This window comes from Streptomyces sp. NPDC127595 (genome assembly GCF_042671685.1).
Classification (GTDB): Bacteria; Actinomycetota; Actinomycetes; order Streptomycetales; family Streptomycetaceae; genus Streptomyces.
Genome location: NZ_JBHXWK010000005.1, coordinates 389,063 through 502,282 on the forward strand (window position 1 = coordinate 389,063; position 113,220 = coordinate 502,282).

General features: G+C 70.2%; 101 protein-coding genes, 4 tRNA genes and 2 pseudogenes (2 of these 107 only partly in view). 58 read left to right on the forward strand and 49 right to left on the reverse strand.

What is annotated here, in order from left to right:
• Positions 1-1,016 carry the 5' portion of a sodium:solute symporter gene (locus ACFVKT_RS18705; RefSeq protein WP_385732742.1) on the reverse strand. The gene continues 445 nt to the left of window position 1, outside the view, so the window shows 1,016 of its 1,461 coding nt (coding positions 1-1,016); its start codon is at positions 1,014-1,016; its stop codon lies beyond the left edge, outside the window.
• 172 nt (positions 1,017-1,188) lie between these two features.
• Here ACFVKT_RS18705 and ACFVKT_RS18710 point away from each other — a divergent pair, with 172 nt between their 5' ends.
• The 3 genes from ACFVKT_RS18710 (at position 1,189) to ACFVKT_RS18720 (ending at position 4,541) form a co-directional block, all read left to right on the forward strand.
• Positions 1,189-2,967: a helix-turn-helix domain-containing protein gene (locus tag ACFVKT_RS18710; protein WP_385733180.1), complete on the forward strand. Its 1,779-nt coding sequence runs from the start codon at positions 1,189-1,191 to the stop codon at positions 2,965-2,967.
• A gap of 219 nt (positions 2,968-3,186) precedes the next feature.
• The gene (locus ACFVKT_RS18715; protein WP_385733182.1) at positions 3,187-3,390 is read left to right on the forward strand and encodes a DUF1272 domain-containing protein; all 204 of its coding nucleotides are present in this window, start codon (positions 3,187-3,189) and stop codon (positions 3,388-3,390) included.
• A 362-nt stretch (positions 3,391-3,752) separates the two neighbouring features.
• Positions 3,753-4,541, forward strand: coding sequence for a phosphatase (locus tag ACFVKT_RS18720; protein ID WP_385732744.1), 789 nt, complete (start codon positions 3,753-3,755; stop codon positions 4,539-4,541).
• A gap of 108 nt (positions 4,542-4,649) precedes the next feature.
• Here ACFVKT_RS18720 and ACFVKT_RS18725 read toward each other — a convergent pair whose 3' ends face one another.
• The 4 genes from ACFVKT_RS18725 to ACFVKT_RS18740 form a co-directional block, all read right to left on the reverse strand.
• A complete protein-coding gene (locus ACFVKT_RS18725; RefSeq protein WP_385732746.1) occupies positions 4,650-5,633 on the reverse strand; it encodes a cation diffusion facilitator family transporter in 984 nt (327 codons plus the stop codon).
• Between the two features lie 10 nt (positions 5,634-5,643).
• Entirely contained in the window at positions 5,644-6,525 is an 882-nt protein-coding gene (locus ACFVKT_RS18730; protein WP_385732748.1) for an acyl-CoA thioesterase, read from the reverse strand.
• 92 nt (positions 6,526-6,617) lie between these two features.
• Positions 6,618-7,775 (reverse strand): acyl-CoA dehydrogenase family protein, encoded by a 1,158-nt coding sequence (locus ACFVKT_RS18735; RefSeq protein WP_385732750.1) that lies wholly within the window; start codon positions 7,773-7,775, stop codon positions 6,618-6,620.
• Between the two features lie 165 nt (positions 7,776-7,940).
• The gene (locus tag ACFVKT_RS18740; RefSeq protein WP_385732752.1) at positions 7,941-8,534 is read right to left on the reverse strand and encodes a TetR/AcrR family transcriptional regulator; all 594 of its coding nucleotides are present in this window, start codon (positions 8,532-8,534) and stop codon (positions 7,941-7,943) included.
• Between the two features lie 86 nt (positions 8,535-8,620).
• Between ACFVKT_RS18740 and ACFVKT_RS18745 the strand changes: the two genes are divergently transcribed.
• From ACFVKT_RS18745 to ACFVKT_RS18765, 5 genes are all read left to right on the forward strand, one after another.
• Positions 8,621-10,240, forward strand: a complete 1,620-nt coding sequence (locus ACFVKT_RS18745; RefSeq protein ID WP_385732754.1) for a carboxyl transferase domain-containing protein — start codon at positions 8,621-8,623, stop codon at positions 10,238-10,240.
• An 8-nt stretch (positions 10,241-10,248) separates the two neighbouring features.
• Entirely contained in the window at positions 10,249-12,192 is a 1,944-nt protein-coding gene (locus tag ACFVKT_RS18750) for an acetyl/propionyl/methylcrotonyl-CoA carboxylase subunit alpha (protein ID WP_385732757.1), read from the forward strand.
• A complete protein-coding gene (locus ACFVKT_RS18755) occupies positions 12,189-13,136 on the forward strand; it encodes a hydroxymethylglutaryl-CoA lyase (protein ID WP_385732759.1) in 948 nt (315 codons plus the stop codon). Before ACFVKT_RS18750 ends, ACFVKT_RS18755 begins: the two co-directional genes overlap by 4 nt.
• A gap of 11 nt (positions 13,137-13,147) precedes the next feature.
• Complete coding sequence (locus ACFVKT_RS18760) at positions 13,148-14,308, forward strand: acyl-CoA dehydrogenase family protein (protein ID WP_385733183.1); 1,161 nt, start codon at positions 13,148-13,150, stop codon at positions 14,306-14,308.
• A gap of 94 nt (positions 14,309-14,402) precedes the next feature.
• A complete protein-coding gene (locus tag ACFVKT_RS18765) occupies positions 14,403-15,995 on the forward strand; it encodes a hypothetical protein (protein ID WP_385732761.1) in 1,593 nt (530 codons plus the stop codon).
• 89 nt (positions 15,996-16,084) lie between these two features.
• Here the strand turns inward: ACFVKT_RS18765 and ACFVKT_RS18770 are convergent, their stop codons facing one another.
• The 3 genes from ACFVKT_RS18770 to ACFVKT_RS18780 are packed head-to-tail and all read right to left on the reverse strand — an operon-like array spanning position 16,085 to position 17,513.
• A complete protein-coding gene (locus ACFVKT_RS18770; RefSeq protein WP_385732763.1) occupies positions 16,085-16,768 on the reverse strand; it encodes a nucleotidyl transferase AbiEii/AbiGii toxin family protein in 684 nt (227 codons plus the stop codon).
• A complete protein-coding gene (locus ACFVKT_RS18775) occupies positions 16,765-17,115 on the reverse strand; it encodes a hypothetical protein (RefSeq protein WP_385732765.1) in 351 nt (116 codons plus the stop codon). Before ACFVKT_RS18775 ends, ACFVKT_RS18770 begins: the two co-directional genes overlap by 4 nt.
• Before the next feature lie 47 nt (positions 17,116-17,162).
• A complete protein-coding gene (locus ACFVKT_RS18780) occupies positions 17,163-17,513 on the reverse strand; it encodes an ATP-binding protein (RefSeq protein WP_385732767.1) in 351 nt (116 codons plus the stop codon).
• A 375-nt stretch (positions 17,514-17,888) separates the two neighbouring features.
• On the opposite strand from ACFVKT_RS18780, the gene ACFVKT_RS18785 reads away from it, so the two are divergent.
• The 3 genes from ACFVKT_RS18785 to ACFVKT_RS18795 are packed head-to-tail and all read left to right on the forward strand — an operon-like array spanning position 17,889 to position 19,365.
• Complete coding sequence (locus ACFVKT_RS18785; protein ID WP_385732769.1) at positions 17,889-18,740, forward strand: helix-turn-helix domain-containing protein; 852 nt, start codon at positions 17,889-17,891, stop codon at positions 18,738-18,740.
• 3 nt (positions 18,741-18,743) lie between these two features.
• On the forward strand, positions 18,744-18,944 hold the full coding sequence (locus ACFVKT_RS18790; protein WP_385732771.1) for a DUF397 domain-containing protein: 201 nt from the start codon (positions 18,744-18,746) through the stop codon (positions 18,942-18,944).
• 25 nt (positions 18,945-18,969) lie between these two features.
• Positions 18,970-19,365: a contact-dependent growth inhibition system immunity protein gene (locus ACFVKT_RS18795; RefSeq protein ID WP_385732773.1), complete on the forward strand. Its 396-nt coding sequence runs from the start codon at positions 18,970-18,972 to the stop codon at positions 19,363-19,365.
• Between the two features lie 136 nt (positions 19,366-19,501).
• Here the strand turns inward: ACFVKT_RS18795 and ACFVKT_RS18800 are convergent.
• Together ACFVKT_RS18800 and ACFVKT_RS18805 are read right to left on the reverse strand one after the other, a co-directional pair.
• Positions 19,502-19,634 (reverse strand): annotated as a pseudogene (locus tag ACFVKT_RS18800) (IS5/IS1182 family transposase); the annotation flags it as partial.
• Positions 19,635-19,705: 71 nt separating this feature from the next.
• Positions 19,706-20,083 (reverse strand): hypothetical protein, encoded by a 378-nt coding sequence (locus ACFVKT_RS18805; protein ID WP_385732776.1) that lies wholly within the window; start codon positions 20,081-20,083, stop codon positions 19,706-19,708.
• 505 nt (positions 20,084-20,588) lie between these two features.
• On the opposite strand from ACFVKT_RS18805, the gene ACFVKT_RS18810 reads away from it, so the two are divergent.
• A complete protein-coding gene (locus tag ACFVKT_RS18810) occupies positions 20,589-20,954 on the forward strand; it encodes a DUF4440 domain-containing protein (protein WP_385732778.1) in 366 nt (121 codons plus the stop codon).
• A 195-nt stretch (positions 20,955-21,149) separates the two neighbouring features.
• Here ACFVKT_RS18810 and argG read toward each other — a convergent pair whose 3' ends face one another.
• Positions 21,150-22,598, reverse strand: a complete 1,449-nt coding sequence (argG, locus tag ACFVKT_RS18815) for an argininosuccinate synthase (RefSeq protein WP_385732780.1) — start codon at positions 22,596-22,598, stop codon at positions 21,150-21,152.
• Between the two features lie 275 nt (positions 22,599-22,873).
• Between argG and ACFVKT_RS18820 the strand changes: the two genes are divergently transcribed.
• From ACFVKT_RS18820 to ACFVKT_RS18845, 6 genes are all read left to right on the forward strand, one after another.
• Positions 22,874-23,917: an ABC transporter substrate-binding protein gene (locus ACFVKT_RS18820; RefSeq protein WP_385732782.1), complete on the forward strand. Its 1,044-nt coding sequence runs from the start codon at positions 22,874-22,876 to the stop codon at positions 23,915-23,917.
• Between the two features lie 60 nt (positions 23,918-23,977).
• Positions 23,978-24,820: a siderophore-interacting protein gene (locus ACFVKT_RS18825; RefSeq protein ID WP_385732784.1), complete on the forward strand. Its 843-nt coding sequence runs from the start codon at positions 23,978-23,980 to the stop codon at positions 24,818-24,820.
• A gap of 294 nt (positions 24,821-25,114) precedes the next feature.
• Positions 25,115-26,581: a lysine decarboxylase DesA gene (gene desA / locus ACFVKT_RS18830; protein ID WP_385732786.1), complete on the forward strand. Its 1,467-nt coding sequence runs from the start codon at positions 25,115-25,117 to the stop codon at positions 26,579-26,581.
• Positions 26,538-27,869: a lysine N(6)-hydroxylase/L-ornithine N(5)-oxygenase family protein gene (locus ACFVKT_RS18835; RefSeq protein WP_385732788.1), complete on the forward strand. Its 1,332-nt coding sequence runs from the start codon at positions 26,538-26,540 to the stop codon at positions 27,867-27,869. Before desA ends, ACFVKT_RS18835 begins: the two co-directional genes overlap by 44 nt.
• Positions 27,870-27,910: 41 nt before the next feature.
• Positions 27,911-28,471: a GNAT family N-acetyltransferase gene (locus ACFVKT_RS18840; RefSeq protein WP_385733185.1), complete on the forward strand. Its 561-nt coding sequence runs from the start codon at positions 27,911-27,913 to the stop codon at positions 28,469-28,471.
• The gene (locus ACFVKT_RS18845; protein WP_385732790.1) at positions 28,468-30,258 is read left to right on the forward strand and encodes an IucA/IucC family protein; all 1,791 of its coding nucleotides are present in this window, start codon (positions 28,468-28,470) and stop codon (positions 30,256-30,258) included. Before ACFVKT_RS18840 ends, ACFVKT_RS18845 begins: the two co-directional genes overlap by 4 nt.
• 55 nt (positions 30,259-30,313) lie before the next feature.
• Here the strand turns inward: ACFVKT_RS18845 and ACFVKT_RS18850 are convergent, their stop codons facing one another.
• The gene (locus ACFVKT_RS18850) at positions 30,314-31,906 is read right to left on the reverse strand and encodes a beta-N-acetylhexosaminidase (protein ID WP_385732791.1); all 1,593 of its coding nucleotides are present in this window, start codon (positions 31,904-31,906) and stop codon (positions 30,314-30,316) included.
• Positions 31,907-31,968: 62 nt separating this feature from the next.
• Between ACFVKT_RS18850 and ACFVKT_RS18855 the strand changes: the two genes are divergently transcribed.
• Positions 31,969-32,835, forward strand: a complete 867-nt coding sequence (locus tag ACFVKT_RS18855; RefSeq protein WP_385732793.1) for a DUF4429 domain-containing protein — start codon at positions 31,969-31,971, stop codon at positions 32,833-32,835.
• 92 nt (positions 32,836-32,927) lie between these two features.
• Here ACFVKT_RS18855 and ACFVKT_RS18860 read toward each other — a convergent pair whose 3' ends face one another.
• Entirely contained in the window at positions 32,928-34,502 is a 1,575-nt protein-coding gene (locus ACFVKT_RS18860; protein ID WP_385733186.1) for a purple acid phosphatase family protein, read from the reverse strand.
• 164 nt (positions 34,503-34,666) lie between these two features.
• Here ACFVKT_RS18860 and ACFVKT_RS18865 point away from each other — a divergent pair, with 164 nt between their 5' ends.
• Together ACFVKT_RS18865 and glmS are read left to right on the forward strand one after the other, a co-directional pair.
• The gene (locus ACFVKT_RS18865; protein ID WP_266461726.1) at positions 34,667-34,924 is read left to right on the forward strand and encodes a hypothetical protein; all 258 of its coding nucleotides are present in this window, start codon (positions 34,667-34,669) and stop codon (positions 34,922-34,924) included.
• Between the two features lie 12 nt (positions 34,925-34,936).
• Complete coding sequence (glmS, locus tag ACFVKT_RS18870) at positions 34,937-36,754, forward strand: glutamine--fructose-6-phosphate transaminase (isomerizing) (protein ID WP_385732795.1); 1,818 nt, start codon at positions 34,937-34,939, stop codon at positions 36,752-36,754.
• 173 nt (positions 36,755-36,927) lie between these two features.
• Here glmS and ACFVKT_RS18875 read toward each other — a convergent pair whose 3' ends face one another.
• Together ACFVKT_RS18875 and ACFVKT_RS18880 are read right to left on the reverse strand one after the other, a co-directional pair.
• Positions 36,928-37,497 carry a GPR1/FUN34/YaaH family transporter gene (locus ACFVKT_RS18875; protein ID WP_385732797.1) on the reverse strand — a complete coding sequence of 190 codons (570 nt, stop codon included), beginning with the start codon at positions 37,495-37,497 and terminating at the stop codon, positions 36,928-36,930.
• A 197-nt stretch (positions 37,498-37,694) separates the two neighbouring features.
• On the reverse strand, positions 37,695-38,222 hold the full coding sequence (locus tag ACFVKT_RS18880; protein ID WP_365436699.1) for a universal stress protein: 528 nt from the start codon (positions 38,220-38,222) through the stop codon (positions 37,695-37,697).
• Between the two features lie 324 nt (positions 38,223-38,546).
• Between ACFVKT_RS18880 and ACFVKT_RS18885 the strand changes: the two genes are divergently transcribed.
• The 4 genes from ACFVKT_RS18885 to ACFVKT_RS18900 all read left to right on the forward strand — a co-directional run bounded on the left by ACFVKT_RS18885 (position 38,547) and on the right by ACFVKT_RS18900 (position 41,524).
• Positions 38,547-38,981 carry a hypothetical protein gene (locus tag ACFVKT_RS18885; protein ID WP_385732799.1) on the forward strand — a complete coding sequence of 145 codons (435 nt, stop codon included), beginning with the start codon at positions 38,547-38,549 and terminating at the stop codon, positions 38,979-38,981.
• 377 nt (positions 38,982-39,358) lie between these two features.
• Positions 39,359-40,594, forward strand: a complete 1,236-nt coding sequence (locus ACFVKT_RS18890; RefSeq protein ID WP_385732801.1) for a helix-turn-helix domain-containing protein — start codon at positions 39,359-39,361, stop codon at positions 40,592-40,594.
• Positions 40,595-40,708: 114 nt separating this feature from the next.
• Positions 40,709-41,311: an oligoribonuclease gene (gene orn / locus ACFVKT_RS18895; protein WP_385732803.1), complete on the forward strand. Its 603-nt coding sequence runs from the start codon at positions 40,709-40,711 to the stop codon at positions 41,309-41,311.
• A gap of 140 nt (positions 41,312-41,451) precedes the next feature.
• Positions 41,452-41,524: transfer RNA gene (locus ACFVKT_RS18900), tRNA-His, on the forward strand.
• 83 nt (positions 41,525-41,607) lie between these two features.
• Here the strand turns inward: ACFVKT_RS18900 and ACFVKT_RS18905 are convergent.
• Both ACFVKT_RS18905 and ACFVKT_RS18910 read right to left on the reverse strand, forming a co-directional pair.
• Positions 41,608-42,435 (reverse strand): serine/threonine protein kinase, encoded by an 828-nt coding sequence (locus ACFVKT_RS18905; protein WP_385732806.1) that lies wholly within the window; start codon positions 42,433-42,435, stop codon positions 41,608-41,610.
• A gap of 81 nt (positions 42,436-42,516) precedes the next feature.
• Complete coding sequence (locus ACFVKT_RS18910; protein ID WP_385732808.1) at positions 42,517-43,572, reverse strand: LacI family DNA-binding transcriptional regulator; 1,056 nt, start codon at positions 43,570-43,572, stop codon at positions 42,517-42,519.
• 374 nt (positions 43,573-43,946) lie between these two features.
• On the opposite strand from ACFVKT_RS18910, the gene ACFVKT_RS18915 reads away from it, so the two are divergent.
• From ACFVKT_RS18915 to ACFVKT_RS18930, 4 genes are all read left to right on the forward strand, one after another.
• Complete coding sequence (locus tag ACFVKT_RS18915; RefSeq protein ID WP_385732810.1) at positions 43,947-45,266, forward strand: extracellular solute-binding protein; 1,320 nt, start codon at positions 43,947-43,949, stop codon at positions 45,264-45,266.
• 242 nt (positions 45,267-45,508) lie between these two features.
• Positions 45,509-46,540: a carbohydrate ABC transporter permease gene (locus ACFVKT_RS18920; RefSeq protein ID WP_385733188.1), complete on the forward strand. Its 1,032-nt coding sequence runs from the start codon at positions 45,509-45,511 to the stop codon at positions 46,538-46,540.
• Complete coding sequence (locus tag ACFVKT_RS18925; RefSeq protein WP_385732812.1) at positions 46,537-47,442, forward strand: carbohydrate ABC transporter permease; 906 nt, start codon at positions 46,537-46,539, stop codon at positions 47,440-47,442. Before ACFVKT_RS18920 ends, ACFVKT_RS18925 begins: the two co-directional genes overlap by 4 nt.
• Positions 47,443-47,539: 97 nt before the next feature.
• Positions 47,540-48,967: a GH1 family beta-glucosidase gene (locus tag ACFVKT_RS18930; RefSeq protein ID WP_385732814.1), complete on the forward strand. Its 1,428-nt coding sequence runs from the start codon at positions 47,540-47,542 to the stop codon at positions 48,965-48,967.
• Between the two features lie 389 nt (positions 48,968-49,356).
• Here the strand turns inward: ACFVKT_RS18930 and ACFVKT_RS18935 are convergent, their stop codons facing one another.
• Positions 49,357-50,136 carry an NAD(P)H-dependent oxidoreductase gene (locus ACFVKT_RS18935; RefSeq protein WP_385732816.1) on the reverse strand — a complete coding sequence of 260 codons (780 nt, stop codon included), beginning with the start codon at positions 50,134-50,136 and terminating at the stop codon, positions 49,357-49,359.
• 176 nt (positions 50,137-50,312) lie between these two features.
• Here ACFVKT_RS18935 and ACFVKT_RS18940 point away from each other — a divergent pair, with 176 nt between their 5' ends.
• Positions 50,313-51,161, forward strand: a complete 849-nt coding sequence (locus ACFVKT_RS18940; protein WP_385732818.1) for a helix-turn-helix transcriptional regulator — start codon at positions 50,313-50,315, stop codon at positions 51,159-51,161.
• Positions 51,162-51,374: 213 nt separating this feature from the next.
• Here the strand turns inward: ACFVKT_RS18940 and ACFVKT_RS18945 are convergent, their stop codons facing one another.
• Complete coding sequence (locus tag ACFVKT_RS18945) at positions 51,375-52,865, reverse strand: cellulose binding domain-containing protein (RefSeq protein WP_385732820.1); 1,491 nt, start codon at positions 52,863-52,865, stop codon at positions 51,375-51,377.
• A 254-nt stretch (positions 52,866-53,119) separates the two neighbouring features.
• On the opposite strand from ACFVKT_RS18945, the gene ACFVKT_RS18950 reads away from it, so the two are divergent.
• Both ACFVKT_RS18950 and ACFVKT_RS18955 read left to right on the forward strand, forming a co-directional pair.
• Positions 53,120-53,824: a TetR/AcrR family transcriptional regulator gene (locus tag ACFVKT_RS18950; RefSeq protein ID WP_385732822.1), complete on the forward strand. Its 705-nt coding sequence runs from the start codon at positions 53,120-53,122 to the stop codon at positions 53,822-53,824.
• Positions 53,825-53,841: 17 nt separating this feature from the next.
• The gene (locus ACFVKT_RS18955; RefSeq protein WP_385732825.1) at positions 53,842-55,014 is read left to right on the forward strand and encodes an FAD-dependent oxidoreductase; all 1,173 of its coding nucleotides are present in this window, start codon (positions 53,842-53,844) and stop codon (positions 55,012-55,014) included.
• Positions 55,015-55,400: 386 nt separating this feature from the next.
• Here ACFVKT_RS18955 and ACFVKT_RS18960 read toward each other — a convergent pair whose 3' ends face one another.
• Together ACFVKT_RS18960 and ACFVKT_RS18965 are read right to left on the reverse strand one after the other, a co-directional pair.
• Positions 55,401-56,777 carry a sensor histidine kinase gene (locus ACFVKT_RS18960; protein ID WP_385732827.1) on the reverse strand — a complete coding sequence of 459 codons (1,377 nt, stop codon included), beginning with the start codon at positions 56,775-56,777 and terminating at the stop codon, positions 55,401-55,403.
• A gap of 28 nt (positions 56,778-56,805) precedes the next feature.
• On the reverse strand, positions 56,806-57,495 hold the full coding sequence (locus ACFVKT_RS18965) for a response regulator transcription factor (RefSeq protein WP_385732830.1): 690 nt from the start codon (positions 57,493-57,495) through the stop codon (positions 56,806-56,808).
• A gap of 164 nt (positions 57,496-57,659) precedes the next feature.
• Between ACFVKT_RS18965 and ACFVKT_RS18970 the strand changes: the two genes are divergently transcribed.
• The gene (locus ACFVKT_RS18970; protein WP_385732832.1) at positions 57,660-58,184 is read left to right on the forward strand and encodes a hypothetical protein; all 525 of its coding nucleotides are present in this window, start codon (positions 57,660-57,662) and stop codon (positions 58,182-58,184) included.
• Between the two features lie 18 nt (positions 58,185-58,202).
• On the opposite strand, the gene ACFVKT_RS18975 is transcribed toward ACFVKT_RS18970, so the two are convergent.
• Positions 58,203-59,123: a spermidine synthase gene (locus ACFVKT_RS18975; protein WP_385732834.1), complete on the reverse strand. Its 921-nt coding sequence runs from the start codon at positions 59,121-59,123 to the stop codon at positions 58,203-58,205.
• A gap of 374 nt (positions 59,124-59,497) precedes the next feature.
• Positions 59,498-59,935, reverse strand: a complete 438-nt coding sequence (locus tag ACFVKT_RS18980; RefSeq protein WP_385732836.1) for a hypothetical protein — start codon at positions 59,933-59,935, stop codon at positions 59,498-59,500.
• 301 nt (positions 59,936-60,236) lie between these two features.
• Here ACFVKT_RS18980 and ACFVKT_RS18985 point away from each other — a divergent pair, with 301 nt between their 5' ends.
• Complete coding sequence (locus tag ACFVKT_RS18985) at positions 60,237-61,793, forward strand: hypothetical protein (protein WP_385732838.1); 1,557 nt, start codon at positions 60,237-60,239, stop codon at positions 61,791-61,793.
• A 205-nt stretch (positions 61,794-61,998) separates the two neighbouring features.
• Here ACFVKT_RS18985 and ACFVKT_RS18990 read toward each other — a convergent pair whose 3' ends face one another.
• A complete protein-coding gene (locus ACFVKT_RS18990) occupies positions 61,999-62,595 on the reverse strand; it encodes a histidine phosphatase family protein (RefSeq protein WP_385732840.1) in 597 nt (198 codons plus the stop codon).
• Positions 62,596-62,908: 313 nt separating this feature from the next.
• Here ACFVKT_RS18990 and ACFVKT_RS18995 point away from each other — a divergent pair, with 313 nt between their 5' ends.
• From ACFVKT_RS18995 to ACFVKT_RS19025, 7 genes are all read left to right on the forward strand, one after another.
• Complete coding sequence (locus ACFVKT_RS18995) at positions 62,909-63,958, forward strand: phosphatase PAP2 family protein (RefSeq protein WP_385732842.1); 1,050 nt, start codon at positions 62,909-62,911, stop codon at positions 63,956-63,958.
• Complete coding sequence (locus tag ACFVKT_RS19000) at positions 63,909-65,237, forward strand: hypothetical protein (RefSeq protein ID WP_385733190.1); 1,329 nt, start codon at positions 63,909-63,911, stop codon at positions 65,235-65,237. The genes ACFVKT_RS18995 and ACFVKT_RS19000 overlap by 50 nt, the downstream gene beginning before the upstream one ends.
• Positions 65,228-66,823 carry a hypothetical protein gene (locus ACFVKT_RS19005; protein WP_385732844.1) on the forward strand — a complete coding sequence of 532 codons (1,596 nt, stop codon included), beginning with the start codon at positions 65,228-65,230 and terminating at the stop codon, positions 66,821-66,823. The genes ACFVKT_RS19000 and ACFVKT_RS19005 overlap by 10 nt, the downstream gene beginning before the upstream one ends.
• A 5-nt stretch (positions 66,824-66,828) precedes the next feature.
• Positions 66,829-68,169 (forward strand): AAA domain-containing protein, encoded by a 1,341-nt coding sequence (locus ACFVKT_RS19010; RefSeq protein WP_385733192.1) that lies wholly within the window; start codon positions 66,829-66,831, stop codon positions 68,167-68,169.
• Between the two features lie 276 nt (positions 68,170-68,445).
• Complete coding sequence (locus ACFVKT_RS19015) at positions 68,446-68,835, forward strand: hypothetical protein (protein WP_385732846.1); 390 nt, start codon at positions 68,446-68,448, stop codon at positions 68,833-68,835.
• Positions 68,836-69,132: 297 nt separating this feature from the next.
• A complete protein-coding gene (locus ACFVKT_RS19020; protein WP_385732848.1) occupies positions 69,133-69,738 on the forward strand; it encodes a bifunctional DNA primase/polymerase in 606 nt (201 codons plus the stop codon).
• A tRNA-Lys gene (locus ACFVKT_RS19025) sits at positions 69,729-69,802 on the forward strand. The genes ACFVKT_RS19020 and ACFVKT_RS19025 overlap by 10 nt, the downstream gene beginning before the upstream one ends.
• 65 nt (positions 69,803-69,867) lie before the next feature.
• Here ACFVKT_RS19025 and ACFVKT_RS19030 read toward each other — a convergent pair.
• Positions 69,868-71,259: a M6 family metalloprotease domain-containing protein gene (locus tag ACFVKT_RS19030; protein ID WP_385732850.1), complete on the reverse strand. Its 1,392-nt coding sequence runs from the start codon at positions 71,257-71,259 to the stop codon at positions 69,868-69,870.
• A 355-nt stretch (positions 71,260-71,614) separates the two neighbouring features.
• On the opposite strand from ACFVKT_RS19030, the gene ACFVKT_RS19035 reads away from it, so the two are divergent.
• Positions 71,615-73,600: a putative bifunctional diguanylate cyclase/phosphodiesterase gene (locus ACFVKT_RS19035; protein ID WP_385732852.1), complete on the forward strand. Its 1,986-nt coding sequence runs from the start codon at positions 71,615-71,617 to the stop codon at positions 73,598-73,600.
• 9 nt (positions 73,601-73,609) lie between these two features.
• On the opposite strand, the gene ACFVKT_RS19040 is transcribed toward ACFVKT_RS19035, so the two are convergent.
• From ACFVKT_RS19040 to ACFVKT_RS19050, 3 genes are all read right to left on the reverse strand, one after another.
• Complete coding sequence (locus tag ACFVKT_RS19040; RefSeq protein ID WP_385732854.1) at positions 73,610-74,704, reverse strand: LLM class flavin-dependent oxidoreductase; 1,095 nt, start codon at positions 74,702-74,704, stop codon at positions 73,610-73,612.
• 282 nt (positions 74,705-74,986) lie between these two features.
• Positions 74,987-75,718 carry a decarboxylase gene (locus tag ACFVKT_RS19045; protein ID WP_385732856.1) on the reverse strand — a complete coding sequence of 244 codons (732 nt, stop codon included), beginning with the start codon at positions 75,716-75,718 and terminating at the stop codon, positions 74,987-74,989.
• Entirely contained in the window at positions 75,715-76,500 is a 786-nt protein-coding gene (locus ACFVKT_RS19050; RefSeq protein ID WP_385732858.1) for an aspartate/glutamate racemase family protein, read from the reverse strand. Before ACFVKT_RS19050 ends, ACFVKT_RS19045 begins: the two co-directional genes overlap by 4 nt.
• A gap of 230 nt (positions 76,501-76,730) precedes the next feature.
• Here ACFVKT_RS19050 and ACFVKT_RS19055 point away from each other — a divergent pair, with 230 nt between their 5' ends.
• Both ACFVKT_RS19055 and ACFVKT_RS19060 read left to right on the forward strand, forming a co-directional pair.
• Positions 76,731-77,678, forward strand: a complete 948-nt coding sequence (locus ACFVKT_RS19055; protein WP_385732860.1) for a D-2-hydroxyacid dehydrogenase — start codon at positions 76,731-76,733, stop codon at positions 77,676-77,678.
• A gap of 58 nt (positions 77,679-77,736) precedes the next feature.
• Complete coding sequence (locus ACFVKT_RS19060; RefSeq protein ID WP_385732862.1) at positions 77,737-79,170, forward strand: amidase; 1,434 nt, start codon at positions 77,737-77,739, stop codon at positions 79,168-79,170.
• On the opposite strand, the pseudogene ACFVKT_RS19065 reads toward ACFVKT_RS19060, so the two are convergent.
• Positions 79,151-79,665 (reverse strand): annotated as a pseudogene (locus tag ACFVKT_RS19065) (DUF3830 family protein). The gene ACFVKT_RS19060 and the pseudogene ACFVKT_RS19065 sit on opposite strands and share 20 nt — an antisense overlap.
• Before the next feature lie 98 nt (positions 79,666-79,763).
• Between ACFVKT_RS19065 and ehuB the strand changes: the two are divergent.
• The 6 genes from ehuB (at position 79,764) to ACFVKT_RS19095 (ending at position 84,017) form a co-directional block, all read left to right on the forward strand.
• Entirely contained in the window at positions 79,764-80,714 is a 951-nt protein-coding gene (gene ehuB / locus ACFVKT_RS19070; protein WP_385732864.1) for an ectoine/hydroxyectoine ABC transporter substrate-binding protein EhuB, read from the forward strand.
• Complete coding sequence (gene ehuC, locus ACFVKT_RS19075) at positions 80,711-81,409, forward strand: ectoine/hydroxyectoine ABC transporter permease subunit EhuC (RefSeq protein WP_385732866.1); 699 nt, start codon at positions 80,711-80,713, stop codon at positions 81,407-81,409. The genes ehuB and ehuC overlap by 4 nt, the downstream gene beginning before the upstream one ends.
• Positions 81,406-82,056, forward strand: a complete 651-nt coding sequence (ehuD, locus tag ACFVKT_RS19080; protein ID WP_385732868.1) for an ectoine/hydroxyectoine ABC transporter permease subunit EhuD — start codon at positions 81,406-81,408, stop codon at positions 82,054-82,056. The genes ehuC and ehuD overlap by 4 nt, the downstream gene beginning before the upstream one ends.
• 10 nt (positions 82,057-82,066) lie before the next feature.
• Complete coding sequence (gene ehuA / locus ACFVKT_RS19085) at positions 82,067-82,861, forward strand: ectoine/hydroxyectoine ABC transporter ATP-binding protein EhuA (RefSeq protein WP_385732870.1); 795 nt, start codon at positions 82,067-82,069, stop codon at positions 82,859-82,861.
• Between the two features lie 225 nt (positions 82,862-83,086).
• Positions 83,087-83,845 carry an IclR family transcriptional regulator gene (locus ACFVKT_RS19090; RefSeq protein WP_385732872.1) on the forward strand — a complete coding sequence of 253 codons (759 nt, stop codon included), beginning with the start codon at positions 83,087-83,089 and terminating at the stop codon, positions 83,843-83,845.
• Between the two features lie 98 nt (positions 83,846-83,943).
• Positions 83,944-84,017 (forward strand) — tRNA-Lys (locus ACFVKT_RS19095).
• Between the two features lie 65 nt (positions 84,018-84,082).
• Here ACFVKT_RS19095 and ACFVKT_RS19100 read toward each other — a convergent pair.
• The 8 genes from ACFVKT_RS19100 to ACFVKT_RS19135 form a co-directional block, all read right to left on the reverse strand.
• On the reverse strand, positions 84,083-85,405 hold the full coding sequence (locus ACFVKT_RS19100) for a M18 family aminopeptidase (RefSeq protein WP_385732874.1): 1,323 nt from the start codon (positions 85,403-85,405) through the stop codon (positions 84,083-84,085).
• A gap of 189 nt (positions 85,406-85,594) precedes the next feature.
• Positions 85,595-86,239: a response regulator gene (locus ACFVKT_RS19105; protein WP_385732877.1), complete on the reverse strand. Its 645-nt coding sequence runs from the start codon at positions 86,237-86,239 to the stop codon at positions 85,595-85,597.
• A complete protein-coding gene (locus ACFVKT_RS19110) occupies positions 86,233-87,423 on the reverse strand; it encodes a sensor histidine kinase (RefSeq protein ID WP_385732879.1) in 1,191 nt (396 codons plus the stop codon). The genes ACFVKT_RS19105 and ACFVKT_RS19110 overlap by 7 nt, the downstream gene beginning before the upstream one ends.
• A gap of 71 nt (positions 87,424-87,494) precedes the next feature.
• A complete protein-coding gene (locus ACFVKT_RS19115; RefSeq protein WP_385732881.1) occupies positions 87,495-89,156 on the reverse strand; it encodes an AMP-binding protein in 1,662 nt (553 codons plus the stop codon).
• Positions 89,157-89,205: 49 nt separating this feature from the next.
• Positions 89,206-89,718 carry a DUF3592 domain-containing protein gene (locus ACFVKT_RS19120; protein ID WP_385732883.1) on the reverse strand — a complete coding sequence of 171 codons (513 nt, stop codon included), beginning with the start codon at positions 89,716-89,718 and terminating at the stop codon, positions 89,206-89,208.
• 155 nt (positions 89,719-89,873) lie between these two features.
• Positions 89,874-90,491: a lytic polysaccharide monooxygenase gene (locus ACFVKT_RS19125; protein ID WP_385732885.1), complete on the reverse strand. Its 618-nt coding sequence runs from the start codon at positions 90,489-90,491 to the stop codon at positions 89,874-89,876.
• Positions 90,492-90,646: 155 nt separating this feature from the next.
• On the reverse strand, positions 90,647-91,846 hold the full coding sequence (locus tag ACFVKT_RS19130; protein ID WP_385732886.1) for an SPFH domain-containing protein: 1,200 nt from the start codon (positions 91,844-91,846) through the stop codon (positions 90,647-90,649).
• Between the two features lie 106 nt (positions 91,847-91,952).
• Positions 91,953-93,389: a peptidoglycan-binding protein gene (locus tag ACFVKT_RS19135; protein ID WP_385732889.1), complete on the reverse strand. Its 1,437-nt coding sequence runs from the start codon at positions 93,387-93,389 to the stop codon at positions 91,953-91,955.
• A 185-nt stretch (positions 93,390-93,574) separates the two neighbouring features.
• Here ACFVKT_RS19135 and ACFVKT_RS19140 point away from each other — a divergent pair.
• The 3 genes from ACFVKT_RS19140 (at position 93,575) to ACFVKT_RS19150 (ending at position 97,938) form a co-directional block, all read left to right on the forward strand.
• Positions 93,575-93,648, forward strand: a tRNA-Lys gene (locus ACFVKT_RS19140).
• A gap of 403 nt (positions 93,649-94,051) precedes the next feature.
• Positions 94,052-96,004 carry a glycosyltransferase family 2 protein gene (locus ACFVKT_RS19145; protein WP_385732891.1) on the forward strand — a complete coding sequence of 651 codons (1,953 nt, stop codon included), beginning with the start codon at positions 94,052-94,054 and terminating at the stop codon, positions 96,002-96,004.
• Entirely contained in the window at positions 96,001-97,938 is a 1,938-nt protein-coding gene (locus ACFVKT_RS19150) for a galactose oxidase-like domain-containing protein (RefSeq protein WP_385732893.1), read from the forward strand. Before ACFVKT_RS19145 ends, ACFVKT_RS19150 begins: the two co-directional genes overlap by 4 nt.
• A 61-nt stretch (positions 97,939-97,999) precedes the next feature.
• Here ACFVKT_RS19150 and ACFVKT_RS19155 read toward each other — a convergent pair whose 3' ends face one another.
• A complete protein-coding gene (locus ACFVKT_RS19155; protein WP_385732895.1) occupies positions 98,000-99,019 on the reverse strand; it encodes a glycoside hydrolase family 6 protein in 1,020 nt (339 codons plus the stop codon).
• 165 nt (positions 99,020-99,184) lie between these two features.
• Between ACFVKT_RS19155 and ACFVKT_RS19160 the strand changes: the two genes are divergently transcribed.
• Positions 99,185-99,955, forward strand: coding sequence for an ANTAR domain-containing protein (locus tag ACFVKT_RS19160; protein WP_385732897.1), 771 nt, complete (start codon positions 99,185-99,187; stop codon positions 99,953-99,955).
• A gap of 585 nt (positions 99,956-100,540) precedes the next feature.
• On the opposite strand, the gene ACFVKT_RS19165 is transcribed toward ACFVKT_RS19160, so the two are convergent.
• Both ACFVKT_RS19165 and ACFVKT_RS19170 read right to left on the reverse strand, forming a co-directional pair.
• Positions 100,541-101,206 carry a class F sortase gene (locus tag ACFVKT_RS19165; protein ID WP_385732899.1) on the reverse strand — a complete coding sequence of 222 codons (666 nt, stop codon included), beginning with the start codon at positions 101,204-101,206 and terminating at the stop codon, positions 100,541-100,543.
• Between the two features lies 1 nt (position 101,207).
• Entirely contained in the window at positions 101,208-101,762 is a 555-nt protein-coding gene (locus ACFVKT_RS19170) for a hypothetical protein (protein WP_385732901.1), read from the reverse strand.
• Between the two features lie 229 nt (positions 101,763-101,991).
• Here ACFVKT_RS19170 and ACFVKT_RS19175 point away from each other — a divergent pair, with 229 nt between their 5' ends.
• A complete protein-coding gene (locus ACFVKT_RS19175) occupies positions 101,992-102,771 on the forward strand; it encodes an HAD-IIA family hydrolase (protein WP_385732904.1) in 780 nt (259 codons plus the stop codon).
• Positions 102,772-102,853: 82 nt separating this feature from the next.
• On the forward strand, positions 102,854-102,991 hold the full coding sequence (locus tag ACFVKT_RS19180) for a hypothetical protein (protein ID WP_385732906.1): 138 nt from the start codon (positions 102,854-102,856) through the stop codon (positions 102,989-102,991).
• Between the two features lie 68 nt (positions 102,992-103,059).
• Here ACFVKT_RS19180 and ACFVKT_RS19185 read toward each other — a convergent pair whose 3' ends face one another.
• The 5 genes from ACFVKT_RS19185 to ACFVKT_RS19205 all read right to left on the reverse strand — a co-directional run bounded on the left by ACFVKT_RS19185 (position 103,060) and on the right by ACFVKT_RS19205 (position 108,543).
• Positions 103,060-103,854, reverse strand: coding sequence for an HAD family hydrolase (locus tag ACFVKT_RS19185; RefSeq protein ID WP_385732908.1), 795 nt, complete (start codon positions 103,852-103,854; stop codon positions 103,060-103,062).
• Positions 103,848-104,972, reverse strand: a complete 1,125-nt coding sequence (locus ACFVKT_RS19190) for a TIGR03364 family FAD-dependent oxidoreductase (protein WP_385732910.1) — start codon at positions 104,970-104,972, stop codon at positions 103,848-103,850. The genes ACFVKT_RS19185 and ACFVKT_RS19190 overlap by 7 nt, the downstream gene beginning before the upstream one ends.
• 183 nt (positions 104,973-105,155) lie before the next feature.
• Entirely contained in the window at positions 105,156-105,914 is a 759-nt protein-coding gene (locus ACFVKT_RS19195; protein WP_385732912.1) for a GntR family transcriptional regulator, read from the reverse strand.
• Positions 105,915-106,137: 223 nt separating this feature from the next.
• Entirely contained in the window at positions 106,138-106,860 is a 723-nt protein-coding gene (locus tag ACFVKT_RS19200) for a hypothetical protein (protein WP_385732914.1), read from the reverse strand.
• Between the two features lie 363 nt (positions 106,861-107,223).
• Positions 107,224-108,543 carry an ROK family protein gene (locus ACFVKT_RS19205; protein ID WP_385732916.1) on the reverse strand — a complete coding sequence of 440 codons (1,320 nt, stop codon included), beginning with the start codon at positions 108,541-108,543 and terminating at the stop codon, positions 107,224-107,226.
• A 47-nt stretch (positions 108,544-108,590) separates the two neighbouring features.
• Between ACFVKT_RS19205 and ACFVKT_RS19210 the strand changes: the two genes are divergently transcribed.
• Both ACFVKT_RS19210 and ACFVKT_RS19215 read left to right on the forward strand, forming a co-directional pair.
• The gene (locus ACFVKT_RS19210; protein ID WP_385732918.1) at positions 108,591-109,748 is read left to right on the forward strand and encodes a Gfo/Idh/MocA family oxidoreductase; all 1,158 of its coding nucleotides are present in this window, start codon (positions 108,591-108,593) and stop codon (positions 109,746-109,748) included.
• Positions 109,749-109,768: 20 nt separating this feature from the next.
• Positions 109,769-110,230 (forward strand): heme-degrading domain-containing protein, encoded by a 462-nt coding sequence (locus ACFVKT_RS19215; protein ID WP_385732920.1) that lies wholly within the window; start codon positions 109,769-109,771, stop codon positions 110,228-110,230.
• A 143-nt stretch (positions 110,231-110,373) separates the two neighbouring features.
• On the opposite strand, the gene ACFVKT_RS19220 is transcribed toward ACFVKT_RS19215, so the two are convergent.
• The 4 genes from ACFVKT_RS19220 to ACFVKT_RS19235 all read right to left on the reverse strand — a co-directional run.
• Positions 110,374-111,231: a fumarylacetoacetate hydrolase family protein gene (locus tag ACFVKT_RS19220; RefSeq protein WP_385732922.1), complete on the reverse strand. Its 858-nt coding sequence runs from the start codon at positions 111,229-111,231 to the stop codon at positions 110,374-110,376.
• Between the two features lie 120 nt (positions 111,232-111,351).
• On the reverse strand, positions 111,352-112,086 hold the full coding sequence (locus tag ACFVKT_RS19225) for a YidC/Oxa1 family membrane protein insertase (RefSeq protein WP_385733194.1): 735 nt from the start codon (positions 112,084-112,086) through the stop codon (positions 111,352-111,354).
• A gap of 176 nt (positions 112,087-112,262) precedes the next feature.
• Positions 112,263-112,586 (reverse strand): DUF6412 domain-containing protein, encoded by a 324-nt coding sequence (locus ACFVKT_RS19230; RefSeq protein ID WP_385732925.1) that lies wholly within the window; start codon positions 112,584-112,586, stop codon positions 112,263-112,265.
• Positions 112,587-112,715: 129 nt separating this feature from the next.
• Positions 112,716-113,220 carry the 3' portion of a class E sortase gene (locus ACFVKT_RS19235; protein ID WP_385732927.1) on the reverse strand. Its footprint extends 329 nt past the window's final position, so the window shows 505 of its 834 coding nt (coding positions 330-834); the start codon falls outside the window, past its right edge; it ends in the stop codon at positions 112,716-112,718.

The following is a 113,220-nucleotide window of genomic DNA, read 5'->3' on the forward strand; positions in this document are numbered from 1 at the left end:
TTCGACCAGATGTCGTTGTTGGCGACGGTGGCGCAGGCGATGAGTGCGCCGGAGGAGGTCGACATCACGGCTGCGAGGGCGGCGGCGAGCACCAAGCCCCGTACCCCGACGGGGAGTTCGTCCTTGACGATGGTCGCGAAGGCGGTGTCGGCGCTGGGCAGCGTCGGGTACATGACCTTGGCCGCCGTACCGATGACGGCGCCCGCGACGGCGTACACCAGGCAGTACGTACCGGCGACCGTGCCGCCCCACTTCGCGGTGGTGTCGCTGCGCGCGGTGAACACGCGCTGCCAGATGTCCTGCCCGATCAGCATGCCGAACGTGTAGATGAGGACGTACGTGAAGATCGTCTCGCCGCCGATGCCCAGCGGGTCGAAGTACTCGGTCGGCAGCTTCGCCTTCATCTCGCTGAAACCGCCGGCTTTCACGACGGCGATGGGGAGCAGCAGGAGCAGCACACCGATGGTCTTGACGACGAACTGCACCATGTCGGTGAGGGTGATCGACCACATGCCGCCGAGCGTCGAGTACGCGACGACGATCGAGCCGCCGAGGACGATCGCGAGCGTCCGGTTCATGTCGAAGAGGACGTCGAAGATCGTGGCGTACGCGATGGTCGACGTGACGGCGAGCATGAGGGTGTACGCCCACATCACGACGCCGGAGATGACTCCGGCGCGGCCGCCGTAGCGGAGGTCGAGCATCTCGGAGACGGTGTAGACCTTCAGGCGGGCGATGCGGGCGGAGAAGAAGACGGACAGTGCGAGGAGTCCGAGCCCGATGGTGAACACCATCCAGGCTCCGGAGAGTCCGTACTGGTAGCCGAGGCCGACCCCGCCGATGGTGGACGCGCCGCCCAGGACGATCGCCGCCATGGTCCCGGAGTACATGACAGGGCCCAGGCGCCGCCCCGCGACGAGGAAGTCGCTCTTCGACTTGGCGCGGCGCATGCCCCACCAGCCCATCGCCAGCATGCCGGCCAGATAGACGACGATCACTGTGTAGTCGACGGCCATGGGGTCTCCTCCGCGCGCTCGGTGGCGTGTCGTGCAGGTGGTGTGTTGGGGGTTCTGGCCGGCTACTGCTCGCGGGGACATCCGCCCGTACCCGCGGCTGCCGGCGGTCACGACACTAGGTGGCCGGAAAGCGACACTGAAGTGTACGTTTCATCCATTGCCGCTGATCTGGATGGAGGAAACGTCCACCATGCCGGACGCGTCCGTATCACTTACCCCGCCCGTCCCACCCGTACCGCCAACCCCGCCGGTGCCGCTCTCCGCGCTGCTGGCCCGGGAGGATCTCGGGCTCGAGCAGATCGCCGGCCCCGCCGACCCGGACACGGTGATCCACTGGGCGCACACCTCGGAGATGGCCGACCCCTACCCGTATCTGCTCGGCGGCGAGCTGCTCCTCACCGCGGGCGTCCACATCCCGGAGGCAGCGGGCTCCGGCACCTACTTCGACGACTACGTCGCCCGTATCGTCGCCGCGGGCGGTGCGGCCCTCGGCTTCGGCGTGGCCCCGGTCCACGACACGGTCCCGCGCGCGCTGGTCGCGGCCTGCGACACGTACGGCCTCCCGCTCCTCGAGGTCCCGCCCCGCACCACCTTCTCCGGCGTGGCCCGCGCGGTCTGGCAACTCATGGCCCAGGCCCGCCACACCGAACTCCGCCGCGTCACAGAGGCCCAGCAGAGCCTCGCCGCGGCCGCCGCCCGCCCGGACCCGGTACCGGCGGTACTACGACAGCTCGCCCAGCGGGTGGGCGGCTGGGCTGTGCTGTACGGGCCGGAGGGGGTTGAGCTGGCGCGGGCGGGGAGGGTGGCGGGGACGACGGGAGGTGCGGGGCGGGGAGCAGGTGGGCAGACCTTGGGCGGGCAAGGGGCGCGGGCACCGGGCGGGCAGGCGCCAGCGGCAAAGCCTTCGGCCGGGCAAACGCCGGCCGCGGACGCGCCGCGCGGACAGCCCTCGGGCGGACAAGGTGTGATCGCGCGGACTCCGGGCGGACAGACGCCGGCAGCAAAGCCCTCGGCCGCGCACGCGCCGGGCGGGCAGACCCCGGCCGAGCAGGCTCTCGCCGAGCTGGCCCGGGTCGTACAGCCCGGAGGGACCCAGGTTGGCCCCACCGGACCCGCCCCCTCCTCCGCCACCGACACCGTAGGTGGCACGCACCTCGCCGCCTACGCCCTCGGGGCCGGGCAGGGCTTCGTCCTCGGGGTCGGGGCGGCGCGGCGTGAGCCCGGGGATCACACCATCGCGTCCGTGGCGGCCGTGCTGCTCTCCCTTCTCACCGGGGAGCACCAGAGCGGGAGCGGGGCGGCGCGGTCGGCGGCGCTCGTGCGGCTGTTGCTGGGGGCCTCTCCGGAGGCGGTCGCGCCGTTGCTGGGCGGCGGGGAGCGCTGGGTCGTCGTGCACGCGCGGCCCGCCGGGGACGGCCCCGCGCCGGACACCGTCGCCGCGTCCGCGCTCGGGGCGGCGCTGGGCTCCGCGCTGGTCGACGCGGGCGGTGACGTCGTACGCGTCCTTGTCCCCGGAGACCGCGAACCCGCCCCGCAGGCGGGCTGGACCTGCGGGGTCAGCGCGCCGGTCGGCCCGGGCGAGTGGGCGGCGGCCGACACGCAGGCCGCCCGCGCGCTGGCCCGCGCCCGCGCCACCCGTACGCCGCTGGTCCGCCACGGCGAGCGCCCCGCCCTCGCCGACCTCGTCCCCGCGTCCGACGCCGAGGCCCACGCCCGCACCCTCCTCGCACCCATCGCCGCGACCCCCGCCCTCACCGAGACCCTCCGCACCTGGCTCTCCCTGCACGGCAGTTGGGACCGCACAGCGGTGGCGCTGTCCGTCCACCGCAACACGGTCCGCCAACGCATCGCGCGGTGTGCGCAGTTGCTGGGGGCGGATCTCGACGATCCTGACGTACGGATGGAGTTGTGGTTCGCCTTGCGGGACGTGAGGTTGCCTGGATCGGGCTAGGTGATCGATTCCAAGGGGTGCGAAGAGGTAAGGGGTGCGAAGAGGTTTCGTCGGCAGCCTGCTCAGGCACTTTGGCATTGGCCGGATCCTGCGCAAAGCTGTCCCTGTCGCTGCTTTCAGGTAAAGGTCCCTGTTTCGAGAATGGGCGCTCAGCTACGTCCGGTGCCGGCACCCGGACGAGAAGTACTTGAACCTGTAAGGAGATTCATGGCTCTGCAGATGCGTGACCGCTGCGAACGATGTGAAACAGCGCTGCTGCCGATCTCGTCAGCCCGCATCTGTTCGTACGAGTGCACGTTCTGTGTGTCCTGTAGCGATGCCATGCGGGACACCTGTCCCAACTGCGGCGGTGAACTCGTCGCCCGCCCTCGCCGTGCGTCGGCCCCCGCCTCCGGGGAGACGCTCAGCCGCGTGGGTCAGTGATCGTAGGCGGTGAGTGAGCGCATGACCGGTCGGCGACTTCCCTGAGGTCGCGTCAAGCTGGCTGAAGGCGAACCTTGAAGGCGAATGGGGGTCCAGGGGACAGCCCTCCAAGTAACCGAGGCGGGTGGGTGGGTGGGCGGGAGGGCCGCCGCGGAGCGGTGGGGGTGTGGGCGCGGAGCGGACGGGATTGTCTTGCCGCGGAGCGGTCGGGGAAAGGACGCCGCGGAGCGGCGTGGCGGGCCCGCACCGGCCGGCGGCGAGAAGGCAACTGGGGCCCACTCACCCTCGTACAAGCAAGTGACCCGTATCCCAGCGTTCGGGACATCCAGGTCGCGCACCGGGAGCGACGGCACAATGGACCTATGCCGATACCCGGGATCCCCAGCCGCCAAGAGCTCGTCGACCACCTCGTCAGGACGCGTATCGCGGGCGACGTAGCCACTCCCCGCGAGAACAACCTCTCTCACTACCGCAAGCTGGCGAACGGCGAGCGCAACTGGTGGCTCGGGCTAGAGCTCGGTGACCGCTGGACCGACGAGCAGGACGTGCTCGCGGTGATGGCGGAGCGCTGCGGCGTGAACGACGACCCGGAGTACCGCTACGGGCAGGACACCATCGACCCGGAGCTGACGGTCGCCGCCCTGGACCGGGCGGCGGCGCGACTGCGCAAGGCGGCCGACGGCACCCAGAGCGTGCTGTTCGCGACCGGACACCCGGGCGGCCTGCTGGACGTGCACCGCGCGACCGCCGCCGCCCTGCGCGCCGCCGGCTGCGAGATCGTCGTCATCCCGGACGGGCTGCAGACGGACGAGGGGTACGTGATGCAGTTCGCGGACGTCGCGATGCTGGAGCACGGCGCCACCCTCTGGCACACCCATTCGGGTGAGCCGATGCGCGCGATCCTGGGCGGCCTGGAGCGCGAGGGCCGGCCGCTGCCCGACCTGGTCGTCGCGGACCACGGCTGGGCCGGCTTCGCGGGCCAGCAGGGCCTCGACTCCGTCGGGTACGCCGACTGCAACGACCCCGCCCTGTTCCTCGCCGAGTCCGAGGGCACCCTCCAGGTGGTCATCCCGCTGGACGACCACGTCACCAGCCCGCGGTTCTACGACCCGATGACGGCGTACCTGCTGAACGCGGCGGGCCTGACCTGACCTACCCGCTCGGCCCCGGCGAGGACCAGGGCGGAGCCTGCCGCCGGGGTCGACGCGCGCGAGGTCACGGCCAAGGGTTCAGCCCCTCGCCGGGGCCGACACGCAAGGTCACGGCCAAGGGTTGAGCCCCTCCTCGCGCCGCTGCGCGAACCCCGGCGTCGGATCCAGGTACACCCGGCTCACCGCGGGAAACACCTCCCGCAGCCGCTGCTCCGCCCGCTCGCAGGCCCACTCGATCTGCGCGGCGGTCGACGCGTCCCGGAAGTCGACCTTCGCGGCGATGAGCGCCTCGTGCGGCCCCTGCACCAGAGTCGTCAGCTCCAGTACGGCTTCGACGTGTTCCAGCGCGAGCAGTTCGGCCCGGATCCGCTCCCGCATCGGCCTGGGCAGCGGACGCCCGATGAGCAGCTCGGCGTTGGAACGGCCGAGGACCCAGGCGACGTACAGCAGGAGCACGCCGATGCACAGGGACGCGACGCCGTCCCAGACCCCGGAACCGGTGAGCTGTCCGCCGAGCAGACCGCCCGCGGCGAGCAGCAGGCCCGCCAGCGCGGCCGTGTCCTCCAGGACGACGGCCTTCACGGCGGTGTCGGGGGTGTGCCGGAGGTAGCGCTTGAAGGACGCCCCGAGTCGCTCCGCCTCGCCGCGCGCCTGGCGGACACCGGTGCGCAGGGAGTAGCCCTCCAGGAGGAAGGCGACGGCGAGCACGATGTACGAGATGAGCGGGTCGCCGAGTTCCTCGCCCACGACGAGGGTGTGGATGCCGTCGTAGAGCGAGAACACCGCGCCGCCGACGAAGGTCGCGACGGCCGCGAGGAGTGCCCAGATGTAGCGCTCGGGGCCGTAGCCGAGCGGGTGTTCCTCGTCCGCCGGTTTCTCGCTGCGCTTCAGCGCGGCCAGCAGCATCACCTCGGTGACCGTGTCCGCGACCGAGTGCGCCGCTTCGGACAGCATCGCGCTGGACCCGCTGATCACCCCGGCGACGGCCTTGGCGAGCGCGATCCCCAGATTGGCCGCGGCGGCGACGAGCACCGTGGAAGTGCTCTCGCCGCCGCCGCTTTCCTGCTTTTCCTGCTCAGAAACCTCAGCCATGTCTCCAGTCTTACCCGGGGGTTGTGCTCCGGGGGATGCGGACCACGCCCTCCTGGATCACCGTTATGGCCAGTTGTCCGTCCTGGGTGTAAATGCGGGCCTGGCCCAGGCCGCGTCCACCGGACGCGGACGGCGACTCCTGGTCGTACAGCAGCCATTCGTCGGCGCGGAAGGGCCGGTGGAACCACATCGCGTGGTCGAGGGAGGCGCCGACGACGTCGCCGACGGCCCAGCCGCCGCGTCCGTGGGCGAGCAGGATGGAGTCCAGGAGCGTCATGTCGGAGACGTAGGTGGCGAGGCAGACGTGCAGCAGCGGGTCGTCGGCGAGCTTGCCGTTGGCGCGGAACCACACCTGCGAGCGCGGTTCACGCGGCTCCCCGTACCTGCCGTACGGCGGGTCGTCGACGTAGCGCAGATCGACCTCGGCGCGCGTTTCCAGGATCCTCGCCACGACCTCGGGGTCGAGGTTCTCGTACGAGGTGAGCCGTTCCTCGGCCGTGGGCAGCGTGACGGGGTCGGGCGCGGGCGGCATCGGCGCCTGGTGGTCGAAGCCTTCCTCGTGCTTCTGGAAGGAAGCGGAGAGGTGGAAGACCGGCTGCCCGTGCTGGACCGCGACGACTCGGCGGGTGGTGAAGGAGCGGCCGTCGCCGATGCGGTCCACGGTGTAGACGATGGGCGCGCCCGCGTCGCCGGTGCGCAGGAAGTACGAGTGGAGCGAGTGCGCGAACCGGTCGTCGGGGACCGTCCGCCCCGCGGCGACGAGCGCCTGTGCGGCGACCTGTCCGCCGAAGACCCGTGGGACGACGGAGGGCCGGGACTGGCCTCGGAAGATGTTCTCCTCGATCTGCTCGACGTCGAGCAGATCGAGGAGAGACTGAAGTGCCTGACTCATGGAGCCATTCCTACTGGCCAGTAATTTCGGGAACCTTACAGGCCCATGTCCTCAGCAATGATCGTCAGAGGTCCAGCCCTTGGCGGTGACCGTCAGAGACCCATGTCCTTGGCGATGATCGACTTCATGATCTCGCTGGTGCCGCCGTAGATCCTGTTCACGCGGTTGTCCGCGTACAGGCGGGCGATCGGGTACTCGTTCATGAAGCCGTAGCCGCCGTGCAGCTGGAGGCAGCGGTCGATGACGCGGTGCGCGACCTCGGTGCAGAACAGCTTGGCGCTCGCGGCCTCGGCCGGGGACAGCTCGCCCACGTCGAGGGCCTCCAGGGCGCGGTCGGCGACGGCCTGGGCCGCGTCCACCTCGGCCTGGCAGGCGGCCAGCTCGAACTTGGTGTTCTGGAAGTGCGCGACCGTCTTGCCGAAGACAGTGCGCTCCTGGACGTACTCCTTGGCGAACCGGACGGCCGCCGCGGCCTGTGCATACGCGCCGAACGCGATGCCCCAGCGCTCGGAGGGCAGGTTGCCGCCGAGGTAGTAGAAGCCCTTGTTCTCCTCGCCGAGCAGGTCCTCGACCGGCACCTTGACGTCGACGAACGCCAGCTCGGCGGTGTCGGAGGTCTTCAGGCCGAGCTTGTCCAGCTTGCGGCCGACCGAGTAGCCCTCGGACTTGGTGTCCACGGCGAAGAGCGAGATGCCGAAGCGGCGGTCCTCGGCCGTCGGCGCGGAGGTGCGGGCGCAGACGATGACCTTGTCCGCGTGCACACCACCGGTGATGAAGGTCTTGGCGCCGTTGAGGACGTAGTGCGTGCCGTCCTCGGCGAGCTTCGCGGTGGTCTTCATGCCCGCGAGGTCGGAGCCGGTGCCCGGCTCGGTCATCGCCAGGGCCCACATCTCCTCACCGGAGACGAACTTCGGCAGGAAGCGCTTCTTCTGCTCGTCGGTGGCGAGCGCCTTGATGTACGGCAGGCCGAGCAGCACGTGCACACCCGAGCCGCCGAAGGAGACACCCGCGCGCGAGGTCTCCTCGTATATCACGGCCTCGAACTTGTACGAGTCGATGCCCGCGCCGCCGTACTCCTCGTCCACGCGGATACCGAAGACGCCGAGCTCGGCAAGCTTGTAGTAGAAGTCGCGCGGCGCCTGGCCCGCGGCGAACCACTCGTCGTAGACGGGGACGACCTCGGCCTCGATGAAGGCCCGAAGGGTCTCCCGGAACGCCTCGTGGTCCTCGTTGAACACAGTACGGCGCACCTACGCCACCCTCCTTTGCGGCTGAACCGCCGCTCTCGCGTTTGTGGTTGCCCGCCGTGGGGGTTGCTCAATTGATGGTTGCGGCCCCAGGCTAAGCGCTTGCTCAGTAATCAGGTTACCCGGCGGTCACGACCGTCGTCCAGAGCAGGTGCCCCGAGACGCTCGTCACGCTCCAGCCGCCTCGAAGGCACCCCGCGCCATCCGGTGCAGCAGCGCGGCGGTGGTGGCGCGGCCCGGCAGGGAACCCGGCCGCCCCAGGTGGGGCGTCGAATTGAGCAGGCCGAAGACCGAGTGCACGGCCGAGCGGGCGGTGGGTTCGGCCAGGGACGGATAGACCTTGCAGACGACCTCCACCCACAGCTCGACGTACTGCCGCTGGAGCTGACGTACGAGCTTGCGGTCGGTGTCGCGGAGGCGGTCCAGCTCGCGGTCGTGCAGGGTGATCAGGGGGCGGTCGTCGAGCGCGAAGTCGATGTGACCCTCGATGAGCGAGTCGAGGACCCGCTCCGAAGGGTTCCCGTCGGCGTCCGCGACCCGCCGCTTGGCGCCGGTCAGCAACTGCCCGCTGATCCCCACCAGCAGCTCGGCGAGCATCGCGTCCTTGCCCGGGAAGTGCCGGTACAGACCGGGGCCGCTGATGCCGACCGCGGCCCCTATCTCATCCACTCCCACGCCATGGAAGCCGCGCTCGGCGAACAGCCGGGCGGCCTCCTTCAGGATCTGCTCGCGACGGGTGGGGGCGTCGGTTCTCGTGGCCATGGAAGTAATTCTAGACAGGGAGGTTAGCGGTCGTTAACCTGGAGGAAACGCGTTAACGCTCATTAACAAGGTGAGGGGTCCGCGCAATGCACCACGAGGCACCGGAGCTGACGAGCGCGGCAGACCCCGCGTCGGAGGCCTGGCGCGCCAATGAGGCGGCCCATCGCGCGCTGGGCGAGGAGCTGCGGCAGAAGCTGGCCGCGGCCCGGCTGGGTGGCGGACAGCGCGCCCGCGACCGGCACACCGCGCGCGGAAAGCTGCTCCCGCGCGACCGCGTGGACGCCCTCCTCGACCCGGGATCGCCCTTCCTGGAGCTGGCCCCGCTCGCCGCGGACGGGCTGTACGAGGGACAGGCCCCGGCCGCCGGAGTGATCGCCGGGATCGGCCGGGTGAGCGGCCGCGAGTGCGTGATCGTCGCCAATGACGCGACCGTCAAGGGCGGCACGTACTACCCGATGACGGTGAAGAAGCACCTGCGCGCCCAGGAGGTGGCCCTCGAAAACCGCCTCCCGTGTATCTACCTCGTCGACTCCGGAGGGGCCTTCCTGCCCATGCAGGACGAGGTCTTCCCCGACCGCGAGCACTTCGGCCGGATCTTCTACAACCAGGCCCGGATGTCGGGCGCCGGCATCCCGCAGATCGCGGCCGTCCTCGGCTCCTGCACGGCGGGCGGCGCGTACGTGCCCGCGATGAGCGACGAGGCCGTGATCGTGCGCAATCAGGGCACGATCTTCCTCGGCGGCCCTCCCCTGGTGAAGGCCGCCACCGGCGAGGTCGTCACCGCCGAGGAGCTGGGCGGCGGCGACGTCCACGCGCGCGTGTCGGGTGTCACCGACCACCTCGCGGAGGACGACGCGCACGCGCTGCGGATCGTCCGGAACATCGTCGCCACCCTCCCCGCACGCGGCCCCCTGCCCTGGACGGTCACCTCTTCCGCGGAGCCCAAGGTCGACCCGTACGGGCTGTACGGCGCCGTGCCGGTCGACTCCCGCACCCCGTACGACGTACGCGAGGTCATCGCGCGCGTGGTCGACGGTTCGCGTTTCGCGGAGTTCAAGGCGGAGTTCGGGCAGACCCTGGTCACCGGGTTCGCGCACATCCACGGCCACCCGGTCGGGATCGTCGCCAACAACGGCATCCTGTTCTCCGAATCCGCCCAGAAGGGCGCCCACTTCATCGAGCTGTGCGACCAGCGGGGCATCCCCCTGGTGTTCCTGCAGAACATCTCGGGGTTCATGGTGGGACGGCAGTACGAGGCCGGTGGCATCGCCAAGCACGGCGCCAAGATGGTCACAGCCGTCGCCTGCACCCGCGTGCCCAAGCTCACCGTGGTGGTGGGCGGGTCGTACGGCGCGGGGAACTACTCGATGTGCGGCCGGGCGTACTCGCCGCGGTTCCTGTGGATGTGGCCGAACGCCAAGATCTCCGTGATGGGCGGCGAGCAGGCCGCCTCCGTCCTCGCGACCGTCAAGCGCGACCAGTTGGAGGGGCGCGGCGAGTCCTGGCCCGTGGAGGACGAGGAGGCGTTCAAGGACCCGATCCGCGAGCAGTACGAGCGCCAGGGCAGCGCCTACTACGCGACCGCCCGCCTCTGGGACGACGGCGTGATCGACCCGATGGAGACCCGGCAGGTGCTGGGACTCGCACTGACCGCCTGTGCCAACGCGCCGCTGGGTGAGCCCAGTTTCGGCGTCTTCCGGATGTGAGGCTGGCGATGTTCGACACCGTTCTTGTGGCCAACCGGGGAGAGATCGCCGTCCGGGTCATCCGTACGCTGCGCTCTCTCGGCGTGCGCTCGGTGGCCGTCTTCTCGGACGCCGACGCCGACGCCCGGCATGTGCGCGAGGCGGACACGGCGGTACGGATCGGTCCGGCGCCGGCCGCCGAGAGCTATCTGTCGGCCGAGCAGCTCCTCGATGCCGCCGCGCGGACGGGAGCGCAGGCGGTGCACCCCGGGTACGGCTTCCTCGCGGAGAACGCCTCCTTCGCGAAGGCCTGCGCGGACGCAGGGCTGGTCTTCATCGGGCCGCCCGCGGACGCGATCGCGCTGATGGGCGACAAGATCCGCGCCAAGGAGACCGTGCAGGCGGCCGGCGTCCCGGTGGTCCCCGGCTCCTCCGGCAGCGGACTCACCGACGCCGAACTGGCCGACGCCGCCCGCGACATCGGTATGCCGGTGCTGCTCAAGCCCAGCGCGGGCGGCGGCGGCAAGGGCATGCGGCTGGTGCGGGACTCCTCGACCCTGGCCGAGGAGATCGCGGCCGCCCGGCGCGAGGCCCGCGCCTCCTTCGGCGACGACACCCTCCTCGTGGAGCGGTGGATCGACCGCCCCCGGCACATCGAGATCCAGGTCCTGGCGGACGCCCACGGGCACGTGGTCCACCTCGGCGAGCGCGAGTGCTCCCTCCAGCGCCGCCACCAGAAGATCATCGAAGAGGCGCCGAGCGTGTTCCTCGACACCGCCACCCGCGCCGCGATGGGCGAGGCGGCGGTCCAGGCGGCCCGGTCGTGCGGCTACGAGGGCGCGGGCACGGTGGAGTTCATCGTGCCGGGCAGCGACCCCTCCTCGTACTTCTTCATGGAGATGAACACCCGCCTCCAGGTGGAACACCCCGTTACCGAACTGGTCACGGGCCTCGACCTGGTGGAGTGGCAGCTCCGGGTGGCCGCTGGCGAGCAACTGCCGTACGGGCAGGCGGACATCAAGCTCACCGGGCACGCGGTGGAGGCCCGGGTGTGCGCCGAGGACCCCGCGCGCGGGTTCCTCCCCTCCGGCGGCACGGTGCTGGCGCTGCACGAGCCTCAGGGCGACGGCGTACGCACCGACTCCGGGCTGAGCGAGGGCAGCGAGGTCGGTTCGCTCTACGACCCGATGCTGTCGAAGGTCATCGCGTACGGCCCGGACCGCGCGACCGCGCTCCGCAAACTCCGGGCGGCTCTCGCGGAGACGGTGACGCTCGGGGTGCAGACGAACGCCGGGTTCCTGCGGCGGCTGCTGGCCCACCCGGCCGTGGTGGCTGGGGACTTGGACACCGGGCTGGTGGAGCGAGAGGCGGAGGGGCTTGTCCCGGCAGAGGTGCCGGAGGAGGTGTACGCGGCGGCGGCTGCCGTACGCCTCGATGCCCTCACCCCCCGCACGAGCGGCTGGACCGACCCCTTCTCGGTGCCGAGCGGCTGGCGGCTGGGCGGCGAACCCAAGCCGCTGGGCTTCCATCTGCGGGTGCTCGACCCCGTGAAGTACGTTCCGCGCGGTACCCACACCGTCACCGCCGGCCAGGTGTCGGTGGTCCTGGACGGCGTACGCCACACCTTCCACCGCGCCGGCGACTGGCTCGGCCGCGACGGCGACGCCTGGCACGTCCGCGACCACGACCCGGTGGCCGCGTCCCTCACCGGCGCCGCGCACGCAGGTGCCGAGTCGCTCACCGCTCCCATGCCCGGCACAGTGACCGTCGTGAAGGTCGCCGTCGGCGACGAAGTGGCCGCCGGGCAGAGCCTGTTGGTCGTCGAGGCGATGAAGATGGAGCACGTCATCTCCGCGCCGCACGCCGGAACGGTGAGCGAGCTGGACGTCACGCCGGGCACGACGGTCGCCATGGACCAGATCCTGGCGGTCATCACACCGGCGGAGACCGTGGAAGCGGAGGCGACGGCATGAGCACCCCCGAACTCGGCCTCCCCATGGTCGTAGCGGCCCAGGATCTGCCCGCCCGGGTGCGGATCCACGAGGTCGGCGCACGCGACGGCCTGCAGAACGAGAACGCGACGGTCCCGACCGAGATCAAGGCGGAGTTCATCCGCCGCCTGGCCGACGCGGGCCTCACCACCATCGAGGCCACCAGCTTCGTCCACCCCAAGTGGGTGCCCCAACTCGCGGACGCGGAGCAGCTGTTCCCGCTCGTACGGGATCTGCCGGGCGTCCGCCTCCCCGTCCTCGTACCGAACGCGCGCGGTCTCGACCGGGCCCTCGCGCTGGGCGCCTCCCGCGTGGCCGTCTTCGCCAGTGCCACGGAGTCCTTCGCTAAGGCCAACCTCAACAGGACGGTCGACGAGGCGCTGGCCATGTTCGAGCCGGTGGTGAGCCGCGCGCGGCAGGAGAGGCTGCACGTCCGCGGCTACCTGTCCATGTGCTTCGGCGACCCCTGGGAGGGCGCCGTCCCCGTCCACCAGGTGGTCCGCGTCTGCAAGGCGCTGCTCGACATGGGCTGCGACGAGCTGAGCCTCGGCGACACCATCGGCGTGGCGACGCCGGGCCATGTGCAGAGCCTGCTGGCCGAGCTCAACGAAGAGGGAGTGCCGACCAGTTCGATCGGCGTGCACTTCCACGACACGTACGGTCAGGCACTCTCCAACACCCTGGCCGCGCTCCAGCACGGCGTCACGACCGTCGACGCCTCGGCGGGCGGCCTCGGCGGCTGCCCGTTCGCCAAGTCCGCCACCGGGAACCTCGCCACCGAGGATCTCGTGTGGATGCTCCAGGGCCTCGGTATCGACACCGGGGTGGACCTCGGCCGTCTCACCGCCACCAGCGTGTGGATGGCCGGCCAATTGGGCCGACCCAGCCCGTCCCGCACTGTCCGTGCCCTCTCCCACCAGGAGTGATCCCCATGTCCCTGGACCACCGCCTCTCCCCCGAACTCGACGAACTCCGCCGTACGGTTGAGGAGTTCGCTCACGATGTCGTCGCACCGAAGATCGGTGACTTCTACGAGCGGCACGAGTTCCCGTACGAGATCGTGCGCGAGATGGGCCGCATGGGTCTGTTCGGACTGCCGTTCCCCGAGGAGTACGGCGGTATGGGCGGCGACTATCTGGCCCTCGGCGTCGCGCTGGAGGAACTGGCCCGCGTCGACTCCTCCGTGGCCATCACCCTGGAGGCGGGCGTCTCGCTCGGCGCCATGCCCATCCACCTCTTCGGCACAGAGGCCCAGAAGACCGAGTGGCTCCCCCGCCTCTGCTCGGGCGAGATCCTCGGCGCCTTCGGCCTGACCGAGCCGGACGGCGGCTCGGACGCGGGCGCGACGCGTACGACGGCCCGGCTGGACGAGTCGACGAACGAGTGGGTGATCAACGGCACCAAGTGCTTCATCACCAACTCGGGCACGGACATCACGGGCCTGGTCACGGTCACCGCGGTCACGGGCCGCAAGCCCGACGGCAAGCCGCGCATCTCCGCGATCATCGTCCCGTCCGGCACCCCCGGCTTCACGGTCGCGGCCCCGTACTCGAAGGTCGGCTGGAACGCCTCGGACACCCGCGAGCTCTCCTTCGCCGACGTCCGCGTACCCGCCGCCAACCTCCTCGGCGAGGAGGGCCGCGGTTACGCCCAGTTCCTCCGCATCCTGGACGAGGGCCGCATCGCGATCGCGGCCCTCGCCACCGGGCTCGCACAGGGCTGCGTGGACGAGTCGGTGAAGTACGCGAAGGAGCGCCACGCCTTCGGCCGTCCGATCGGCGCGAACCAGGCGATCCAGTTCAAGATCGCCGACATGGAGATGAAGGCGCACATGGCCCGCGTCGGCTGGCGCGACGCCGCGTCCCGCCTGATCGCCGGAGAGCCCTTCAAGAAGGAGGCGGCGATCGCCAAGCTCTACTCCTCCACCATCGCCGTCGACAACGCCCGCGACGCCACCCAGATCCACGGCGGCTACGGCTTCATGAACGAGTACCCGGTGGCCCGCATGTGGCGCGACTCCAAGATCCTGGAGATCGGCGAGGGCACGAGCGAGGTGCAGCGGATGCTGATCGCGCGGGAGTTGGGGGTGGGGGGCTGATCCTGAAGGTGCGGCGGGCGGTTCGGGCGACGCGGGTAGGGTCGTGGAACAGGTGATCCGTGGGGGCGCCGGATGAGACACGGGGGCACGGCTGATGCCGAAGACACCTGAGCAGATCTGGGCGGCGGCCGATCTGCCCGCGCGTCGGCTGGCCGGAGTGGCTCTCAACCCGTCCGCTCCGGATGACATCCTGCTGCGGCTGCTCGCCGACGGTCCGGCGGCGGTACGGATGGTGCTGTGCCGGGATCGGATCCTGCCCGACGCGGTCGTGGACGCCGTGATCGAGCACCCCGACAAGTACACCCGCAGCTTCTTCGCCCGTAATCCCCACGTCGATCCGGCCCAGCGGGTACGGCTGCTGCACGACCCGGACTGGTTCGTACGCGCCCACCTCGCCGAGGGACCGCGGCTGCCTTTCCACGCCCGCCCAAGGCCGCTGCCCGACGAGGCCATCGTGCACATGATCACCTCGTACGAGGGCGAACACCTGGGGGGCCTCGGCTTCTACCGGCAGATGTCCATCGGGCTGCTCCGGTCCATGCCCACGCATCCGGTCGCGGAGGTCCGCCGTTGGGGGGTGGGCAATTGGAGGCAACTGCCTGCCGACACGCGGGCCGCACTGCTGGCAGATCCCGACGACGAGGTCCGGAAGAGGGCACAGAGGTTCCTGCAAGAAGAGGATCCGGCATGGGTGGAGAGTGTGCTGCCCACCCGCTCCTGCCACGGGCGCACCGACGTGCTGCTCCACCAGGCCCTCAGCAGAAGCGTCGTCAACAGCGTCCTCACCGCTCCGGCCGGCCCGGAGGACAGGGCGATGATCGCCGCGAACCCCAGCCTCCCCGCCGACGTGGTGACCCTCCTGGCCGCTGACCCGGACCCGGAGGTACGGGGGACGATCGCGCGCCGCGCGGACCTCGGCCCCGCCGAACTCCGGGCACTGGTCGCCGATCCGGACCCGGACGTACGTCGAAGGGTCGCGTGCCACGCCGACCTCGCACCCGCCGAACTCCGCGCGCTGGGCACGGATCCCGACCCGAAGGTGCGACTGGCGGTGTCCGTACACCCGGCGCTGAGCGAGGACGAACGGGCCCGGATCGCCTACGAGGCCCCCCTGGACCAGGACTTCGTCCACCACATCGCGCTCTGGACATCCGACGACCCCGAAACCGTCCGCCGACACGCATGCTCCGGCCACCCGCTGCTCCGCCGTAGAGCGGCCATCGACCGTGAGCTGCCGATGGACCTCATGGAGCGCCTGTCCGCCGACGACGACCTCGGCGTACGCGTCCTGCTGGCCCAGAACCACCCCGCCGCCCCGGCACCACTCCTGCTCCGCAGCTTCCTGGAGTACACCGGTCGCGAACGCCAACACCTCACCACCCGGCCGAACTTCCCCACCGCCGGGCTGGCCGCCTTCGCCGACCACGAAGACCCCGAGGTCCGGGCACTGACCGCACGAGACCCCGCAACCAGTCCGGCAACCGCGGACCGTCTCACCCACGACCCGGACCCCGCCGTACGAGCCGCCCTGGCCCGCCACCCGAACCTCCCGCAGCACCGGCTGACAGAACTCCTCGATGACCCCGAACTGGCCCATGCCGCCGCTGCGAACCCGGCGTTGGACGCGGCAATGATGCGTGCGCTGGTCACGACGGCTGGCCGGACGGCGCGACCGTCCACGGTGTAGGTCCCACGTGATCACCGTGTCGTACAGCGGCCGGCCGCTCCACGGCTGAGTGCGGCTCTTGGCACATGCTGACGAGGCCGAATCGGCCCTCAAAGCCCGCCAGGGGTGTCGTCGGGTTCGTCGTACTCTTCGGCCAGGCGAAGGCCGAGATCGGACTCCCACTCCTGCGCCCAATGCCGCAGCTCCGCGATCTCCTCAGATCCCAGCCCATGGGCGGCGAACTCTTCGTCGCTCACCCAGACGACGCTCTCCAGCCGATCGCGCAGCTCCCCCAGGTCGAACTCCGCGTCGCCGCGAAACCCCAACTGCTCAAGCTCCGCCACGGAGTAGTACTGACAGGCCGCACGCACATCGATGACGTCTCGGGGCAGGCCCCGGTCCCCCAGCGCCCGCACCTTCATGGACACCAGATCTTCAAGAGCGACCACCGGGCCGACGTCCATGGATACGGGCCGCTGGGACAGCGCCTCCTTGAGCAGGTCGACCTCACAGGCCTCCCGGCTAGTGGGATCGGTGACCAGCAGCCGCGCCTTCAGGGGCCTGGTGTCGACGACGGAGACAGCCCAGCCCTTGTCCCGCAGGCCCTCCGCCAGCCTCAGCGCGATGTCCACCAGCGACGCCGGGTGCTGGGTTGCGAAGTCCGGATCCTGGCTCGGTCGACTGACAAGGCCGTGCGCCTGGACGGCGTAACCGCCGGCCAGGGCCAGGTCATAGGCATCGCCCGCGCTCAGAGCGTCCCTCAGCAGTCGGCGGTGGAGTTCAGGCAGCCTCATGCGGCAGCAGAAGGCCGGAGCTCGGGGAATGCTTCCTCCCACGTCCTCCGCACGCCACGCCCGAGCATCTTGCGCAGGATGGGCCAGTGGCGGACGAGCAGTTCCCCCTCGAGATACTGGACGAAGTCGTACCGCGAACCGTTGTTGAGGACGATCCGATACATCCCCAGCAACAACTTCACGTCCCCGATGTCGAAGACCCGCAGCCCTGACCACGCCAGATGCAGCGGCAGCTCGACCTGCCCGGACGTCGGGCCGACGAGCTCATCGAGCGTCGTCGGCAGCCGCTCCGCGCCGTAACCCCACTGGGATGGGGTCCCACTGCGTTCATCTCCGTGCTCGGCCACGACAGCAGTATGCCGTCCCCGAGGTTGCGCCCGCATGTGTGCGGCGATCACGCGATGCCCCGGACGGCATGGGCAGCGTGCGGTCCAAGCTCGCACCACAGCAGCTTCCCGCCCCGCCCGAAGAGATCGTCACCGAGCGGATAGCCGCCCCACGCGTCCGCGTAATGGCACACGAGGAACAGCCCGCGTCCGCCATCCGCCTCGGCGGGGACGGGCTGAATCGGACCGGGACGCCTGTCGAAGGGCGGCGGGATGTGCGGATTGGCGTCCCAGACAGTCACGCGGAGACGGGCGCCGCCGAGGGCGCGGAGGTGGAGGGTGGCGGGGCCGGTGGAGTGCCGGTAAGCGTTGACCAGCTCCGATGTCAGCAGTTCGGCGGTGTCGGTCAGTTCAGTCATGCCATGTCCGCTCAGGACGGCCCGGAGGGTGGTTCGGGCGATCCGCGGGGCCAGCGGATCATTCGGCAACTGGAGCGCGTACACCCAAGATGCGGACGCTTCGGACTTCGGCGGGGATACGGTGACCATGAACGCCTCCTGCGGTGGGGGGACTTGGGTTCGCTCTACGGGCCCGGCTGAGCGGTGGCATGTCGCGTGCGTACGTGTGGGCAGCGCGGGGCGCTTCCGGCTTACCGGTGGGGCCAGTTGAGCGACTCGGACACCACGACCGTAGAGCGAAAAGTGATAGCCCTGCTACCTTCACAGTGATAATCCATTCGGAATCACTCGTGTGAGGGACAGCAGCCAAGCCGTCGACCGACGAGAGGAAGGGCAGTGCCGCCCACCAACACCCCCACCCTGCGGCAACGACGACTCGGCATCGAACTGCGCAAACTCCGCGAGCACGCTGGACTCAGCTCAACCGACGCGGCAGGCGGTCTGGGCCTCCAGCAAGCACGGCTCAGCATGATCGAGGCCGGCCGCTACCCCGTTGGCGCCGACCGCGTACGCGTCATCGCCCGCGCATACGACTGCGCGGACGAATCGCTGCTGGACGCCCTCACAGCGATGACGGGACGGCGCACCCGAGGGTGGTGGGACGAGTACCGGGACCATCTCCCGCACGGCCTCGTCGACCTCGCCGAACTGGAGTACCACGCCTCGGAGTTGAGGGTTTCCCTCGCCATCCACATTCCCGCCCTGCTGCAAACGCCGGACCATGCACGGGCCATGCTCCGAGAGGCCGTTCCCCCCTTCCGCGCGTACGAGATCGAGCACCGGCTCTCCCACCGCATCAAGCGTCAGACCATCCTGCACGGCGACAGTCCACCGCCGTACACCGCACTGCTCCACGAGGCCGCCCTGCACATCCAGTACGGCGGACTGCCCACCGTCCGCGCCCAGTTGGCCCATCTCCTCGCCCTGAGCGAAGAGGACCACATCACTCTCCGCGTGATCCCCTACACCTGCGGCGGCTTCCCCGGAAACGGTCAGTCGATCAACTACGTACACGGCGTCGACCCTCACCTGGACACTGTGCAACTGGACACGCACCACGGATGCGACTTCCTGGACGCACAGGCCCAGTTGGCGAAATACCGAACTATCCTCGACCGTATGGAAGCCCTCGCCCTCAAGCCCGCAGCCTCACGCGACCTCATCAACACCATCATCCGGAGCCTGTGAGCAGTGCCCTCCATACCCCCGCACACCTGGCAGAAGTCCTCCTTCAGCCCGGACGGGTCCGACTGCATCCACCTCGCCGCCACCCCTGCTGGAACGATCCTCCTCCACGAGAGCGACGAACCGGGCATCGTCCTCACCACCGGCCGACCCCAACTCAACGCCCTGATAGCAATCCTGGAATCCAGGAACTGCGACCGCGTTTGAGATCTGGTCGTGGGACGATCGCTCGGTGACGCGCACCTTGGATCGTGACCGCTCCCTCGAAGAGCTTGAACGCGCCTGTTGGCCAGCTCCGTCGGCCGACGACACCCGTCTTATCACTACTGCACACGCCTTGCGGCGCCGGCCGATCGGCGCGCTGGCCGTCGAGGACATGCGCTTGTTGATCGGGCAGGACACAGGCCTGCCCTACCTCCTGCCACTGGCAGTGGAGGTACTGCGGGAGAACCCGATGGCAGAGGGGCACATGTACGAAGGTGATCTGCTGTCCGCGGTCCTCACCAGGAACCCATCGGTCTGGGCCGATTTTCCCGGACTCGGCCGAGAGCTTCGCGCGATCGTCTCGACGTTGACTGGCCTTCCCCTTGACCTGCAGCACAAGGTTGAGCGCTTCCTGACTCCATAGAGCACCGACGCAGGACGTTCCCCATAGAAGTGACGGTCGGCGCATCTACGGAACCTCTCGCCGGAGCGAGCGCGGGCCAGGACGCGTCGCCGGTCGGCCATGGGTGATTCGGCGGACCATCATGCCGAATTACTCAGCGGATCATGCTCTCTGAGCGGGTCGGGCTGGTCTCGTGGTCACGCGCGAGGCGGCGGTGGGCAGTGAGCCACGAGAAGGTTGCGCTCGACCGCCCATCTCTTGGGCTGGGCCTGGAATCCGCGCTGGTCCGGGGCCCGAGAGCCCGCAGCAAATCCGGGCACATCGAGTCGAACCTGATCATCGCACTCTGTATCCCTGCTCGTCAGCGCGCCTGTCGCCCCTCGGTGAACTCGTGGACCAGCTGGATCTCACCGACGATATGGGCGTTGAACTCGTCGAGTTCCTCGGCCGGAACCCACAGTTCGAGGATCGTCCGTCCGCCGGCCTGCTGGACGGGGTACCGGGTGAGGAACTCCGACTCGACTTCGAATCGCGTGACGAAGCCGGCGCCGTCGTGCTTGACGTTCCAGTCCCTCGCGATCCTGACCGCGTAGTCCTCGTTGAGGACCGGATAGAAGATCGGCTGCTCGGGGAGGCGGGGCGGCCAGGCGCGCCAGTTCAGTTCCCGGACCAGGTCCAGTTCCTTGGGGCCGGTCGGGCGCCACAGGGTCGTCGTTGCTTGCCGGCTGGTCACGGGCATCGCTCTCTGAATGTCGGAAGCCGCAGAAGCGTCTGATCAGGAGACCGGACGATACCGGCGCGGCGAGCCCCACAGCCACACCGTTTCCGCACTCCACCCGCTTCTCTGGACCGCAATCAGCAGTTGCGGAACAGCCCTCGGTCTCGGCGCAGACCCTCGAACAGCCTGCGGCGCCCTGGCGCCGGTGCCTGAACTCCGCAGCCAGACCGGCTTGTTGACCCCGGCGCTGGGCAGCCACTCCACGACCAGGCGGACGAAGGTGCCTGTCTGATGGGCAGCAGGCCGGCATGGTCGCGCCAGACCGCCCGGTGGGAGAGCCGCGGGTCCAGTCATTACATACCTGCGAGGTCGCCTTCCCACAGATCGGGGTGACGCTGGTCGTCACAGCCTGTTGGTGGCCCAGGTGCTGGGCCACCGAAAACGTACCGGTGACGTCCGCTGGACCGCTCTGATCAGCGGGCAAAAAACGTTGTGCCTGGGCAACGAAAGTTCGTAGGGTCCGCGCATGACGGACGAGGATGAGCGGGCGGTGCAAGCGGCCATCGATGGGGAGTTCCTCCTGAAGGATCCCGAGGTGCGCGCTTCTCCGGCTCGTGTCCGGGAGCTTCTGGACCCGGAGTTCACAGAGGTCGGAGCCTCTGGACGATGGTGGGATGCCGAGTCGATTCTCACGGTGACGAGCGCGGGAACGGTGTCTCCGGAGTCGCCCGTCAAAGTGAGCAATATGTCTGGGGTCGTGCTGGCTCCTGGGATCGTTCACCTGACGTACTTCTCCGACAATCAGGGGCGCCGGGCATGGCGGAGCTCCCTTTGGCGCCTGACGGATACTGGCTGGCGCATGTATTTTCATCAGGGCACTTTGGCTGGCTGAAGGTAGCGAGCGAAGTTACGTCCAGCCCATGGGACCCGCAAGAAAGCTGCTCAGAGCTGTCCGAGTATCTTTCCCGGGCCTCGACACCGGCCGCTGCCAAGACCTGCGGGCCCCGGCGGAAAGAGTCCGCCGGGGCCCGCAGCCCAGGTTCCAACGGCCGAAGCCGGTGGCCGTTCCCCGTGACCGGCCCCCGTCTCAGTCCGTCCCCGCCTCCATAGCCGCCCGGTCCAGCATCGTCTCCTCCTCCGAGGCCTCGCCACGTGAGGCGATCGCCTCCGCTCCGCCCTCGTCCATGGCGCCGATGAGGCCGGTGGAGGCGGCCTGTGCGGCGCCGATCGGGGTCGGGTGGGCGGTGCCGACGAGGCCGAGGCTCACGTACTGTTCGAGCCGCGCGCGGGAGTCCGCGATGTCGAGGTTGCGCATGGTGAGCTGGCCGATGCGGTCGACCGGGCCGAACGCCGAGTCCTCGGTCCGCTCCATGGAGAGCTTGTCCGGGTGGTAACTGAGCGCCGGGCCACGGGTGTCGAGGACCGAGTAGTCCTCGCCGCGCCGCAGCCGCACGGTCACCTCGCCGGTGATCGCCGCGCCGACCCAGCGCTGCAGCGACTCACGCACCATCAGCGCCTGCGGGTCCAGCCAGCGGCCCTCGTAGAGCAGCCGGCCGAGCTGGCGACCCTGGTTGTGGTACGCGGCCACGGTGTCCTCGTTGTGGATCGCGTTGACGAGACGCTCGTAGGCGATGTGCAGCAGCGCCATGCCGGGCGCCTCATAGATACCGCGGCTCTTCGCCTCGATGATCCGGTTCTCGATCTGGTCGGACATGCCCAGACCGTGCCGGCCGCCGATCGCGTTGGCCTCCATGACGAGGTCGACCGGGGAGGCGAACTCCTTGCCGTTGATGGTGACCGGGCGGCCCTGGTCGAAGCCGATCGTCACGTCCTCGGTGGCGATCTCCACCGACGGGTCCCAGAAGCGCACGCCCATGATCGGGTCGACCGTCTCGATGCCGGTGTCCAGGTGCTCCAGGGTCTTCGCCTCGTGCGTGGCGCCCCAGATGTTGGCGTCCGTGGAGTACGCCTTCTCCGTCGAGTCCCGGTACGGCAGCTCGTGCGCGAGCAGCCACTCCGACATCTCCTTGCGGCCGCCGAGCTCCGTGACGAAGTCCGCGTCCAGCCAGGGCTTGTAGATCCGCAGGTGCGGGTTGGCGAGCAGCCCGTAGCGGTAGAACCGCTCGATGTCGTTGCCCTTGAACGTGGAGCCGTCGCCCCAGATCTGCACCCCGTCCTCGAGCATGGCCCGCACCAGCAGCGTGCCCGTCACCGCGCGCCCCAGCGGAGTGGTGTTGAAGTACGGGCGCCCGCCCGACCTGATGTGGAAGGCGCCGCAGGCGAGCGCCGCGAGACCTTCCTCGACCAGCGCGGCACGGCAGTCGACGAGCCGGGCGATCTCGGCGCCGTACGCGAAGGCACGGTCGGGCACGGACGCGATGTCGGGCTCGTCGTACTGACCGATGTCGGCGGTGTACGTGCACGGCACGGCGCCCTTGTCGCGCATCCAGGCGACGGCGACCGAGGTGTCGAGGCCGCCGGAGAAGGCAATGCCGACGCGCTCGCCGGTGGGGAGGGAGGTGAGAACCTTGGACATGGCAAGATTATGCAATAGAACGCATGATCATGCAAGGCGGGCCGCGAGTACCGGGCAGCGGATAACGAGGAAAAGGCGAACGCACCGGAGGTGAAAGGAAGTTGAGGCGTCACGACCGGACGACTCCGTGACACACGGACACGCGCGCACCCTCACGGACAACTCACAGGCCACAGGGGGGACGCCCCACCCCCTGGACACTTTCTGAGGTTAGGCTAACCTACCTTCGAACCTGTCAGGCGGGCGCTCCCGCCCCGTGTCGAAAGCAGCCACACATGTCCAACGCCCGTGCCACCCACCTCACCCGTCGCGGCATCCTCGCCGCCGGCGGCGCCCTCGGCCTCGGTGCCGTTCTCGCCGCCTGCGGAGACGACGACTCGACCAGCAGTGGCTCGGCGGACGAGACGAAGGCGGCGACCGGCCCCTGGACGTTCAAGGACGACCGCGGCACGACGGTGAAGCTGGACAAGATACCGGCGAACATCGTCGCGTTCACCGGCGTCGCCGCCGCGCTCTTCGACTACGGCATCGAGGTCAAGGGCGTCTTCGGCCCGACCAAGACCGCGGACGGCAAGGCCGACGTCCAGGCCGGCGACATCGACATCAGCAAGGTGACGATCCTCGGCAACGAGTGGGGCCAGTTCAACATCGAGAAGTACGCGGCCCTCGCCCCCGACGTGCTGATCTCCACGCTCTTCGATGACGCGGGCACCCTCTGGTACGTCCCCGAGGAGTCCAAGGACAAGATCCTCAAGCTCGCCCCGAGCGTCGGCATCTCCGTCTACGACCGTCAGATGCCCGTCTCGCTGGAGCGCATGTACGAGCTCGCCGAGTCGCTCGGCGCGGATGTGAAGGCCGCGAAGGTCGTCGACGCGAAGAAGAAGTTCGAGACGGCCGCCGAGCGGCTGCGCGCCGCCGCCAAGGCGCACCCCGAGATCAAGGTGCTCGCCGGTTCCGCGAGCCAGGACATCTTCTACGTCTCCGGCTCGAACCTCTCCATCGACCTGGAGTACTTCAAGGCCCTCGGCGTGAACATCGTCGAGCCGGACCCCAAGGTCCTCAAGGCCAGCGGCGGCTGGTACGAGAGCCTGAGCTGGGAGAACGTCGACAAGTACCCGGCCGACCTCATCTTGATGGACGACCGCTCCGCGACCATCCAGCCGGCCGACATCACCGAGGCGACCTGGAAGAAGCTGCCCGCCGTCAAGGCCGGCCAGGTCATCTCCCGCTCCCCCGAGCCGATCATCTCGTACGACAAGTGCACCCCGCTTCTCGACAGCCTCGCCGAGGCCATCGAGACCGCCAAGAAGGTCGCCTGACCCTCACCACGCACCGACAGCCACGCGACAACGCACCCTGACCACACCTCAGGAGCACTCATGCCGACGGCCGTAGCCGCCCCGTTCCGTTTCTTCTCCCTCCAGGTCGTACGGACGAGGCGGCTCGGCCCGTCGCTGGCCCGGGTGACCTTCGCGGGCCCGGACCTGCGCGCGTTCGCCTCCGGCGGCCAGGACCAGAGCCTCTCCCTCTTCCTGCCGCACCCGGGCCAGTCCGAGCCCCGCGTCCCGATCGAGCTGGGGGACGGCTGGTGGCAGGGCTGGCGCGAACTCCCGGACGACGTACGGGCGGTGATGCGCTCGTACACGCTGCGGGCGGTGCGGCGCGAGCCCGACGAGATCGACATCGACTTCGTGCTGCACGGGGTGGAACCGGGGGCTGCGACACCCGCGGGCCCCGCCTCCCGCTGGGCGTACGAAGCGACTCCCGGGGATCGCGTCCTGCTACTCGGTCCGGCGATCGAGGACAACAGAGCGATCCGCTTCCGGCCGCCGGAGGACACCGACCTGGTGGTCATCTGGGCCGACGAGACCGCCGTGCCCGCTGCCTCCGCCATCCTCGAAGCACTCCCGGCCGGCACCCGCGCCCGGGCCTGGCTGGAGGTCGAGCACGCCGCCGACGTCCAGGACCTGGTGGTCGCCGCCGACGCGGACATCAGCTGGCTCGTACGCATGGACGGCTCCCCCATGGCCGTCGACGCCGTGCGAGCCGCCCAACTCCCGCCCACCGAACGGCCGTACGTCTGGATCGCGGGCGAGTCCGGTCAGGTGAAGGAGTTGCGGCGCCATCTCGTGCGCGAACGCGGGATCGACCGCAGACGCATCACCTTCGTCGGCTACTGGCGCCGCGGGCTCACCGAGGAGCAACTCCGCGAGCAGGAGTAACCCCCTCAAACCCTCAGCCACTCCTGCCCCGGAAGCAACCCGCGACCCTGGCTTGGGAGCAACCCGCGCCCTCAGCCACTTCCGGCCGGCCCGGGAGCCGCCGACACCCCCGACCCGCAGGATCAACCCCAACCCCCACCCCCGGACGAGGCGTTCGTCACCCATGGGACAGAAAGACGTCACCGGGACGGGCTGACACGATCGACTTAGGTTAGGCTAACCTAAGCTGAAGACGGAAGATCTGATTCCGCGTCTCATGTCCCGCCCGGACACTCCCCGCACGGAGGACCCCTCATGCGCTCGCACCTGCTCAACGACACGACCGCGGAGCGGTACCGCCGCTCCGCGACCGAAGGTATAGAGCGGGTGGCGGCCAAACTCGCCACCACCGACCGTCCGTTCACCGGCGTCACGGTCGACGCCCTCGCCCCCCGTATCGAGCAGATCGACCTGGACCGCCCGCTGCACGACACCACGGCGGCCCTCGACGAACTCGAAGAGGTCTACCTCCGGGACGCGATCTACTTCCACCACCCGCGCTACCTCGCGCACCTCAACTGCCCGGTAGTCATCCCGGCCGTGGTCGGCGAGGCGGTCCTCTCTGCCGTCAACTCCTCCCTGGACACCTGGGACCAGTCGGCCGGCGGCACCCTCATCGAGCGCAGGCTCATCGACTGGACCAACGAGCGCATCGGCCTCGGCCCGGCCGCCGACGGCGTGTTCACCTCCGGCGGCTCGCAGTCCAACCTCCAGGCGCTGCTGCTCGCCCGCGAGGAAGCCAAGCCGGGGCGGGACGGGTGGGAGTATCCGGACAGCCTCGCCAAACTGCGGATCTTCGCCTCCGAGGTCAGCCACTTCAGTGTCAAGAAGTCGGCCAAACTCCTGGGCCTGAGCGCGGACTCCGTGGTCTCGATCCCGGTCGACCACGACAAGCGCATGCAGACGGTGGCGCTCGCCCACGAACTGGAACGCTGCAAGAGCGCCGGTCTCGTCCCGATGGCCGTCGTCGCCACCGCCGGCACCACCGACTTCGGCTCCATCGACCCGCTGCCCGAAATCGCCGAGCTGTGCTCGCAGTTCGGTGCCTGGATGCACGTCGACGCCGCCTACGGCTGCGGGCTGCTCGCCTCCCTGAAGAACCGGGACCGCATCGACGGCATCGAGCGCGCCGACTCCGTCACCGTCGACTACCACAAGTCCTTCTTCCAGCCGGTGAGTTCGTCCGCCATCCTGGTCCGCGATGCCGCCACCCTGCGCCACGCCACCTATCACGCGGAGTACCTCAACCCGGCCCGCGCGGTGCAGGAACGTATCCCCAACCAGGTGGACAAGTCCCTCCAGACGACCCGCCGCTTCGACGCGCTCAAGCTGTGGATGACGCTCCGGGTGATGGGCGCCGACGGAATCGGCGAACTCTTCGACGAGGTCTGCGATCTGGCCGCCGAGGGCTGGAAACTGCTGGTCGCCGACCCGCGCTTCGACGTCGTGGTCGCGCCCTCCCTCTCCACCCTCGTCTTCCGCTACATCCCGGCGGCGGTCACCGATCCCTCCGAGATCGACCGCGCCAACCTGTACGCCCGCAAGGCCCTGTTCGCCTCCGGTGACGCCGTCGTCGCGGGGACGAAGGTCGGCGGGCGGCACTACCTGAAGTTCACCCTGCTCAATCCCGAGACCACGACGGACGACATCACCGCCGTACTCGATCTGATCGCCGGCCATGCCGAGCAGTACCTTGGAGAGTCTCTTGACCGCGCATCCTGAATCCGCGACCGCGCTTTCTGAATCCGCCGTGAAAACGCACGACTTCATCGGCATCGGACTGGGCCCCTTCAATCTCGGCCTCGCCTGCCTCACCGAGCCGATAGCCGAACTGGACGGCGTCTTCCTCGACTCCAAGCCCCACTTCGAGTGGCACTCCGGGATGTTCCTGGACGGCGCGCACCTCCAGACCCCGTTCATGTCGGACCTGGTCACCCTCGCCGATCCGACCTCCCCGTACTCCTTCCTCAACTACCTGAAGGAATCGGGCCGTCTGTACTCGTTCTACATCCGCGAGAACTTCTATCCGCTGCGGCTGGAGTACGACGACTACTGCCGCTGGGCGGCCTCGAAGCTCTCCAGCGTCCGCTTCGACACGACGGTCACCGAGGTGAGTTACGAGGACGAGGTGTACGTCGTCCGCACGCAGGCCGGTGAGGAGTTCCGCGCCCGGCATCTGGTCCTGGGCACGGGCACCCCGCCGTACACACCCGAGGCCTGCGCCGGACTCGGCGGCGACTTCATCCACAACTCCCGCTATGCGCAGCACAAGCAGGAGTTGCAGCGCAAGGAGTCGATCACGCTGGTCGGCAGCGGTCAGTCCGCCGCCGAGATCTACTACGACCTGCTGAGCGAGATCGACGTCCACGGCTACCAGCTCAACTGGGTCACCCGCTCCCCGCGCTTCTTCCCCCTCGAATACACCAAACTCACGCTGGAGATGACCTCCCCGGAGTACATCGACTACTTCCACGCGCTGCCCGAGCCGACCCGCTACCGCCTCCAGACGGAGCAGAAGGGGCTGTTCAAGGGCATCGACGGCGAGCTGATCGACTCGATCTTCGACCTGCTCTACCAGAAGAAGGTCGGCGGCCGTGGTCCGGTCCCGACCCGGCTGCTCACCAACTCCTCGCTGGACACGGCGACTTACCGGGACGGGACGTACACCCTCGGGCTGCGCCAGGAGGAGCAGGGCAAGGAGTACGAGCTGCGCTCCCAGGGGCTGATCCTCGCCACCGGCTACAAGTACACCGAGCCCGAGTTCCTCAAGCCGGTCCACGACCTGCTGCGCTACGACTCACGGGGCAACTTCGACGTGGCCCGCAACTACGCCATCGACACGACCGGGCGCGGAATCTTCCTCCAGAACGCCGGCGTCCACACGCACTCGATCACCTCGCCGGACCTCGGCATGGGCGCGTACCGCAACGCGTACATCATCCGCGAGCTGCTCGGCACCGAGTACTACCCGGTCGAGAAGACGATCGCGTTCCAGGAGTTCGCCGTATGAGCCGCCTCAGCCGCACAAGTCGTCACAGTCGTACGGGCCATATGACCGCCACCGACATCGGCACGTTCACCATCTGCGCCCTCGACCCCTTCAAGGACGCCGAGCTGCTGCACGGTTGGGTCACCCATCCCAAGTCCGCGTTCTGGATGATGCAGGACGCCAAACTCCAGGACGTGGAGCGGGAGTACATGGCCATCGCGGCCGCCGAGCACCACCACGCCTTCCTCGGCCTGCTGGACGGCGAACCCGTCTTCCTGATGGAGAGTTACGACCCCCGGTACGTCGAACTCGTCGGCCTGTACGAGCCCGAGCCCGGCGATGTCGGTATGCACTTCCTGGTCGCGCCGACGGACACCCCCGTGCACGGTTTCACCCGGGCCGTGATCACCGCCGTCATGGCGGAACTGTTCGCCGACCCGGCCACCCACCGGGTCGTCGTCGAGCCCGACGTGAGCAACAAGGCGGTGCACGCGCTCAACGAAGCCGTCGGTTTCGTCGCCGAGCGCGAGATCGACAAGCCCGAGAAGCGCGCGCTGCTGAGCTTCTGCACGCGTGCACAGTTCGACGCCGCGATACGAGAAGTAGGGAGTGTGGCGATATGACCCTGTCCGATGCCGTGGCGCACCTCTCCCCCGAGCGCTGGGACCGCGCCAACCGGCTGCTCGTCCGCAAAGCGCTCGCCGAGTTCGCACACGAACGCCTGATCACACCGGAGCCCGAGGGCGATGGCCATGGCGAGGCCGAGGGCCAGTACGTCGTCCGCAGCGACGACGGGCTGACCCGCTACCGCTTCACCGCCCGCCTCCGCGCGCTCGACCACTGGGGGGTCGACGCCGAGTCGATCACCCGCCACCGCGACGGCGCTGAACTCCCGCTCGCGGCCCTGGACTTCTTCATCGAGCTGAAGAAGACGCTCGGCCTGAGCGACGAGGTCCTGCCCGTCTATCTGGAGGAGATCTCCTCCACCCTCTCGGGCACCTGCTTCAAGCTCACCAAGCCGCAGATCTCGGTCGCCGAGCTCGCCAGGAGCGGCTTCCAGGAGATCGAGACCGGCATGACGGAGGGCCACCCCTGCTTCGTCGCCAACAACGGGCGGCTCGGCTTCGGCGTGCACGACTATCTGTCGTACGCCCCCGAGACCGCGAGCCCGGTCCGGCTGGTGTGGCTGGCCGCGCACCGCTCACGGGCGGCGTTCACAGCGGGCGTGGGCATCGAGTACGAGCCGTTCCTGCGCGAGGAGTTGGGCGCGGAGACCGTCGAGCGGTTCGGGAAAATCCTCGCCGAACAGGGCCTCGACGCCGACGACTACCTCCTCATCCCCGTCCACCCCTGGCAGTGGTGGAACAAGCTGTCGGTGACGTTCGCGGCCGAGGTCGCCCAGCGGCACCTCGTCTGCCTCGGTGAGGGCGACGACGAGTACCTGGCCCAGCAGTCGATCCGGACGTTCTTCAACAAGTCGCACCCCGAGAAGCACTACGTCAAAACGGCGCTCTCGGTCCTCAACATGGGCTTCATGCGCGGGCTTTCGGCCGCGTACATGGAGGCGACCCCGGCGATCAACGACTGGCTCGCCCAACTCGTCGAGAACGACCCGGTGTTGAGGTCGACCGGTCTCTCGGTCATCCGCGAGCGGGCCGCCGTCGGCTACCGCCACCTGGAGTACGAGGCCGCCACCGACCGCTACTCCCCGTACCGCAAGATGCTGGCCGCCCTATGGCGCGAGAGCCCGGTGCCCGCCCTCCAGGACGGCGAGACCCTGGCGACGATGGCCTCGCTCGCCCATGTCGACCACGAGGGCAAATCCTTCGCGGGCGCGCTGATCGAGCGGTCGGGGCTGAACCCCGTGGAGTGGCTGCGCCGCTATCTGCACGCCTACTTCACCCCGCTGCTGCACAGCTTCTACGCCTACGACCTGGTGTACATGCCGCACGGCGAGAACGTCATCCTGGTCCTCAAGGACGGCGTCGTACAGCGCGCGGTCTACAAGGACATCGCCGAGGAGATCGCCGTCCTGGACCCACAGGCGGTACTGCCGCCGGCTGTGGAGCGGATCCGGGTCGAGGTCCCCGAGGAGAAGAAGCTCCTGTCGATCTTCACGGACGTCTTCGACTGCTTCTTCCGCTTCCTGGCGGCGGATCTGGACGCCGAGGGCATCCTCGACGAGGACCTCTTCTGGCGGACGGTAGCCGAGTCGGTGCGCGCCTACCAGAACGCGAACCCCGAACTCGCCGACAAGTTCCGGCAGTACGACATGTTCGCGCCGGAGTTCGCGCTGTCCTGCCTCAACCGTCTCCAGCTGCGCAACAACAAGCAGATGGTGGACCTCGCCGACCCGTCCGGAGCACTCCAGCTCGTCGGCAACCTGAAGAACCCGATCGCGGGTCTCTGAGACGGGCGGGGCTCAGGACACAGCGGTCCCTCCTGAGCCCCGCCTCTGCACTCAACTACTCGGTCGACCAGGGAACTTGGGGTGACCTGTAGTAGCCGATCCCCAGTGCGTCCCAGCGCGGCGCCTGCGCCGCGAGCCGCACCTTGTAGGTGTCCCAGTCGTGCGTGGACGCGGGCGACCAGCCGAGCTCGGCCGCACCGGGCAGCCGCGGGAACGCCATGTAGTCGATGTTCGCCGAGGTCACCAGGGTCTCGCTCCACAGCGGCGCCTCGACACCCTTGACCGCCGAACTGGGTACTCCTGGAATGTAGTTGCCGGGATCCCAGTCGTACGCCCGCTGCACCTCCACATAGCCCGCCCAGGTCAGCCCCAGCGGGGTGTCCTTGGTGTACTTCATGTCGAGGTAGGCCCGGTCCGCCGGGGACAGGATCACCCCGGCGCCGTTCCGCGCCGCCGCCGCGACCTCCTCCTTCTCCGCCGGGTTGGTGCCGTCGAGACCCCAGTACTGGACCAGGGCCCCGGGCGCCGGAGATGCCCCGGCGAGCTGATGCCAACCGATCACCGTCTTGCCGTACTTGGCGACGATGGGCTGCACCCGGTCCATGAAGGCCTGGAAGTCGGCGTGCGGCGTGGAGTGGGCCTCGTCGCCGCCGATGTGGATGTACTTGCCCGGAGTGATCGCCGCCAGCTCACGGATCACGTCGTCCGCGAAGTCGTACGTGACGTCCTTCGCCACACACAGCGAACTGAAGCCGACACCCGTGCCGGTGTAGAGCGGCGGGGCGACCCCGTCGCAGTTCAGTTCGGCGTACGAGGCGAGCGCGGCGTTGGTGTGCCCCGGCATGTCGATCTCGGGGATGACCTCCAGGTGGCGCGAGGAGGCGTACCGGACGATCTCCTTGTACTGGGCCTTGGTGTAGTAACCGCCCTGTCCCCCGCCGACCTGCGTCGAGCCGCCGTAGCCGGCGAGCTGCGGCCAGGAGTCGATGGCGATGCGCCAGCCCTGGTCGTCGCTGAGGTGCAGATGCAGCTTGTTGACCTTGTAGAGCGCGACCTCGTCGATGAAGCGCTTGACCTGGTCGACGGTGAAGAAGTGCCGGGCCACGTCGAGCATCGCGCCACGGTAGGCGTAGCGCGGGCTGTCCTCGATGGTGCCGCCCGCGACGAACCAGGGGCCGGGCTGCGTGGAGTCCTTCTCCACGGAGGCCGGGAGGAGTTGGCGCAGGGTCTGTACGCCGTGGAAGAGGCCGGCCGGCGCGGCGGCGGTGATGGTGATGCCGGACCTGCCGCTGTCGAGGCGGTAGCCCTCGGCGCCCAACTCCTCTGCTCCCAGCCGGAGTTGGATGCCGCCTTCGCCGTGCGCCGACGGTGTGACCGGCAGCCGGTAGCCGGTGGAGGGCCGCAGGACGTCCGCGAGGTACTCGCCGACCTTGCGGACCTCGCGCGAGTCGTCCACGCGGATGCGGGTGTCGCCGGTGATGCGGTACGGGGTGCCGTGTGCGTCGACCGAGGCGGGGGCGGGGATCACCTGTCCGAGCGGCGTGACGGTCCGCTCGGCCGCGGGGGGTGCCGCGCCGACGACGGAGATGGACGCGGCCGCCACAAGCAGCAGCGTACTGAGAAGACGGGGCGTTCTGTGCTGTCTCACAAGCGCTCCCTTCTAATGGGTATAGACCACTCTCCCGTACGGCCGGTGAAACAATCCCCGGTATGGCGGAAATCATCCAGAAGGACGGCACCTGGATCTTCGACGGTGACGTGCTGCGCCTGACTCCCGGGCGCGACAGGAACGTCAGCCTGCTCCGCAGGACTTTGGCTGAACTGACCGTCCCGCTCGGCGCGTTGGCGGGCATCTCCTTCGAACAGGGCAAGAAGACAGGGCGGCTGCGGCTCAGACTGCGCGACGGCGCCGACCCCCTGCTCCAGGCGACCGGAGGCAAGCTCACCGAGCCGAACGACCCGTACCAGCTCACCGTCGAATCCGACCGTTACGGCGTCGCCGAGTACCTCGTGGACGAGGTCCGCAACGCACTGCTTCTGGACGAGGTCCCGTCCGGTCCCGTCGACGCCTATCTGCTGCCGGGCCCTGCCCTGCCCCTGTCCGTCTCCGCCGGGGACGGCACCGCGAGCTTCGACGGCGAACACGTACGCCTGGAGTGGAACTGGAAGACGGAGGACGCGAAGGCCGCCGCCGGGGGCCGGTCGCTGGCCCTGGGGGACATCACCGGCGTCGAATGGCATCCGTCGGCCGGGCTGGAGAACGGGTGCCTGCGCTTCACCGTGCGCGGCGCGGAGACGAAGGCGCCGCCCAAGTACGACCCCAACTCGGTGGAGTTGTGGGGCTTCAAGAAGGATCCGCTGATGGCGCTGGTCGCGGCGGCGGTGCAGGTGCGGTTGCCGCACCCTTCGTCGGTGCAGCTCGTGAAGGAGGTGACTCCGACCCCGGAGCCCGCCGCCGAGGCCGATCATGACGCCCTGCTGCGGCGGTTGCGCGAGCTCGGCGAGCTGCACAAGTCGGGCGTCCTGACGGACGAGGAGTTCGCGATGGCCAAGCAGGCGGTCCTCAAACGGATGTGAGGACCGCCTGCCGGAGGATGTACGCCCCGCCTTCCAGGCGTACGAACACTTGTCTGCGGGCCGGATGTTGCCGGCCGTGCCCCTGAAGGCGCTTACTTCACCCGGCGCGCCACCGTGAAGTTGTCGATCTCCGCGCCCGTCTCGGCGATGCCCCGCACCTTCAGCGTGGCCAGCCGGCCCTTCGCCGCCGGCGTCACATCCACGCGCAGGAACGAGTAGTTGAGGTAGCGCACGCGGGACCAGGCGACCGTCTCGGCCACGTGGACGTTGCCCTCCTCGGCGACGAAGGAGGCCACGGAGTCGACGTCCTTCACATGGCCCTCGTAGGACTCGCCGGCGCTGAACGCGTACAGGCTGCGGCCGGCCGCGCCCGCGGTGGCGTACACGACACCGTCGGTCTCCGGGTAGGCGGTGCCGCCGATCGGCAGTTCCTTGGTGACCTTGTTGCCCTTGATGACGTCGGTGCGCTCGTAGACGTGGTTGTGGCCGTTGATCACCAGGTCGACGGTGTACTTGTCGAAGAGCGGCACCCACTCCCGGCGTACGCCGCCCTCGGAGGCGTGCGAGGTCGAGGTGCAGTACGCGCAGTGGTGGAAGAAGACCACGATGAAGTCGATGCCGGCGGCGGCCCGGTACTTCTTGAGCTGGGCCTCCAGCCACTTGGTCTGGGTGCCGCCGGAGATGCCGAGGTTGGCCGGGATCTCCAGGGAGATGTCGTTGGCGTCCAGCGAGATGATCGCCGTGTTGCCGTGCGTGAAGGAGTACACGCCGGGCAGGTTCTTCTTGTCGGGCCCGTTGTCCGGCAGCTGCCAGCGGGCCTCTTCGCCGCCGTAGCCGTTGGGCGAGTACCAGGCCTCCATGTCGTGGTTGCCGTACGCCACCATCCACGGCACCGACTTGGCGACCGACTCGGTCTGCGCGAGGAACTGGTCCCAGATGCGTGAGTCGAAGCCCGTGTCGGTGGTCTGGCCGGCGCCCGTCGGGTCGGCGTAGCAGATGTCGCCCGCGTGCAGGTGGAAGGCCGGGTTCTGGCCGAGGATCAGCGCGTCGTTGGCGAGGCCGTGATAGCTGACGCCCTGGTCGCCGAAGGCCGTGAAGGTGAACGGCTCGGACTTGGAGGGCGCCGTGGTGAAGGTGCCGAGGGTGCCCGCGAGGTGCGCGGACGCCGGGTCGAAGCCGTCGTGACCGACGCCGTAGTAGTACGTCTGGCCGGGGCGCAGGTGGGTGAGCTGTGCGTGCAGGTAGTACTGCGTGTGGTCCGCGCTCGCGCCGACGCCGGCCGGGGTGTAGAGGCTGCGCACCTCGGCCGAGATCTTGCGGGAGAGGTCCCAGGGGTGGGCGCCGATGCGGATGTACGGCTTGCTGACGGCGGCCGGGACCTGCCAGGAGACCGTCATCTCGCTCTTCGGGTCGGCGCCGTAGGCGAGGTGACGGCCGAAGGGGGCGACGAGCGCCCCGTCGACCTTCGTGGTGCTGGTGCTGATGCTGGTGCTCTGCGTCGGTACGGCGGCCTGTGCGACCGCACCCGGCACAAAGGCGCCGCCCGCGACGGCGCCCAGGGTCACGGCGCCACCTCTGATCATCGTGCGGCGGGAGAACTTGGCGCGGAGATATTCGTGCTGCTCCGCCATGCTCATGCGCGCAGCGAGCTTCTCCGGTACGCCCATGCGAGGAGTGTCCATGGCTCAAAAAGGTGCCCCGGGCAGTCATCGCTGCGCAGGACACAGCATGAACAGGCCCCAAACAGCCTCCCATAAGAGTTTCAACAGCCACTTGCCCGATATCGGGCAGGATTCTTGCGATTGCCAGCGCTTTACCTCAGGATCGACGGGTGCACGACGAACTTGTTGATCATCTGACGCGCTCTTCACCCCTCAACCGGGGCGAGGCGCTGCGTGTGGTCCAGGACGTGCTCGCCTACTTCGACGAGACGACCGAGGAGTACGTCCGTCGCCGCCACCGCGAACTCCAGGCGCAGGGCCTGGTGAACGCGTCGATCTTCGAACGGATCGAGGCGGACCTGAAATACCGCGCGGTCGCGCCGCCGGAGCTCACGCTCAGGCAGCTCCGCCGCATCGTCTACGGCTAGGAAGCGTCATCTATGTGCGGAATCGTCGGATACATCGGCAGGCGTGACGTCGCTCCCCTCCTCCTTGAGGGCCTCCAGCGGCTGGAGTACCGCGGCTACGACTCGGCGGGCATCGTCGTCACGACGCCCAAGACGGCCGGCCTGAAGATGGTCAAGGCCAAGGGCCGGGTGCGCGATCTGGAGGCCAAGGTCCCCAAGCGCTTCGCCGGCACCACCGGTATCGCCCACACCCGCTGGGCCACCCACGGCGCCCCTTCCGACGTGAACGCCCATCCGCACCTGTCGGCCGACGGCAAGGTCGCCGTCGTCCACAACGGCATCATCGACAACGCCTCCGACCTGCGGAAGAAGCTGGAAGCCGACGGCGTCGAGTTCCTCTCCGAGACCGACACCGAGGTCCTCACCCACCTCATCGCCCGCTCGCAGGCCGAGAAGCTGGAGGACCGGGTCCGCGACGCGCTGCGCGTGATCGAGGGCACGTACGGCATCGCGGTCCTGCACGCCGATTTCCCCGAGCGCATCGTGGTGGCCCGGAACGGCTCCCCGGTCGTCCTCGGCATCGGCGAGAAGGAGATGTTCGTCGCCTCGGACATCGCCGCCCTGGTCACCCACACCCGCCAGATAGTGACCCTGGACGACGGCGAGATGGCCACCCTCAAGGCCGACGACTTCCGCACGTACACCACCGAGGGCACCCGTACGACGTCCGAGCCGACCACCGTCGAGTGGGAGGCCGCCTCCTACGACATGGGCGGCCACGACACGTACATGCACAAGGAGATCTTCGAGCAGGCCGAGGCCGTGGACCGGGTGCTGCGCGGCCGCATCGACGACCGCTTCTCCACCGTGCATCTCGGCGGCCTGAACCTGGACGCCCGCGAGGCGCGCCAGATCCGCCGGGTGAAGATCCTCGGCTGCGGCACCTCGTACCACGCGGGCATGATCGGCGCCCAGATGATCGAGGAGCTGGCCCGCATCCCCGCGGACGCCGAGCCGGCCTCGGAGTTCCGCTACCGCAACGCCGTGGTCGACCCCGACACGCTGTACGTCGCGGTCTCCCAGTCCGGTGAGACGTACGACGTCCTCGCCGCCGTCCAGGAGCTGAAGCGCAAGGGCGCGCGGGTGCTGGGCGTGGTGAACGTGGTGGGCAGCGCCATCGCCCGCGAGGCCGACGGCGGTATGTACGTCCACGCGGGCCCCGAGGTCTGCGTGGTGTCGACCAAGTGCTTCACCAACACCACGGTCGCCTTCGCGCTGCTCGCGCTGCACCTGGGCCGCACCCGCGACCTGTCGGTGCGCGACGGCAAGCGGATCATCGACGGCTTGCGCAGGCTGCCCGGCCAGATCGCCGAGATCCTCGACCGGGAGGACGAGATCAAGAAGCTGGCCGAGCAGTACGCCGAGGCCCGCTCGATGCTCTTCATCGGCCGTGTCCGGGGCTACCCGGTGGCCCGCGAGGCCTCCCTGAAGCTCAAGGAGGTCTCGTACATCCACGCCGAGGCCTACCCGGCCTCCGAGCTGAAGCACGGCCCGCTGGCGCTCATCGAGCCCGCCCTGCCGACGGTCGCCATCGTCCCCGACGACGACCTCCTGGAGAAGAACCGCGCCGCCCTGGAGGAGATCAAGGCCCGCAGCGGCAGGATCCTCGCGGTCGCCCACCAGGAGCAGGAGAAGGCCGACCAGACGATCGTCGTCCCGAAGAACGAGGACGAGCTGGACCCCATCCTCATGGGCATCCCCCTCCAACTCCTCGCCTACCACACGGCCTTGGCCCTGGGCCGGGACATCGACAAGCCGCGGAACCTGGCCAAATCGGTGACGGTGGAGTAATTGTCCACGAAGTAACCGAAGCGATAATTGAGGAACCCCCACGGCGAGCAACCACTTCCGCGAGAGCGGCGCCGGTTCAGGCGCAAAGAACGGGTCCCTGTGCGCGCCACCCGCACACAGGGGCCCGTTCTTTGGTGAGCCGGGGTCGCCCATTACCCCAGCTCGCGCCGGCTTCAGCCGGTGGCCGTCACCCCCCGGCCGGCGGCGCGTCGAGGAAGTGCAGTGGGCCAGTGGGCGAGCGCAGCCGTGGCCGAGTACCAGGCCACCGCGCCCGCGGCGACCGCGAACCAGCCGCCGGCCTTGGCGAGCCCCGCGCTGTCGCCGAACTGCCCGATGGCGAGCAGGAGTAGGGCCACGAAGAGCAGGGCGTACGTGCCCCGAGTGAGCGCCGGTGCACCCGACGACGCGGCGGTCAGGCTGAGGGCGACGAGGGCGAACAGCAGCAGGAAGAGACCCGCCGCGTTGGCGGAGACTGTCGCGTCGGCCGAGACACCCCAGGTGAACCAGAGCGCGCCGAGCGCGGAGAACGCCGTACCGGTGAAGGCGTCATGGTCGCGGAAGGCGAACAGCCCCGCGACGAAGAGCGCGATGCCACCGACATAGGTGGCGAGGGAGACGGAGTCGGCTGCCGTCACGCCGTCGATGACCTCGGTGTGACCGAGACCGAAGGCCAACAGGGTTAGTCCGAGCGCGAGTTGGCCGAGGATGGAAGTGGTGTTTCCCGCGGAGACGTCATTGTCCACGGCGGGCTCCCTTCGTGCATGTGCGGTTGTGCGGTGACCGATATATGCCCTTCACAAGCGCACAAACACATCTACGCGCGAGTAGATTTGCACGGCTTTCCACGCAACGGGGAAAGGGGGGCTGCCCGCGCCCCCGGCTCATCTCACCTGGGACAACGGCGAGTTGCGGAACGGCAACGACAGGATTTGCCCGGCGCTCAGGGGATGACGACGACCGGCCGCTGCGCGCGCTTGGCGAGCCGGCCCGCGACCGAGCCGAAGATGCGCCCGACGATGCCGTGCGTGGAGCCGACGACGATCGCGTCCGCCTCGTACTCCCGTCCCACCTCTTCGAGTTCGTGGCAGATGTCGCCGCCGCGCTCGACAAGGATCCACGGGACTTCGGCCAGATACTCGGCACAGGCGAGTTCGAGGCCGAGCAACTCGGTGCGGTGGTCCGGCACATCGACGAAGACCGGGGGCTCGCAGCCCGCCCACACCGTGGTGGGCAGCCGGTTGGCGACGTGGACGATGATCAGCCCGGAACCGGAGCGGTGGGCCATGCCGATCGCGTAAGCGAGGGCACGCTCGCTGGACGTCGAGCCGTCGAAACCGACGACGACGCCGTGCTTGAAGGCGGGGTCGCAGGACTGGCGGAGTTCTTCCGCCGCCAGAGGCTCGGCCGCCGTGGGATCGGCGAGCGGGCGCTGGCGGTCCGCGGGATCGAAGTATTCGTGACCGGCCATGGGTATCTCGGCGTTTGGATCCTCGTGGTGGGACGACGACAACGTGCGGCAGAGCTGTGTCCGGGAATCATCTTCCCAACCCCATACCCGCAAGGGTACGGCGGCACTCCTCCTCTGCCCAGATCCCGCGTGCGCTACGCGGTGTTCATCGGAGCATGCATGAGGAGGCTCCCGTAACGCAATGGTTGCTGCCCTGTACAGGCGGTTTCCACAGGATTCACCCAAGCATGCCGCACAGTGACCTGCCGGTCGGCCACGCGTTGAACCTTTCGGCCGCCGCCAGGGGGAGCAATGGAGCACCAGGTACGTACGAGGGAGCACACTGTGCCCGGACCCGAGACCTCGTCCCGCCCGTCCTCCCGGGCGCACGCCTCGGCACCAGCCGCCTCCGACACGGCGAGCGATGTGGTCCGCTGGGCGGCCTTCAGCTGTGTGTTGGTCCCCGTGGTCCTCGTCTGGTACGGCACCTCACTCGCCGGCGCGGCCGGTACGGCGCTGGGCCTGGCGGCCGTGACCGCGGCCTGCCGGGTGCTGTTGCGTCAGTCCGAGCGGGGCGCGGCGCAACTGCTCGCCCAGGAGCACGCCCCGGCACGTGGGCGGCACGGCGGGCACGGGGTTCCGGCCTCCCGTGGAGTGACGGTCCCGGACGCGGTTCCGGCCTCCCGTGGCGCGGAGGGTCTGGGCGCCCCGCACGGCAGGGGTGGCGTGGGGGCGCGCAGGGGCGGTCGGCACGGTGGGGGAAACAGGCCGGTCGACTGACCGGTTTACGCGCACGCGCCCGCTTCTTTTCAGCCAACTTCTGCGTATGGCTCGTTCCGTGGTCGAACGACCCCCAACCCCCCGTCCGACCTGCGCTGAAAGGACCGCAGAGGCCTCGCGCACCCTACGTGGATTGGCCACTGGCACGAGGCGTACTTCCCTGCACGGCCCACGAGTGCAACGCTTCGTGATCGAATGCTTCACGCCAAGTTGCCTTGTCGACATTCTGTTGAGTATCGAACTGGTCACCTTGGCGCCACGGGACACAGTAGATTCGATCTTGACGTCTTACGGCGGGGGACTCGTGCAGGACCGAGGGGAAACGTGCAGGAGCGACACAACCGAGGAGCCGCGACCACCGAGGGGGGCTTAGCAGGATGAGCCACGACTCCACTGCCGCGCCGGAAGCCGCGGCCCGGAAACTTTCCGGGCGACGCCGCAAGGAGATCGTCGCGGTGCTGCTGTTCAGCGGCGGCCCCATCTTCGAGAGTTCCATACCGCTGTCGGTGTTCGGGATTGACCGCCAGGACGCCGGCGTACCGCGCTATCGCCTTTTGGTGAGCGCGGGCGAGGAAGGCCCGCTGCGGACCACAGGGGGCCTGGAACTCACCGCGCCACATGGCCTGGAAGCGATCTCGCGGGCAGGCACGGTGGTCGTGCCCGCCTGGCGGTCGATCACCTCGCCGCCACCGGAGGAGGCGCTCGACGCACTGCGCCGAGCGCACGAGGAGGGCGCCCGCATAGTCGGGCTGTGCACCGGCGCCTTCGTGCTGGCCGCGGCGGGTCTGCTGGACGGCCGTCCGGCGACCACCCACTGGATGTACGCGCCGACGCTCGCCAAGCGCTATCCGTCCGTCCACGTCGACCCACGAGAACTCTTCGTGGACGACGGAGACGTACTGACATCGGCGGGTACGGCGGCCGGAATCGACCTCTGTCTGCACATCGTGCGGACGGACCACGGCAACGAAGCGGCCGGTGCGCTGGCCCGTCGTCTGGTGGTTCCCCCGCGTCGCAGCGGCGGCCAGGAGCGCTACCTCGACCGGTCACTGCCGGAGGAGATCGGCGCCGACCCCCTCGCGGAGGTCGTCGCCTGGGCGCTGGAGCATCTGCACGAGCAGTTCGACGTGGAGACGCTGGCGGCACGTGCGTACATGAGCCGGCGGACCTTCGACCGCCGTTTCCGGTCGCTCACCGGGAGCGCTCCCCTGCAGTGGCTGATCACTCAGCGGGTGCTCCAGGCGCAGCGTCTCCTGGAGACGTCGGACTACTCGGTCGACGAGGTGGCGGGCCGTTGCGGCTTCCGTTCGCCGGTCGCGTTGCGGGGTCACTTCCGGCGCCAGCTCGGCTCGTCGCCGGCTGCGTACCGGGCCGCGTACCGGGCCCGTCGGCCGCAGTCCGCCGACCGGCCCTCGGATACGGACGGCGCGGGCCCGGTGGGACCGCCACCGGCCATCCATCAGGAGAGCTCGGTTCCGTCGCAGACCCGCCGTACGGCGGCCGCGGGCGTCGTCGGTGCGTCGGCGTCCATGTCGACGGACTCGGGCAAGGTGGGCGCGGAGCTGTACGCGGCGGGGCGGGCGAGCCTTCCGGGGCAGCGCAGCGTCCAGTAGTTCCCACCATTTCCACCATTCGCGCCGTTTCAACGGGCGGGGGCCCTCGGGTCCCCGCCCGTGCCGCACGCACGGGCGGTTCACCCGGGCGTGGTGGGCCGTAGGGTGAGGCACATGAACGATCGCATGGTGTGGATCGACTGCGAGATGACCGGTCTCTCGCTGTCGGATGACGCGCTCATCGAGGTGGCCGCGCTGGTCACCGACTCTGAGCTGAACGTACTCGGTGACGGCGTGGACATCGTGATCAAGCCGCCGGACAGGGCGCTGGAGACGATGCCGGACGTGGTGCGGACCATGCACACGAAGTCCGGTCTCCTCACCGAGCTGGACGCGGGCACGACCTTGGCGGACGCCGAGGCACAGGTCCTCGCCTACGTACGTGAGCACGTCAAGGAACCGGGCAAGGCCCCGCTGTGCGGAAACTCGGTGGGCACGGACCGGGGGTTCCTCCTCCGCGACATGCAGACCCTGGAGGAGTACCTCCACTACCGCATCGTGGATGTCTCCTCCGTCAAGGAGCTGGCCCGCCGCTGGTATCCGCGGGCGTACTTCAACAGCCCGGACAAGAACGGCAACCACCGCGCGCTGGCGGACATCCGCGAGTCGATCGCCGAGCTCCGCTACTACCGCGAGGCGATCTTCGTCCCGCAGCCAGGCCCCGACTCGGAGACCGCCCGCGCCATCGCCGCGAAGCACGTCCTGCCCGTCGAATAGGACCGGCCAGACCCTTCGCTTCGCAACCGGACCGACCTTTGTCGGGGCCCTGCTGGGCCCCCACAAAAGCCGGGCGCGAGCACCCCTTCGGACCCTGTACACTTTTTCTCGGCCGGTCGGAGAAACCCAGACCGGGCATGGTGGGTGTAGCTCAGCTGGTAGAGCACCTGGTTGTGGTCCAGGATGCCGCGGGTTCAAGTCCCGTCACTCACCCTGATTGATCAAGGCCCGACCTGGAAACAGGCCGGGCCTTGTTCGTGTTCGCCCCCGCCTTACCGTCGGCTCGGCCATGGGCGTCACCCCCTGCCCGAGCCACCCGCCTCGCGCCACGCGTCGGCGAAGCGGTGGACGTTCTCGAAGCGGGCGTCCGGGTCGGGTTCGGTGGCGAGTTCGATCACCGCCAACTGCTGGGGTGTGCCTCGCCAGGCGCGTTCCTCGTCGCCGGCGTCGAGGAGGAGCCGGGCCGCGCGGCCCAGGGTGAACACGGTCGTACGGGTGTCGATGACGGCCCCGCGTACGAACTCCTCGGGCGCCATGAACCGCCGGGAGCCCGGCAGCCGGTCCTCCTCGACCACGAAGGGACCCGGCCGGTACTCGTCGAGGTCGACCAGGTGGGTCACATCCCCCTCGAAGTCGTAGAGCAGCGCGCCGTCGTAGAAGTCGACCGCGATCTGGCCGGCGGACTCGACCGCGAGGTGCGCGTCGAGGACCCGGTCGAAGGCGCGGAGGACGCGGTCGGTCGGGAGGGCGCGGAAGCGGGCCATCGGGCCGGCCGGGTTCGTACGGTCCCGCGGTCCGTCGAGCGTGGGGTGGTACAGCACCTCGCCGTCCCGCCAGGGCATCACCACCGCCCAGCTCTGCCGTACGGCGATCCGGTGGACCTGCGGCACGATGGCCCGGTGCCGCACCGCGCGGTGGAACGCCCAGCCGCGCTCCAGTGACCGCCGCGCGTCGTCGGTGACCGCCTCCTTGACGAACCAGCGTGCGCCGTCGAGCAGTTGCACCCCGTAGGAGACGCACCCCGAGTCCTGCTCGCGGTACGCCTTGAACACCTCTCCCACTCTGCCCAGATAGGGCTCCACAGCAGGCACTTCTTCGACTCCGAGCAGGGGATGCAGAACCATGGGGCCACCCTGCCTCACCGAAGCGCGCCCGCGCTGCACTTCGGTGACGGCGACGGGCAACCGGCCCAGCCGGCGTCGGCGTCACGCGGACGCCCGGACCACCAGCTCCGTGGGCAGGACGACCTGTCGCTTCGCCAGCTCCCGGGACGCCGCCGGGCGGCGGTCCGCGATCTCGTCGAGGAGGAGGCCGATCATCGCGCGGCCCATCAGTTCGATGGGCTGGCGCACGCTGGTGAGAGGGGGGTCCATGTGGCGGGCGATGGCGGAGTCGTCGTACCCGACGAGGGCCACGTCGTCCGGTATACGGCGGCCCTGCTCGCGCAGGACCTGGCGGGCGCCGGCGGCCATGACGTCCGAGCCGGCGAAGACCGCGTCGAGGGAGGGGCAGCGGGAGAGGAGCTCCGTCATCGCACGGCGGCCGCCCTCCTCGGTGAAGTCGCCGGGGACGATCAGGTGGTCGTCGGGCTCCCGGCCGGCCTCGCGCAGGCCCTCGCGGTAGCCGTCGACGCGGCGCTGGGCGCCGTAGACGTCCAGCCGGCCGGCGAGGTGGACTATCGTGCGGCGCCCCTGGGCGATCAGGTGCTCGACGGCCGCGCGGCTCCCGCCGTAGTTGTCCGAGTCGACGGACGGCAGGATCTCCTCCGCCGAGCGGCGGCCGCTGATCACCGCCGGGATCCCCAGCTGGGAGAGGAGATCGGGCAGCGGGTCGTCCGCGTGCACCGAGACCAGCAGGACGCCGTCCACCCGGTGGGCGGCGAGGTACTGGGCCAGGCGCTGGCGCTTCCGGTCGCTGCCCGCGAAGATCAGCAGGAGCTGCATCTCGGTGTCGGACAGCGCCGCTCCGACCCCCCGCAGCATGTCCGAGAAGTACGGCTCCGCGAAGAAGCGGGTCTCGGGCTCGGGGACGACGAGGGCGATCGCGTCGGTGCGGTTGGCCGCGAGGGCGCGGGCCGCCGTGTTGGGGACGTAGCCGAGCTCCGCGACCGCCGCCTCGACGGCCGCGCGGGTCGCGTCGCTGACCCGTGGGGAGCCGTTGATCACCCGGGACACCGTCCCGCGGCCCACCCCGGCTCGCGCGGCGACCTCCTCGAGGGTCGGCCGGCCGCCGCTCCGGCCCCGCGCTCCGTGGCCTGCCATCGTGGTCGCCTCCCGTCACACCGCGGATCACTCCGCGACTGGTCTGGAATCTAACAGCCCTGTTCATGAACCCGGGCCGGGCATGGGCGCCGCCGGCGCCACGGCCCGTCCAGGGAACCCCACTTCGGCACGTTTTCGTTCGTCCCGTCGACGTTCGCTAACAGGCGGATAACTGAACGCGGTTCTCCGCGTCCGCTCCCTTGACACCCCTGCGCGAACCGACGACTCTTCAACACATCACTTGTGGGAGCGCTCCCACGGTACCTGACACATACACATCCCGCACGTTCCCCGCCCGAGCCGCAGCGTGAACAAACGGGCCCAACAATGCAGTTGGCCGGGGGGTCGGCACGTCAGGGCAACAGGAGGACGCAATGCGAGCACGTAACGGAACCGCCCGCAGGGTGGTCGTCCTCGCGACGATCGCGTCGCTGGGCGCCGGGCTGCTGGCCGGCTGTGCCGACGACGGCAAGGACGAGGACTCGAACTCGTCGGCAGGTGATGGCGGCGGCAAGACCAAGATCACGCTCGGCCTCTTCGGCACCGCGGGCTTCGAGGAATCCGGCCTGTACACGGAGTACGAGAAGCTCCACCCGGACATCGACATCCAGCAGACCGTAGTGGAGCGCAACGAGAACTACTACCCCGCGCTCATCAACCACCTCACCACCGGCAGCGGCCTCCAGGACATCCAGATGGTCGAAGTCGGCAACATCGCCGAGATCGTCGGGACCCAGGCGACCAAGCTGCTCGACCTGTCGAAGTACGGCAAGGAGAGCGACTACCTCGACTGGAAATGGAAGCAGGCCACCACCAAGGACGGGCAGACGATCGGGGTCGGCACGGACATCGGTCCGATGGCCATCTGCTACCGCAAGGACCTGTTCGAGGCGGCCGGTCTGCCCAGCGAGCGCGAGGAGGTCGGCAAGCTGTGGACGGGCAGCTGGGACAAGTTCGTGGACGTCGGCAAGCAGTACCAGGCCAAGGCACCCAAGGGCACCACCTTCCTGGACTCCCCCGGCGGTCTGCTCCAGGCGATCCTCAGCGGTGAGACCGAGCGGTTCTACGACTCCGCGGGCGAGGTCATCTACAAGACGAACCCGGCCGTGAAGTCGGCGTTCGACCTCACCGCGCAGGCCGCCGAGGACGGACTGATCGGCAACCAGACGCAGTTCCAGCCTGCCTGGGACACGACGATCGCCAACAGCAAGTTCGCCGCGATGTCCTGCCCGCCGTGGATGCTCGGTTACATCAAGGGCAAGTCGAAGGCCGACGCGGCCGGCAAGTGGGAGATCGCCCAGGCGCCCAAGTCCGGCAACTGGGGCGGCTCCTTCCTCGCCGTTCCCAAGGCCGGCAAGAACACCGAGGAGGCCGCGAAGCTGGCCGCCTGGCTGACGGCGCCCGCGCAGCAGGCCAAGCTCTTCGCCGTGCAGGGCAGCTTCCCGAGCACCCCTGCGGCGTACGACTCGGCCGCGGTGAAGGACGCCAAGAACGACATGACCGGTACGGCGCCGATCGGCACGATCTTCGCCGAGGCCGCCAAGAACATCCCGGTCCAGACGATCGGCCCGAAGGACCAGATCATCCAGCAGGGGCTGACGGACAACGGCGTCGTCTTGGTGACTCAGGGCAAGTCTCCTGAGGAGGCTTGGGCCAACGCCACCAAGACCATCGACAACAACCTGGAGAATTGAACCCTCCCCCAGCCGGAGCGAGGGGATTCCTGGCTCACGCTGCTCGACCGCTCAGCGAGCGATCAAGTCCTACGCGATCAACACCAGCCGGGTTGGAACCAGCCCGGTCTACCACGACACCAAGGATCCAGCCGCATGCTTGGTTCTCGCAACGCATCTGGCACCGTTCACCCAATCGTGTGGACGGCACCCGGCCTCCGATCTGAAGGCCGCCACCGCCTCGGAGACATCCGGTGACCGGAATCTCGCCCCGGCACGACACCGCCGCGCCCCCCGAGCAGGAGGGGGGCGCGGCCCCGGCCGACCGGACCCCGTCAACTGCGCCCGCGGAACGGGACGTTCGACGCCGGGCCCGGCTCTCCCGCCGATGGCAGCGGGACATGCGCTGGAGCCCGTATGCCTTCGTCTCGCCGTTCTTCCTGCTCTTCCTCGCCTTCGGCCTCTTCCCGCTGATCTACACCGGCTGGGCCTCGCTGCACACGGTGGAGCTGACGGCGCCCACCGACATGGACTGGGTGGGCCTGCGCAACTACACGCGGATCTTCGACGACGACTTCTTCTGGAACGCGGCGAAGAACACCCTGACCATCGGGATCATCTCCACCGTCCCGCAGCTGATGATGGCGATGGGCCTCGCCCACATCCTCAACTACAGGCTGCGCGGCTCGACTTTCTACCGGGTCGCGATGCTCGCGCCGTACGCCACCTCGATCGCTGCCGCCTCGCTCGTGTTCGTGCTGCTCTTCGGCCGCGACTACGGAATGATCAACTGGGCGCTGAACGCCGTCGGGTTCGACCACATCGACTGGCAGAACGACAAGTGGCCCTCGCAGATAGCCGTTTCGACGATCATCATCTGGCGCTGGACCGGCTACAACGCGCTGATCTATCTGGCGGCGATGCAGGCCATCCCGCAGGACCTGTACGAGTCGGCGGCCCTGGACGGCGCCTCGCGCTGGAAGCAGTTCCTGCACGTCACCCTGCCGTCGCTGCGTCCGACGATCCTGTTCACCGTCGTCGTCTCGACGATCGGGGCGAGCCAGGTATTCGGCGAGCCGCTCCTCTTCGACGCCAACAAGGGTGCGTCGGGCGGCGCCCAGCACCAGTTCCAGACGCTCGGCCTCTATCTGTACGAGCAGGGCTGGGTGAACCAGCACCTGGGCCGGGCCTCCGCCATCGCCTGGACCATGTTCTTGATCCTCATCGTGATCGGGATCGTGAACTACGTCATCTCGCGCCGGCTGCGCGCCAGTAGTGAGGAGTACAGGCCGTGACGACGACACTGACGCCCCCAACCGACCCTGTGAAGGAACCGCCCAAACGCACCCGGCGCCCCAAGTCGGCCCGTGCGGGCGGGCAGTTGCACGGCGGCCCGATCGCGTACGCCGTGCTCGTGCTGTTCACCATCGGCTCGCTCTTCCCGCTGGTGTGGACGGCGATCGCCGCCTCGCGCGACAACCAGCGGCTGGCGCAGACGCCTCCGCCGTTCTGGTTCGGCTCGGGCCTTTTCGACAAGCTCGAACTCGCCTGGAAGGACGCCAATCTGGGCGAGGCGATGCTCAACACCACGATCGTGTCCGGGATTTCGGCGGTCACCGTCGTCGTCCTTTCCACGATCGCCGGGTTCGCCTTCGCCAAGCTGCGCTTCAGGGGCCGTAACGCCATGATGCTGATCATCATCGGCACCATGATGATCCCGCCCCAACTCAGCGTGATCCCGCTGTACATGATGGTCGCCAAGCTCGACTGGACCGACCAGCTCCAGGCGGTGATCTTTCCGTCGCTCGTGAGCGCCTTCGGTGTCTTCTTCATGCGGCAGTACCTGATCCAGGCGCTGCCGAACGAGCTGATCGAGGCGGCCCGGGTGGACGGCGCGAGCAGCTGGCGGGTGATCTGGCACGTGGTGTTCCCGGCGGCGCGGCCCGCGATGGCCGTGCTCGGCATGCTCATCTTCGTGCAGACGTGGAACGACTTCCTGTGGCCGTTCCTCGTCCTGACCCAGATGGGCAACCCGACCGTGCAGGTCGCGGTCGCGGGGCTCGGCCGCGGCTTCACCCCCGACCAGTCCCTGATCATGGCCGGCGCGCTGCTCGGCACCCTGCCGCTCCTGCTGGTCTTCGCGCTCTTCGGCAAGCAGATCGTGGGCGGCATCATGCAGGGCGCCGTCAAGGGCTGACACTCTTGTGGGGCCGAGCCACCGCCGTCTCGGCCCCTTTTCCCCTTCCCCTGAATTCTTTTCGTCGGCCTCCACGACCCCCTATGGGAGCGCTTCCATGCCTGAGCCCCTGACGCCCGTGACCTTTCCTCCCGCCTTCCTCTGGGGCGCGGCGACATCCGCGTACCAGATCGAGGGAGCGGTACGGGAGGACGGCCGCACGCCCTCGATCTGGGACACCTTCAGCCATACGCCGGGCAGGACGGCGGGCGGCGATACCGGTGACGTGGCCGTCGACCACTATCACCGCTACCGCGACGACGTGGCCCTGATGGCGGACCTGGGCCTGACCGCGTACCGCTTCTCGGTCTCCTGGTCCCGGGTGCAGCCGACGGGCCGCGGCCCCGCGGTCCAGCGCGGCCTGGACTTCTACCGCCGCCTGGTGGACGAGCTGCTCGCGCACGGCATCAAACCGGCCGTCACCCTCTACCACTGGGACCTCCCGCAGGAGCTGGAGGACGCGGGCGGCTGGCCCGCGCGCGACACCGCGCTGCGCTTCGCCGAGTACGCGCAGATCGTGGGCGACGCGCTGGGCGACCGCGTGGAGCAGTGGATCACCCTCAACGAGCCCTGGTGCACCGCCTTTCTGGGGTACGGCTCCGGTGTGCACGCTCCGGGCCGCACGGACCCGGCGGCATCCCTGAAGGCCGCACACCACCTGAACCTGGCGCATGGCCTGGGCACTTCGGCCCTGCGCGCCGTGATGCCCCACCGCAACACGATCGCGGTGAGCCTCAACTCCTCGGTCGTCAGGCCGGTTTCACAGGACCCGGCGGACCTGTCGGCGGCGCGCCGCATCGACGACCTCGCCAACGGTGTCTTCCACGGGCCGATACTGCACGGCGCGTACCCACAGAGCCTGCTCGCGTCGACGGCGTCGATCACGGACTGGTCGTACGTCCTTGACGGCGATCTCGCCCTGATCAAACAGCCGTTGGACGCGCTCGGCCTCAACTACTACACGCCGACGCTTGTTTCGGCCGCGACGACCGAGTCGGACGGTCCGCGAGCCGACGGGCACGGCACGAGCGCGCACTCCCCCTGGCCGGGTGCGGACGCCGTCGCCTTCCACCAGACGCCGGGCGAGCGTACGGGGATGGGCTGGACGATCGACCCGAGCGGCCTGCACGACCTGATCATGCGCTACGCCCGTGAGGCCCCCGGCCTGCCCCTCTACATCACCGAGAACGGCGCCGCCTACGACGACAAGCCGGACCCCGACGGCCGCGTCCACGACCCCGAGCGGATCGCTTACCTGCACGGTCACCTGTCGGCCGTACGCCACGCGATCACCGACGGCGCCGACGTCCGCGGCTACTACCTCTGGTCCCTGATGGACAACTTCGAGTGGGCGTACGGCTACGGGAAACGCTTCGGGGCGGTGTACGTGGACTACGCGACGTTGGCGCGTACGCCGAAGTCGAGTGCGCGGTGGTACGGGGAGGCGGCGCGGACGGGGGTGCTGCCGGGGGTGGGCGTCGACTAGGCGATCGCCCGGGGAGAGCCGGGGGGGGAACGGGGGTAGCGGGGGACGGGGCGCGGCGCTGTGAGGGGAGTGCCGCGCCCCATGGTTGTTGGGGGCGCGTACCTGTCTGGGCGGGGTCCGGGGCGCGCGCCCAGGCCACGTCGAAGTGGTCCGGCGACTCCTGATGGCCCCCTGGCCACCCCGGACATCGCCGCCCTCGACGACATCCTCGGCCGCGTCCGCACCCACATGCGCGCGATCCCACCGCGTTCCGCCGCGCCACGACACAGACCCACGGACACGGGGTGACTTACAGCGGCCGGTACGGAGCCACCGGCGCACCCAGCTCGAACCAGGCGAGGCTGCCTCCTCGGGTTCGCACCCCGGCTCCTCCCGCCCATCGCCGGTGGTCAGCCGCGCACGTGCAACCCGAAACCCGTGCGGCCCGTGGGCTCCAGGCCGTCCTTCAGGTGCAGCGAGGGGATCTCGTAGTCGCCGAAGTTCTGCCTCCGGAACGCGATGGGCTCGGTCGACTCCAGGGTGAGCAGGCGCTGCTCCCAGGCCTTGGCGATGTCCGGGAAGTCCTCGGCGGTCGTCCGGTCGGCGCCGTACAGCACGAACGGCGGCAGCACCTCGATGCCCGGGTAATAGAGGATGCCGTGGTGGATCGGGAACAGCAGATCGTCGATGGGGCCGTTGATCCCGCGAGCGGTGTAATGCGACTCCGGGCCGCCGGCGGTCACCGACAGCAGGGCCTTCCTGCCCGCGAGGGTGCCTTCGCCGAAGCGTTCGCCGTAGCTGGTGTCGCTGTGCTCGCCGACGCCGTAGGCGAAGTGATAGGTGAACACCCGGTCCACCCAGCCTTTGAGAATCGCGGGCATCGTGTACCACCACAGCGGGAACTGGAAGATGATCGTGTCCGCCCACAGCAGCTTCTCCTGCTCGGCGAGGACGTCCGGCGTGAGTGTGCCGGCGTCGAAGGCCCGGCCCGAGTCCAGGGCGACCTTCAGCGGACTTGAGGCGTCGGGGCCGTAGTCCGCGGCGTCCACGACCGCCTTCCAGTTCATCGCGTACAGATCGCTCACCCGTACCTCGTGCCCCGCGGTCTCCAAGGTCGACACCGCCAGGTCCTTCAGCGAGCTGTTGAGCGACATCGGCTCGGGGTGCGCGTGGACGATCAGCGTCTTCATGGGAACTCCTTCGGATCGGGTGCCTGCGGGGCAGGTGCCCACGTGCCTACGGATCAGGTGCCTTCGATACTTGCCGCCGCGGCGCCCGGCGTTCAGGGGCGCTTCTTCCGTAGGACGGGACTTCCTGGTAACGGCAGGGCCACCTTCGCGGGCATCACCGAGGCCATACTGGGCGCATGGACGACCTTGCGGGTTTCCTGCGGACCCGGCGTTCCCGGGTCGATCCGTCGGCCGTCGGCATCCCCACCGACAGCCGCCGCCGGGTCGAAGGGCTGCGCCGCGAAGAGGTCGCGCACCTGTCCGGAGTCAGCGTCGACTACTACGTGCGCCTGGAGCAGGGCCGCGCGACCCAGCCCTCCGAGCAGGTCCTCGACGCGCTCGCCCGCGTCCTCGGCCTCGACGAGACCGAACGCGGACACCTCTACCGGCTCGCGCGGCAGCGCCGCCGCCGCGCGAAGGCGCCGGGCGGGCGGGTCCGGCCGGAGCTGCTGCGCGTCCTCGACCTGGTCGCCGACGCACCCGCGCTGATCATGGACTACCGCCTCGACGTGCTCGCCGGGAACCGCCTCGCCGGGCTCCTCTACGGCCGGCCGTTGCCCGGCCTGAACACCGCCCGGCACATCTTCCTTGAGGAGGCCGAGCGCGGCCTCTACGCGGGCTGGGAGAACTGCACCCTCGACGTGGTCGGGCACCTGCGCCTGGCCGCCGGCAAATACCCCGACGACCCCCGCCTGGCCTCGCTCATCGGCGAGCTGGCGATGGGCAGCGAACGCTTCCGCCGCCTCTGGGCCCGCGCGGACGTGCGCGCCCGCACACACGGACGCAAGGCGTACCGGCACCCGCTGGTCGGACTGCTGGAGCTGCACCAGGAGAACTTCGCGCTGCCGGACGGATCAGGCACGGAACTGCTGGTGCTGTCCGCGGCCCCCGGCAGCCCCGCCGAGGACGGGCTGCGCCTGCTCGCGGGCCTGGGCGCGGACAGCGGTGACGCCCACCCCCCGGTGAACGCTCAGCTCCGCGAGTAACTCGACGACGCCCACCCACCCACCGATCGCCATGAACGCGGACGTGCTGTAAGCCCACGCGCCCCGGCCGGATGGGGGAAGTGCCGGCCGGGACGCTTGCCCCCGTACAGAGGGGGCTGGGTGCCCCGTACGGAGGGAGCTGGGTGCCCCCGTGCAGAGGTGGCTAGGTACCTCTCTGTGCAGAGGTGGCTAGGTTCCCCCGTGCGGAGGTGGCTAGTTGAAGGCGCCGAAGGCCTTCGAGAACGCGTTCGCGTCCTGGACGATCGAGCTGCATGTCGCGTCGGCGAAGTTCTTCGCGCCGCCGGGGCACTGCTTGTCGCGGGTGACGGACCACATGGAGAGCCAGCCGATGCCCTTGGACTTGGCGAAGGCGACCAGCTGGGTGGCGTCCTCGACCTTGAAGATTTCCGTCGTCACGTCGTTGACGCCGATCATCGGGGTGATCGCGACCGCCTTCCAGGCCGCGCTGTCGGAGAGCCCGAGGACGCTCTTGACCTGGGCCTGCGTCGCGGTGGCCGCCTGCTCGGCGTAGGTGCCCATGTCACCGCTGTACGCGGGGCCGTAGTCCATCGCCATGATGTTGACGGTGTCGATGGAGACGCCGTTCGCCTTGGCGTCGGCGAGCAGGTTCACGCCGTCCTGGGTGAGGCCCTCGGGCATCACCGGCAGCGTGAACGACACGTCCAGCGACGGGTGTTGCTGCTGGAGCTTCGCGATGGCCTTCGCTCGGATCGTGTTCGCCGCCGTGTTCGGCAGCGCACCGCCCTCCACATCGAAGTCGACCTTCGTGAGGTCGTAGGCATCCACGACCTTGTTGTACGCCGTCAGCAGCGCGTCGGCCGAGGAGCAGGCCGTGGCCAGCTCCGAGCCGGAGGCACCGCCGAACGAGACGCGGACATCGCCGCCCTTCGCCCGCAGGGCACCGATCTGCGCCGCGACCGCGTCACTCGCCAGGTCCGTCACACCGCCCCACTTGGGCGTGCAGCCGCCGCCGTCCGTGACGAAGGCGAGGTTGTACTCCTTCACGCCGGTGGCCGCGGCGCCGGCGACCAGGTCGAAGGCGGGGTAGAGGGAGGTGTCGACGTAGGGCGCGAAGCCGGCGCTCGCGGTGGTGCCGCCGCCAGGGGTCTCGGAGGGGGTGCCGGTCGCCGTCGGGGTCGGAGTCGCGGTCGTCGTCGGCGCGGGACTGGAGCTCGGGGTCGTCGTCGGCGCGGGGCTGGAGGTCGGGGTCGCCGATTCGGTCGGGCGGCCGGTCGGTTCCGGTGTCGCGCCGTCGTCCACCGAACACTTGGCGCCGTCGATGAGACAGCCCGTCGGGTTCGCGGAGCCGTTCACGACGAAGCCGACGGTGACGGACTCACCGACCGCCAGGCCGTCCTTGTCCCAGGTCGGCGGCTTCACCGTGACGTGCTGCCCGCTCACCTTGGACTCGCCGTTCCACAGCGAGCTCAGCGTGGCGCCCGAGGGAAGGTCGAACTGCAGCGTCCAGTCCCCCTTCACCTGGCCGGTGCCGTTCGTGATGACGTACTGCGCGGTGTAGCCGGTCGACCAGTCACTGGTCTTGGTGTACGCGGCTCCGACGTCGGCCGCCTGCGCGGTCCCGGAGAACAGGAAGGCGCCACCGCCGACCACGGCCGCGGCGACCACGCCACCTATCGCCTTATTCCTGCCACTGACCTTGCGCCGGTGCTGCGTACTGCTCATCGCGTGTGCCTGCCTTCGCGGTTTCACGGGGGGGTGGGTGCGGGAGCACGCTAGCGATCCGGATTCGGGCAAACCTCTTCATCCGGACGGGGGTTGGCGATCTTAGGGCGCGCTTAAGGAAGGCATCGGGGGCGGTTAAAGGTCGAGACCAATTCTCGCTGCGCGGAGGCCGTGCGGGTCCATGAACAGGTTTGGCGGGCGAACATGTTCGTTCTGAACTTGTTCGTAACGAACATGTTCGTTACTCTGAAGACATGGCAGCAGCTCATCACCCCGATACGCCGGGCGGTCGCGGCCGCAGTCGCCGCGAGCGCCCTGCCAAACCGGCCCTGACACGGGACGGCATTGTCGCCACCGCCGTCGAGATCACTCGTGCCGAGGGCCTGCAGAAGGTCACCATGCGGCGGCTGGCGCAGGAGCTGGACACCGGCCCGGCCTCGCTCTATGTGTACGTCCGCAACACCGCGGAGCTGCATGCCGCCGTCCTGGACGAGCTTCTGGGAACCGTCGAGTCGCCCCCGGCCGACGACGGCGACTGGCGGGAGCGGCTGGAGAAGGTCCTCACCTCCTACACCGGCGTGCTGTTCGAGTACCGGGGCCTGGCCCAGTCGGCTTTGGTGGCCCGCCCCAGCGGAGAGCACTACCTGAATCTCGTCGAGCGGCTGCTGGCCCTGCTGGACGAGGGCGGCGTGCCGCCCGGACAGGCGGCCTGGGGCGTGGACCTGCTGCTGCAGGTCGCCACCGCGACCGCGGCCGAGCACGCCGTCCAGGACGGGGCCGCCGGCACCCAGGACGACTGGGACGCCCTCACCCACGCCCTTCAGAACGCCTCCAGGGACACCCACCCGCGCATCGCCTCACTCGCCGACGAGCTGCTGGCAGGCCCACCGGAAGCACGTATGGCCTGGGGCTTCCAGATGTTGATCAACGGCATCCTGCACACCCCCAGGCCCGCCTAGACCCAAGGAGCACGACCATGACCACGACCACGACCACAGTCACTCACCACCCCATAGCCGTCATCGGCGCCGGACTCGGCGGCCTCACTCTCGCCCGCGTCCTGCACGTCCACGGCATCGAGGCCGCCCTCTTCGACCTGGACGCCTCCCCGACCGCCCGTGCGCAGGGCGGCATGCTCGACATCCACCAGGAATCCGGTCAGGCCGCACTGCGCGCCGCCGGCCTCCACGATGATTTCCGTGCCCTCGTCCACCCCGGCGGCGAGGCCATGCGCGTCCTCGACCAGCACTCCGTCGTCCGTATGAAGCAGGACGACGAGGGCGACGGCGACCGGCCCGAGGTCGAACGCGGCCAGCTGCGCGACCTCCTGCTCGACTCGCTGCCCGAGGGCACGGTCCGCTGGGGCGTAAAGGTCACCGGGGCACACCCGCTCGGCGACGGCCGCCATGAGGTGACCCTCGCCGACGGCTCCGCCTTCACCACCGACCTGCTGATCGGTGCCGACGGAGCCTGGTCCCGGATCCGCCCGCTGGTCTCCGACGCCACCCCCGTCTACTCCGGCCTGTCGTTCGTCGAGGCGGACCTGCTCGACGCCGACACCCGTCACCCCGGTAGCGCAGGCGTCGTCGGAGGCGGCATGTTCATGGCCCTCGGCGCGGGCAAGGGCTTCCTCGCCCACCGGGAGCCCGACGGCAGCCTGCACATCTACACCGCGCTCAAGGTGCCCGAGGAGTGGATCGACGGCATCGACTTCACCGACACCGGCCTGGCCAAGGCCGCCGTCCTCGATGAATTCGCCGGCTGGGACGAGAGCCTGCGGGCGCTGATCGCCGACGCCGACGGCGCGCTGGTCCCCCGCCGGATCCACACCCTGCCCGTCGGCCACCGCTGGGACCGCGTGCCCGGCGTCACCCTGCTCGGCGACGCCGCCCACCTGATGTCACCGTTCGCCGGCGAGGGCGCCAACCTCGCCATGCTCGACGGAGCCGAACTCGGCGCCGCCCTCGCCGCGCACCCCGGCGACACCGAAGCCGCCCTCGCCGCGTACGAGCAGGCGCTGTTCCCGCGCAGCGAGACCTCCGCGGCCGAGTCCGCCGAGAACCTGGTCGTCTGCTTCCGCGACGACGCCCCCCAGGGCCTCCTCGACCTCTTCGCCGGCTACCAGGCCCGGGCAGAAGCCCAGCCGTAGGCGAGACCGGCCGGAAGCCCAGGTCGAAGCTCAGGCGGGAGCCCAGACACAACCGGAAGCCCAGGCGTAGACCGCGACCCAGCGGAAGCCCCGGCGCAGGCGAGACCTAGCGGAAGCCCAGGTCGAAGCTCAGGCAGGAGCCCAGACACAACCGGGAACCCAGGCATAGACCGCGACCCAGCGGAAGCCCCCGCGTAGGCCGAGGCCCAGGTCGAAGCTCACGCGGAAGCCCAAGCCGAGGCGAGGCGGAGGCCCCGGCAGACCGACTCACCCCGTCGCGCCGTCGCCCCGTCGGCCTGACGCCCCGTCGCCCCGTCGCCGCGACGACCTCTACGACCTCTACGACCTCTACGACCCCGACCCGACCCGACCCGACCCGACGAACGTCAGCCCACACCCACTCCCCGCCGACGACGCCGTACAGCCCCCCGATGTCCGCGCCGGACCGGCGCGCGACCGTCCAGCTGGATCCAGATCCGCACCTCCGTCCCCCCGAGCACGGACGAACCGATCCGCACATCCCCGCCCGTCGACTCCGCGAGCCGGCGCACGATGTCCAGGCCGAGCCCGGTCGAGCCGTCGCTCCCCGACCCGCGCCCGCGTGCCATCGCCGCTTCCGGGTCCATGATCCCGGGACCCGCGTCCGACACCAGCACGATCACGGCGTCCTCGCTGTTGTGCACGTCGACGGCGAAGGCGGTGCCCTCCGGGGTGTGCCGGAAGACGTTGCCGAGGAGCGCGTCGAGGCAGGCCACGAGGTCGGCGCGGGCGACCGGTATGCGTACCGGACGGTCCACGCCCGCGACCCGCACCTTGCGGCCCTCGTCCTCGGCGAGCGCCGACCAGAAGTCCATCCGCTCGCGCACGACCTCGGACGCGTCGCACCCGGCGACGACGCCTATCGCGGCCGTCTGCGGCTTGGCCTCCCGGGCCGTCCGGATGATCGTGTCGACCTCGCGCTCCAACTGCGCGACGGCCGCCCGGGTCTGCTCGGCGGCCGGTCCGTCGCCCAGCGAGGCCGTGTTGAGCCGCAGCACGGTCAGCGGGGTACGCAGCCGGTGCGAGAGATCGGCCGCCAACTCCCTTTCGTTGGCGAGCAGTTGTACGACCTGATCGGCCATCGAGTTGAACGCGACCGCCGCGAGGCGCAGTTCGGTCGGCCCCTCCTCGGGCACCCGCGCCCCGAGCTTGCCCTCGCCCAGCTCGTGCGCGCCTTCGGCCAGTCGCTGCGCAGGCTGCACCATCCGCACGCCCAGCCGGTCGGCCACCGCGACCGAGCCGACGATGAGCGCGACGCCGACCGCGGCGAGTACCGCCCAGGCCGTGCCGATGCCGTTGCTGACCTCGGACTCGGGGACGTACACCTCGACGACGGCGATCTCGCCGGAGCTCAGCGCGACGGGCTGGAGCAGGGTGGAGCCGCCGGGGACCTCGGTGGTGGAGGCGCGGCCCAGCTTCCGGGTGGTGGTGATGTCCTCGTCGGCGGCACGCTGCTTGCCGATCTCGACCGCGGCCGCGCCGTCGGCGGCCGGTATGTGCACGGCCATGCCCTGGTCCGAACCCGCGGAGGCGACGACCCGCTCCAACTGGTCCCGGTCGGTGGTGATGGAGAGCGCCGGCGCGATCGCCGCGGCCTCCCGCTCGGCGTTCGAGAACGCCCGGTCCCTGGCCATCTCCTTCATGACAAGGCCGAGCGGCACCGCGAAGGCCACCACGACCATGGTGGTCACCGCCACACACACCTTGACCAGCGCCCACCTCATGACGCCCACCCTCCGACCGGCATCCGGTTCATAGCGGCGGCTCCAGCTTCACGCCGACACCCCGCAGGGTGTGCAGATAGCGCGGCCGGGCCGCCGTCTCGCCCAACTTCCGCCGCAGCCAGGACAGATGGACGTCGATGGTCTGGTCGTCACCGTAGGCCTGCTGCCACACCTCGGCGAGCAGTTCCCTGCGTGCCACGACGACACCGGGGCGCCCGGCCAGGAAGGCGAGCAGGTCGAACTCACGCCGGGTGAGATCCAGCCGTACGCCGTCCAGTTCGGCCTGGCGGCGCAGCGGGTCGATGGCCAGCCCTCCGACCCGGATGACCGAGGACGGGGGCGCGTCCCCCGCGGGCACCCGGGCGCGACGCAGGACGGCCGCCATCCGCGCCGACAGGTGCTCGACCGAGAACGGCTTGGTCAGATAGTCGTCCGCGCCGTCGTTCAACAGGCGGACGATCTCCGCCTCGTCGTCCCGCGCGGTGGCGATGATCACCGGCACGTCGGTGATTCCGCGCAGCATCTTCAGCGCCTCGGCCCCGTCCAGATCGGGCAGACCGAGGTCGAGGATCACGACGTCGAAGGAGAAATGGGCGACCTCGCGCAGCGCCTCAAGGGCGGTGCCGACGCTGCGCACGGTGTGCGCGGCATCGGTCAGATGCCGGATGAGGGCTGAGCGTACGAACTGGTCGTCCTCGACCACGAGCACACTTGCCATGGGCAGGACCGTACGCCATCCGGGCGAGCCGCTCCGGTGCCTGTGGACAACTCGGTACGAGTCCGCACGGGCCGGTTGTGGACAACGCGACCAGGGCCCAGTGGTGCGCGAAGTCTGAGAGACCCCTGGGACGCGTGGGGCGGTCGTGAGGCAGTATGGCCGCGATGCGCAGAGGACTCGTACACGTACTCGCTTGGTCGCTCGCCACGGGCGCGGCGGTCACGCTGTCGTGGTGGGGTGTCCACTCGGTGATGACGGGGACGGCGTACGACCCGCCGCGCGCGCTGCCCATCACGGCGGGCGACGTGACGACGCCGCAGGCGAAGCCGCTCGCCACCTCGACGGAGCGGGCCGAGGCGTCGGACCGCTCCGTCGAAGAGGCGAGCAAGGCGCCGCGGAGCCCGAAGCCGAGCGCGACCCCCTCGAAGACTCCCGGCGCAAGCCCCCCGCCGTCCTCGTCCGACGCCTCATCCGCGCAGGTCAAGAGTTACGACACCGATGGCGGCCGCGCGGTCTTCGCGCTCGGCAAAACGTCCGCGACGCTCGTCTCGGCGACCCCGGGCTCGGGCTGGTCGATGCAGGTGTGGAAGACGGAGACGTGGATCCGGGTGGAGTTCAGCTCGGGGGTGGACCGGCTGACGGTGTTCTGCACATGGCACGACAGCGCGCCTCGGGTGCAGGTGTACTGAGCGCGGGCCGGGGACGGCTCAGCGGAAGACCGATGGCGGCGGCGCGGGTGACGCCACCGCCGCCGCGTCCGTGACCGGCATCGCTCCCCCGGTGAAGTCGGCGAGGTCCTTGCCGTGTTCGACGCGTCCCGGGTGCGGGTCCGAGGCCGCCCGGCGGGTCAGTTCGGCCAGCGGGAGCGGCCGGGCGGAGCCGACGAGGACGGCGTTCCCGAAGCGTTTGCCGCGCAGCACCGTCGGGTCGGCGATCAGCGCGAGTTCGGGGAAGACGGCCGCGGCGGTGGCGATCTGGCCGCGCAGATGCGCGAGTGGCGGGCCGTCGGCGAGGTTGGCGGCGTACAGGCCGTCGGGTTTGACGGCCCTGCGGACGTCGGTGAGGAATTCGACGGAGGTGAGGTGCGCCGGCGTGCGCGCCCCGCTGAACACGTCCGCGATCACCAGGTCCGCCCAGCCGTCCGGCACCTTCGCGAGCCCCTCACGGGCGTCCATGGAACGCACCCGGATGCGGGCGCCGGGATCCAACGGCAGCTCACGGCGGACCAGTTGGACGAGAGTGGCGTCGCGTTCGATGACCTGCTGGGTGGAGCGGGGGCGGGTCGCGGCGGTGTAGCGGGCGAGGGTGAGGGCGCCGCCGCCGAGGTGCACGGCGTGCACGGGCTTGCCGGGCGGGGCGACGAGGTCGATGACATGGCCGAGGCGGCGCTGGTACTCGAAGCTCAGGTACCCGGGGTCGTCGAGGTCGACGTGCGACTGCGGGGCTCCGTCGATCAGCAGGGTCCAGGCGCGCGCCCGGTCCCGGTCGGGCATCAGCTCGGCGAGCCCGCCGTCGACCGCCTCGACGACGGCTTCGGCGGCGGCCGCCTGCCCGCGCCGCGAGCCCCGCCCGGCCTCACGACCCGCGTCGCGCCCGTCGTCGGACCGCTTGTTCCTCGCCCTTGCCATCTGGCCATTATCGGGGCGTACGGGCGGGTCGGCTCAGCGGCGGGTTCGGTGACGGCCCGCGGGGCCCCCAGCGGCGGGGTCAGTCACGGCCCTTCGGACCCCTCAGCGGCGGGTTACGTGGCGGCTCTTCGGGCCCTCGGCGGCGCGTTCGGTGACGGTGCTTCGGACCCCTCGGCGGCGTCAGTGACGGCTCTTCGGGCCCCTCGGCAGCGGATTCGGGGGCGGCCCTACGGACCCCTCAGCGGCGGGTTACGTGACGGCTCTTCGGGCCCTCGGCGGCGCGTTCGGTGACGGTGCCTCGGGCCCTCGGCGGCGTCAGTGGCGGCCCTTCGGGCCCCTCGGCAGCGGATTCGGGGGCGGCCCTTCGGGGGCGCTCAGCGGCAGTTGTCCGCCGCTTCGATGAGCCGCGCCGCCTCTCCGAGGGCCGCCCGTAGCACAGCCGGGTCGGTCGCGAGGTCCGCGTCGCCCGGCGGAAGGAGCCAGTCCGAGCCCTCGACCGGGGGCTCGGGGGCGAGTCTGAGGCCGCGGCCGTTGGTATGTGTACAGGTGCTGCCCGGCATGTCCCAGGCGTCCGCGGTGCCGGGGGGCACCAGGAAGCCGAGGGTGTCGCAGCCGTCGTCGTGCAGTACGGGTCCGACGGCGTCGCCCGAGCCACGGCGCAGAATGTCGACCGCCTCCAGGCCCTGCCGCGTGGGCACCGTCACCAGGTCGCAGTCGGCGCCCGGCTCCGGTGGAGCGCTGGACTCCGGCGACGGCCGGTGCTGCGCGGTCGACAGCGACGTACGGAACTCGGTGGTCTGCCTGGTCTCCATCCCGGCCTCCAACACGGAACCCCTCCTCCTGACGAGTGGGTCGGGAGTTCGGGTGTTGCTCCCGGTCCGCAGGGTTCAACGCGCCAGAACGTCAACGGCTACGGCGTAACACCGCCGCAAAGGATGGCAGTTCATGGCAGATCGTGGATGAGATATCCGGTTTGTAGCCAAACCCAGCGTAGGGACACCGTCACAGCAGGTACGTTCTTGCCCCGTCGGACGTAGGGCACCCATAGGGCACAACCCGGGTAACTCGCCTTGAATCCGGCACGGTTCGACGGTTCGCAGAGAGGGCCCGACCATGGCGTCGTCAACGGTGACCTCGTCCCAGCCCCCCAGGCCATCGCGGCCGAACCTCGCCTTCCGGCGGCTGCGCGCACAGCGCTCGCCCGGCGAGTTCGCCGCGGCGGTGCGGCGGGCCGCGCGTGAGATCGGCGAGCGGGTCAGCTGCGACGCCCGCTACATCGGGCGCGTCGAGGCGGGCGAGATCCGCTGTCCCAACTACGCGTACGAGCGGGTGTTCCTGCACATGTTCCCCGGTCGCACGCTCACCGACCTGGGCTTCGCGCCCCGCTCATCGGTACGCGGGCGCGGGGCGCGCGACACGGACGAGGCGCTCCCTCCGCACACTGCACGCTCTTCGCACGCCTCACCTGAGACGGAGGGGGCGCAAGAGACGTATGAGATGTACGAAGCGCAGGACCGGACGTATGAAGCGCAAGACCTTCGATACGGCCCGCATAACCCGCACGATCCGTGCCACTCGTACGAACCGCACGACCCGTACGAACTGCACGACCCGTACGAGAACCACGAACAGAACCACGAGGAGAGCGACGTGCAGCGTCGCGCATTCATGACGGGAGGCACCGCCACCGTGGCGGCCGCCTCACTGATGCCCTTCGGGGTCGCGTTCGGCTCCCCCGCCGCGGCCGCGGACCGGCGTGTCCACCGGGCGGGCACGTCCGAGGCCGGTGCCCTCGAAGAGGCCGTACGCAAGATCCGGCTGCTCGACGACCGGCACGGGGCCGACGGTCTCTACCGGCGGGCGGCGGCGCCGCTGCGGACGGCATACGAGCTGCTCGACGCCGGCACCACCCGGCAGGCGACCGCCGACCGCCTGTACGCGGGTGCGGGTGAACTGGCCATCTCGGTGGGGTGGCTGGCGCACGACTCCGGGCGCTTCGACGACGCGCGCTCGCACTACGCGGAGGCGCTCGCGACCTCGCGGATGTCCGGCGACCCGGCCCTGGAGGCGCACGCCTTCTGCAACACGGCGTTCCTGGCGCGCGACGCGGGGCGCCCGCGCGAGGCCGTGCGCGCGGCGCAGGCGGCACAGCGGGCCGCGCGCCCCCTGGGCTCACCGCGTCTGCTGTCGCTGCTCGCGCTGCGTGAGGCGGGCGGCTGGGCGGGGCTCGCCGACCGGGCGGGATGCGAGCAGGCGCTGGCGCGTGCACAAGCCCTCTACGAACGGGGTCCTTCGCAGACGGACCCCGAGTGGATGACCTTCTACGGAGAGGCCGAACTGGAGGGTCTTGAGGCGCAGTGCTGGTCGACGCTGGGCGACTGGCCCCGCGCTGCCCGGCACGCACACCGGGCCGCGGCTCTCCAGGACCCGCACTTCACCCGCAACCTGGCCCTCTACACCGCCGAACTCGCCGACGACCTAGCGCGCGGCGGCCGCCCCGACGAGGCCGCCGTCGCGGGACTGCGTGTCCTGGACCTCCTGAACGAGGTCCAGTCCTCGCGCATCCAGACCATGCTGGCCGGAACGGCGCGGGTGCTGCTTCCGCACCGGAGGGCGTCGGGCGTCGGGGCGTTCCTGGACCGGCACGCGTCGCTGCCGCGCACGGCGTGAGGAGGACGGTCGGCGACACCGAGGAGAGCCGCCGCGCCCACTCGGCCAGGTGTCTGCACACTTACACGGTCAGGCCTCCACGGGCTTACGCGGTGATGTGTCCGCAGGCTTACGCGGTCAAGTGTCCGCAGGCCCACGCGGTCAGGCCTCCACGGGCCTACGCGGTCAAGTGTCCGCAGGCCCACGCGGTCAGGCCTCCACGGGCCTACGCGGTCAAGTGTCCGCAGTCGTTCCACGACTCGATCGCGGGCTCGCCATAGGCCCAGCCGAGCATCGACAGCGAGGTCGGATTGAGGCGGACACGGGCCGCGAAGTCGATCGGGAGGCCCAGCCAGCGGGCGCCTATGGTGCGCAGGATGTGGCCGTGGGCGAAGATCAGCACGTCACGGTCGGCGGCGCGGGCCCAGGCGACGACCTCGTCCGCGCGCGCGGAGACCTGTTCCCGGTTCTCGCCCCCGGGGACACCGTCACGCCAGATGAGCCAGCCGGGCCGGACCGCCTGGATCTCGGCCGGGGTCATGCCCTCGTACGCGCCGTAGTCCCACTCCATGAGCGTGTCCCAGGCGGTCGCGCGGTCCCCGAACCCGGCGATTTCGCACGTCTCACGCGCGCGTGCCAGCGGACTGGTGCGCACCTCCACCCCGTCCAGCCCGTCGAAGGGCGCCCGGTGCAGCCGCTCGCCGAGCAGCTTGGCGCCGCGCCTGCCCTCTTCCAGGAGCGGGACGTCGGTCCTGCCGGTGTGCTTGCCGGACAGCGACCATTCCGTCTGTCCGTGCCGGGCCAGCAGGATGCGCGGTGCCATGGGAGAGATGCCTTTCCGACAGGTGTGGGGATGAGAGTCGTACAGGTGTGGGTCTGAGAGTCATACAGGTGTGGGGAGTGGGTCATTCAGGTGTGCGGGATCGGTCGTTCCATCATCGCGCACCGCCTCACCGGGCAACCCGGGGGGAGATCTCTGCGTCTTTGACGACCGAGGGCGCCCGTTCGGGGGAGTTCACATACACCGTAAAATCGAATGTGGCCACGGATCTTCGTGTGCAGACTGTGCAGACCTCGCTGTCGGCGGACCGTGCAGACTGTCGGGTCACCGCAAGCAGATGGGGGAGGGCGATCGGATGCCGCAGACCGACGCACCGCGCGCCGAGGCGGCACCACGCGCCCGGCTTCGGCGGTGGACGGAGCTGCGTACCACCAAGGCATCGCAGGCCCGGCTCCGCTGGTGGACCGAGCTCCCGCTGATCCTGATGGTGTACGCGTGCTACTCGGCGGGCCGGCTGCTCGCCCGGGGCAATGAGGCCGGCGCGGTCGACCACGGCCTGGAGATCCTGCGCATCGAGAAGGCGCTCCGCCTGAACGCCGAGCACCCGCTGAACCGCCTCTTCACCCGCGAGGCATGGATCGGCATACCGGCCGACTTCTGGTACGCGTCGCTGCACTATCTGGTCACGCCCGCGATCCTGATCTGGCTCTTCCGGTCCCGTGCCGTGCGCTACCGCGCGGCCCGCACCTGGCTCATGACCTCCACGTTCATCGGCCTGATCGGCTTCACGCTGCTGCCCACCTGCCCGCCCCGGCTGCTCGACGCGAGCCATGGCTTCATCGACACGATGGCCCAGTACAGCGACTACGGCTGGTGGGCCGGCGACGCGAGCGCCCCGCGCGGCCTGGGCGGCATGACGAACCAGTACGCGGCGATGCCGAGCCTGCACGTGGGCTGGGCGCTGTGGTGCGGAGTGATCCTGTGGAAGTACGGCCGCACGCCGGTGTCCAAGGCCGCGGCCGTCGCGTATCCGCTGATCACCACGATCGTCGTGATGGGCACCGCGAACCACTACTTCCTCGACGCGGTCGCGGGCGCCGTGGTGATGGGGGCCGGGCTGCTGGTGACTCCCTTCGTGATGCGGGTCGCCGACCGCGCGAGGACCACGCTGGGCGCGCGTCTCGCACAGGTCGTGCGCACGCGTTTCACCCAGGTCCCGGGCGCCCTGACCGCACGGGCCTCGGGCACCTCGCGCGGTGCAGGTTCCTCAATTGTCAGTGCGGGGTGCCAGACTTCCGCGGGTGAACGACTTCCCCGACAGCGCGAGTCCCGAACCGGGCCCGGAGCCGAGCCGGGTGCCGCCCCCACGGACGCGGGGGACGGCGCTGCGGCAGCGGCTCGCTGACCTGCGCGGCCCGGCTGTACCTCCCAAGGCCCTGGACGCGCGCGCCCTCGCGGCGCTCGCCGCCAACCCCGGATGCGACCGGCGGGCGCTCCTGGACGGCGCGGGGGTCGACAAGGCGAAGCTGGCGGAAGGGCTGGGCTCGCCGTCCGCCTTCGGGCAGTCGCAGTTCGCCTTCATGCGGGGCAACGCGTTCGAGGCCCGGGTCAAGGCAGACGGGGGCGCGGAGCTGCTCCGCCTCGTGCACGAGAAGCTGGACCCGAGTGCCGAGCCGCCCGCGTCGGGGCGGGTGCCCGACCTCTCGGCGATCGGCCCCGAGGGGCGCGCGGCCCGTACGGCCCTCGCCCTGCGCGAGGCCACCGAGGCCGGCGTCTGGACCCTGCTCGACCACCCCATGGTCGCCCTCGATGTGGCGGGCTCCCCGGCCTTCCTGGAGCCCGACGCGGTGGTCGTGCACCCCGACGGCGGCTGGACCGTCGTCGAGATCAAGTCCTTCCCCATGCTGGACGGTTCGGCGGATCCGGCGAAGGTGGGCGCGGCCGCGCGCCAGTCCGCCGTCTACGTACTGGCGTTGGAGGAGGTGGCCGCCCAGCTCGGCGCGGAGCCGGAGGGGCGCGCCGGTGCCGAGGGGATGAGCGCGCGGAGGGTCGAAGGGGCGAGCACGGTCGTCCCCTCGGCACCGGCTGAGGCGCCCCGGGGGCCGAGCGCCCAGGACAGCACCCGCGCTCCGGAGGTCCGCCACCGGATCCTCCTGGTCTGCCCCAAGGACTTCTCCAACCTCCCGACCGCATCCGCCGTCGACGTCCGCAAGCAGCGCGCGGTCACCCGTCGCCAGCTCGCCCGCCTCACCCGGGTCGAGGACATCGCCGATGCCCTCCCCGAAGGCACCTGCTTCTCCCCCGACCTCCCCGCCGACTCCCTCACGGCCGCCGTCGAGTCCGTCCCGGCGACGTACGCCCCGGAGTGCCTGGCCGCCTGTGAGCTGGCCTTCCACTGCCGGGGCCGCTCCCGCGCGGAAGGCGCGGTGACGTCCCTGGGGCGCTCGCTGCGGGCCGAGTTGGGCGGGCTGACGACGGTGGATGACGTGCTGGCGGCAGCCCACGGAAAGGCCGGGGATCCGGCCGATCCGGCGGTCGCGGCGCTGCGCAGGGCGGCGGAGCTGCGGGCCGAGGCGCTGGCAGTTCAGCCGTTGGATCTTCAGCCCGCGGGAATCCGGTCCTCGGGGCTCCAGCCATCGGACGTTCCGTCGTCGGATGCCCAGGAGGGAGCCGTATGTCGCTGATCGCCACCCTCGCTCGCCTCGAAGCCGTCGGCAGTGGCCGGGCCCAGCCCACCGCCACCGTGCGGCACCGGCATCTCGCCGACCGGCCTCTCGTGTTCGTGCCGCTGATCACCGCCGGTGAGGCCGGGGCGCCGCTCGGGGCGCTCGTCGGGACCGACCGGGACGCGCCACGGCTGCTGGTCGTGGCGCAGCCACGGGACCGCGACCTGCGCTTCGCGTTCCTCGCCGAGCTCGCGGACGTCGTACTGCCGTACATCGACTCGTACGCGGACGTGGTGGAGGCCGCCGAGCGCAACGAGACCGACCCGGAGACCGGCAAGCGCGTCAAGGTCGAGGTCGAACTGTGCGCGGACGCCCCGCAGTTGATCGTGCCGAGCCGGTCGGGCGTCGAGTTCGTACGACTCCTGGGGCGCTCCATGCGTTTTCGGCGCACCGCCGAGGAGGAACCGGAGGCGCCCCATCCGGCGCCGCCCGGGGTGCCGTTGCTCGGGCGGTGGATGACGCACTTCGGGGAGCGGGCCCGGGTGCCCGGCTCCGCGCTGCTGCTCGCCCTCACCGACGTGCTGTCGCGGCACTGGGCCACCGGGCAGAGCAGTCTGGAGGACCAGCACCTGGGAGCGCTGCTCGCCTGGATCGACCCGGCGGACGGCACGTCGGGCGCCGAGGCGGCGCTGCGGGCCGAGTTGCTGCGGGACTCCCGTGGTCAGCTCGTCTGTCCGCCCGCAGGGCCCGCCACCGACCCGGCCTTCGACAACAGGTTGCTGGCCCCCGCGATCGAGCGCTACGACCGGGCGCGCACCGCACTCGCCGCCGCCGAGGACGGCCTTGAGGCGGACGACCGGCTCGGTGATCTCGTCGCCGCCGAGCGGGAGATCCACGCCCTCGTCGAGAGCGTCACACGGCCCACCTGGGACGCCGTGTGGCGCGGCCTCGACCTGCTGCGGGAGCTGCCCGAGGGCGCGCACGCGGCCGGCCGGTGGACCCGCGACCGCTGGTCGTTCACCGGTCACCGGGACCGGATCACCGCGGGCGAACCCCCGCAGCCGCGCCGCGACGACGCGGTCACCGCGGCCAACAAGCTCGCCACCCGCGAGCGCGAACAGGCTCGCCTGGAAGCCCAGGAGGCCCTGGACGACACCCTCGTCATGGCCGGACGGCGGCTTGGCGGAGAGGCCTTCGCGGGCGAGGTCACCGATGTCGTCATGGCGTACAGCGAGGGCAAGCGGCCGAGCCCGCGCCCGCTGGTCACCGTACGGACGGACGACCGGCCGCATCTGGGGCAACGGACCAAGGTGTACCGCTCGTTGGGCGGGAAACCGCAGGCGGCGGAGTTCGTCGCGGCCGAGGAGGACGGCGCCCTGATCGTCCTGCGCGTGGTCGACAAGATGGGGCGCGGCAAGGAACCCGAAGCCGGGTCCGTGCCGGAGAAGGGCGACCTCGTCTGCTTCACGCTCTTCGAGCACGAACAGCGCGGTGGGGCGAAACTGCCCGACCCGGAGGAGACACCCTGGACGCACGGCGGGCCGCCGGGTGAGGCCGACGCGGCACCCCGTCCCGACCCGGTGACAGAAGAGGACGTCCTGTGACTTCCCTGACGACGAGCACCGACTTCGATCCGGGCGCCGCCGCCACCCGGGCCACCGACGCGATCCTCCACGACACGCTGCACGGCACACACCGCGGAGTCGTGGTCGACTCCCCGCCCGGTGCCGGCAAGTCCACCCTGGTCGTCCGGGCCGCGCTCGAACTGGCCTCCGCCGGGCGCCCGTTGATGGTCATCGCGCAGACCAACGCCCAGGTCGACGACCTCGTGCTGCGGCTCGCCGAGAAGGATCCCGAGCTGCCCGTCGGGCGGCTGCACAGCAGCGACCCCGACCCGTACGACAAGGCACTCGACGGCCTGGAGAACGTACGCAAGTCCACCAAGGCGGCCGACCTGGCGGGCCTCGACGTCGTCATCTCGACCGCCGCCAAGTGGGCCCACGTCCAGGGCGTCGAGCCGTGGCGGCACGCGATCGTCGACGAGGCCTACCAGATGCGTTCGGACGCGCTGCTGGCCGTCGCGGGGCTCTTCGAGCGGGCGCTGTTCGTGGGCGACCCGGGGCAGTTGGACCCGTTCGCGATCGTGGGATCCGAGCAGTGGGCCGGCCTGTCGTACGACCCGTCGGCGGCCGCCGTGACGACGCTGCTCGCCCATAACCCCGAACTGCCGCAGCACCGGCTGCCGGTGTCCTGGCGGCTGCCCGCGTCGGCGGCGCCGCTGGTCTCGGACGCGTTCTACCCGTACACCCCGTTCCGCAGCGGTACGGACCACGGTGACCGGCGGCTCGACTTCGGTGTCCCGTCGGACGGTTCGGGCCCCGACCGGGTCATCGACGAGGCGGCGGAGGCGGGTTGGGGGCTGCTGGAACTGCCGGCCCGGCACACACCTCGTACGGATCCGGAAGCGGTACGGGCCGTGGCCCAGGTCGTACGCCGGCTCCTGGACCGGGGTGGGGCGGCCACGTCGGAGAGGTCCGCCGAGCCGGTGCCGCTGACCGCCGAGCGGATCGCCGTCGGCACCGCCCACCGGGACCAGGCCGCCGCGGTACGAACCGCGCTGGCCGAGCTCGGGGTCGCGGATGTCACCGTCGACACGGCGAACCGGCTTCAGGGGCGGGAGTTCGATGTGACGGTGGTCCTGCATCCGCTCTCCGGGCGGCCCGACGCGACGGCGTTCCATCTGGAGACGGGGCGGTTGTGCGTGCTCGCGTCCCGGCACCGGCACGCGTGCATCGTGGTGTGCCGGGCGGGGGTGACGGACCTCCTTGACGACCATCCGTCCACGGAACCGGTTCAGCTGGGGGTCACGGTCAAGTTTCCTGATGGTTGGGAGGCGAACCATTCGGTGTTGTCCCATCTGGGGGAGCATCGGGTGGCTTGGCGGCCGTAGCTCCCGCTCGAGGAGGGGGCGTCGGTGGGTCCCACTCGGGGGGCTTCGGTGGCTCCCGCGCGGGGGGCTTCGGTGGCTCCCGCGCGAGGGGCTTCGACGGCTCCCGCTCGGTGAGCAACCGCAGCTACCGGTCGGCGGGCGTCCGCAGCTACCGCCCGGTGGGCGTCCGCCCGGTTCGTGCCTGGGGTTCCCCGGGCCCTCTTGCGCCGCCGGGGGACAATAGACGGTGGCCCGCTCGCAAGGCGTGCCCCTAGACCCGTACGAGGAGGAGAAGACATGGCGGAGCCCACGCCGCGTCGGAACGAACCGCGGCTACGCCCCGCGCCCCTGCTCTTCGAGCCGGCGGAGGCCGCCGGCGATCCGGAGCATTTCTTCGACCTGGAGTCGATAGACGATCCGCGGGCGCTGCTGGCGCGGGCGACGGAGCTGACGCAGGCGTTTCGCGCCGCGGCTGACCGGGCCGTCGAGTTCCAGGCGATCGCCGCAGCGCAGCTCGCTGATCCGCGGCGCTTCGACCGGCTCACCGCGGCGGCGGTCGCGGAGCGGGCCGAGTGGACCGAGGACTACGCGAAGAAGATGATCGAGTTCGGCCGCGATCTGCTTCGGGGGGTGGAGGGGAGCGGACGGGCGCATGGGCTTGGGCATGGGGTTGGCGACCATGCGTGATGGCGGGGGCGGGGGCGTCTGGCTGGGGTGCGGTGGGGGTTTTCGCCCCCTCCGCCCCTACCCGTCCCTTGTTCCTAGGGGCTGCCGCCCCCAGACCCCCGCACTCGCGCTGAACGCGCTCGTCCTCAAACGCCGGACAGGCTAAAAATCTCTTCCCCGGCCCGGGGCTGAAGAGTGCCGCTCCCACGAGCGGGTGGCATATGCCGGGGCGTGAAGATACTCCACCCCACCTCCTCCTGTCCCGGTTTCTGGGAACTCTCGGAGATCGCCCGCTCACCGCCTGTAGATGTTGTTGCCATGAGCAGCGAACTGAACCCAGCGGGCAAGTTCGACATCTCGGGCGTCACGTCCGAGGGAGTCGCATGGCTCGCCTCGGCAGGAACGTATCCGCGCAGCACCCTCGCGCTCTGGGAGGAACGGCCGGACGCCCCGGTCGTCCTGCCCTGCGGGAGCACCTTCGACGTCGTGAACGTCCCGGCGATCTTCGGGCGGTGGATGCTCGACCGGCTGTGGGACGAGGGGCCCGGCTCGGGCCCGGTGGCCGCGTACCGGGGGCGGATGCTGCTGTTCGCCGCGCCCGGTACGGCACAGCGGCTGCCCTCGCTTCTGGAGTGGGAGGAGTGGGGCTCCCGGAGCGACGGGATTCCGCCCCTGCTCTGTCACGGCACCGGCGACGCGGTCACCGTCCCCGCGCCGGGCGCGCACGACTCCGACGAGTCGAGCCCCGCCACCCGCCTGGAGTCCCGCTGGCTCGTCGCCCCCGACACCCGGCATCCCTGGCTCCCCGGCCCCGAGATCCTGCTCTGGGCGGCCGTCCGCGCGGCCCGCGCGGCCGTGCGGATATCGATTTTTCCTCCCCAGGACTTGGATGCTAAGGTCTACGACGTCAGCAGGCGCCGCTAGCTCAGTTGGTTAGAGCAGCTGACTCTTAATCAGCGGGTCCGGGGTTCGAGTCCCTGGCGGCGCACAGACGATGAGAAGCCCCTCGCGAGAGCGAGGGGCTTCTTGTGTATGCGCCGGGCTCCCGGACGCTCAACCCGTCGTGATCTTGATCGTCCACGCCCCCGATGCCGTCCGGTCCTCGACCTCGATCCGTACGTTCTCGCCGGGCACCGTGAAGGTCTCGCCGAGTGCAACCGGAGCATCCGCGAGCGGGGGGTAGACCGAGTCCTCCCAGCAGGACTCGGAGTGGGGGTGGGCGTCGAGGACCTCGATGGGGCCGCGGCCGGACTGGGCCTCGCTGCGGACGCGGTAGACGAGGACGCCCTGGGTGCACGTCGAACCGTCGTTGCCGGCCGAGCCGCGCGCCTCGAAGGCGAGCACGCTGCCGGGGCCCGTACGAGCCACGGCCAGTTTGGTGCCCCGACCGGAACCGAAGGTCCGCGCGCCGGAGACGACGGAGCCGCTGGAGACGCCGGAAGCGCCGGAGACGACGGAGCCGCTGGAGACGCTGGAAGCGCCGGAGTCGCCGAGACCTCCCGCCGCGCCGATCCTCGCCGGCCCCGCCCCCAACGGCTCCAGCGTCAGCCGCGTACTCCCCCGGCCACGCACGCACGCGACCTGGCGCGGTTCCAGCCAGCCCAGCTTCCACTTGTGCCAGCCGAACAGGTCGGGGGCGAGGCCGAACTGGCTGCCCATGAGGTCCCAGTCGCCGACATAGGTGTCCCAGTCGCCCTTGGCGTCGACGGGGCGGTGGTAGAGGTCGGGGAGGTCGAAGATGTGGCCCGTCTCGTGGGCGAGGACGAGGCGGTCCGGCGGGTGCTTCTCGAAGACGGTGACGACCCGGCGGATGTCCTTGCCGTCGGCCCGCATGGGGGTGTCGAGGTTGACGACCTTCGTTGCGTCCGAGTCGACGCCCGGGGCGTCCGGGTCGGCCACGAAGTAGACGATGTCGTAGCGCGAGAAGTCGACCTGCCCGTCGGCCACGGCGATCGCGTCGCGCAGATAGGCGGCGCGGTGCGCGGAGTTCCAGTCGCGCTGTATGGCGTACGCCGTGGAGGGGTGCGGCATCCGGATCCAGTCACGCCCCGGGTGCGGGCGCAGCGTGAACTTGCCGTACGAGGCGCGCTCGAAGAAGTGACTGGTGGCCGGGAAGTAGTCGGCGGTCAGTTCGGCGGGCGTGGTCTGCGGCGCAGAGTCGGGGAAGGACAGGAAGACCATCACCGCGTCGAGGGCGCGGGTCGGGCGGGTGTAGGCGGCGTTCCAGGTGTCGAGGCCCTCCGAGTGGTGCGCCTCGGTCCGCTTCAGGGCGCACAGGTCCGAGCGGGGTTCGGCGAGCGCGGGCCCCGGCAGCAGCGAGGTCGCGGCCAGCGCCGACATCGAGGTGAACACGGCCGCGGTGCTGCGCCAACGGGGCGCCCCGTCACGGGTGAAGACCCGCAGAGCCTCACGGGTGAGCTCCTTGAGGGGGAGCGGACGCGGCACATCGACCTCCGGATGCGGATTTCAGGACACCGCACCCAGCCTGTGATGGTTCGTCATACTTTGCCCTGTTTGTCTACACCAGAAGGGTGAGGGGCCATGAGAGGGCGACACCCCCGAACACTCACGGAACGTCACATGCGATCGGAGGGGGAAGGAACCCGTCCAGATGCAGGCAGAAACGATCTGTCAGAACGGGTGGTTGTTCCGGGACACTGGACAGTGGCTGCGGCTTCCCGGGGCCAGCCTCTATGATCGGCACACTTTCCTGCACGGACACGGCTTGTGCGGCCGTCCATCACCGGCCGACCACCCCGAGAGACCCATACGAAGAACGAGTGCACTGCGGGAGCGAGCGGTGAGCGGAACGTCCGAAGGGCCGGCGCCCGCGGCAGACTTCGTCCGGTCGGCCGTCACAGAGCGTCACATCGAGCAATCTCCCCGTACGCCCGCCGGGTTGCCTCCCGGTCCATCCGTATCCCCCGGGACGCCTCCCGGACCCCAGGGGTCGCCACCCGGCACATCCGCCCCCACCGATGCGTCTCGCGGCGCATCCGTCCCCTCCGAGGCGCCCGAGACACCCGAGACAGCCCCTGACACGGCGTCACCCCTCGCCTTCCAGGCCGCGTTCGCCACCGCGCCGCTCGCGATGGCCGTCGTCGACCGCGAGGGCCTGGTCGTCACGGCGAACGAGTCGCTGGGCACGCTGCTCGGCAGCGCCTCCAGCACCCTCGCCGGGCAGATCGCCTCCGACCTGGTGGATCTGGCGTCCGACGCCCGCACCTGGCACGCGTACCGCGAGGTGCTGCGCGGCCGGCAGGCCAGGCTGCGCTGCACGCGTCGGCTCAAGCACCCCGACGGGCACTCACTCTGGGTCCAGGTGACGGTCTCGCCGCTGCCCGCCCAGGAGCGGGCGGTCCTGCTCTCCGTCTCCGACATCAGCGCCCGGCGTGAACTCCAGGCGCGGCTGCGGCACTTGCAGATGCACGACGCGGTGACCCGGCTGCCCAACCGCACCCTGTTCTTCGAGCGCCTGACGGCCGCCCTCGAGGCGGAGGCGTACGAGGAGGGCGGCACCGGCCGGATCGGGCTCTGCTATCTGGATCTGGACGGCTTCAAGGCGGTCAACGACACCCTCGGCCACCGGGTCGGGGACCGGCTCCTCGCGGCCGTCGCGGAACGCCTCACGCGCTGCGCCGACGAGGCGGGCCACGCGCGGGCGAGCACTCCCCTGGTGGCGAGACTGGGAGGTGACGAGTTCGCGCTGCTCGTCGAGGACTCCACGGGGACGGAGCAGTTGGCCGACCTCGCCGAGTCCGTCCTCAAGTCGCTCCAGGCGCCTTTCGACCTCTCCGGTCAGCGGCTCTCCGTCTCCGCGTCCATCGGTGTCGTCGAGCGCCGGGCCGCCGGAACCTCCGCGACCGGGCTGATGCAGGCCGCGGACACCACGCTGTACTGGGCGAAGGCGGACGGCAAGGGCCGCTGGACCCTCTTCGACCCGGAGCGCAACGCCCACCGGATGACCCGTCAGGCCCTCTCCTCCACCCTGCGAGCGGCTGTCGAACGCGGTGAATTCACCCTGGAATACCAGCCGTTGGTGGGAATGGAGGACGGCAGCGTCCGCGGAGTCGAGGCGCTCGTCCGCTGGAACCACCCCCAGTTCGGAATGCTCACGCCGAATCGGTTCATCGGACTGGCCGAGGAGGACGGCTCGATCGTGCAGCTCGGCCGCTGGGTCCTGGCCACCGCCTGCCGGCAGGCCCGCCGCTGGCAGTTGGACCACCCGGACGCCGTACCGATCTTCGTCAGCGTGAATGTGGCGGTGCGTCAGGTCTGGGACTCCGACCTGGTCGCGGACGTGGCGGAGATCCTGGAGGAGACCGGACTCCCGCCCCAGCTCCTCCAGTTGGAGCTCACCGAGTCCGCGGTGATGGGCTCGGCCGGCCGCCCCCTCCAGGCATTGCAGGCCCTCAGCGACACGGGCGTACGCATCGCCATCGACGACTTCGGCACCGGTTACTCGAACCTGGCGTATCTGAGTCGCCTGCCGGTGTCCGTCCTCAAACTGGACGGCTCCTTCGTACGGGGCTTCCAGTACGAGACCCGCGACGGCACCGACGCCCACCCCAACCCCGCCGACGAGGTCATCGTCGAGGCCCTCATCCAACTCGCCCACCGGCTGGGCCTGACGGTGACCGCCGAATGCGTGGAGACCTCCTCCCAGGCCTCCCGCCTGCGCGGCATCGGCTGCGACACCGGGCAGGGGTGGCTGTACTCACGGCCGGTGGCGCCGGATCGTATCTCCGCGCTGCTGGAGGCGGCGGCCACCTGCGGTCAGGTCTGAGCTGCGGGTTCAGGCCGCCTGCGGCAACCCGTAGGCGTCCGCGATCAGTTCGTACGAGCGCAGGCGTACGTCACCGGTGTGGGCGTGCGACGTCAGCATCAACTCGTCGGCGCCCGTGCGCTTCTGGAGGTCGTCGAGGCCGGCGCGGACCTCGTCGGCGGTGCCGTGGATGACGTTGGAGTTCCAGGAGGTGATGAACTCCCGTTCCATGGGGCTGAATTCGTACGCCGCCGCCTCTTCCGGCGTCGGGACCAGGCCGGGGCGGCCGGTGCGCAGGCGGACCATGTTCAGTGCGGCGGCCAGCACCTGGCGGCGGGCTTCCTGCTCGTCGTCCGTGGCGAGGGCGGAGACACCGATCAGCGCGTACGGGGCGTCCAGGACTGCGCTCGGGCGGAAGGACTCGCGGTAGAGGTCCAGGGCCGGGATCGTGTTCTGGGCCGAGAAGTGGTGCGCGAAGGCGAAGGGCAGGCCGAGGGTTCCGGCCAGCCTGGCGCTGAAGCCGGAGGAGCCCAGCAGCCAGACCGGGGGGCGGTGCGGGGACTGGACTCCGCCGGGGGAGGTCGACTGGATCGGGCCCGGGACCGCGTGGATGCGGGCGTAGGGGTGGCCGGAGGGGAAGCTGTCGTCCAGGAAGCGGATCAGCTCCGCGAGCTGTTCCGGGAAGTCGTCGGCGCCTTCGTGCAGGCGCTCGGTGCGGCGGAGGGCCGCGGCGGTCGCGCCGTCCGTGCCCGGAGCCCTGCCCAGGCCCAGGTCCACTCGGCCCGGGGCCATCGCCTCCAGGGTGCCGAACTGTTCCGCGATGACCAAGGGGGCGTGGTTGGGGAGCATGACTCCGCCCGAGCCGAGGCGGATGCGGGTCGTGTGGGCTGCCAGGTGGGCGAGGATCACGGCCGGGGACGAGGATGCCACGCCCGGCATGGAGTGGTGTTCGGCCACCCAGTAGCGGTGGTAGCCGCGGGATTCCGCGAGGCGGGAGATCTTGACGCTGGTCTGGAGGGCTTCGGTCGCTGTGTGGCCTGCGCCGACTGTGACCAGGTCCAGTACGGAGAGGGGGACCGGGGCGGTGCCCTGTGCCGTGCCGCGGATCTCGTCCGTCTCGTTCACCGGGGTGCCTCCTGTTGCGTATACGTCTCGCTGTCCGCGGACGTAACAGGAGGGTGTCTCCGTTTTATTCCCGGGTGACCGGGGGTCCGGGCTGGGGGCGGGCGGTTTTTTCGCCCCCTCCGCCCCTACCCGTCCCTTGCTTCCCGGGGGCTGCCGCCCCCAGACCCCCGCCGTCGCGCTGAACGCGCTCGTCCTCAAACGCCGGAGGGGCTGAAGATCTTCAGCCCCTCCGGCGTTTGAGTAGCGGGGTCTGGGCGGAGGTGGCGAAACAACACCCGCCGCTCACACCTGCACGACCCGCTCCCTCCTGAACAGCTCCCCCAGCTCGGGCGCGTTCACGCGGCGGTCGGCCAGTCGCAGCGCCTCCCAGACGGTGACCTGGTTCGCGGTGAGGATCGGTTTGCCGAGGTCCTTCTCCAGGGCCGGGATGAAGGACGCGGTGTGGAGGGCGGTGTCGGGGAGGAGGATCGCTTCCGCGTCAGGGTGGTCGGCGGCGCGGGCGAGGGCGAGGGTCTCGGCCTCGCCCCAGGTGCCGACCTCCGCGGCGGTGATGATTCCGGAGGCGCGCACCGCGACCACGTCCACCCCCGCGTCTTTCAGGAACGCGGCGAAGAGCGCAGCCACGTCGTCCGGGTACGTCGCCGCGACCGCGACCCGCCGAACGCCCAGCTCCCGCACCGCGTGCGCGAAGGCGAAGGACGTGGAGGAGGCGGGCAGGCCGGCCGCTCGGGCGAGGGCGCGGACCTGCTCGTGGGCGCCTTCCCAGCCGTACACGAAGCTGCCGCTGGTGCAGGCCCACACCACCGCTTCGGCGCCCGAAAGCCGCAGCTCCTCGACGCCCGCCACAAGCCGTTCCTGCGAGCCCATCTCCAGGAGCGCGTCCACGCGGTGCGCGTCCTCGCCGATGTCGGTGTGGACGAGGGACAGCCGGACGTCGCTGCCGAGCAGCTGCTCCATGCGCGGGTAGTCGTCCTCGGCCGAATGGCCCGGGTAGAGGAATCCCAGTGCGGTCATGCCCAACCTTCCTGCGGGTTCTGTTCCGGCAGTACGGGACCCGGGCGAGCCGATGCGTCCAGCAGCGCCTGATAGGGGCCCACCGCTCGGGTACCCAGTTGCCGCAGGGCTGCCCACATCGTGACCTGGTTGGCCGAGATCACCGGGATCCGCAGCTCCGCCTCGAGCTGGGGGATCACGTCGTACGTCGGAAGGTTGGTGCAGCTGATGAAGAGCGCGTCGGCCTGGTCCCGGACGCTTGCGCGGGCCATGTCGACCACCTCGCGGTACGGGACCTTCCAGATGTGGCTGGTCAGGCCCATGTAAGCGCGGCCGGTGACGGTGATGCCCGCTTCCGCGAGGTACTCCTCCAGGGACTGGGTGACCGAGACGGTGTAGGGGGTGACGAGCGCGATACGGCGGGCGCCCAGCTCCTCCAGCGCTTCGAGCAGGGCGCCCGAGGTGGTGAGTGAGGGGACCGCGCCCGCCCGTGTCATCGCCTCGCACATCGCCCGCTCGCCCGCGACACCGCCGACGAAACTGCCCGAGGTGCAGGCGTACGCGACGATCTCGGGCGCGACCGCGTTCAGCGCGCGCACCGCGTCGCCGAGCGTCTCGTGCTCGGAGACGAGCCGGGCCAGGTCGAGGCTGACCTCGACGGGCACGAACGGGGTGCGGGTGAGGTGCAGCGAGACGTCGTCCGGGACCCAGCGCCACAGCTCGCGGTCGAGGGCGAAATCGAAGGGGGCTACGACGCCGACACCGCGTTGCGGACGGGGTCCGCCGAGAAAGGAGACGTCCATGGCAGGCACCGGCCTCACGAAGGGAAACGGGTGAGCAACGGACCGTGGGCCGGGTCCGTGTTGACGAAGGTAGGTTCGGGTGCGAGCGTGGTCAATCCGCGCATCTCAGACGGCTACCGCCCCCCTTCACTCCTCAGCGAAGCAACTCCCCGGAACGGCAAGAGAATCGCCTCTGCGGAGGAGCACCTCTTCAGAGAAGCGGACCCGTATTGCGAAACGGTTTCCCGACGATGCCCGATACGACGCTGCTTGTCCTCGACGCCGAACCGCTCCCCCGCCTCGGCAAGCTCACCGGGCGGGTGCGGATCGAGCACGCCGACGCGTCCACGCTGGCCGACCGGCTGCCGGCGGCCGATGTGCTGCTCGTCTGGGACTTCGGCTCGCACGCCGTGCGCCACGCCTGGCCCGGTGCGGGTCCCCGGCCGCGCTGGGTGCACACCGCGAGCGCGGGCGTCGACCATCTGATGTGCCCCGAACTCGCCGCGTCCGACACGGTGGTGACCAACGCGCGCGGAGTCTTCGACCAGCCGATCGCGGAGTACGTCGCCGCGCTGGTCCTCGCGATGGCCAAGGATCTGCCGAGGACCTTGGACCTGCAAGGGCGGCGGGAGTGGCGGCACCGGGAGTCGCAGCGGGTGGCGGGCACCCGCGCGTGCGTGGTGGGTTCAGGGCCGATCGGGCGGGCGATCGTCAAGTCCCTCAAGGCACTTGGCATCACCACGGCCCTGGTGGGGCGCACCCCCCGCACCGGTATCCATGGTCCCGAGGAGCTGGACCGGCTGATGTCGCGCGCCGACTGGGTGGTGTCCGCGGCGCCGCTCACCGAGACCACGCACGGCATGTTCGACGCGCGGCGCTTCGGGATGATGCAGCCGTCGGCCCGCTTCATCAACGTCGGACGCGGGCAGCTCGTCGTCGAGGAGGCGCTCGTCGAGGCGCTGTCGAAGCGGTGGATCGCCGGGGCCGCGCTGGATGTCTTCGAGCACGAACCGCTCGGTCCCGACAGCCCGTTGTGGCAGGTTCCCGGGCTGATCGTGTCACCCCACATGAGCGGGGACACCATCGGCTGGCGCGATGAACTCGGCACGCAGTTCGTTGAGTTGTTCGAGTGCTGGGAGGCGGGGAAGCCCTTGGCGAACGTCGTCGACAAGAAGCGCGGATACGTACCCGGTCACTGAACCCGGTCACTGAACTCCCGTCACCACCCACCATGCTGAACTCCCTTTGGAGGGGCCGATGCCGGAACTCACCGAGCTGACCGCCGTGCAACTCGTCGACGGCTACCGCAAGGGTGAATTCAGCCCCGTGGACGCCACCCGCGCGGCCCTCGACCGGGCCGGCCGGATCCAGCCCGCGGTGAACGCGTTCGTACGGCTCGACACGGACGAAGCCCTCACGCAGGCAAGGCAGTCGGCGGAGCGCTGGCGGCGGGGTGAGCCCGCGGGCCTCCTCGACGGCGTCCCTGTCACCGTCAAGGACATCCTCCTGCTGCGCGGCGGCCCGACCCTGCGCGGCTCCAAGAACACGGATCCGCAGGGCAGTTGGGACGAGGACGCGCCGTCCGTCGCCCGCCTGCGCGAACACGGCGCCGTGTTCCTCGGCAAGACGACGACACCCGAGTTCGGCTGGAAGGGCGTCACGGACTCACCGCTCTCCGGTGTGACGCGCAATCCGTATGACATCTCACGCACCGCGGGCGGCTCCAGCGGCGGGAGCGCGGCGGCCGTCGCGCTGGGCGCGGGCCCGCTGTCCCTCGGCACCGACGGGGGTGGCAGTGTCCGTATCCCTGCCGCCTTCTGCGGGATCTTCGCGCTTAAACCGACGTACGGCAGGGTGCCGATCTATCCGGCGAGCGCGTTCGGGACGCTCGCGCATGTGGGGCCGTTGGCCCGGGACGCCGCCGACGCCGCGCTGATGATGGACGTGATCAGCGGGCCCGACGCGCGTGACTGGTCGGCGCTCGGGCCGGTGGACGGCTCCTTCGTGGACGCGCTGGAGGGCGGGGTGCGGGGGCTGCGGGTCGCGTACTCGGCGTCGCTGGGCGGGCAGGTCGCGGTCCAGCCGGCCGTCGCGGCGGTGGTACGGCGGGCGGTGGAGCAGCTCGCCGGGCTCGGCGCCTATGTCTCGGAGGCCGACCCCGACTTCACCGATCCGGTGGACGCCTTCCACACGCTCTGGTTCTCCGGCGCGGCCCGCGTCACCCAGCGATTCGGGCCTCACCAGCGGGAGTTGCTCGACCCCGGCCTCCGCGAGATCCGCGATCTCGGCGCCCGCTACAACGCGCTGGAGTATCTCGCCGCGGTGGACGTCCGGATGGAGCTGGGCCGGCGCATGGGCCTCTTCCACGAGTCGTACGACATCCTGGTCACGCCGACGCTCCCGCTGACCGCCTTCGAGGCGGGCGTCGAGGTCCCCGCGCGCTCCGGCCACCGCCGCTGGACGGGCTGGACCCCCTTCACTTACCCCTTCAATCTCACCCAGCAGCCCGCGGCGACGGTCCCGGTCGGCGTGGACGGGGACGGACTCCCGGTGGGCCTGCAGATCCTGGCCGCCCGTCACCGGGACGACCTGGTCCTGCGGACGGCGCACGCGCTGTACACGGCGGGGGCCGCCGGAGTGCCCGGCCCTGGAGTGATCCAAACGACACCCCCTACGCCCGCCGGAAGCTGAGCGTCTCCCCCAGCGCCCCGGAGCGCCACAGGTCGTTGCAGGCCTCGGCCATCGCGTCGAGGCCCTCGGTCACCTGACCCCAGACGATGCCCGGTACCCAGCCGACATCGCCGTTGAGCAGCAGGTTGTTGCGCTCGTAGAAGAGGGCGAGGTCGACGACAGTGGTGCCGGGGCGTACGTCGGTGTCGTAGCCGTACGACTTGGTGCCCAACTCCGTACCCGCGAAAGCGAAATAGCACAGATCACCCGGTATAGGGGTGACTGTCGGGTTCTCCAAGGGCGGTTCGGTGGGCGCGAAGGCGGGAACAGGGCGTAGATCTCGTTACGCGCGTACTTCGCGTGGTAGACGTCGCCGCTCAGCGGGAGGGCGTCCCACACCGCCGCGCAGGTGATCGGCGCGCGCTCGTCGAGCAGTTTCGCCGTGCAGTGGACTCCCCGCTTGACCAGGGAGATTTCGATGTGCCGTGCGGTATCGCGGTCGGTCATGCATTCCATGGTCCCGCCGCGGTCAAGGGGGCGTCAGGGGCGCAGGGAGTCGTACGGGGCTGAAATCGATCCGCATAAGTCGTATCGACTCGGGTAGCCGCGCGCCCATGGCTCGACCACTTGGGAAAGACACGAAGGACACGAAAGACGGGAAGGACGCGAAGGACAGACAGAGACGATGGCCCAGCCGGCGGGCGCTGCTCAGCGGTGCTTCCGCGCTCGGTGCCGTCGGGGCGCTGGGCGCGGCCGGTTGCAGCCGGGTCGCGACGGCCTCCGGCGCAGGCGGCGGTGAGCTGCTCGACCGGCTGCGGGCCCAGGGTGTCGTACGGCTGGGTATCGCCGGTGAGATCCCCTTCGGCTACATCGACACCGACGGCGAGCTGACCGGTGAGGCGCCGGAGCTCGCGAGGGTCGTCTTCAAGCGACTGGGGGTGGACCGCGTCCAGCCGGTGCCGATCGAGTTCGGCTCGCTGATCCCAGGGCTGCAGTCGCAGACCTTCGATGTCGTGTCCGCCGGGATGTACATCAACCCCGAGCGCTGTGCGCAGGTCATCTTCTCCGACCCGGACTACCAGATGCTCGACGCGTTCGTCGTGCGCAAGGGCAACCCGAAGAACCTGCGCGACTACCAGGACGTGGTCGAGGCGAAGGCCAAGTTCGCGACCGGGACCGGTTACGCGCAGATCCAGCACGCGGTCGAGGCCGGGTACAAGGAGAGCGACATCCTGATCGTGCCGGATCAGGTCGCCGGGCTGAACGCAGTGGAGGCGGGGCGCGCCGACGTGTTCGCGGGGACCGCGCTGACCACGCGTGAAGTGGTGAAGGAGTCCGCCAGGGCCGAGAGCACCGAGGCCTTCGCGCCGCTGGTTGGCGGCAAGCCGAAGGTGGACGGCGGCGGCTTCGCGTTCCGGCCGACGGAGACGAAGTTGCGGGACGCCTTCAACGTGGAGCTGAAGAAGTTGAAGGACAGCGGTGAGTTGTTCCGCATCCTTCAGCCCTTCGGTTTCACCAAGGCCGAGATGACCGACATGACCGCGAAGGAGTTGTGCCGCGGATGACCTCGGGACTCTGGGAACTCGTACTCGAAGGGGTCTGGGTCACCGTCCAACTGCTGTTCTTCAGCGCCCTGTTGGCCGGTGCCGTCTCCTTCGTCGTGGGTATCGCGCGCACGGACCGGCGGTGGATCGTCCGCTTCCTCGCGGGCTTCTACACCGAGGTGTTCCGCGGCACCTCCGCACTGATCATGATCTTCTGGGTGTACTTCGTGCTGCCGCCGGCCTTCGGCTGGCAGCTCGTGCCGATGTGGGCGGGCACGCTCGCGCTGGGGCTGACGTACGGGGCGTACGGCAGTGAGATCGTGCGCGGTGCGCTGAACGCGGTCGATCCCGCGCAGCGCGAGGGCGGGGTCGCGCTCAGCTTCACGCCCTGGCAGCGGATGCGGCTGATCCTGCTGCCGCAGGCGATACCCGAGATGATCCCCTCCTTCTGCAATCTGCTGATCGAGCTCCTCAAGGGCACGGCCCTGGTCTCGATCATGGGGATGGGCGACCTGGCGTTCAGCGGCAACCTGGTGCGGCTGGCCCTGCAGGAGAGCGCGGAGATCTACTCGTACATCTTGCTGATCTACTTCGTGATCGCCTTCCTGCTGACGCGGGTGATGCGCGGGCTGGAGAAGCGGTTGAAGGCGGGGGTCGGGAAGGCGCCGCAGCGAGCAGGGCTGCGGCGGGCCGAGGCCGGCGGAGGTGCCGTATGACCTGGGACTGGAGTGCCGTCGGCGACTTCATGCCGCACTTCTGGGACGGGCTGCTGATCACCCTGCAAGCACTTGCCCTGGGCTCGGTGATCTCCTTCGCGCTCGGGCTCGTGTGGGCGCTGCTGATGCGGACGCCGAGCCGGCTGGTGCGCTGGCCGGTCGGTGTCGTCACGGAGTTCATCCGCAACACCCCGCTGCTGGTGCAGCTCTTCTTCCTCTTCTATGTGCTGCCCGAGTGGGACATCACGTTCTCCGCGCTGACCACGGGTGTCGTCGCGATCGGGCTGCACTACTCGACGTACACGATGCAGGTCTACCGGGCCGGTATCGAGGGCGTGCCCGCCGGCCAGTGGGAGGCGGCCACGGCGCTCAGCCTGCCCCTGGCGCGTACCTGGACGGCGGTGATCCTGCCGCAGGCCATCCGGCGGGTGGTCCCGGCGCTGGGCAACTACGTCATCTCGATGCTCAAGGACACACCGCTGCTGATGGCGATCACCGTGCTGGACATGCTCGGTGAGGCGCGGCTGTTCTCGCAGCAGCACTTCCAGTTCACCGAGCCGCTCACGGTCATCGGTGTGGCCTTCGTTCTCGTTTCCTATCCGGCCTCCCTCCTCCTGCGAGCTTTGGAGCGACGTCTTGTCCGCTGACACGAATCCGATGAAAGACACCGACCTCGCGAGCCCTCCGGCAAGCGCGGCCAATCCGGCGGTGGACGGCAGCGAGCTGATCCGCTTCGACCACGTCACCAAGCGCTTCGGGGACAACACCGTCCTCGACGGGCTGGACTTCTCCGTGGCCTCCGGCAAGCACGTCACGCTGATCGGGCCCTCCGGCTCCGGCAAGACGACGATCCTGCGGATGCTGATGACGCTGACCCGGCCCGACGAGGGCACGATCACGGTGGCCGGTGAGCGGCTCTTCCCGGCCGGGGAGAAGGAGATCCGCGAGGTCCGCAAGAAGATCGGGATGGTCTTCCAGCAGTTCAACCTGTTCCCGAACATGACGGTGGGCAGGAACATCACGGAGGCGCCCGTCACCGTCCTCGGGCTGTCCAAGGACGAGGCCGAGGCGCGCGCCCGTGAACTGCTCGACCTGGTCGGTCTCGCCGACAAGTGGGACGCGCACCCGGGTCAGCTCTCCGGCGGCCAGCAGCAGCGCGTCGCGATCGCGCGGGCGCTGGCGATGCGCCCGCAGGTGCTGCTCCTGGACGAGGTGACGTCCGCGCTGGACCCGGAACTGGTCGCGGGAGTCCTCGATGTCCTCCGTGACATCGCCCACACCACGGACATCACGATGCTCTGTGTGACCCACGAGATGAATTTCGCCCGGGACATCTCGGATCAGGTCCTTATGTTCGATTCCGGCCGTGTCATCGAGTCCGGCCCGCCGGAGAAGATCTTCAGCGATCCCGGCCAGGAAAGGACCCGGGAATTCCTCGGTGCGGTCCTCTGATTGCGGGGAGTGAACACGGCCGCGTACGGGAAGCCGCGAGGTCCGGGTCGTGGGGCATGCCCGCAGCGTGATGACGTGGGCATATGCCAGCGTGGCGCGTTCCTGCTGAGCGGGCGGGGGCGCGTCACCAATCTCGTCAACGGACGCTCACAGTAAGGGCTTTGACGGCTATCGTGGTGGAAGCTCAGCTGTCCGAAATACGGCCCAGAAAGCCAGGGGGAAACCGTGGCGCTGAAGCACGAGCCGACCGCGCCGTACCACTCGGCCCAGGACGCCCTCCGCGTCCTGGAGACGGTGTCACGGCACTCCACCGGTGTCCTCGACGCCGAGATCGCCCGCCGGACCGGACTCGGCGCTGACCGCCTGCCCGCACTGCTCCTGATGCTGCGCCGGGAGGGATACGTCGAGCAGGTCGCCGACGGCGCGTACATCAGCGGCGCCGCCCTCGGCCGCCTCGCCTCCGCCCACGGCCGCGAGCAGGCGCTGCGCGAGAAGCTCCAGGACACCATGGACAGGCTGCGCGACACGGTGGGCGCCGCGATCTACCTCAGCCGGTACGTCGACGGTGAGATCCACATCTCCCAGTACGCCGACGGCCCGGCGACCCCCGCGGTCAACGAATGGGTCGACTTCCGCTCCTCCGCCCACGCCACCGCGATCGGCAAGAGCCTGCTCGGCCAGCTCGACCACGACGGCCGCCGCGACCATCTCTCCCGCCACAAGATGGCCCGCCTCACCTCGCGCACCATCACGAGCGAGCGGCTGCTGCTGTCCCGGCTCGGCGCCCAGCCGCCCACGGTCCCGGTCCTGGACCTCCAGGAGTACGCGATCGGCACGGTCTGCGCGGCGGTCCCGATCACGGCGGGTTCCTCCGTCGGCTGTCTCGCCCTGTCGCTGCCCGTCGAGCACGCGCACCGGCTCCGCCAGGCGGCGGACTCGCTGAACCGCGGGGCGGCCCCGGTGCTCCTTTCCATGGCTCTCTAGCCCGGCGTTCACCGGTCGGAGCGTGGTCAGGAGCACCCGTGCGGACCAGGTAGTATTTCTTTTGTCGCCGCCCGCCGAGCGCGGGAGGCGAGAGTCATGCGCCGCTAGCTCAGTTGGTTAGAGCAGCTGACTCTTAATCAGCGGGTCCGGGGTTCGAGTCCCTGGCGGCGCACAACTGATGAAGGCCCTCCACGATGTGGGGGGCCTTTCACGCATGTCCATCATCTCCATGCGGACTCAGTCAGCCGTGACGAACTCCGTGAGTACCCGGGCCAGCAGCCCCGGGTCGCGCGCCCCGCACAGTTCGCGCGCCGAGTGCATCGACAGACCGGGTACGCCCACGTCGACGGTGGTGACGCCGAGCCGGGCCGCGGTGATCGGGCCGATCGAGGTGCCGCACGGAATGGCGTTGTTGGAGACGAACGGCTGCCACGGCACCCCGGCCCGCTCGGAAGCGGCGGCGAAGGCAGCGATGCCGGTGCCGTCGGTGGCGTACCGCTGGTTGACGTTGACCTTGATGACGGGGCCGCCGTTGGGGAGGGGCCGGTGGTCGGGGTCGTGGCGCTCGGCGTAGTTGGGGTGGACGGCGTGCGACATGTCGGAGGAGACGCAGAAGGAACCCGCGAGGGCCCGGTTCCAGTCCTCGCCGCTGCCGCCGCGCGCCGCGACGCCACGGCCGAGGACCCGTTCCAGGAGCGGGCCCTGCGCGCCGGACTCCGAGCCGCTGCCGACCTCCTCGTGGTCGAAGGCGGCGAGCACGGGGATGTAGGCGGGCGGCCGGGAGGTGGCCGCGGCGACGAGCGCGGTGACACCCGCGTGCACCGAGATCAGGTTGTCCAGGCGCGGGGAGACGATGAACTCCTCGTCCGCGCCGAGGTATCCGGGCGGCTGGATGTCGTGCAGCATCAGGTCCCAGCCGAGGATCTCGGCGGAGCCGGCGTCGGCTTCCCCGGCTATCCGGTCGAGCAGGGCGCCGGGTTCGGTGCCGCCGAGCCCCCACAGCGGGGTCATGTGCCGCTGCCGGTCGAGGGCGAGGCCCTCGTTGACGGTCCGGTCCAGGTGGATGGCGAGCTGCGGCACGCGCAGCAGCGGCTTGTCGACGTGGACCAGCCGGGTCGACCCGTCGCGCAGTGTCAGCCGCCCCGAGACGCCGAGGTCGCGGTCGAGCCAGGTGTTGAGCGGGACCCCGCCGTAGATCTCCACGGCGATCTGCCGCCACCCGGCCGAGCTGGTGTCGGGCGAGGGCTTGATCCGCAGGTTCGGCGAGTCGGTGTGCGCGCCGATGATCCGGAACGGCGTGCGGGCCGGGGCGCCGTGCGGGACGTACCAGGCGATCAGCGCGCCACCCCGTACGACATAGCGGCCGCCCTCGGCACCGGTCCAGTCGTCGCTCTCGCTCAGCTCCTCGAAGCCCGCCTTCTCCAGCCGCTGGGCCGCGCTCGCCACCGCGTGGTACGGCGAGGGGCTCGTCCGGACGAAAGTGAGCAGGTCGTCGCTGTGGCGGCGGTAGTACGCGGGGTCCTGTGCAGCGTCATGTACGGGGTCATGCGTGGGGGACATGAGTGCCTTTCGGGTGGAGTCGAGGGTTGTCATAGCAGGCAGGCACATGACGACCGCCTGTGAGGGGAGGCCCGGCGCCGACACGGTTGTCGGGGTGCATCCTCCCCCCGTCGGGCCAGGGGGATTCCTCGCGGACTCACGGATCTGCGGGGCCCGGATCCACGGATCCATGATCAGCGCGGGGGTCCGTCAGTCCCGTAGATACGCCAGTACGGCCAGCACCCGCCGGTGCGTGTCCTGCGCCGGGGGCAGGTCCAGCTTTCCCAGGATGTTGCCGATGTGCTTGCCCACGGCCGCCTCGGTGACGACGAGTTGACGGGCGATCGCGCCGTTGGACTTGCCCTCGGCCACCAGGCCGAGGACCTCGCGTTCGCGCGGAGTCAGCGCCTGCAGCGGATCGCGCCGCCGGCGCAGCAACTGCCGTACGACCTCGGGGTCCACGACCGTGCCGCCCTCGGCGACCCGCCGCACCGCCTCCGCGAACTGCTCGACCTGGCCGATGCGGTCCTTGAGGAGGTAGCCGACGCCGGTGCCGTCCCCGGTGTCGAGGAGTTCGGCGGCGTACGCGCGCTGGACGTACTGGCTGAGCACGAGCACCGGCAGCCGTGGGTCCGCCGTGCGCAGGGCAAGAGCCGCGCGCAGGCCCTCGTCCTGGAAACCGGGAGGCATGCGTACGTCGGTGATGACGAGGTCCGGGGCGTGCGCCGAGGCGGCGTCGCGCAGGGCGTCCGCGTCACCGACCGCCGCGAGGACCTCGTGTCCGAAACGGTTCAGCAGCCCCACCAGCCCCTCGCGCAACAGCACGCTGTCCTCGGCGAGTACGACTCTCAGCAAGGGATCTCCATCGTCAGCACGGTCGGCCCACCGGGCGGGCTGTCGACGGCCAGTGTCCCATCGAGGACGGCCAGCCGGTCGGCGAGCCCGGTGAGCCCCGAGCCTGCTCCCGGGTCGGCTCCCCCGCACCCGTCGTCCCGCACCTCGATCCTCAACCGCCTTTCCTCGTAACGCCCTCGGACCCACACCCGCTCCGCCCCGCTGTGCCTGCCCACGTTGGCGAGCGCCTCCCGCACCGCGAAGTACGCCGCGGACTCCACGGGTTCGGCGAACCTCGGCAACTCCACGTCCACCTCCACAGGCACGGCGGACCGGTCGCCGGCGTCGGCGATCGCGTCGCCGAGCCCGTAGTCGGCGAGCACCTGTGGATGGATGCCATGGATCAACTCCCGCAGTTCGACGAGGACTTGATCCGCCTCCGCGTGGGCTTCGGCGAGGCGCGCCGCCAGCGCGGGCGGGGCGTCCAGGCGGGCAAGGCCCAGCCGCATGCTCAGCGCCACCAGCCGCTGCTGCGCCCCGTCGTGCAGATCCCGCTCGATCCGCCGCCGCTCGCCCTCGAAGGCGGCCACCAACCGCGCCCGGGACCTCGTCACTTCCGCGAGCCGCCCCTCGGCCCGGCGCGGTGCGAGCAGCAGCCGGGTGAGGGCGGCGCGGGCACGGGCGTACCGGACGAGCGGCCGCAGGAGTACGAGGATGAGGACGGCCCCGGCCGCTGCGCACAGGAACGCCTGCCCGTACGTGTCGATCAGCCACAGCTTGACGGCCCGGGTCTCGCCGCCGGTGACCGCGAGTTGCACCGGCGTCCCGATCAGCGCGCCGGGGACCGCGAGGGCGAGGGTCAGCACCACGGTGTCCAGCGGCCACAGCACGGCCGCGAGCAGTACGGCGTACGCCAGTTCGCGCCAGGTCGCCTGCTCGGTGAACCGGAGCCTGGCCCAGGCTGCCGGGCCGGGCTCGTCCGGGGTCCGGTGCGGGGTGGGCACCGGCGCCGGGTCGACGAGCCGCAGCCGCCACCGCTCAAGTGCCCCGACGGGTACGCCAGTCAGGGCGAGCAGCGCGAGGAGCGGCAGCCCGACCAGAACGGGGGTCAGCACGGCTCCCGCGATGCCGAGCAGCAGCATCCCGACGAGTAGCGGGGCGCCGACCAGAACGCCGCTGATGAGGTACCGCACCGAACGGATCACGGGCTCACGGTAGGCGGCGCGTGAGCTCGCGGGCCATGGCGATGGGGGGTGTACCGGCGGTAGGGCAGGGCCTACCTCGTCAGCAACTCCTCGCGCCCGCGCGCCCGGTACTCCGCGACGAGTTCCCCGATCTCCTCCTCGGTCAGCCTCCGGTAGGCGCACTCCCCCGGCGGCCGCCACCAGACCGGGTCCGGGCATCTGAAGCCCTCGCGCCGCAGCCCGACCCGGTGGACCTTGTTGGTCGCGGTGACGGGCATCCGCGGCACGATCCGTACGAAGCGGGGGGCCATCTTGGTCCCCAAGTCGGGTTGGGACAGCAGGAATTCACCGAAGGCGAGCGGATCGAAGGAGACGCCGGACCGCAGGGCCACGGCCGCCATGACCTGGTCCCCCGCGACCGCGTCCGGCACGGCGTACACGGCCACGGCGGCGGCGTCCTCGTACCGGGCGAGGATGTTCTCGATGACGGCGGCGGCGAGGTTCTCGCTGTCGACGCGCAGCCGGTCGTCGGTGCGTCCCGCGAAGTACAGGTATCCCTCGGCGTCGCGGTAGAAGAGATCGCCGGTCCAGTACCAGCCGTCGCGCAGGCGGGCGGCATCCGCGTCCGGGTTGCGCCAGTACCCCTCGAAGGGGTTGGGGCCCCGGTTCACCAACTCGCCTATCGCGTCGGCCCCGTTGAGGAGTCGTCCGTCCGCGGTGAAGGCGGCGGCCGGGCACTCCCGCCGCGTCGCCGGGTCGACCACGGCGAGGTCGTCGCCGGGCGCCGCGCGTCCGATCGCCCCGGCCGGTGTCCCGGACGTCCGCTGGATGGCCGCGCCGCCCTCCGAGGAGCCGTACCCCTCCACGAGCCGCACCCCGAAACGCCGTTCGAAGGCGGCCGCGTCGACGGCGCCGGCCTCGGTCCCGAAGCCCATGCGCAGTGGGTTGTCGCGGTCGTCGGGGCGGGCCGGGGTCGCCAGGATGTACTGGACGGCGCGGCCCACATAGGTGAAGTACGTTGCCTGGCAGGCCCGTACGTCCGCGAGGAACCCGGAGGCCGAGAAGCGCCGCCGCAGGGCCACCGCCGCGCCGGCCGCCAGCGCGGGCGACCAGTCGGCGATCACCGCGTTGCCGTGGAACATCGGCATGCAGATGTAGTGCGTGTCCTGCGGGCGCACGCCGAAGTGGTCGGCGAGCGACTGCCCCGCGGCGGCCAGCCTGCCCTGGGTGCAGATCGCGGCCTTGGGGGCGCCGGTCGAGCCGGAGGTGAAGTAGAGGAGCAGCCGGTCCTCCGGTGAGGCCATGGACGCATCGGGCTTCGTGCCCTCGTACGGCGTGAGGAGGTCGGCGTACGCCTGCGTGTCGGTCACCAGGATCCGTACGCCCGGGAGCCGGAGGCCGTCGAGCAGGGGCAGGTGGGCCCGTTCGGTGATCAGGGCGCGGCACTCGGTGTGCAGGATGTCGCGGGCCAGTTCGGGGCCGCGCCGGGTCGGGTTGATGCCGGCGACGGCCGCACCTGCGAGGGCGGCCGCGCTCAACCACATCGGGTACTCGGGGGTGTTGTCGAGCAGCACGCCGAGGTGCGGCGGGTCGGCCTTCGGCGGCAGCAGGTCGGCGAGCAGCGCCGTCCGTGCCGCCGCGCCCGCCGCCACCCGGTGGTGGGTCAGGACCCGCCCCTCGAACCACAGCCCCGGCCGGTGGTCGTTCCAGCGTTCCTGTACGAGCTCCGCGACGGTACGCCTCAGGGATCCCATGGAGGCGCACGATAATTGACGGACCGTCAGATGGGGAGAGTCGCGAGACCTACGGCGTCCGGTACGGCAGGTCCGGTTCCTGGTAGGTCACGTCCGGCCCCCCGAAGGGCATGCCGGACTCCGAGCTCATCTGGTGAAACGTGACCATGAAGCCGATACAGAAGGCGACGATCACGCCGAAGAACACCAGGATGCCGACCGTGCCCGCGGCGGCCCTGACCGGGCTCGGCGCGTGTGCGGTGGCCTTCTCGGGGCGCTCGGCCGTGTAGTGGACCGTGACGATGTCGCCCTCGACGACTGTCGAGGGACCGCCTCGCTCCTCGAAGCGGACCGCCCGGTCATCGCGCGTCCGGAACTCGTAGACGTGGTGCAGCGTCGTGGTCACGGAGCTGTCGCCGGCGCCACCGCTGGTCGTGGTGTAGGAGCGCAGACAGCGCGCTTCGGCGGTCAGCCCGCTGTTCCAGGCGCGCCGCAGGTCGAGCGAGCGGCGGATGATCCTGACCGCCCCGAATACCACCGCGACGATGATCAGTCCTGGCAGGACATAGAAGAACACGTCCATCACGAGCCCCCGGTTTTCGGTGCGGTTCCGCGCACGCCGACACGGTCATGTCGGCGTGCGGGGAACCTACCCGCTGGGGGACGGGTTGCAGCTCAAGGGAGCCTCAGAAAACAAGGCCCCTTCAGGACGCTCTCGAACGTGACGCCCGGAGGGCTTTAGAACGTGACGTCCGCGCAGGAGTAGAACGCGTTCGCCGTGTCGGCGATCGTCCACACCGCGACGATGACCTGGTGCCCGGTACGGCCCGTGGGGATCGTGCCACTGTGCGAGATCGTGGACGGCGGCCGGGCGTTGTTGTAGGGGACGGTGAGGAAGGGCGTGGTGTTCAGGTCCGCGCGGGTCAGCGCGTGGCCCGCATTCCAGCCCTGCTTGGTGAGGTAGTACTTGAAGTCGGTCGTGGCGTGCGAGGCCGTGAACTGCCAGCGGAACGTGTAGCTGCCCCCGGCAGTGACCTTGGTCGTCGGCCAGGCGCCGCCCGACGGCGTCGTCGGGCTGTTGAGCTGACCGAATTCGGTGTGGTTGGCCGAGCAGATCTGGCCGTCGGCCGGACCCGCCGCGGGGAAGCCCTTGGGGCCCTCCACGCTCTGGGGCTCCCACTGGATGTTGCCGCAGTTGGCCACGGTGCCGTTCTGACACAGCTTCTGACGGCTGAGAGGCAGGTCCGTGTAGCCATGGCCACTGGCACCGCCGCTGGAGAGCACGAGCGCTCCCGTCGTGGCGAGGCCGACCATGCCCGCGTACCACTTCGCTTTTCTGGTCGCACGTATGCGCATCCTGCTGCTCCTGAGGACGTGGGGGAGGTTCACATGAGCTGTGCGCGCTGCCTTGCAGGTCTAGACCAAGTCTTAGATTATTGCCAGTTGTTGAACATGTCCATACCAATCATCAAGTCGTTTACCCGTCGCTCATGAAGACGTACCCCGACCGCTCATGAAGACGACTCCCTGCGGCCCGTGTAGAACGCCACCGTCAAGTCCTTGACCAGCGCCTTGCGTTCGTAGTCGTCAAGTGCGACCAGCCCCCGCACGGTCAGCCGGGTCACCGTGTCCTCGACCGAGTCGACGACGGAGGTGAGCACGGTGTCGCGGTGCTGGGCGTCCAGCGCGGCGATCCGGCGGCGCTGCATCACGGCGGCGACCTCGGGCGCGTAGTCGATCTTCGTCGGCTGCGCGGAGAACACCTCGAGGCCGACCGGCGCGGTGTCCGCGGCCACCAGCCGGGTCAGCGCCTCGCCGACCGCCTCCGTGTTGCGCAGGGTCGCGTCCTTGACGACGGCGGGCGGCAGTTCGGCCGGGAGCCGCGAGAGCACCCGTGAGAGCGCCGCCTCCACGCACTCGCGCAGATACGTCTCGTGGTCCTCCACCCCGAGCGTGGCGCGCGCGGTGTCCCTGACCCGCCAGACGACGAGCACGACCACCCGCAGCGCGACCCCGTTCGTGTCGACCACCGACATCGGCTCACTGCGCCAGTGCCGCAGCCGTACGTCGACCCGGCGGCGCAGCACCAGCGGGTTGACCCACATGAGCCCGGTGCGCCGGACCGTACCGCGGTAGCGCCCGAACAGCCCGAGCACCCAGGCCCGCCCGGTCCGCCCCCGGGCGAGACCGCCGAAGCCGAACAGACCGAGCGCGCCCGCCCCGGCGTACGCCGCCCACTGCGCCGGCCCGAGCCCGGCGCCGCCGTACCCCGGCAGCTCCAGCGCCTGCGCCACCGAGTGGGGCAGCGTGCCAGCCCACCACGAGGTGAGGACACATCCGGCCAGCCCACAGGCACCGGCCAGCACTCCCGCCGCTCCGGGCAGCACCCGTGCGGGGCGCTCCACCAGTTCGGGGTCGATCTCCGGCACCGGGCGCGGGGCCGCGCCGGGCGCCGGGCGCCGGATGCGCGGCTGCTCCCCCGTGCCGCGCCGCCGCCCCACGACGGCGGGCCCGAGCGGCACGGACACCGGCTCGGGATCGTCCCTGAACAGCAGGTGGACGGGGATCTCGGTGGTCACCTCGTTGTGAATGAGCCGGGTGGAGCGCGCGTTGCCCTCGCGCGCGCCGCCGCCCTCAGCTGCCGGTTCCGTCCCGGGCGCCCCGGAGGACGGCCCTTCGGACTCCGGGGTGTGTGAAGTCGTCGTACTCATAGCTGCCTCCATGCCTCCGCGCCTGGAAGATTCACGAGAAGTCGGAACGAGAAGTCGGAACGTGAAGTCGGGAACGTGAAGTCGGTTACGAGAAGTCGGAAATGGCTCAGGAGAAGAGCCGCCGCCAGGTCTCCGGTCCCGGGTAGCCGTCCGCCGCACCGCCGCGCCAGCCCTGCGCCCGCTGGAACGCCTCGACGTTGCGCCGGTCCGCCTCACCCCAGCGCGGCCCCGGGCCCGAGCTGTAGTACTTGCCGAACCCCTTCTTGACGAGCTGCTTTCCGAGCTTGGTGACGTACGCGTTGCTCGCGCCCGGGCGGAACATCCCGCGCCCCGGATAGCCGGGCACCCCGTGCGAGGAGGCACCCGGGCCGTGCGCCCCGCTCACTCCGGAACCGCCCAGCCCCGAACCGTTGCCGCCGGAACCGGTCGCCCCTGACCCGTTCGGCTCCTTCGGCCCGGTGCCGCCCTCCGGAGGGATGTCCTTGCCCTTCTTGCCCAGCAGGTACGACCAGGTCAGCGGCCCCGGCAGGCCGTCCGCGTTCGCCCCCGTCCAGCCCTGCGCCCGCTGGAACGCCTGGGTGGCCCGCCCGTCCGCGGCCGACCAGCGGGGGCCGGGACCCGAGGTGTAGAAGCGGCCCGCGCCACGCTCCACGAGGAGCCGGCCGAGCTGGGTGACGTACTTGTTGTTCGCGCCGGGCCCGAAGTACGCGGCCCCCGGGAAGCGGCCCGGCCCCTTCTCCGCCACCGGCTTCGCCCCGCTCGCGCTCTCCGTGAGGCCTTTGTAGCGGTAGGCCAGATAGCGGTCCGAGTTCTTCCAGTACGCGTACGGGGTGGCCTGCTTGCGGGCATGCGGGGGTGTCGCCTCGTAGGCGATGTAGTAGTTGTGCGTGTAGTCCGTCCAGCCGCCGAAAATGACGACGTGTGAGCCCTTCTCGGGGTTCGCCGGATTGTGGAAGAGGAGAATGTCGCCGGGCTGGAGTTCGTCGCGGGTAATGCGGTCGCTGACGGTGTCGAGACTGCCCGTCCATTCGTTGCCCGGCAGGTTCCAGGCCATCGAGACAAAGCCGGAGCAGTCCTGCCGGTAGCCGTCCGGCCAGTACTCGCTCATGCTGTACGGCACTTCCGCGTCGATCCAGGTCTTGGCCCGGTTGATGATCTCGGCCCGGGTGGTCGCGGGTGCCTTGGAGACGGTGCCGGGCTTGCTGGCGGTGGTCGGTCTGCCCGCCGGGCCGTGCAGCGGGGCCTTGCTGCCTTGCGGGGTGCCGGGCTCGTCACCTGCGGGGATGCCCGGCCGGGCGGGTCCGTGGGCGGCCGCGACCGCCGTCATCGAGGGGCCCGCGCCGAGGACCGTACCCGCCGCCGCGGCCAGGACGAGAGCCCTGCGGACCGCCGGACGGCCCACGGCGCCGGACACACAGGAAAAGGAAGAAGGAGGGAAAGAGGAAGGGGATGAGGAAGAGGGCATGATGCGTCGCCACTGCGAGCATCCGGGGCAGTCGCAGTCACTCGCGGCATCGAATTCCTCGAATACCGGAGCCTTCATGCGAATCCCCTCACACTCCAGGTCGAAATCTCCGCGCTTCTGCACACGCGCCAGTTTCTCAACTGTCATCCGGTGTCGCATGTTGACGGTCCGAATGATGTACAAGGGCGTCCGCCGGGGCCGCCCGCACCCGGACAGGGGTTCGGGGCACCCTGCCCGGTCAGGTAGAGTCTCCGCGTCAGTAAGCGCCGCTAGCTCAGTTGGTTAGAGCAGCTGACTCTTAATCAGCGGGTCCGGGGTTCGAGTCCCTGGCGGCGCACCGATCAGAAGGCCCTCCGCAGCGGCGGGGGGTCTTCCGGCATGTGCCACTACAACCCCTTCGTCGTACACACGTCTCAATTAGCGCGTATGACCGGTTAACACCGCGTTTCGCATCTTGCGATCATGATGTGAGGCGTAGAACCCTGGGCTTCAAGGGACTGTCGATATCTGACAGTTGGGGGCAAGGGCGGTTGCGCGTGTGACGGGGACGGGGGCCCCAGTTCATGAACCGATGCCGAGGGGGGCATCATGCAACCGGAAGGTCGTCGTTCCATGTCTCTGTGGTGGAGATGATGTGGTGGCGCTGGCCTGCCAGTGATGCGTCCGGGACGGTCGAGGGGGACCCGACCGGACGACTGAACCGACGAACACGCGGACACCCGCGTGCGGGGGGATGACTCATGACGTCGACGCCGACGGGCGCCCGGCAGGAATTCGACCCGTCAGAGACGACACAGCTCCGGGTGCCATCGCACCGGACGGGCGGATTCCGAAGAATCAAGAAGACGTTGCCGAGATACGACTACGAGCACTACAGCCGGCTCGCGGGACCCCTGACACAGCCCGATCCGACCAAGCCGTACAAGGTGCAGTACCGCACCCTGCTGTCGCAGGAGCCGCACCGCATACGCGCGGCGCTCATGCTGGGTGCCGCGCCGCTGCTCTCGGTGGTCCTGCTCGTCTGGCTGCTCCAGCCCGCGCACTGGACCGAACGCGACTATCCCGCGTACGACTTCCTGCCGGCCCTCGACATCGTGATGCTGGTCTCGATCGGCCTCATCGAGTTCTTCCGCTGCATGAACGTGCTGTCGAACGCGCACGCCACCCTGGTCGCCCGCGACCCGATCCCGGTGGTGCCCGAGACCGGCACCAGAGTCGCCTTCCTCACCTCCTTCGTACCCGGCAAGGAGCCCCTCGGCATGGTGACGAAGACCCTGGAGGCAGCCGTCAAGCTGCGCCACCGGGGTCTTCTGCACATCTGGCTCCTGGACGAGGGCGACGATCCGGAGGTGAAGGAGGTCTGCGCGCGCCTGGGCGTGCACCACTTCTCCCGCAAGGGCATCGCGAAGTGGAACATGCCCAAGGGCCCGCACCGCGCCAAGACCAAGCACGGCAACTACAACGCCTGGCTGGACGCGCACGGCGGCGACTACGACTACTTCGCCTCGGTCGACACCGACCACGTGCCGCTGCCCAACTACCTGGAGCGGATGCTCGGCTTCTTCCGCGACCCGGACGTCGGCTTCGTCATCGGCCCGCAGGTGTACGGCAACTACGACAACGTCATCACCAAGGCCGCCGAGTCCCAGCAGTTCCTCTTCCACGCCCTGATCCAGCGCGCCGGCAACGCCTACGGCTCCCCGATGTTCGTGGGCACCTCCAACGCCGTGCGCATCAAGGCACTGAAGCAGATCGGCGGTCTGTACGACTCGATCACCGAGGACATGGCGACCGGCTTCGAGATCCACCGCGCCAAGAACCCGGCCACCGGCAGGAAGTGGCGCTCGGTCTACACACCGGACGTGCTCGCGGTGGGCGAGGGTCCCAACGCCTGGACGGACTTCTTCACCCAGCAGCTCCGCTGGTCGCGGGGGACGTACGAGACGATCCTCAAGCAGTACTGGAAGGGCTGGTACTCACTGCCGCCGAGCAAGCTCTTCAACTACACGATGATGATCATCTTCTACCCGATGTCGGCCCTCAACTGGATCCTGGCGGCGCTGAGTTGCGCGCTGTTCCTGGGCCTGGGCGCCTCGGGTGTGAACATCGACCCGACGGTCTGGCTGATGCTCTACGGCAACGCGTCGGCGCTGCAGATCGGGCTCTACATCTGGAACCGCCGGCACAACGTCTCGCCGCACGAGCCCGAGGGCAGCGGCGGCGTGGCGGGCATGATGATGTCGGCGCTCTCCGCACCGATCTACGCCCGCTCGCTGATGGACGCCGTGCTGCGCCGCAAGAGCAAGTTCGTGGTGACCCCCAAGGGTGACTCGGCGAGCCCCGACACGCTGTTCGGGACCTTCCGGATCCACCTGTTCTTCATTCTGGTCTTCGCCGGCTCGATCACCGCCGGTTTCCTGCTCGGGCACTCCCACCCCGCGATGATCATCTGGGCCACCTTCGCCCTGCTGATCACCGCCTCGCCGATCTTCGCCTGGCGCTGGTCGATGCGGCAGGACACGAAGAAGCCCAAGCCGGGAGAGGTGGAGGCGGTTCCGCTGCCGCCGCAGGCCTCGGTGCCCCAGCAGGAACAGCACGCCCCGCACGCACCGCAGCACAAGCCCCAGTGGGCCGCCGCGAACAGCGGGAACGACCAGACCATGCAGATTTCCCTTGGGGGACATAAGAAATGAAAGACGGTGCCAGCCGCCGCCGTGCCCGTCGACTTGCGATAGGTGCGGCGGTGGTCCTCGCGCTGGCCGGGATGAACGGCCCGTGGCTCTATCGCTTCGGGACGGAGCAGTACCACCAGTACAAGATCAACAAGCCGGAGTACAAGGCGGAGAACGGCCACTGGGACGTCATCGACTTCCCCGAGGAGTTCCGCCAGAACACCATCCACGCGGCCCTGCTGCACACCGGCAAGATCCTGCTGATCGCGGGCTCCGGCAACGACCAGGACAACTTCGACGCGAAGAAGTTCGACACCCGGATCTGGGACCCGGTCAAGGGCACCATCAAGAAGGTGCCCACGCCGGCCGACCTCTTCTGCACGGGCCACACCCAGCTCGCCAACGGCAATCTGCTGATCGCGGGCGGCACCAAGCGCTACGAGAAGATGAAGGGTGACGTCACCAAGGCCGGCGGCCTGATGGTGGTGCACAACGAGAACCCGGACGAGCCGATCACCCTGCCCGCGGGCACCAAGTTCACCGGCAAGGAGAACGGCAAGACCTTCGTCTCGAAGGACCCGGTGCTCGTCCCGCGCGCCAAGAAGGTCTTCGACCCGGACACCGGCGCCTTCCTGCGCAACGACCCCGGCCTCGGCCGTATCTACGTCGAGGCGCAGCAGAGCGGCACCAAGTACGAGACGGGCACCCAGGACAACTACCGCGTCCAGGGCCTCACCGGCACCGACGCCCGCAACACGTACGGCATCGCGGAGAAGCTCGCCCTGGACAAGAAGGACTTCCAGGGGATCAGGGACGCCTACGAGTTCGACCCGGTCGCCGAGCGGTACATCAAGGTCGACCCGATGAACGAGGCCCGCTGGTACCCGACGCTGACCACCCTCTCGGACGGCAAGGTGCTCAGCCTCTCCGGTCTGGACGAGATCGGCCAGCTGGTACCGGGCAAGAACGAGGTCTACGACCCGAAGACCAAGAAGTGGACGTACACCGAGGGCGTCCGGCAGTTCCCGACCTACCCGGCGATCTCCCTGATGCAGAACGGCAAGCTCTTCTACTCCGGCTCGAACGCGGGCTACGGCCCCGACGACGTCGGCCGCGACCCCGGCATCTGGGACGTGGACACCAACAAGTTCACCAAGCTGCCCGGCATGAGCGACCCGAACCTGCTGGAGACCTCCGGGACGGTGCTGCTGCCGCCCGCGCAGGACGAGAAGTACATGGTGATCGGCGGCGGCGGGGTCGGCGAGTCCGACAAGTCCAGCGAGAAGACCCGGATCATCGATCTGCTGGCGGACGACCCGAAGTTCGTGGACGGACCGTCACTGGAGAAGGGCACCCGCTACCCGCAGTCCTCGATCCTCCCCGACGACACCGTGCTGATCTCGGGCGGCTCGGAGGACTACCGCGGGCGCGGGGACTCCAACATCCTCCAGGCGCGGATCTACGACGCGAAGTCCGGCGAGCTGAACCAGGTCGCCGACCCGCTGGTGGGCCGCAACTACCACTCGGGCTCGCTCCTGCTGCCCGACGGCCGCGTGATGTTCTTCGGCTCCGACTCGCTGTACGCCGACGCGGCCAACACCAAGCCCGGCGTGTTCGAACAGCGCATCGAGATCTACACGCCGCCGTACCTGTTCCACGGCTCGCAGCCCACCCTCTCCGGCGGCCCGGAGACGATCGCCCGCGGCGACTCGGGGACCTTCAAGACGGAGCACGCCTCGTCCATCGAGACGGCCCGGCTGATCCGGCCGAGCGCGTCCACCCATGTCACCGACACCGACCAGCGTTCCATCGCACTGGACCTGAAGAAGACGAAGGACGGAGTCACGGTGACGGTTCCCAAGAACCGGAACCTGGTCGAATCCGGGTGGTACATGCTCTTCGTCACGGACGACGAGGGGACACCGAGCAAGGCTCAGTGGGTCAAGGTTCCCTAGTTGGTACGCACTTGGGGGCGCCGTCCGCTGTTCGCGGAGGGCGCCCCCAGTCACGTACGGGCTAGTTCGAAGCCTTCGCGAGCTTCAGGGCGTAATCCGCCCACCACTCACCGGCCTTGGGCCCGCCCTTGCACTCGCCGTCCGACTCACCCGGCCGCTTGACCCACAGATACGCGGCGACGAGGGGATCGGCGGTCTTGGTCGTCGGGGTCTCGCCGAGCGCTCGGCCCGGCGGGTTGCACCAGTTCTCGTCGGGCTCGCCCTCGGTGTACGGGCCGTTGCCGTTGCGGCTGGTGTCGATGACGAAGGGCTTGCCGCCGACCTTCGCCGAGAGCTGCTTGCCGTACGCGATGGAGTCCGCGGTCGTGTAGAAGTTGGAGACGTTGACCGAGAAGCCGTCCGCCGCCTCGATGCCCGCCCATTGGAGGGGCTCGAAGATCTGGTCGGGGTGGCCCCAGCCCGCGTTGCCCGCGTCGACGTACACCTTGGTGTTCTTCAGGGCCTTGAGCGCGGTGATGGCGCCCTTGAGGAGGTCGTAGCGCTCCTCGTGGAACTCCTCCGGGGTGCACTGGTTGACCAGGTGCAGGACGGCGTCCGGCTCCAGGATCACCGTGGCGGGCCGGTCCGCGATGCCCTTGACGACCCCGTCGATCCAGGCCCGGTAGGCGTTTCCGTCGGCGGCGCCGCCCTGCGAGAACTGACCGCAGTCACGGTGCGGGATGTTGTAGAGCACCAGGATCGCGTCCCGGTCGGCCTTCTCGGCGGCCTCTGTGAAGCCGCGCGCCTCCTGTTCCGGGTTCTCCGGGCCGATCCACTCGCCCGTCGGCTGCTCGGCGATCTTGCGGATCTGCTCGGCGTCGTCGTCCTTCCCCGCCTTCACGTACGCGGCGACCTGCGCTGCCGCGTTGCCGTCCGGGTTGACCCAGAACGGGTCGGAGTCCTTGGGCTGTTGTGTGACCTTGGCACCGGAGTCGTCCTTCTCGTCGCCCTCGCCCCCCGACGAGAAACACCCCGCGAGCAGCAGTGCCGCCCCCGCCATCGCCACGGACGCCCGTGCACCCCCGCGCATGCTGCCGTACATCCAACTCCCCCTTGGGTGCACTGTCCGAAAGGTCAATCCTGACATAGGTCTCGCCTCGCCCACGAGATCGTCCGAGCCTTGGTGGAGAGCTGTTACAGCGCCGGGCCTCCGGGTAGGTGCGGGCTGAGCCGTGAGACGGGGGACGACGGAATCGGGGTAGGTCATATGCACCTGAGTACCCGGGAAACGCTGCTTGCATCGGCCCTGCTGGATGCCTCGGACACACTGTCCGACAGTTTCGACGCGGGGCGTTATCTGCAGCGCCTGTCCGACCACTGCGTGGAGATCCTGGGTGCGCGGGCCGCCGGAGTCATGCTGATCGACGGCGGCGAGGCGGTGTCACTTGCCGGGAGCAGTCGCCAACAGGAGGTCGCGCTCGATCTGCTGGCCGTCCAGCACCACGGCGGACCCTGCCTGGACAGCTACGGCACCGGCCGGCCCGTCGCGCCCGTCTCGATCAGCGTCGCCCATGCCGCCGCCCGCTGGCCCGACTTCACCGAACGGGCGCTGCGCCACGACATCGCCGCGACCTTCGCCGTCCCGCTGCGCCGCCGCGAGACGCTGCTCGGCGCGCTCAACGTCTTCGTGCCCACCCTGCCCGAGCACACCTCGCCGCCCGAGGACCACTGGAGTGTGCACCTGGCCCAGGTCCTCGCCGACGCGGCGGCCGTCGGGCTGCAGAACCACCGGGTGTACGCGCAGTACCGCAGCCTGGCGGGGCAGTTGCAGGGGGCGCTGTCCAGCCGGGTCCGCATCGAGCAGGCGAAGGGCATGCTCGCCGAGCGCTGGAACACCGGGGTCGATCAGGCCTTCCTCACGCTGCGGCAGTACGCGCGCCGGCACCGGCTGCCGCTCGACGTGGTCGCGACAGGGGTGATCGACCGCTCGGTTGACCGGGAGGAACTGGGCGGAGGGCCGGGCGGGCAGCCGTCGTAGGGCGCGGGGGGAAAGTCCGCAAAGCACGCTCCACCTGCGCGAATCGGACACGCTACGAGCTGTCGGCTTGACGTCAAAAAGACCCCTAGGCCGGAGCGCTGATCCGCTCTACAGTTGCCTCACACGGCCCCGGTCCCCGGCCGGTCGGCCGGCCCGCGCCATCCGCGGATTCGTCCCCTTACCTCCCGCGCCGGACGCCGGGTTTCTCCCGCAGCCCGGGCGCGCGCGGTCGAGGACCAGCCCGGTCGGCGGCCCCGGGGGGAGCGGGTCGTCGACCGGGCCAGGTGACGTGACAGGTCCGGAGTGGGCCTCGGGTTCGGTCAGAGTCCGCTGCCCGTGAGATACGCAGGTCCGGAGTCCGCCTCGGGTTCGATCAGAGTCCCCTGCCCGTGACATACGCCGGTCCGGAGTGGGCACTCCGCCCGATCAGAGTCCGCTGCCCGTGAGGTACGCCGGTCCGGAGTGGGCCCTCCACCCGATCAGAGTCCCCTGCCCGTGACATACGCCGGTCCGGAGTGGGCCCTCCACCCGATCAGAGTCCCCTGCCCGTGACATACGCCGGTCCGGAGTGGGCCCTCCACCCGATCAGAGTCCGCTGCCCGTGAGGTACGCCGACACGATCACGTTCGCCGTATAGGTGCGGCTTGTCGCGTCGAAGGTGCCGCCGCAGGTGATGAGCCGTAGCTCGGCCCGCCCCGACTGCCTTGTTCCGTAGGCCTGTTGGGCGTCGAAGTGGTCGCGTTGGAGGACCTGTACGTCGTCCACGGTGAACTCGGCGACCGTCCCGTCGTCACGGATCACCCGGACGGTCTCGCCGGGCCGTACCGTGCTGAGCTTGTAGAAGACCGCGGGCCGGGTCTCGGTGTCGACGTGCCCCACGAGCAGCGCGGTGCCGGCCGCTCCCGGCGTCACCCCCGCGCCGTACCAGCCGACCACGCCCGGCTGGTCGAAGGGCGGCGGGTCGATCGCGCCCTGCGGATCGAGCCCGCGGGCCACGACGGGCGCCTGCACGCCCATGGCGGGGATGTCGACACGCTGCGGCTTGGCGTCCCCCAACGGCGGCTGTGCGGGCGGGAGTTGTACCTCCGGCGGCCGTCCGACCGCCGCCATGTCCCCCGTGGTCGGCGCCGATGTCCCGGGCCGTACGTCCGTCACCTCACGGCCCCACAGCCACAGCCCGAGCAGCAGTACCGCCCAGGCGACGCCCGTCAGCAGGCGCCCTGCGGTGGAGGAGCGTTCCTGTCCGGACACGTCAGTCGCGGGCGTCGCCGTGCCGGCTCCGGCGGGCGCTGCGTACCGCCACGGCCACGGCCGCGACGCTCGCGAGGACGAGGCCGACCACCGCGTGCCAGGTGCCGGGGCCGGTCTGCCGGGCGTCCACCATGGCGAGCTGGGTCGCGGCACCGCCGCCGCCCGCGTGCACGGGGGCGACCGGCGAGGCGGGGGCGGTGGAGGGACTGGCGCTGCCGCTAGGGGCGCCGCCGACGGTGACCGAGCCCTTGATCCTGTCCTCGTGGCCGTCGCAGCTCACCTTGATGTCATAGGTGCCCGGCTGGAGCGAGGTCGGTACGCGCGTCTCGCCGGCGAGCGCGCCGCCCTTGCCGGTGAGCTGCGCGTCCGCGACGAACGCGGCCGATTTCGCGGTACCCGTCTGTCCCGCGCAGCCCTTGGCCCACAGCTGGATGTCGCTGCCGGGCGCCGGCGAGGCGGGCGTCACCCGGACGCCCGCGTCGGCCGCGTAGGCGGTGGGGGTGAAAGCGGCCGCCACCACCGCCCCGGCACAGAGAGTGATTCGCAGTGAGCGCATCGTGAACCTCCAGTTACCTGGAGACTCCTCCTCGGGGCGCCGGGGCGCATCTCCAGAGGGGAACGACTGCTCCGTACGGGTCCTGAATGGTTTGGATCCCGGGGATGGCCAGGAGTCGGGACACCGGCCTGCGACGGCGCATGGCAGCCCCCTCCCCCGGGGCGATGCGGCAGGTCACGACTACGCTTGTGGCACGTCACACGCCCCGAATCCCGCAGGAGCACCTCTCATGCCAGAGCGCACGCCGATCGAATCGTGGCTGACCGACATGGACGGTGTACTCATCCACGAGGGCGTGCCGATCCCCGGCGCCGACTCCTTCCTGAAGCGGCTGAAGGAGTCCGGGAAGCCCTTCCTGGTCCTCACCAACAACTCGATCTACACGGCGCGAGACCTGCACGCCCGACTGCGCCGCATGGGCCTGGTCGTACCGGAGGCGAACATCTGGACCTCCGCCCTCGCCACCGCGAAGTTCCTGGACGACCAGCGGCCCGGCGGCTCCGCCTACGTCATCGGCGAGGCGGGCCTCACCACGGCCCTGCACGACATCGGGTACATCCTCACCGACCACGAGCCCGACTTCGTGATCCTGGGTGAAACGAGGACGTACTCCTTCGAGGCGATGACGAAGGCCGTACGGCTGATCAATGACGGCGCCCGGTTCATCGCGACGAACCCCGACGAGACCGGGCCCTCACCGGAGGGCGTGCTGCCCGCCACCGGCGCGGTCGCGGCACTGATCACCGCGGCGACGGGGAAGAAGCCGTACTTCGTCGGCAAGCCGAACCCGCTGATGATGCGGGCGGGCCTGAACGCGATCGGGGCACACTCCGAGTCCAGCGCGATGATCGGCGACCGGATGGACACGGATGTCCTGGCGGGCCTTGAGGCCGGGATGGTGACCTACCTCGTCCGCACCGGCTTGACGACGGACGCGGACATCCAGCGGTACCCCTTCCGGCCGTCGAAGGTCGTGGACTCGATCGCGGACCTCGTCGACCTTGTGTGACCGACGTCGACCTTGTGTGACCGACCGTCCTTCGGCGCTGGTCAGCACTTTCCCGGTACGTATTTCGAATCTCCTTTCATGCGTGCGTCATGAGACGGGGTCCACGACTTCAGACGCGGTAAGTCATCTCTCCTTCCTGGAGAACCCTTCCGCAGTCAACAACGCCATCCGGGAATTCATCGCGACGCAGGAAGAGGCCGCGGTGAACCCCGGCGACTGAGGCACCGCAGGTCATGAGGTGATCGCGGCCCGCGACCACCGTCCCCAAGGGCCCGGACGGGCCGCCGCTCACGCCTCCGCTCCCGCTAGCGGCGCCCAGCGGCGTTCACGCTCCCGTTTCCCCCCCAGCAGGGAGGGCAGTTCGGCGACGGAACCGAGGACGGAGGTGGCCCCCGCCGCCCGCAGCGCCGACTCCCCGTGCGCCCCGGTCAGCACTCCGGCGACGACCCCGGCCCCGGCGCGTACGCCGCTGAGCATGTCGTACGAGGTGTCGCCGGCCACCGCGACCTGCCGCACGCTCTCCGCGGCCCGCGTCCGCAGGAACGCCTCAAGGACCATGTCGGGATACGGCCGCCCGCGTCCCCCGGCGTCGGCGGGACACAGCGTGAGCGGCACCAACTCCCGCCAGCCCAGGGCGTCGAGGATGGCGTCCTGGGTGACCCGGGCGAACCCGGTGGTCAGCACGACCGTCCGCCCGGACTCCGCCAGCTCCTCGATCGCCTCGCGCGCACCGTCGATCGGGGCGATGAGGCCGCCGTCGACGAGTTCGCCGTACGCCTTCTCGAAGGCGGAGTTGGCCCGCTGGGCGAGTGTCTCCTCCCCGAACAGGTGCCGGAAGACGGAGATCTTGGACTCGCCCATGGTGGCCCGGACGTAGTCGAGCTTCTCCGCGTGGTCTGCGGAGCCGGGCTCGACGCCCAACTCCCCCGAGGCCGTGGCGAATGCCCGCTCGACGAGTCCGCCGTCGGCGACGGTGGTGCCGGCCATGTCGAGCACCACAAGCCGTATGTCTGTGCCTTCTGTGGCTTCTGTTCCTTCTGTGGCTTCCTCTGAAGTCCGCTCCGGGGTCAATTCCCTCACCATCCGAGTTCGTCGGCGGTCGTTTCGGCGATCGCGGGTGAGCAGGTCATGCCGCGCCCACCGGGCCCGGTGACCAGCCACACCCCGTCCCGCACCTGCTGCCGGTGCACCACCCGGCTCGGGTCCGTGCACTGCGCGTACACCCCGGCCCAGCGCCGCCGGATCTTCGGCAACGGCCGTCCGAGGAAGGACTCGACCACGCCGGTCAGGTGGTCGTAGGGCTCCTCGACGGTGTCGAAGGCGAAGGGGTGCTCGTACTCATGGGTGTCGCCGATAGTCAGCCCGCCGTCCGCGCGCTGCACCATGAGGAGCTGCATACGGTGGGCGGCGGCGGTTTCGGCCTGCGGCCGGCCGGAGTTGAGCCGGTCGAGCGCTTCGCCGCGGTAGGCCGGGTAGTAGCGGAAGCTGTCCGCGTCGGCGATCGACGTGGTGAGCGGCTCGCCCAGCGGCTCGGTCTGCATCATCTGCAGCCGCACCCGCCGCACGGGCAGCTCAGGACCGGCCAACTCGCGTACGAGACCGCCCAGCCAAGCCCCCGTGCAGAGCACCACCACGTCGCCGCGGTGCACATCGCCGTGGTCGTCCCGGACGGCGTGCTCGCCGACGACATCGCGGACCTCGCGCCCCGGCAGGAAGGTGTAGCGCGGCGACTTCCGCAGCTCCTCCCGGAGGGCGAGCTGGGCGACGCGCGGCTCGACGGCCGCGTCACGCTCGCAGTACAGGGCGGCGTCGTACGCGCCGCGCAGCGCCGGGTTAACGGCGCGCGCCTCGGCCGCCGTCAGCAGTTTGTAGCCACGGGCGGCGGCGTCCGGGCGGGCCACGGCCGCCTCGGCGACGGCGAGTTCGAGATCGCCGCGCAGGGGGGTCAGGGACCCGTTCGCCCTGAAGCCGATCCCCGGGACGCGCGCCCCGATCGACCCCCACAACTCCCGCGCCCGCAGGGCGGTTTCGAGCTCCTCTCCACCCGCGCGACCACTGACCCAGATCTGCCCGAAGTTACGCAGGGAGGCCCCGCGGGCCTCCGCCTCACGCTCGATCTGCACGACCTCGTGGCCGCGCTCCACTGCGTGCCAGGCATGCAGGGTGCCCACCACTCCGGCTCCGACGACTATCACTCTCACAACGGCAACGCTCCTTGGAAGGGGGGAATCGGAAGGGACCGCACGGCATCCAGATGGTGAACTACCTATCACATTTGGACTAGACCCGTTACGTTTTCGTTATGAAAAACGGGTGGGCCGCAGCCCGCCCGAAGCCGATGTACGCGGATGTGCCGATGTACGGGTGTACGGGTGTACGGAAGATCAGCCGCGCAGATGGGCGGTGAACGAGAACCGATCCCCCCGGTACAGCGTCCGCACCCGCTCCAGCGGCTCCCCCTCCGTGTCCCGCGAGACCCGGTGGATCAGCAGCATCGGCAACGCGGGCGGCGTACCGACGAGCAGCGCCTCGCGCGGAGTGGCCAGCACCGTCTCGATGCGCTCGTCGGCGTCGCCGAACGCGATGCCGAGCCGGTCGTGGAGGTAGGCGTAGAAGGAGGAGTCTGGGGTGAAGTCGCGGTCGAGGTGCGGTACGCGCGCCACGGCGACGTACGTGCTCTCGAGCCCCACCCGCTCCTCATCGGCGAGCAGCACGCGCTCCATGTGCCAGACGGGCTCGCCGCGCGTCAGCCCGGCCTCGGCGGCGAGGGCCTCGGGGCAGGGGAAGCGGTCGAGGCTGATCAGCGTACGACCGGGGGTGCGCCCCTGCCGCCGTACGCCCTCGGTGTAGCTGGCGAGCGAGAGCGGCTGGGCCAGCTTCGGCCCCGCGACCACCGTGCCACGCCCCTGCCGCCGCACCTTCCCCTCAAGCAGCAACTCCCGCAGCGCCTGCCGCACGGTCTCCCGCGCGACCTCGTACTTCTCCGCGAGATCACGCTCGGGCGGCAGCGCCCCGCCCTCGCCCAGCTCCTCGACCAGCAGGGCGATATGCGCCTTCACCGCGTAGTACTTCGGAATGCGGCCGTGCTCCGGAATGCCGGAGCGGACGGGGGCGCCGGGGGCCTGGTCGTTCGGGTAGTCCACGGAGAGGATCGTCGCAGACGGGGTCCCGGCGGCGGGCTCCAGGTGTCACGCCCGCGACCGCGCCCGCGGGGACGGGCCACGGACCCCCGGTATCACCCCCGCGACCGCACCCGCAAGGACAGGCCACGACCCCCGGCGTCACCCCAGCGACCGCACCCGCAGGCACGGGCCACGACCCACGGTGTCACCCGCGCCCACCAGAACACGTCACGACTCCCACCCGTCACCGGCGCGACCGCACGCGCCGCGACACGGCGAGGAGGACGCCCCCTGTGACGAACAGCCCGAGGCCGGCGGCCACGCCGACCCAGTGAGAGGCACGCTGACCGGTACTGGCCAGCTCCTCCGCGGCCGACATCCCTTCTTCCCGTACGACTCCACTGTTGCCGTCGCCGTCGCCGGTCCCGGTGCCGCCGTCGCGGTTGGTCCCCTCGTCCTCGATGCGGAAGCGGTAGTCGTTCGACTCCCCCACCCAGTCCCCGTCGTCGTTGTGCCGCTGCACGACGGCCGCGTTCGCGACGACGTCGTTCGGGGCGACCGCGTCGGAGGTGACGGAGAGGCGGACCTTCACGGTGAGCGTCCGGCCGGGGCCGACCGTGAACCCCGGGAACCCGTCGTCGAAGGCCCCCACGTTCTCGTCCTCGTCACTCTTCTCGAACTCGACGGGATGCAGCTCCTCGGCGTCGCCCGCTCTCCCGCCTCCGTAGAAGTCCAGCCGTGCCTGCTCGGGCCGCAACGCCCGCTTCTCGTCGACGAGGACGACGATCGGGTGGATGTTGCCGCAGGTGTGCGCGGTGGTGTTGGTGAGGTCGATATACCAGGTCCGGTAGTCGCCCCCGGCGTCGTACGTCGTCGGCCCCCCGTGGATCTTGGTCTGCACCGGGAAGGCGCGAGTCTCGGGGGCGGCGCAGGTGGGGCGGGGGTTCGCCAGGGCCATACCGGGCATGGCGAGCAGGAGAGGGAGGGCGGCGGCCGCAGCAGTAACGGAGAGGGGCAGGGACGTGCGCAGTCTCAATCGCGTTCGCGTTCGCATGAGGAGCCTTTGCCGATCGGGAGCGTAAGCGGTACCGGGCAGCGGCCCGTGACCCTGCCACACGCGGCCGGCTACACCGGGTCGCCACGCCCGCCAAGCCCTCCGATCGGCCGAGCCCTATTAGCCCGTCCGGCGTTTGATCAGCCCGTCCGGCGTTTGAGGACGAGGCCGTCCAGGCCGGCACGGGGGCCTGGGGGCGCTGCGTCCATCAGCGGCTCCGCCGCGGGCCCCAGAAACGGGACGGGAAGGGGCGCAGGGGGCGAAAAAACACCCCCCTCACCCCACCCCCCGCCCGAACAACGGCGCCAGCAACAACTGCGCAGCCCCCTCCGCAACCCCCCGCGCCCCGCCGGAGGCAAGCCGTACAGGAACGCCCGCGTCCACCCCCTCCCGCCGAGCCCGGTCATCCAGCACCGCGCCGACACCTCGTACGAAGTCCGCCTGGTGCGCCGCCACCGTGCGGCCGCCCAGCAACACGAGGTCGATGTCCAGCAGCCCCACCAGATTCGCCGCGCCCACCCCCAGCACCCGCGCCGCCTCGCCCACCGCGCCCCGGGCCACCGCCCCCAGGCAGAGCACCTCGAGGCACCCCCGGTCGCCGCAACCGCACAGGGGCCCGTCCAGCTGGATGACCTGGTGTCCGAACTCCCCGGCGCCCGTACGGGCCCCCCGATGCACGGACCCCCCGATCACGAGCCCGGCCCCCAGCCCCGTACCGAGATGCAGATAGGCGAAGGACCCGGAGCCGCCGGCACCCCCCACCGCCAGCCCCAGCGCCGCCGCGTTGGTGTCCTTGTCCACCACCACCGGCACCCCGAGCCGCCCCGTCAGCGCATCGCGCAACGGAAACCCGTCCCACTCCGGAAACCCGGTGACCCGGTGCAGCAAGCCCCGTGTGTGGTCGAGGGGGCCGGGCAGCGCGACTCCCACCCCCAGCACGGCCCCCACCCCGGCGAGCAGCGCCTCCGCTTCCGTGGCCGCGGCCTGGACCACCGCGTCCGCCCCGCCCCCCAGATCCAGCGGAGCCCGCCGCTCGCCCACCACCGTGCCGGTGAGATCGCAGAGCACCGCCCTCAGCTCGTCCCGGTCGAGGTGCAGCCCGACCGCGTGGCCGGCCTCCGGGACGAGCCGGAGAACGGTGCGCGGCTTGCCGCCCGTGGAAGCGCGGCGGCCCGCCTCCGCCACGAACCCGTCGGCGCGCAGCCGGGCCGTGATCTTGCTGACGGCCTGCGGGGTCAGCCCGGTGCGCTCGGCGAGTTCGAGGCGGCTGATGCCGGCCGGGCCCGCCGTGCGCAGCAGATCGAGCACGAGCGCGGCGTTGTGGCTGCGCAGGGCGAGCAGATTCACGCCCGCGCCGCCCGTGACCGCATCGGTACCCCGGCCGCTCGGGACGCCCCGGACGCTCCGGCCGTCCCGGCCACTTCGTACGCCCGGCAACCCCGCCTCCGGGCCGCCCGGGACGCCCCGGACACTCCGGCCACTCCGTACGCCCGGCAACCCCGCCTCCGGCCCTGCACCCGCCGCCCCCCGTCCCGGTCCCGGCCCCGGCCCCGGTCCCGGTCCCGGTCCCGCATCGTTCCTGTTCACGTACGCCATTGTCCCCCGCGCTTGCACTTTGGCAACAGCGTTGCGAAAGTGGACGTATGACTGGCACAGGTTCTGACCCCGGCACGCCCGCCACCACGGCCGCCTCCCACGCCACCTCGGCCGCCGCCCCCGGCACCCCGGGCGGCCCCCTCCGCGTGGCCCTCGTCGGCTACGGTCTGGCGGGCTCCGTCTTCCACGCCCCCCTGATCGCGGTGACCGAGGGCCTGACCCTCGACACGGTCGTCACCTCGAACCCGGAGCGGCAGGAGCAGGCCCGCGCCGAATTCGGTGACGGGCTCCGTTTCGCCGCGACCCCCGACGACCTGTGGGCCCGCGCCGACGAGCTGGACCTGATCGTCATCGCGTCCCCGAACAAGACCCACGTACCGATCGCGACCGCCGCTCTCAAGGCGGGCCTCCCGGTCGTCGTCGACAAGCCCCTCGCCGGTACGGCGGCCGAGGCCCGCGAGCTGGCCGCCCTGGCCGACGAACGCGGCCTGCTCCTCTCCGTCTTCCAGAACCGCCGCTGGGACAACGACTTCCTGACGCTCCGCAAGCTCATCGCCGAGGGCGAGTTGGGCGACGTATGGCGCTTCGAGTCGCGTTTCGAGCGCTGGCGCCCGCAGCCCAAGGGCGGCTGGCGCGAGTCCGGCGACCCGGCAGAGATCGGAGGTCTCCTCTACGACCTCGGCAGCCATGTCGTCGACCAGGCGCTGGTCCTCTTCGGCCCCGCGACCTCGGTGTACGCGGAGTCGGACATCCGCCGCGCGGGCGCCGAGACGGACGACGACACGTTCATCGCGATCACCCACGCGAGCGGCGTCCGCTCCCACCTCTACGTGTCCGCGACCACCGCCCAACTCGGCCCGCGCTTCCGCGTGCTGGGCTCGCAGGCGGGCTACGTCAAGTACGGCCTCGACCCGCAGGAGGCAGCCCTGCGCGACGGCAGGCGCCCCACGGACACCGGCGAGGAATGGGGCGTCGAGCCCGAGTCCCTTTGGGGCCGGGTCGGTGCGGGTGAGTCCCCGCTCACGGGCGGCGGCCGGCCCGAGCCGACGCTGCCGGGCGCGTACCCCGCGTACTACGCGGCTGTCGCCGCCGCCCTCCGTGACGGCGGCCCGAACCCGGTCACCGCGCACGAGGCCGCGGCCGCCCTCGACGTCCTGGAGGCGGCCCGCCGGTCCGCCCGCGAGGGAGTGGTGGTGTCCCTGTGAGCGGATCTGTGGGTGGCCCTGTGAGCGCCCCGACCATTCCTGAACTGGAGGAGCAGGAGCGCCGGTTGACGCTCCCGCACTTCACCCTCGACGACGCCTGGGCACTGGGCACGCTGCTTGTGGACATCGCTCGCGAGCAGGCCGCCCCCGTCGCCATCGACATCCGCCGCGGCGGCCAGCAGCTCTTCCACGCGGCGCTGCCCGGTTCGACCCCGGACAACGACGCCTGGATCGACCGCAAGCGCCGCGTCGTCGAACGCTACGGCTGCTCCTCGTACCTCGTCGGCTCCCGCTTCCGCGCCAAGGGCACGACGTTCGAGGAGTCCTCGCGCCTCGACCCCGACACGTACGCGGCCCACGGCGGCGCGTTCCCGATCGCCGTCGAGGGCACGGGAGTTGTCGGCACGGTGGTGGTGTCGGGGCTGCCGCAGGTGGAGGACCACGCGATGGTGGTGGCGGCGCTGGAGCGCTTCAAGGGCTGAGAGTCCCGTACGGGGTTGGGCCTGCACGGGAGTTGAGCGCCGTACGGGGTTGGGCGCTGCACGAGAGTTGGGCGCCGTACAAGAGTCGGGCGCCGTACGGGATCGGGGTCGCCCCAATCCCGTACGGCTCAACCTCGTACAGCTCAGGCGTCCTTGAACTCCTGTCGCTGGCGGCCGAGCCCCTCGATCTCCACCTCCACCACATCCCCGGCCCGCAGGTAAGGCTTGGGCTCGGGCGCGCCCAGGGCAACGCCCGCCGGTGTACCGGTGTTGATGATGTCGCCCGGGTACAGCGTCATGAACTGGCTTACGTACCGCACCACTTCAGCGACCGAGAAGATCTGCTCGGCGGTCGTCCCGTTCTGCTTGAGCTCGCCGTTGACCCAGAGCTTGAGCGCCAGGTTCTGCGGGTCGGGCACCTCGTCGGCGGTCACCAGCCACGGACCCAGCGGGTTGAACGTCTCGCAGTTCTTGCCCTTGTCCCAGGTGCCGCCGAGTTCGAGCTGGAACTCGCGCTCGGAGACGTCGTGCGCCACCGCGTACCCGGCGACGTGTGCGAGCGCCTCCTCGTGGGACCCGAGGTAGCGGGCGGTACGGCCGATGACGACCGCGAGCTCGACCTCCCAGTCGGTCTTCTCGGACTTGCGCGGCACGAGCACGGTGTCGTTCGGGCCGATCACCGTGTCCGCGGCCTTGAAGAAGATCACCGGCTCGGCGGGCGGCTCGGCGCCGGTCTCGCGGGCGTGGTCGTGGTAGTTCAGCCCGATGCACACGACCTTGCCGATACCGGCGAGCGGCGGCCCGACGCGGAGCCCGTCCTCGTCCAGCGCGGGCAGCTCTCCGGCCTCGGCGGCGGACCGGATCCGGCCGAGCGCGGCGGCGTCGGCGAGCAGCGCCCCGTCGATGTCCGGGACGACACCGGAAAGGTCACGCAGGGTTCCCTCGGCGTCCAGCAGCGCGGGCCGCTCCGACCCCGCCGTACCGACTCGCAGCAGCTTCATAGTCACTATCTCCCTAGATCTCGGGCAGTCATCCGACAGGTGCAGCCATCGGATGACTGGTCGATCGTCCAAGCTCGGTGTCCAGTCCGCAAGTCCCTGATCACGGACTGGACCGCTCCGTCACGTGTTCAGGGGGTACAGGAAGGCGCGCTCCACCGCGCTCCACGTCGTACTGGTCACCATGTACAGCGCGGCCGCCAGCGGCATCACCGCGACGGAGACGAGCGTGACGAAGGACATGAACGGCATGACCTTGGTGATCGTCGCGAGCCCGGGCACCGGCTGGGCGCCGTCGCCCGCCGGGGCCACGACCATCGAGGCATTGGCCGCCGCCATCTGCTTCGTACGCCGGTAGTTGAAGGTCGCCACGGCCGCGACGAGGGCGAAGAGAGCGACGTAGACGAGCCCCGGCGCCCCGAGGACCCCGCCGTCGCCCAGCGCGTCGACCCAGCGGTCGCCGAGGGGCGCGGCGAAGAGCTTGTGCGCCAGCAGGCCGTTGGCCCCGCCGCCGATCGTCGAACTGGAGAACAGGTGGTAGAGCAGGAAGAAGGCCGGCAACTGGCACAGGCTGGGCAGCAGCCCGGACATCGGCGACACCTTCTCCGCCGCGTGCAGCTCCAGCACCGCCTGCTGCAGCTTCTGGGGATTCTTCGCGTGCTTCTTCCGCAGCTCCGCGATCCGCGGCTGGAGCCGGGTCCGCGCCCGCTGCCCACGGGCCGCCGCCCTGGACAGGGGATGCACGAGCAGTCGTACGAGCGCGGTGATCAGGACGATCGCGGCGGCCGCCGCGGAGGCGTGGAACAACGGCTGGAGCAGCTCGGCGAGCTGCTCGACCAGCCCGCCGAAAGCGGACAGGAAGGTGGACATGGGTGAGCCCTCCGGGGGTCTCGTCGTGCCGGGAGTACGGGTGTCCGTACGGGATGGCGGCATGACGACCATGCGTGGGATGCGTGGGATACGCGGGATGCCCGGATGTGGTGGTGCACGGGCGGTGCACCGTCCAACCGTGGACGGATGTGGCTGGGAGATCCCTACGCGGCGGCCGTCAGGAGGGCACGCCCCGGCGCTCGGGGGCGCGAACGCCCCGCGGCGTCGGGATCACGTTGGGGCAGGAACGCCGTACGGTGCTCGCGGTCGCGGATGGCCGTCCGTACGTTCGTACGCGGCACGGCGGGCGCGCAGCGTGAGCCGATGAGCGCGCAGACCGCGAGCGCGGAGCCGGCCGCGGCGGTCGCGGTGAACGCGACGGCGACTGCGGCGGCGAGGCTGCCGGTGTCGAGCAGGGCGACCTCGACGAGCAGCAGGAGCAGCACGGCGGCGGGACGCATGGCGCCTTTGCTCCAGGCCCGGATCATGGGCTGCTCCTCCCTTCGTCGTCATTCATGGTCGTTCCCGGTCGTCCCCGCTGTGCGGGTTGTATGAAGTTATACGGGATCCGTCTCGATGGGCTCAAGCAGGCGCGGGGCTGGCGCAGGGGGCGCCTTTCATCGCGGCCGCATGGAGGTGAGCTTCCCCCAGACGACCAGCCGGTACGTGGAGGTGTACTCGGGGGTGCAGGTGGTGAGGGTGGTGAGGGTGAGGTAATAGCCAGGCTCGCTGTACCCGTAGGCGGGCCGGGTGGCACTGCGCGGCACGGCGCCGATGACCCCGCCGTCCCCCGCCGAGGTCCGCGGAAGGGTCTTGTCGACGACGTACGTGTAGATCGCGGCCTTGGTCTCGACGCTGATCTCGTCCCCGGGCTGGAGCCGGTTGATGTACCGGAACGGTTCGCCGTGGGTGTTGCGATGTCCGGCGAGCGCGAAGTTCCCTGCCTGGCCCGGCTGTTGGGTGTCCTTGTAGTGGCCGACGTACCCCTTGTTCAGAACGTCCGGCTTGCTGACGCCTTCGGCGACGGGGACGCGGAGGCCCAGGCGGGGGATGACGAGGACGGCGTAGGCCTGGGACCAACTGGGGTCGGGGCGCCGGCTGTTGAAGGCGGCGGAAGATTCC

Bases quoted from the DNA above. Each gene is read 5' to 3' on its own strand.
- ACFVKT_RS18755 (WP_385732759.1), top strand. From the start codon at position 12,189: ATGAGCACCCCCGAACTCGGCCTCCCCATGGTCGTAGCGGCCCAGGAT.
- ACFVKT_RS18970 (WP_385732832.1), top strand. From the start codon at position 57,660: ATGCGCAGAGGACTCGTACACGTACTCGCTTGGTCGCTCGCCACGGGC.
- ACFVKT_RS19230 (WP_385732925.1), bottom strand. From the start codon at position 112,586: ATGATCCGGGCCTGGAGCAAAGGCGCCATGCGTCCCGCCGCCGTGCTG.
- ACFVKT_RS19205 (WP_385732916.1), bottom strand. From the start codon at position 108,543: ATGGCGTACGTGAACAGGAACGATGCGGGACCGGGACCGGGACCGGGG.
- ACFVKT_RS18945 (WP_385732820.1), bottom strand. From the start codon at position 52,865: ATGAGCAGTACGCAGCACCGGCGCAAGGTCAGTGGCAGGAATAAGGCG.
- ACFVKT_RS19015 (WP_385732846.1), top strand. From the start codon at position 68,446: ATGGCGGAGCCCACGCCGCGTCGGAACGAACCGCGGCTACGCCCCGCG.
- ACFVKT_RS18975 (WP_385732834.1), bottom strand. From the start codon at position 59,123: ATGGCAAGGGCGAGGAACAAGCGGTCCGACGACGGGCGCGACGCGGGT.
- ACFVKT_RS19020 (WP_385732848.1), top strand. From the start codon at position 69,133: ATGAGCAGCGAACTGAACCCAGCGGGCAAGTTCGACATCTCGGGCGTC.
- ACFVKT_RS19160 (WP_385732897.1), top strand. From the start codon at position 99,185: ATGCACCTGAGTACCCGGGAAACGCTGCTTGCATCGGCCCTGCTGGAT.
- ehuC (WP_385732866.1), top strand. From the start codon at position 80,711: ATGACCTCGGGACTCTGGGAACTCGTACTCGAAGGGGTCTGGGTCACC.
- ACFVKT_RS18740 (WP_385732752.1), bottom strand. From the start codon at position 8,534: ATGGCCACGAGAACCGACGCCCCCACCCGTCGCGAGCAGATCCTGAAG.
- ACFVKT_RS18715 (WP_385733182.1), top strand. From the start codon at position 3,187: ATGCGTGACCGCTGCGAACGATGTGAAACAGCGCTGCTGCCGATCTCG.
- ACFVKT_RS18810 (WP_385732778.1), top strand. From the start codon at position 20,589: ATGACGGACGAGGATGAGCGGGCGGTGCAAGCGGCCATCGATGGGGAG.
- ACFVKT_RS18820 (WP_385732782.1), top strand. From the start codon at position 22,874: ATGTCCAACGCCCGTGCCACCCACCTCACCCGTCGCGGCATCCTCGCC.
- ACFVKT_RS19175 (WP_385732904.1), top strand. From the start codon at position 101,992: ATGCCAGAGCGCACGCCGATCGAATCGTGGCTGACCGACATGGACGGT.
- ACFVKT_RS18845 (WP_385732790.1), top strand. From the start codon at position 28,468: ATGACCCTGTCCGATGCCGTGGCGCACCTCTCCCCCGAGCGCTGGGAC.
- ACFVKT_RS19200 (WP_385732914.1), bottom strand. From the start codon at position 106,860: ATGCCCGGTATGGCCCTGGCGAACCCCCGCCCCACCTGCGCCGCCCCC.
- ACFVKT_RS18940 (WP_385732818.1), top strand. From the start codon at position 50,313: ATGGACGACCTTGCGGGTTTCCTGCGGACCCGGCGTTCCCGGGTCGAT.
- ACFVKT_RS18710 (WP_385733180.1), top strand. From the start codon at position 1,189: ATGGAGGAAACGTCCACCATGCCGGACGCGTCCGTATCACTTACCCCG.
- ACFVKT_RS18840 (WP_385733185.1), top strand. From the start codon at position 27,911: ATGACCGCCACCGACATCGGCACGTTCACCATCTGCGCCCTCGACCCC.
- ACFVKT_RS19115 (WP_385732881.1), bottom strand. From the start codon at position 89,156: ATGGGATCCCTGAGGCGTACCGTCGCGGAGCTCGTACAGGAACGCTGG.
- ACFVKT_RS18805 (WP_385732776.1), bottom strand. From the start codon at position 20,083: ATGCCCGTGACCAGCCGGCAAGCAACGACGACCCTGTGGCGCCCGACC.
- ACFVKT_RS18915 (WP_385732810.1), top strand. From the start codon at position 43,947: ATGCGAGCACGTAACGGAACCGCCCGCAGGGTGGTCGTCCTCGCGACG.
- ACFVKT_RS19060 (WP_385732862.1), top strand. From the start codon at position 77,737: ATGCCGGAACTCACCGAGCTGACCGCCGTGCAACTCGTCGACGGCTAC.
- ACFVKT_RS19125 (WP_385732885.1), bottom strand. From the start codon at position 90,491: ATGCGCATACGTGCGACCAGAAAAGCGAAGTGGTACGCGGGCATGGTC.
- ACFVKT_RS18985 (WP_385732838.1), top strand. From the start codon at position 60,237: ATGGCGTCGTCAACGGTGACCTCGTCCCAGCCCCCCAGGCCATCGCGG.
- ehuB (WP_385732864.1), top strand. From the start codon at position 79,764: ATGGCTCGACCACTTGGGAAAGACACGAAGGACACGAAAGACGGGAAG.
- ACFVKT_RS18745 (WP_385732754.1), top strand. From the start codon at position 8,621: ATGCACCACGAGGCACCGGAGCTGACGAGCGCGGCAGACCCCGCGTCG.
- ACFVKT_RS19100 (WP_385732874.1), bottom strand. From the start codon at position 85,405: ATGTCCCCCACGCATGACCCCGTACATGACGCTGCACAGGACCCCGCG.
- ACFVKT_RS18990 (WP_385732840.1), bottom strand. From the start codon at position 62,595: ATGGCACCGCGCATCCTGCTGGCCCGGCACGGACAGACGGAATGGTCG.
- ACFVKT_RS19135 (WP_385732889.1), bottom strand. From the start codon at position 93,389: ATGAAGGCTCCGGTATTCGAGGAATTCGATGCCGCGAGTGACTGCGAC.
- ACFVKT_RS18890 (WP_385732801.1), top strand. From the start codon at position 39,359: ATGAGCCACGACTCCACTGCCGCGCCGGAAGCCGCGGCCCGGAAACTT.
- ACFVKT_RS19220 (WP_385732922.1), bottom strand. From the start codon at position 111,231: ATGAAGCTGCTGCGAGTCGGTACGGCGGGGTCGGAGCGGCCCGCGCTG.
- ACFVKT_RS18965 (WP_385732830.1), bottom strand. From the start codon at position 57,495: ATGGCAAGTGTGCTCGTGGTCGAGGACGACCAGTTCGTACGCTCAGCC.
- ACFVKT_RS18950 (WP_385732822.1), top strand. From the start codon at position 53,120: ATGGCAGCAGCTCATCACCCCGATACGCCGGGCGGTCGCGGCCGCAGT.
- orn (WP_385732803.1), top strand. From the start codon at position 40,709: ATGAACGATCGCATGGTGTGGATCGACTGCGAGATGACCGGTCTCTCG.
- ACFVKT_RS18720 (WP_385732744.1), top strand. From the start codon at position 3,753: ATGCCGATACCCGGGATCCCCAGCCGCCAAGAGCTCGTCGACCACCTC.
- desA (WP_385732786.1), top strand. From the start codon at position 25,115: ATGCGCTCGCACCTGCTCAACGACACGACCGCGGAGCGGTACCGCCGC.
- ACFVKT_RS18770 (WP_385732763.1), bottom strand. From the start codon at position 16,768: ATGAGGCTGCCTGAACTCCACCGCCGACTGCTGAGGGACGCTCTGAGC.
- ACFVKT_RS19050 (WP_385732858.1), bottom strand. From the start codon at position 76,500: ATGGACGTCTCCTTTCTCGGCGGACCCCGTCCGCAACGCGGTGTCGGC.
- ACFVKT_RS19210 (WP_385732918.1), top strand. From the start codon at position 108,591: ATGACTGGCACAGGTTCTGACCCCGGCACGCCCGCCACCACGGCCGCC.
- ACFVKT_RS19055 (WP_385732860.1), top strand. From the start codon at position 76,731: ATGCCCGATACGACGCTGCTTGTCCTCGACGCCGAACCGCTCCCCCGC.
- ACFVKT_RS18960 (WP_385732827.1), bottom strand. From the start codon at position 56,777: ATGAGGTGGGCGCTGGTCAAGGTGTGTGTGGCGGTGACCACCATGGTC.
- ACFVKT_RS19155 (WP_385732895.1), bottom strand. From the start codon at position 99,019: ATGTACGGCAGCATGCGCGGGGGTGCACGGGCGTCCGTGGCGATGGCG.
- ACFVKT_RS19120 (WP_385732883.1), bottom strand. From the start codon at position 89,718: ATGGACGTGTTCTTCTATGTCCTGCCAGGACTGATCATCGTCGCGGTG.
- ACFVKT_RS19170 (WP_385732901.1), bottom strand. From the start codon at position 101,762: ATGCGCTCACTGCGAATCACTCTCTGTGCCGGGGCGGTGGTGGCGGCC.
- ACFVKT_RS19045 (WP_385732856.1), bottom strand. From the start codon at position 75,718: ATGACCGCACTGGGATTCCTCTACCCGGGCCATTCGGCCGAGGACGAC.
- ACFVKT_RS18995 (WP_385732842.1), top strand. From the start codon at position 62,909: ATGCCGCAGACCGACGCACCGCGCGCCGAGGCGGCACCACGCGCCCGG.
- ACFVKT_RS18765 (WP_385732761.1), top strand. From the start codon at position 14,403: ATGCCGAAGACACCTGAGCAGATCTGGGCGGCGGCCGATCTGCCCGCG.
- glmS (WP_385732795.1), top strand. From the start codon at position 34,937: ATGTGCGGAATCGTCGGATACATCGGCAGGCGTGACGTCGCTCCCCTC.
- ACFVKT_RS18730 (WP_385732748.1), bottom strand. From the start codon at position 6,525: ATGAGTCAGGCACTTCAGTCTCTCCTCGATCTGCTCGACGTCGAGCAG.
- ACFVKT_RS19005 (WP_385732844.1), top strand. From the start codon at position 65,228: ATGTCGCTGATCGCCACCCTCGCTCGCCTCGAAGCCGTCGGCAGTGGC.
- ACFVKT_RS18780 (WP_385732767.1), bottom strand. From the start codon at position 17,513: ATGACTGAACTGACCGACACCGCCGAACTGCTGACATCGGAGCTGGTC.
- ACFVKT_RS18980 (WP_385732836.1), bottom strand. From the start codon at position 59,935: ATGGAGACCAGGCAGACCACCGAGTTCCGTACGTCGCTGTCGACCGCG.
- ACFVKT_RS18825 (WP_385732784.1), top strand. From the start codon at position 23,978: ATGCCGACGGCCGTAGCCGCCCCGTTCCGTTTCTTCTCCCTCCAGGTC.
- ACFVKT_RS18725 (WP_385732746.1), bottom strand. From the start codon at position 5,633: ATGGCTGAGGTTTCTGAGCAGGAAAAGCAGGAAAGCGGCGGCGGCGAG.
- ACFVKT_RS19130 (WP_385732886.1), bottom strand. From the start codon at position 91,846: ATGAGTACGACGACTTCACACACCCCGGAGTCCGAAGGGCCGTCCTCC.
- ACFVKT_RS19145 (WP_385732891.1), top strand. From the start codon at position 94,052: ATGACGTCGACGCCGACGGGCGCCCGGCAGGAATTCGACCCGTCAGAG.
- ehuD (WP_385732868.1), top strand. From the start codon at position 81,406: ATGACCTGGGACTGGAGTGCCGTCGGCGACTTCATGCCGCACTTCTGG.
- ACFVKT_RS18910 (WP_385732808.1), bottom strand. From the start codon at position 43,572: ATGGCAGGCCACGGAGCGCGGGGCCGGAGCGGCGGCCGGCCGACCCTC.
- ACFVKT_RS19185 (WP_385732908.1), bottom strand. From the start codon at position 103,854: ATGGTGAGGGAATTGACCCCGGAGCGGACTTCAGAGGAAGCCACAGAA.
- ACFVKT_RS18855 (WP_385732793.1), top strand. From the start codon at position 31,969: ATGGCGGAAATCATCCAGAAGGACGGCACCTGGATCTTCGACGGTGAC.
- ACFVKT_RS18955 (WP_385732825.1), top strand. From the start codon at position 53,842: ATGACCACGACCACGACCACAGTCACTCACCACCCCATAGCCGTCATC.
- argG (WP_385732780.1), bottom strand. From the start codon at position 22,598: ATGTCCAAGGTTCTCACCTCCCTCCCCACCGGCGAGCGCGTCGGCATT.
- ACFVKT_RS18880 (WP_365436699.1), bottom strand. From the start codon at position 38,222: ATGGCCGGTCACGAATACTTCGATCCCGCGGACCGCCAGCGCCCGCTC.
- ACFVKT_RS18835 (WP_385732788.1), top strand. From the start codon at position 26,538: ATGCCGAGCAGTACCTTGGAGAGTCTCTTGACCGCGCATCCTGAATCC.
- ACFVKT_RS18905 (WP_385732806.1), bottom strand. From the start codon at position 42,435: ATGGTTCTGCATCCCCTGCTCGGAGTCGAAGAAGTGCCTGCTGTGGAG.
- ehuA (WP_385732870.1), top strand. From the start codon at position 82,067: ATGAAAGACACCGACCTCGCGAGCCCTCCGGCAAGCGCGGCCAATCCG.
- ACFVKT_RS18930 (WP_385732814.1), top strand. From the start codon at position 47,540: ATGCCTGAGCCCCTGACGCCCGTGACCTTTCCTCCCGCCTTCCTCTGG.
- ACFVKT_RS19150 (WP_385732893.1), top strand. From the start codon at position 96,001: ATGAAAGACGGTGCCAGCCGCCGCCGTGCCCGTCGACTTGCGATAGGT.
- ACFVKT_RS18750 (WP_385732757.1), top strand. From the start codon at position 10,249: ATGTTCGACACCGTTCTTGTGGCCAACCGGGGAGAGATCGCCGTCCGG.
- ACFVKT_RS18860 (WP_385733186.1), bottom strand. From the start codon at position 34,502: ATGGGCGTACCGGAGAAGCTCGCTGCGCGCATGAGCATGGCGGAGCAG.
- ACFVKT_RS18935 (WP_385732816.1), bottom strand. From the start codon at position 50,136: ATGAAGACGCTGATCGTCCACGCGCACCCCGAGCCGATGTCGCTCAAC.